Raw genomic sequence first — 115343 nt, 5'->3', positions numbered from 1 at the left:
AATCCATATCCTTTTTTTCGTATCAAATCTCTATATTTAGGTGTATTAAGCTTTAAAGATTTTACTAATTCAGGTGTAAGATAAGAACTCTTATTTCCTATCATAAACTTAGAATTTTTGTGAAACATATATCCATCAGTCAAGATGAAAAGAATATTTCTATGATTGGGCTTAATACAATAATCCTTTACTTTATTCTTGAAAAACCCCCATATATCGGATCCAATGTATTTTTTATCTTTAATGGCAAGATTGTAGATCTTATTAGAAGCTGCAATGTATTGAGGAGATATTTTTTGAATGGCTTTTTTAGTCGTGTTGTCTTTGGTGAAGGATAGTTTTAAATTTTTTGCTAAATCATTGATCTTTGGATTTAAAGGAGCAGGCTCGAAATATATTTGAATATGATCGTCGTCTTGTATAATGGGCTTTGATCTTAAATGCTTTTCAAATCCTTTACTGATTGATTCTATATATCCTAAATCTCTTCTATATATTTCCATAGCAGGATTTGCATTTTTTATGGGATCGATTCTATCCGAAAGATCTATCAAAATGCTGATATTTAAATCTGCATTTTTACTATTATTTCTGATTTTTATAGCTTCTTTTATGTTCTCTTTTTCATCCATGCATCCAGTAACAAGAAGAAGGGCTACAGACGAAATTAAAACGCTTAATTTTGTTTTCATAGGTTAGGATATTTTGGAGTAAACAACATTTTGAAAATTAGGATCAATTAAATTAAGTCTTTCAAGATGGTCATTTGCAACTCCTTCACAATCTTGCAACATCTTATTTTTAGTTGTTGGTGGAAGCGCGATTTCAGATCCTACAGCCTGAAACCAACCTTCTTTATATTGGTTATGGTATAGCAGATACTGTTTAAGATTCATTATAAATCCATCAATTATCGCTTGCAATTCTGTGCTTTTTCCTATTACTTCAACTGTTTTTTTTCTAAGATTATTGATCTCTTCTATTATTTCATCTTTTGACGCCTCGAGCTGTTTTATTTCCTCAAGCTTAGTTTTAATATACCCTTTGATTTTATCGAAATTCTCGTATTCTTTCATTGTAATATCAAAAACCAACCCCCAGATAATGTATACTACAAAGCCGGCAAAAATGATCATCCAAAATTCCGCTTCCCCTAAAGCTATTTTAAGATTATATGGCAATGAATCCGGAGTCTTGTTAAAGTCATAGATTTTCTTCTCGATTTGGTAAGCTAAAAGACCATCAAATAAGAAAGTAACAATAAATAACGCAATCATTCTAATGACATTTTTAATGCCTTTGCCCTTTTGCACCATATGGATGATATATCCCAACCCTAAAAAGACCGATGGAATAGTAAAAACTAAAACACCTTCTAGCCAGCCAGCCTCTAGCGCATTATTAAAAGCTTGAGCATCAAAAATGGCTGCCGTAAGACTATCGTTGGAAAAGTCTTTAAAAAAAGCGGAATAGGTAGATGAGATATAAAAAACAAACAGATATAATGTGATTGGAATCAAAAGTAAAAGACCTATATAGAATTGCGCTTTAGGTCGTTTTGTAGATTCAACGCCATATTTGCTAGGATTATGGTTTACATCTTCTACTTCATGTCTAATAGAATTAATCTTTTCTGTGATCTGTGCTTTTTTTTCTTCGAAAATAGAAATTGCAGCTTCGGTATTTTTCAGCTCACTCTGTTTCCTGTTTTTCTCATCGATATACGGCTGCTTCAATTTTATTTGTTGAATTTCTTGTTCCCTGCATTGTTGCTCAAAACTTGTATATACATTTTCCAGACAAGCCTTAAAGTTTAAAGGACTACCCATAGCCTTTAGCGCTGCGCCATAACCACTTTGATAATAAGTGATTCTTATTTTCTGTTCATCTTCTTCATCATTTCCCCGGACAATATTCTCAGGCTCAATACTCTTTTTGATGGCGAATAGTTTTTTAATTTCCATAGCGTTTAATTTATTGAGTTTAGAACTTCTTCAAGCTGTTTTTCTTTTTTTGCACAGTCTATTAGATAGTCACATATTTCAAAGACATTTTCATTTAAAAATTCAAATGTTCTACAGTATTTTTTGAGAAGATTATATTCGTCTTCTGTGACTTCTTTGTCGACCCAGATCATTATAGCAAGATCATACAAGTACTCTATTCGTTTCTCAACGGACTGTGGTACTTCCATTTTTTGTATTGGGTTTGTTAAGATATTATTTAAATGCTCTGTATCTACTCCTCTCAGTTCTGCAAATTTGTAAAGTTGCTTCATTTCTAATACATCAAAATTTTCATCAGAGCATGCCATTTGATAAAGTCTCAAAAAATGACTTTGTAATTCAGTGCTAATTGGGGTTTCCATGTTGCTTATGGTTTATAGGAATTAGGTTGCCTCTACAGAAGCCTTTCTTAGTGTATCTATATATGTTGTAAATTCTGATATTGAAGCTTATAATGAACTATTGTTCATTCGTTTCATCTATAACTGATGCATTTGGAGCATTTTCTTTAACAGATTCTATTCCACTGTCACGCCCAGAGCTGGACTCATAAATTTCACTCGTTCCATAATTTGTCCATTGGTAGCTTTTAGATTAAAATAATACTTACCGTTAGAAGATACTTTTTTGTCAAAACGAGCATCTAGTTGAGAATTTTCTTTCACGGAATTTATCCCATTGTTGCAGCTTGTCTTATATACATAGCCTTCACTTGTCAGGATTATCCTACCATTTCCTGCTTCTAAATTGAATTGGTATTCACCATTCTTTCTTTTTGTAATTACAAATTTTCCCATTTTATTAAGTTTAATGTGATTTGATAAATCGTTCTGATATTTCTTTTTCTGGAAGTATTTGGCCATTCTGCAATACCATCATTTTACCCGAACCATCTGAATTCTCGAAAATCTGATATCCACTTCTACAGTTTAGAAATCTATATCTGAGGGCTATTAATCCCTTAAAAAAACCCTCCTCGATTGTTGCCTGATATACATATTGAGAACAAGTTGTTCTGAATATGCATTTTCGTCTTTTGTTTTTGGGGACAACAATCCAGTAAAGTCTAATTCCTAAGAGAAATAGTGTTTTCATAGTTGTATTTTGCTAAAAACAACCATTTGATATGATGCCATGTAACCCGGCTTTCCACCTATTCCAAAACATCCTGGATCTGGTTGGACATAAGTGGATACACTTTCCAATCTGACGTATATCCATCCTTGATTGGTATATCTTGCTATTAATTTTTCCAACTGATCAGCAACAACGCTGGTTGTTTCTTTTTTCTGATCTAGTGTGGCAGTGAATGGTACTACTTTATATTCCATTATCTTATTTTCTTAGAATATTTGTGTTGAACATTTCTATTTATAAAACTATTTAATCCGCTTCCCGATCTTGCCAGAGATTTCATAGTTCCAATATTGCCTACACCTGCGCTAGCGTTGGTATATTCATATATACTGCCTGATGTAAATTCTATAAGAATGTAATCAGAGCCTATCTGATAACCGGAAACTCCAGAGTCTCTATTATTATTTGCATACTTTTCCATGTTTAAAATTTAAGGTTATTTAACATTTCAAATGTATAAAGGCATAAAGTATTTTCCTTACGGGAAACCGTAAAGCAATAAAGCATTGAAGAAAATCTAGTGGGGTGAAGGAGAACTAGTTGTAATTAACAATAAGTTTGGAGAGCAGGGAGAATCGGTTTATTGTAAAGACTATGGAAATCAAATGATTCCGTAGTCTTTACAGTAAGCAACCAGTTGTTCATTCTTAGAAAAATCCAGTGCTTCTTTCATCTGGTTTAGCCGCTTCTCAACGCTGCTTAACCCTGAAGGCCTAATGCTCTTCTCCTGCAAATGGTATGGTATATTCTTTTGAAGTACCCCTTGTGATAATAAGGAAATGATGGTAATATCAAGGGCATCGAATTCGTAGGTATTTTTCTGTTTAACGATTTGTTTTAAATCAGCCGAAAGGTAAGTTCTGTTATTTGAAATGGCTTCAATTGCCGCTTTGAGGGCTATCGCGTCGTGGCGGGCTTTACGTACATAGCCATTAATCCCCAGTTCCTTAAAAAGCATATCAATAGCAGCTGCCTTATTCTCTACTGAAAAGACCAGGATCTTTATATGGGCATGTACTGCTTTAACTGCCTGGATCAACTCAATTCCTCCGTTAATTTTTTGCTTACGGTGATCTTCTTCAAAAGAAAGATCAGTAATGAGTAAGTCAAACGGGTCATCATCATTAAGGCTTTTCGTAATTAGCATCAATGCATCATCACAATAGTAAGTATATTTTGTGCAGGTTATTCCAAGTTCTTCTATTGTTTTCCGGACTGAAATACTCATCATCTCCTGGTCTTCGGCAATTAATACTTTTTTGAACATCATTTATCATTTAAGAAATGGGGAAGGATATTTTAATTTTTAATCCTTTTTCCGCTGTGTTGTCAAAGGTAATTGCTCCGTGAATGGCTTCTATACGGTTTCCCGTATTCGTCAGTCCATTCTTAAATCCAGTGCCTTCGGATATGCCAATGCCGTTATCGGTATAATAAATGATCACCTGATCTTGCTGATCCTCAAACCGTATCACAACATTATTGGCCCCACTGTGCTTTTTCATATTTACCATGAGTTCCTGAATAATGTGCTCAACCTCAGACTTAGCCTTAGAATTTACTTTTTTCCATAACTTAGGGGTATTTCCTGCAATGCGTATTTTGGTCGTCTCTGTAGCAAAAGAGGCAAGTAGATCTGATATTTTTTTCTGAAAGTCCTGATCGGGAAGTTCCGGCTTTTCATAAGAGATGTCGCGGGATTTTTCGTAGAGGTCTTCGATCCTGTCCAGCATATGGTCTTTGTTAATTTCCTGTTGGTTTTCGAATTCTGTCATTACCCGGTACAGCCCGTTCGCCACTACGTCATGTACCCGCTTTGAAGTCTTCAGCTGACTTTCACGAATGGCATTTTTTGCCTCGAGTTCAAGCCGCTGTTTTCTTTTCTTATACCAAAGAAAACCAACAACTATAACCAACACGATACCGAAGATCAGGATAATAATTTGGTATCTTTTGCCAGCGTTGTCTTTCTGAAGCACCAGGTTCTCTGCTTTGTTCTTTTCGGTCTCATAGCGTATGAGCGCAAATTGATTCTTTGCCGCATTTCGAGAGGTTTGTAAACTATCGTCCAGGTTCTGATAAATCTCAAAATATTGTTTTGTTTCCCTGGCCGGACTAAGTTTTACAAGTTTTTGGAGGGATTCAAGCTGATCATCCGGGCTCTTTATTTTTTTTGCAACCCAATACATTTTATGGGCATAAAATAAAGCAGTGTCTGGCTGTGTTTGGGTATAATAATCTGCAAGATGGGAATAGCTGGCATTTTGTCCCCATAAATCATGCTCCTCTTCACGAATGCTCAAGGCCTTTAAAAGCTCAGCCTTTGCACGATAATTAGGGTTTTGCTGCCATTTTGTAAATGCAAAATTAGACAGTGCCCTTGCAAATTCGGTACTATCGGTTTTTTGCGCTAAAATGCTTTGAAAAATAGATAACGAATTCTTATAGTCCCCAATTCTTCGGTAAGCATTGGCAATACTGTTTTTAGTAACCAATAGGGATGCACTATCCTGAGCATATTTTAAGGACTGGTTATAAAAGACAATAGCTTGCGAATAGTTTTTTAATTCGGAAGATGCTACCCCTAACTCATGGAAATTAGATCCCAGGTAGATAAAGTGTTCTTTTTTATTTTTGTCGAAATAGCGAAGGGCTTCCAGTAAGATCTCCTGACTACCAAAATAATCACCTTTATCTGTTGAAATAATGCCCATGTTTACCAAACATTTCCCAGCACTAAAACCGTCTTTGTTCTGCAAAAACAGTTCCTTTGCTTTGTTGAAGTAGAAGAAGGCACTATCAGGGATCTTCTTTTCACGATACTCAAATGCCTTGTCATAAAATGGATTCTCAGCTTCTTTTTCTTTTACTGCTTTATTCCTGGAACAGGAAAAGAGAAACACCCAGACAAAAACTAAGAGATAGAAATATTTCAAGGTTATTTGGTTTTCTTACTAAAGTAAGAAATAATAATGATTTCTTTTTATTTGATCTTTTTTCCAAAGAAATGGAAATAGGAAAGAAATAAGGCGACCTGGGCCGCCTTATTTTCATTATGGTTTTGGAGGTGGAAGGTGTCCGTTTTCTCCGCCCGTATCACCGCCAGGATTTCCTTTTGGGTCGTCACCACTACCGGGATCATCATTGGTAGTTACGGTGCTGTTGTTATTATGATTGCAGTTTGTGTTTGCCGGACTTGTAAGCCCCAATAAAATGGCAATGATTAATGGTAAAAACATGATCAAAAATTTAAGAATGAAATACTGTGCAGGTCCACCCGAATCCTATCGGGTGGATTGCCGCAATGCAAATCAGAAGGCCTTCTGAAATTTTTGGGAAGTGTGAGAATCCATCGCGGGAGCAAGTAGCTGCTTCCCAACCCGGCTGCTAACTACCGCGCTTTCATCTCTTTATGAAATCTGTTTTGTACATTTAACTTTGATAGCTAACCAAAGCCTTAACCGATTTCTTATGCAAACATATGGGGTTGTAAGTGGTTATCTGTCAACGGATTCCGAAGATTCTGGTAATTCTGTTTGAATTCCGAAAATTCCTTTGAAATTCCGAAAATTCCGTTCATTATAACCGTTCAATGGATTTGAAAAAGTTTGAAGATTATAAAAGAGAAGTAATTCTTGCTTATGAAAAGATGAAAAATGAGGGTACGCTGCCTCCTAAATTGCAGCGTCCTACACAAGCCAGATTAAAGGAGGAATGTTTAGACGTTTTTAATGAAAGGTATTCGGATAAGGATCGCAATACATTCAAAGCGATCTTTGGGGAAAGAAATAGTGGGGCAGAATACAGGCAGGGGGTTAAGGCGTCTGATGCCGATAAATTCAAAGCCCTGGACAACTTTTTGAAAGGAAAAGTAGAGAATATAAAGGAAAAGACCATTGAACTCCTGGCCTGGATGACCAACTTTGAGCCCAGGCCCCATATACCAGTAAATTTTTATGATCCCGTTGGTCTGAAGTCGTTAACTATTGGTTCAAAAGAAAGCGACAAAAATCCAGATTTTCCAGAGATTGAACCAAGTGTGGAAGGAGTAAGTGAGATTCAAATTTTAAATCAATCGATAAATGATGAAGCCCCAAAAGAAATAGAAAATGTAACTTTTGTAGAAGTACCATCCCCGGTTCAAAGCCTTAGTATCAATGAACAGGTAAATGTTCCAAAAAAATTCAATAAAGCCATTCTCGCATTTACCGCAGTAGTGATTGTTTTAATTGGCTCGTATATTTTTTACAGAAAAGGCGACCGGCAATGTATGTATTGGGACGGAAAACATTACCAGCCCATTGCCTGTGATCAAAAGGTTTATCGTGCTTCTGTTATTCCTTTGGATACTTTTAGATTGTCCCATTTAGAAAAAATCACGAATAAGGCTTTGATCACCGAAAGTGAAATAGGTAAAGCTTACTACGCAAAAGTGGGTGGCAAAATTGAGTTTTATACCATGGGAGGTGATCACCCTACTGAGAGCCGCAAAAGATTAATGCCGGTTACAAAGTATATCTATGAAAAATATATCGTCCATAACAGTAAATGATCATCGCTAAATAGAATTGAAAAAAACATTTTATTGGACTTATCTGTCTTTACTATAAATAAATATCATGTTCAAATCAAAAACTATCATAGCCATATTGTGCTCCATCACTCTTGGATTCATTTCCTGCAGCAGCGATGGCAACAAGCAGGATAATAATGCCGCAGCAAATACATCTTTAGATAGTGCGGCCACTTCATCAGATGCTGTTGATAAAGACTTCGTATTGGAACCCGGCGATGCAGCAGGAAAAATTAAAATAAACGAGGATAGCGAAGAAGTGCTGAAAGTACTTGGCCGGCCGGATTCAAGTGATGCAGCCATGCAGAAGATGGTTGCTTTTTGGTATGACGACAGTGAGGGAATTAAACATTCCACATCCATCTATGCCGTTAGAGATACCGGTGATATGCCAAAAGCAAGAGTAAAACAAATTAGGATCACATCCCCAAAATTTAAAGCATCAAATGGAATCGGGGTTGCTTCAACGCTGGATGAGATCAAAAAAGTTTACAATGTCCATAAGATCCAATCTTTTAAAACTGAAAACAATGAACTCGATGTTTGGGACAGTCATGAAGGGATTGCGTTCGAAATAGATAATGGGAAAGCGTGTACAGCAATTATCATCCATCAAAAAGGAGAAGAATTATCAGGAACCTATCTGCCGCTGAGATAACAGCCGTTAGAAAATGCATTTTTTGTAATCTATTCCGGATTTCCGGTGTTAACTATTAAAAAGAAATTATGTGGGTTTTATGGGGTATTCTGGCTGCAATATCTGCGGCCCTGGTTATTGTGTTAACTAAAGCGGGATTAAAAAATGTAGATTCAAGCCTGGCATTTGCAATTCAGGCAGTCCTCATCCTCGCAATCGCCTGGTCAGTTGTGCTTTACCAGGGCAACTTTGCAGACTGGAAACAAATTGAGACCAAAGCCTGGGTATTGCTCATCATAGCAGGTGTCTGTACCTCTCTCTCTACATTATTTTCTTATAAAGCCCTGTCACTCGGACCCGCTTCCTATGTCGTTACGCTGGAAAGATCTTCACTGGTCATAGCCATAATTTTATCTGTTGTATTCCTGAAAGAAAAAATCAGCTGGCAATTGATCGTCGGCGCAACAGTCATGATTGCAGGCGCAGCTTTAATCGCCTTTTCAGACGGAGGGAAGTAAAGGTGATAATAACGGGATTAAATTCATGATAGAGGCTAATAATAGCTATTTTGAATTTATTGTTTTAGAATGTATAGATAAAATCTATATTTAGATATATAAGTCAATTCATAAAATATAGCTATAAAAAAATCCTGTTCGTTACTGCGAGCAGGATTTTTTTATAGCTACTTTGTTATTTTAGTCTGCCTTATGAAAGAGTCAGGAATAAACAATTACAGATTGTTAACTTCAAATCCTCCATAACTAAGCATCTCTGCATTGTGAGATACAAAGAGATTAAGTTCTAATCTTTCGATCAGATCTTTGGCCTGGGTAATATTTCTATGCATGTCGTTGATCCCCCTGATCTCAATCCCTTTAGCCATCAGTTTAAATTTGTTTGGCTCAAATTTGTCTATGAATTGCTGCAAATCTGCACTAATCTTAATCACTGTTTTTTCCATGGTAAAATTTATCTTATAATGCGGGCAAAATAAAACATATCATTTTAACTCATTGGTCAGTTCATGTTATATAATCAAACAGACTTAATAGATATTAGTGTTTATACATTAGCGTAATTCAGAAAAGCCAGGATCGAAACTACGACCTTTCAATACCTGCACTGCAAACAGGTTGAAGTCTTTATATCATGAACTTAAACTTAAATAAAGTGATACAGGAAAACCACATTACCGGTATAAGCGGGTTTCGGCTGGTCTTTAATAATTAGGGTTGCTTCGATTACAACTTTGGTAACGCCCCTTAAGTTCACAATCGAATTAAGTTTGGCTTTAAGTTGAACCTCGTTATTTACCAGTACGGCTTGTCCAAACTTAAAACTCTCAATCCCGTAGTTGATTTCCATTTTAATGTTGCGGACATCAGCAATCTGCTTCCATAAATAAGGGATTAACGATAAGGTTAAATAACCATGCGCAATGGTACTTTTAAAAGGGCCTTCCACTTTAGCTCTTTCCTCGTCCGTATGGATCCACTGATGATCTAACGTTGCGTCAGCAAACCTGTTAATCTGATTCTGATCAATCGTATGCCATTTGGAAACGCCTATTTCAATACCTGAATACGATTTATACTCTTCAAAATTATTGATTACTACCATATATGTATATCTAAAATCTGCTTCAAGACATCAAGTATCGTGTTTTTTTTGCAAAAATCAATTATTTAGAGATTCACAAATTTTAATCCTTAAACTCACTCTAATCATCCACACTAAAAATAGCTAAGTGTAGTATCAGGTAAGTCTAAAATTATCGTACTTTAGAACATATGTCTAAAGTTGAAATTCTGATTAGAAAGCGTATGTCAAAAGCAAAGTTAGGTAATATAACTTGTAGCATATTATCACAACAATGAACCCCCTCCATTGACATAAATGCGCAACTATCTATTCCCTAATTAAAGACTTTCGGTATTTATTAAAGTGCATATATGAACTTAACAATTGAAAACATTATAAAAATAATTCAGGCCGACCATGAAAAACTTGGAATTATACTAAATTCCGGAGCTTCGGTAGCTGAGATTGCTGACTTTGAACAGGCGATGGAGATTAAGCTACCAAAAGATATGCGTACTTTTTATGAGTTTACTAATGGTTTTTATTCAGATGATAACATATTTAATATCATTCCATTGTATGAGATGATAGAAAATGGCAAATCTGATGTCTTGCCGCCAAACGACTTTGATTTCGCGGAGTACTCCATCTATTGTGACATGTGGACGATCTCGGTCAAAGATGAATATACCTACACCATTTACAATACCGCTCAAACGGAAATGACATTAACCGATTCACTTTCTGAATTTCTTGACGTGTTCTTGAATGAAGGACTAATCCACGGCATCTATAATTGGACTGAAACAATTGAAAAACGAAATCTTGCCAATAAAAGCCCTGAGTAAATAATACAAACCTGGGATAACATAGACTTTACATGCGGCCAATACTTTTGTGCCAGTGGAGGTTTTATGAAGAAGCTATCAGACGAGGAACTGTTCATGCTGATCAGACAGGACGACGAACGCGCATTTTCGACGCTGTTTGACAGATACAAAACATTACTGTATAGACATATATATCAGCGTATAAAATCTGAGACAGAAGCCGAAGAGATTTTACAGGATATCTTTATTTCAATTTGGAAGAACCGCCAAACCATCGTCATCTCAGACAGCCTGCTTCCATATCTGCTGGGTGCAGCCAAAAAATGCGTATTTGCGTTATATGCCAGAACCTCTAAAAAAATAGAACATACCCATTTGCTCAAAGAAATGGAACCCGCGTTTGAATACCCGGCTGAAGAATTTATCATGGCCCGTGAACTGGAAACTATCATGGATAATGAAGTTCAGAATATGCCCCAAACGATGAGGCTTGCGTTTCAATTGAGCCGTAAAGAACACATTTCTGTACGCGAAATTGCAGAAAGGCTAAGTATTTCAGAGCAAACGGTAAAGAACAACATCACCATGGCTCTGCAGCGCCTGCGCGGAAAACTGAATGCAAAATACATGATCCAGCTCATTCCGTTTATGCTGTTTTTCTATTAATGTATTCATAACAATTATTTAACGGTACCAGGAGGCCATTTCTCTAATTATATAGGTGAATGGAAACCTCACCTCAAACAGAAAAAGAAAGGACCCTGCTAAAAAAGTATTTGGCCGGTAACTGTAGCGCAGCCGAAAAAGAACAGGTCGAACTATGGTACAAGTCCTTTGATCAATCTCCGCTTCCGGGACGGACGCAGGAAAAAAATTCGCTGAACAACGTAAAAAGGAAACTCTTTAACCAGATACAATCAGCGAATCCCAAAAAGGCCAGGATCTTTCGTTTACCGGTATACCTTCGCTTCGCAGCAGTACTTGCTTTAATGACAACGATCTCGTTAATGATCTATCGTTTTAGCGATCATGCAGGTCAGACTGCAATCGAATACGTTACACTTAAAGGTGAGCATAAGGTAATTACCCTTGCCGATGGATCTGTAGTCACACTGAATTCAGGATCATCACTTAAAGTAAAATCAGATTTCAAACAAAGTACAAGAGAGGTTCAGCTGTCGGGAGAAGCTTTTTTTAAGATTGCTAAAGATAAAAGCCGCCCCTTCATCATCCAGTCGGGCAATTTAAAAACCACCGTACTGGGTACCTCATTTAACATCAATGCCTACCCGGACCTATCAGAAATCAAAATTGCAGTAGCAACCGGTAAAGTTAAAGTAGCCCATACAACAGAGAATAAACAAGAGTTGATGCTGGCTAACGAAATGGTAAAGGACCAGGTGCTGATATTCAACAGCAAAACGCAATTGGCAGAAATTAAGACCGGCAATACAGAACTGCTAAGTTCATGGATCAGCAATAAGCTATACATCGACAACTCTTCAATGGATGACATCGCCAAACAGCTCAGCAGGCATTATAATACTAAGGTCAGCCTGGATCCTAAAATGAATGACACGGATAAATATACCATCACGCTGGGGAATGAAAACCTGCAGACCAGCGCACAAATACTATCAGAATTTACACACCACACATTTTACATCAAACAAAACCAACTATACATTATGAAGAAAAAATAACCCGCCTAAATAAAAAAACCGGAAATGCGCTAACATAACCGGTTCAAACGGTGCGCTGAAGCAGCACACCAGCATTTCTAACGAATCTTCAAATACATTAAAAACAACTCAAATATGCATTTTTTTCATCGGGGTTACAAATACCCCTTGTGGTCGCTTATTAATTTAAAAATGAAATTAACAATAGTCCTCCTTTTATTTTCAAACCTGCTTTTACATGCTGCCGGAACCTCCGGACAGTCAATGAAAGAAGTGAAAATTTCTTTTAAGGCCAAAGACCTGAGCTTAAAACAGGTGTTTACACTCATTGAGCAGCAAACACCGTTTTTGATCGGTTATAAAAACAATGACATTAACGCAGAGCGGACCATCACCATGTCGGCCAGTAACAAATCTGTTTTTGAAGTGTTACAAGGGCTGCTGAAAAATGACCACGCCAGTTTCAGACAAATGAACGAGAAGTATATTCTCATTGAAGCCAATAAAACGCCATCGGCAAAGCCGCTCGTAAAAAAAGTACTTCCACCGGTTTCCATTTCAGGGATCATCAGGGATAAAGGAAATAAGGAAACCATTCCGGGTGTAAGTGTTCGCGTAAAAGGCTTAACTGCTGCAACGCAGACCGACGTTCAGGGAAGGTTTACAATCTCCATTCCGGAAGATAAGGAAGAACTGGTGCTTTCGGTGAGCTATGTAGGTTATAAAACCCAGGAAATTACCATAACCCGGAGAAACCAGGGTGCCGTATTAAATGTTGAACTGGAAGAAGATCTGCTTGGATTAAATGAAGTTGTAGTAACCGGACAAGGATTAAGCGTAAGCAAAAGACGTTTGTCTACCAATGTAACTACGATCTCTGAAAAGCAGATCCGCGATTTGCCGGTAAACCGGATCGACCAGCTGATCCAGTCGCAAATTCCAAATGCACAAATTAAGCTTTCCGGCGGACAAGCCGGTGCCACATCAATCATTCAAACCAGGGGATTTAATTCTGCTTATGCCAATTCTACACCTATCGTTTACATTGATGGCGTACGGGTAGATAATTTGAATACAGCCCCGTCAATTGGAATGAACCTATCCGGAGGAATTTCACAAGGTGCTTCAACCAGCTCTTTAGCGGATATTCCAGTTGAAAATATTGAGAAAATAGAGTTTATCAGCGGCGGAGCAGCAACCACTTTATATGGATCTGATGCTGCCAATGGCGTACTGCAGATCTTTACCAAGAAAAAGGGATCTGGTGAGGCTTCATTTAGCGCAGGAATAGATGTGGGTGCAGAAACGCCGACAACAGATTATCATTATTTTGATCGTACAAAAGAATTGTTGTACCAGAATGGGGTATACACAAAATATAGTCTTGGTGTTAATGGCGGTAATTCAGACATGGGCTATAGCGCAGGCGGTGCCTATAACAAATCGTCCGGCGTTTTAATCCACGATCAAAATCAACAGGAAAAAATAGATTTCAGAATCGGGTTAAATGCTAAAATTGCCAAAGATCTAACCTTCGAGAGTACATTCTCTTACAACAACCAAAATCTAAAAAGAACCAGGAATGGAAATTCAGGCGGTTATTCAGGATTGTGGTTTGCAGAAGATGGTGCATCTAAAGTAATTGGCCCCGGGTTTAATCCCAATCTCAACGACTTAACCGATGAAGAATTTGCAAAAATGAAATCGTATGTAGATGAAGCGGAAAGACTGCAGAACAACAGCTCCAAAGTAAACCGCTTTCAAACGGCACAGGCATTTAAATATCAGCCATTAAAAGATCTGATGATCAAAGGTACAGCAGGTGTGGATTACAGGGTGCAGAGAGAACAATCGGTAGTGACCAAAGCGTTCAATAACCACATCCGTTCCAATACAGCCGGTTCACTGTCTAACTTCGAGCGCAATTACCTGGGCTTAACGTTCGACCTGACTGCACAGTATGATTATAAAGTAGGCGACTTCTCGTTTTTAAGTACTTTAGGAGGTCAGTTGTTCCGTACCGAAGACAGACAAATTTCTTACATCGGTCAGGACATTCGCGACGGTGCCCTTACCATCGGACAAGCAGCTACCAGGACCAGCTCAGAATATTATACAGAAGTTGCCAACTACGGCATTTTTGTACAGGAAAACATTGGCTTTAAAGACCGGTATTTTCTTGACCTTGGCTTAAGGGGTGATGGTAATTCGGCCTTCGGTAAATCCGTTGGCGCACAATATTATCCTAAAGCAGGTTTCTCTTACATCCTGAGCTCTGAGCCCTTCTTCATGAATATGGACCAGCAGGTGATCAGCACGGTAAAGGTCAGGGCCAATTATGGGGTTTCAGGTAATTTCCCAACACCATTTGCAAACGAGCGCACCATAGACATTACCGGCTTTAATGGCGGCCAATCGGCTACTTTTGGAAACGCAGGTAATGATAATTTGCGTCCGGAAAAGACCTATTCCAAAGAGATTGGAATTGACCTGAGCTTATTTAAAGACAAAGTTTCCTTTACAGCAGGTTATTTTAACAACACCACAAAGGATGCACTTTTCATTGTTCCCCCTGCATCTTCTACAGGATTAGAAAGATCCCTGCAAAACATTGGAACGATCAAGAATAAAGGCTTCGAATTCTCCACATCCGTTTCTGTCATTGAAAACAAAGAGTGGGGATTAAGGTTGAGGGCTTCTGCAAATACCATAGACAATATTGTAGTGAGCACAGGCGGTGCCCCTGCATTTAACCTCAATGGTTTAACTGCACCAACCGTTCAGATCATGGTGAAAGAGGGTTATCCAATTGGTTACATCAGTGGAAAATATGGGGTCTTTGGCGCAGACAATACCTTGCAAAGTTCCATTCCGTTATCTTTCCTTGGATCAACGATCCCAACGCTTAACGGCAGCTTTGGATTGAACCTGAGGTATAAGAACCTATCGCTGTTTGCGAATGGCGACTATCAGCAAGGTGGCTATATCCACAATTGGGACAAACAGTTCCGCATCAACTATGGTGCTTCTACAGAAGGAGTTCCTGCAGAAGAGATCGCAAAGAACAAAACCAGCAACTGGTTAAATTATTCACAATTATTTGTAGAGAAAAGCGATTTCGTAAAGGTAAGGACAATCGGCTTGTTGTATGCTTTCGACAAAACAAGCTTAGGCAGACTTCAAAATCTGACCATTGGAATTACCGCAGTTAACCCGTTAAATTACACCGCATCATCGTCAGATCCTGAAGCCGTAATGCCAGGTGGTGCACAAGGTCAGGGATCAGCCACAACCGGAGGTTTAAACTATGCCGCACACTCTGCAGCACGCCAGTTTCTCGCATCCATCAAAATTAACTTTTAAACAGAAAAAGAACGATCATGAATTTTAAAACATATACCATCGCTTTACTGCTTGGCTCTTTACTTTCCGCCTGTTCACTGGTAGAGGTTGATAATCCAAACCTGACAAATGATGCTTTTATAGGTACCCCGCAATCCTCACAAGTTTGGATCGCCGGGATGAATAAGCAGCTGGCATTGATGCTCAACATGACCGTAGTATATACGGAGATTGTGTCTGATAACTATTACAACAACAGCTCATTATCTAACCAGGTTTTTGACTTACCTAACTTATTGCCTTCAGACCTCGACATAGACAATATGCAGCGCTCAATTGCCAGGTTAACCCAAATGGCAGAATATGGAATTAACAGTGTTGCACCGGCAGATGCTGAAACCACAAATACCATGAAAGCCCAAATGTATTTTATGGGTGGTTATGGCTATTTAGTTGGCGGCGAACTTTGCAAAGGTCTTCCTATAAACGCAGGAGGTGTGGTAAGCTCGTCGGCAGACAGATATCAAAAAGCCGTTGAATATTTTAACAATGCATTGACCCTGGAAACAGATGCCGCAAAAAAGAATGTATATACACTGGCTTTGGCACGTGCTTATTATAACCTTGGAAACAAAACCAATGCATTGGCTAATGCCAGCGCAGTAATGACCGCAGCACCCATGTTATTGCAGAACATAACATATGACGGCTTAAATGGAGTTTCCAATACCATGCAGTCCTATACCTTCAGTAATTCTACAAACGTACTGGCGCCATTGCCAAGACTGGACTTCTTAGATCCTAAGTTCTTCCACACTTCAAGTAATGCGGCAGCAGACCAAAAACCAATCGCCCTTTTAAAAGGTGAAGAGGCGTTTCTTATTGCAGCAGAAGCAGCTTTAGGTAACGGAGATCTGACAACGGCAAGAACCATCCTTAAGAATTTGGTCAGCAATGTCATCAGCAACAGGCCACGTGCCAGCGTAGATGGTAAACTGGCCGTTAGAAAAGGAACAAGAAGTGATTATCCGGTATTGGCAACGGTAAAAGTTAAGGCCGATGCTGCCGCTCCGGAAAAAGCAGGACTGGTATTGGGAAGGCAAGCAGGAAATATTTCTGTGTATAGCGTATCAGGTACCTCTGTTACACCGGCAGATCTTGATGCAGCCACAACCGTTGATGCATTACTTTACCAGCTGTCCCAAATCAGGCAGGAGGTCTTTATCTCTGAAGGCCGGAGGATGACAGACTTGGGGATTCGTTTCCCTGTATCTACAATTGAACAACAAAACAATTCAAATGTAAAGGAAGACGATACCAAAGCAACCATTCCCGCCTATATCCCATTGAATCGCGAAATGGATGATTTTACGTACGATAAAACCACGGGTATAGTGACGATAAAAGTGGATATGAATAAAGTCCTGGTTCAGCACAAAGCTGAAGCTGGTATTTTTCCTTTGATGAAATAATAAAACAAAGCGATATGAAAACACATAAAATGAATTGGATAAATGGCATCATAATTTGCTTATTTGCACTTTCAAACCTTGCATTTATGAATGGTAAGCCTGCTGATCAAAACCTGGAAAGTACCTTTAAACGTATCGTGCTGAAATACAAGTCAAACCCTGCTGCCGCTAAAGCATTGTGGAACGAAATTGTCAGCAATTACAGCGGAAAAGACAGGCATTACCACAACATGGAACACCTGCAGAATTTCTACAATCAACTTAAAAAATGTAAAGACCTTACAACTGATGACGACTTATTAATCATCGCAATGGTTTACCATGATGTAATTTATAATTCCGTTGATCATAAGGATGAAGAAAGAAGCGCCGACATGGCTGTAGAGCGATTGAAGAGCATTGGTTATCCGGAAGAGCAGATAGCAAAATGTAAAGCTTTGATCCTGGCAACTAAAACGCATGCTTTAAGTACCGATACGGATACCAATTATTTCAATGATGCAGACATGACCATCCTTGGATTGGATAGAAATACGTATGAGACCTATGTTAAAAATGTCAGGTTGGAGTATGGAGATACGCCGCAGTTTTCTGCAGGAAGAAAAAAGGTACTGCAATACTTTTTAGGGATGGAACGGATCTTTAAAACAGATTTCTTTTATAAGATCTACGAAAAATCAGCAAGAGAGAATATCGCTGCAGAGATCAGCACGTTACCATAAAGATCTAAAAAAGGAGCCCCGGCCATTGTTGTTTAATGACCGGGGCTTTTTTGTTATAAAGATTATCTTTACAGTAGTATAGGGATAAACTGTTCTTGTATGAATCGTTTATTGTGCGGTATATCCACCGTCAACCGCTACGGTTATTCCTGAAATAAAACGGGCGTCATCACTGGCTAAAAATGCAACAGTAGCCGCGATATCCTGGGTCTCAGGCATGCCTGGTATCGGGTTCATCGTTTCCATGTGCTGCTTCATCGCTGCAGGATCTTCCGCCGAATCAATGAAATGCTGTACAAGCGGGGTCAATACTGTAGTTGGGGCAACTGCATTTATCCGGATAAAATATTTACCATATTCAACGGCGGTAGACCGTGTTAAATTAACCAGGGCTGCCTTGGCTGCGGTATAAGGAGGGATATTTGCAAACCCGACCAGTCCGGCAGTAGAAACCGTATTGATGATCGCACCACCAGTATTTTGTTTAACAAATTGGGCTAGGGCATATTTTAGTCCGTAAAAAGCACCATTCAGGTTAATATCGATCACTTTGTGCCAATTTTCTAAAGTGCTTTCATGTGTTGAGGCCTGCAACCCGTCAATACCGGCATTGTTGACAAATATATCCAGCTTTCCAGCTTTTTCAACCGTAAAAGCAACAGCTTGCTCAACTGCGGAAGCATCTGTGACATTCGTTTTTACAAAGAAGCCATTTAGCTCCTGTGCCAGTTTATTCCCCGCATCTTCATTTAGATCTGCGATCACTACAATTGCACCTTCTTCATGCAGTCTTTCAGCAATGGCTTTACCCAAGCCCGATGCACCACCGGTAATCAGTGCTGCTTTATCTTTTAGTCCTTTCATCGTAATAATTTATATATACTATATAACGCTTACGGGTTGATATTGGATTGAAAAACTAGTGGCACAATTGGCTTGTCTATTGGCACAATTTGGAAATCCAGGGAATAAAAAGATTAAAGGTGGCGTTGCCTGAAGCTTTCTGGAGTCGTTCCGGTATGTCTTTTAAAAAAGCGGCTGAAATAAGACTGACCCTTAAAACCGAGGTCTATAGCGATCTCTTTAAAGGATTTGTCGTGATGGCTAATTTCCCGCTTTGCTTCTATGAGGATATAATTGTAAATAAGCTGACTGACGGTAATGCCGGTTTTTTCTGTCACTATTTGGTTGACGCGTTTCGCACTCAGTCCAATCTTGTCGGCATAAAAACCAACCAGTTTTTGCGATTTATAATGTATGCTGATCAGCTGAAAGAGTTTCCGCATCCGGGGATCAATCAAAGCAGATCTTGTGGTAGAATTTTGGCTTAACCGCTGAAGCTGTAGTAAATACGCATTGGTATAAAAATGGAGAAGACGCGACTCATTGTCGTTCTTGTTTTCATGTAAAATGAGATCAAATAATCTGCTTAATGTCTCCGTCTGTTCATCGGGAATGACAATGGCCTCATTGTTAAAAGGAAAAAACAGAAAGCGAAGGTCTTCTTCTTCAATGCGGTCAAAGAATTCCTTTGAAAGCAGTAAGACCTTCGCTTTCGGTGGAACGCCGGGTAAGGCATGGACCTGGTTTCTGGCCAGCAGGTAAACCAGGTTTGTTTTAACCGGGTAGGGTTCAAAATCGATATATTGGGTATCCCTATCCGAGCAGTACCAGATGACTGCGAAAAAGTCAATCCGGTGACTGGTAGAAAAATCGCCCAGATCGATCTCTTCCGCATAGGAAGCATAAACGTCTTTATGATCCAATCGGTGTAAAGGTATTTCTCTGGAGATCTTCAATAGAATGTGTTTATTAGAATTAAAACTAATATAACATAAGTTCTATAAAATAGCTTGTTAAGCCATTTCAATTTGACATCGTGCGTACAATAGTCTTTAGCCTTTCTTCACAGAGCAGCTCTGCAGTTTTAAGGTAATGCAGGCAGCGGTTTTGAAAAAGGTAAATGACAGGAGGATCTATCTTTTTAACCTCGTCGCGATAAAAGCTTTTGTTGTTTTGTAAGAGGATCGCATAAAAGAATTTATCTTCATCGGTTCTTCTGGGGATGATCCCCTCAAGCCGCTCATCAATACAATCGCAAAGCGTTAATAAAGTATGGAGGTCAAAAGACTTTGGCTGATAGCCTAAAAAAACAGCGATCAGACCAAGGCACGTTTGTTTCAGGCTTTGGACAACAAGATAGAGGACAACTTCTCCGGCATTCTTTTCCGATAGGATATTTTGTGCGCCGAGATAAAAACAATACCCGCTGGCGTAGCGTCGGTTCCAGGTTCTTATTAAATGCAGCCCGCTTTCCTGCGGATCTGCAGGAATGATGTTCTTGAGGTGTTGGAATGATATCTTTGAATGTAAAAGGTCTGCATGATGGATCACTGAATGAAAGAACCGGTTACTTTTCTTCAAAGCGGCCATTACTTCAGTTTTACTATGTGCAAGTATCGTAACCGTGATGTCTAAATATTTCAGGCTATTAATTTCATTCTGTGCATTTAATGTCTCCTTTACCGTTGCAGAGCTGATAACGAGCAATTGTAAATGGGTATGTGTTTCCACTTCAATCTCGCCTGCCCGGAAAGCACCCCTCCATATTGCACCATAGGTGTTGCTGTCGAAACATAAAATGCTTTCAGCGGACATTAATTTGTTAATTAATGCAACGATGACTGGTAAATTACTGGTGTTTAAAGTTTTCATATTTAAGTTTTTTAAGTGTTGTATTTTGTGAATACGACCTTATATAACTTTAAACAGAAAAACAACCTTTGATAAAAATATTTTTAAACTTAAAAATGAACCAGCTGGTAGATTTGCTGCATATAGGCAGCTTCATTAAGTGCAGCAAAGAACTCATACCACTCTACCCGCGTAAAGGCAAGGCTGAGATCAGGGTATGGTGTGGCCAGTATAACCACTTCAACACCATCAGGAGAGTATTCCAGATAATCGTCAAATTCCAGCCCATTGGTCGCACCTATAAATGCATGGAACTGCTCAAACGAAAAACTGATCAATACTCCCCTGTTCCAGATGTTTACAATCTTACAATTCACACATTGGGTAACACAGATGTCACCTTTTCTACTGATCACGGTAGGCTTACACATATTAATTCCATTAGAGATATCACACAAATATCTTATTATTTAGAACAATTCCAAATAATTAATACAACTACATGATCTCAATTTCTCATAGTATTGACTGGTGAAAGAGAATCTGCTGATCAAAAGGTTTGAAATTCTTCAATATAATCTGGACATTGCTCCGGCAACAGCATTGTTTCATATTAAAATATACAATTGATGTGCATAAAGTTCCTGGAAATCCGTATATTGGCTAAAGTAATCTACAGGCGGCATACGGTTCCGCACTGCATTTGTCCGGTTTCCAATTTTATCAAATTGGTGTCCTGTATCCGGTTCTCCTGATGTAGTTTTGAAAGTCAATTTAAGGTTGTAAAGGCTAATTATTGTTCGACTCGGGTTCGACTCCGCTTCGGGTCTGCTTGCACTCTTGTTGCTCTCTCCTTCGTGTCTCCTTCGTGTTTCCTTCGGGTCTTGTTCTGCTTTTGCCATATCAAACACGGTTTAGAGTAATATATGATCGCTATTGATTTGCAAGCTATTGTAGTGCCAGATTAGGTGTCGTATATGCCCGCTCATTTCGCGAACCAGTTACAATCGCACTTATTGTACTGTGTTTTTAAATGGGATTTCAATAGATATGGCGATGTAAAAAAAATATGGCTATTCGATGCTTATGATTTTTATTGTTAAGTTTACTTTAAATATTACTTTTAAGTTACTAAGTGAACCAGCCTTCATGATCAATCGTAGTCAAATAACGCAGTCCCTAATTCTTATTTTCCTGGTATCCATAATTCTATATGCCTGTAAAACAGTAATCCCAAAATCCGTTGTTCCTCCGGTTACTGAACACGTGGCCATTATAGATTCGGTTCCAATTAAGCCGGGACGGATCCTGGTCTTTACAAAAACCAAGGGATATTATCACACCTCGATACCTGCAGGTGTGGCTGCCATCAAAAAGCTTGGAAAGGAAAATAACTTTGCTGTAGATACCACCAGGGATGCTGGCTATTTTGTGGCAGACAGTTTAAAGAATTACAATGCCGTTGTGTTTTTAAGTACGACGATGAATGTGCTTAATGCAGATCAGCAGGTTGCATTTGAAAGATACATCCAGTCCGGTGGTGGTTTTGTTGGAATCCACGCTGCAGCGGATACTGAATATGATTGGTTATGGTACAATAAACTGGTTGGTGCGTATTTTAAAAGCCATCCAAACAACCCGAATGTTCGCAAAGCAACCGTTGATGTGATCGATACGGCTCACGGCTCCACCAAGGGTCTGCCGAAGCGTTGGGAGCGTACTGACGAATGGTACAACTATAAAAATATACAGAGCGACCTTAAGGTTATTGCCAGGCTTGATGAAAGCACATATGAAGGTGGTGAAAACGATGAAAATCATCCCATTGCCTGGTATCATGAGTTTGATGGGGGCCGTTCGTTTTATACAGGCGGAGGTCATACCGATGAAAGCTTCTCTGAGCCTTTATTTTTAAAGCACCTGCTGGGTGGAATTAAATACGCCATTGGCACAAACATAACCCTGGATCCATTGAAATCATATGCGGTTAAAAAACCCGAGGATAACCGGTTTACAAAAAGCATTTTGTCCAACGATCTGAATGAACCCATGGAACTCGCTGTAGCTCCGGATGGCCGTGTATTCTTCATCGAGCGCGCAGGTAATTTCTATGTGTATAATCCTGCTTCAGGTAAGACGACTTTAGTCTATAAATTCCCGGTAAAGGCGGTAGATAAGTACTTGAATGGCTTGTTGGGGATGACAATCGACCCTGATTTTGCAGTGAATAATCAATTGTATTTCTTTAACACCGCGTCCTCCGGAAATGCGGTTAAGCAGCACATATCCAGGTTCAGTATCAGTAAGAATAGTGTGCTGGACCTTAAATCTGAAAAAGTGATCATTGAGATCCCGATAGACCTTGAGGTGAGTGCACATACCGGCGGCTCACTGGCCTGGGATAAACATAAAAATCTTTTCATCTCAACGGGCGACAATACCGTTCCTTTTGAGTCGAATGGCTTTTCGCCAATTGACAGGCGCGATAACCGGCTGACATTTAATGCAGAGCGATCGGCCTCCAATACCAATGACCTTCGTGGTAAAATTCTAAGGATCCATCCTGAAACTGACGGTACCTATACCATTCCTGAAGGCAATCTATTTCCCAAAGGAACAGCCGGTACCCGCCCGGAGATTTACGTGATGGGTTGCCGGAATCCATACCGCATCTCTGTAGATCAGGAAACTTCCATTCTGTATTGGGGCGAAGTTGGGCCGGATTCTGGTACGGATGGCTTGCAGGGACCTCGTGGATATGATGAGTTTAACCAGGCAAAGAAAGCAGGAAACTACGGATGGCCTTATTTTGTTGGTGACAATAAAGCCTATAAAGAATATGATTTCTCTACCAAACAAGCTGCTAATTTGTTTGATGTAAACGGTCCCGCCAATGGATCGCCATACAGTACCGGATTAAAAATACTTCCGCCGGCACAAAAGCCGATGGTGTGGTATCCGTACAACCGCTCAGCAGAGTTTCCCATTTTAGGAGACGGTGGCAGGTGTGCCATGGGAGGTCCGGTTTATCATTACGATCCGGAACTGAAATCAACAACCAAACTTCCTGAATATTACGACAAAGCACTGTTTGTTTACGACTGGATGCGCAACTGGGTATTTGCCCTGCGTTTGGATGAAAATCAGAACTATAAACGCATGGAGCCGTTTATGGAAACTAACGGTGATTTTAGGAGACCGATAGACCTGGAAGTTGGTCCGGACGGATCATTCTATATGCTGGAATACGGCTCTGTTTATGGGATCGATAACGTAGATGCACGCTTGGTAAGAATCGATTATAACGGTGGTAACCGTGCGCCGGTTGCAAAGATCGAAACCCGTGACACCATCGGTCTTGCACCATATAAGGTGGCTTTTACTTCAAAAAGTTTTGACAATGATGACGATGATGTCCTTTCTTACGAATGGCGTTTTGAAGGAAATAAAGTTGGATCGGCAGAACCCAACCCAACCTATACCTTCCAAAAAAATGGAGTTTACAAAGTGCTGTTAAAGGTAACCGATGCAGGAGGCAAAAGTGATACCGAAACCCGGATCATCAAGGTTGGAAATACGTTGCCGCAGGTAACGATCAATACGCCTGAAAATACGACGTTCTTCAGTCAAAAGGCCGCGAAATTTAATTATAACGTGGTTGTGAAAGATAATGAAGATAAAGTGATAGACCCTAAAAAGGTAAAGGTGAACCTTAACTTCATTGCTAAGGTAGAAAACAACCAGGCCGTTGTTGGTCACCAGGAAATAACGCCAACCTATAATTTTGGAAAGGCATTGGTTGCCAAAAGCGACTGTAAAGCATGTCACCAGTTGAACGCCAAATCTGTTGGTCCTGCCTTTATGCTGGTATCAAAACGATATGCAGGAAATAATGCAGCGGTAGCACGCCTGGCTAAAAAGATCATTACCGGTGGTGGTGGTGTTTGGGGTGACCATGCCATGAATGCGCATCCCCAGCTTTCTAAAGATGATGCAACAGAAATTGTAAAATATGTGCTTTCACTGAGCATGAAGAAAACCAATCCGTTATTGCCTCAGAAAGGTACAGTGGCCCTTGACCAGCATTTAAAAGTTAAAGATCAGGGACGGTATATCTTCACGGCATCGTATACGGATAAAGGAGGAGCAATCACACCACTGACAACGAAAGAAACGATCTTGCTGCGCCCGTCAAAAGTACAGGCGGAAGAAGCAGATGCATTTAACAACGTTAGTAAAAATGAAAAATATATAGGGAGCATCCATAACAAATCTTATTTCATGCTCAAAAATATAGACCTTAAAAATGTAAGCCAGCTGACGTACTTTTATGCCTCTGCAAATCAAAGCGGGACGATAGAGGTCCGTGCAGACTCACCAAAGGGAACGCTGGTCAGTACCATAGATTTCAGTCCGACAGGCAGCTGGGAAAAGTATACCACGCTCCCTGCGCCGGTTAGTAATCCGGGAGGCAAGCATGATCTGTATTTTGTATTTGTGAAAAATACAAGGCCTAACCGGGACCTCATTAGTGTGGACTGGATTAACTTTGAGCGCGTTGAAAGCGGGATAAAGTAACCGGGTAAATTCTGCAATTTCGACTTAAAATTGAATTTATTGTTCAGTTTTTTACGTGTTGCAACAAATTTTTTTCATTAATTTTTGAATTATAAATTAATTGGTATATAATTATACTCAATTAGGGTTTTTCAAGAAAAAAAATTAATGTTTACCAATGGACTTTAGAAAAAGATATGTTTACAATACCCGGGAAGATCTGCTGGGTAAAGGTGGTTTTTCAAGAGTGTTCCGTGCCACAGATGTGCTTCTGGAAAGAGAAGTTGCATTAAAGGTCTTTAATCCGGAGCAGAGTGCACAATACGATCTGATCACTGAGATTAAGAAAGTAATCAAGTTTCAGCATGAAAATCTTTGCCGCTATTATGATGTTGCTTTCCTGGAATCCGTAAATGCTTTTGGTGAAGAAGAACAAGTTCAGGTAGGCGTAATGGAATACCTCGATGGTGGTGAATTAAAAGGCTATCTGAAAAATAATCCCCAGTATTTAAATAAACTATTATGCGATGTGCTTAAAGGACTCTCATACCTGCACAAGCGCAATATTATTCATCGTGACCTTAAACCGCAGAACATCCTGATCAAAATTGAAGAGGATGAGCCTATAGCTAAGATCACGGATTTTGGAATTAGTAAAGCCATCGGCGAAAGCCAGGAAAATGCGTCAGCATTGGTTGGTACCGTAGAATATATGGCCCCGGAACAATTTAATCCGGCAAGATATGGAATCAATGGACAGATCTCTACACACATCGATCTTTGGAGTTTTGGGATCATGGTCTATGAACTGATCAAAGGTGAAAACTTATTCGGAAGCCGGTCTAAAGGTACCAGTGCCGAGATTGTAATGACCAATATCCTCAATGAAGATTACCTGCAGAAATTAACAGAACTTCCAAAGCCATATGATGAGGTTGTTGCGCTGTGTCTGAAAAAGATGGCCAGTGAACGTGCCGCTTCTGCAGATGTTGTGCTGGACGTGCTTAAAGGAAATGTGACCGATAGCACGCTGTTTGCAGGACTTAGAAATCAGCCTGCTCCGGGAAATTTTGATGATGAAACCACCTTGTTTAAGGGAAATATCTCTAGCGGTGTAGTTGACTTTGAAGATGACGCAGAAACACAGGTTATTTCGTATAACCCTTCAGAACCAGTTAAACCAGCGCCGGTTATACCACAGCCTGCTGCAAGTGAGCCTGTTGTTTCAGAACCGGTTAAGCAAGCGCCCGCAGCACAGCCTGCAATTCCGGAACTGCCAAAACCAGCACCTGTTGTAGAAGAGCCTGTTGCAAAACAACCTGCGGTTCCTGAGCCTGTTAAGGAAAAAGTAATCCCGGTACAACTTCAGCCTGTTGCCGAGGCACCCAAAGCAGAAATGTCGAAACCAGCTGAGCAACCGGCTGCTGTCGAAAAACCAGTTGAAGATCCGGCACCTAAACCTGTTGAGCCTCCAAAAAAGATTGTCGCACATGAGCAGCCGATTGCAAAGCAAGAAGATAAACAGCCAGCGGCAGCAACTCCTGCGGGACGTACATTGAATGAACAAAATGCGATAGCCAGGCCAACTTTAAATGAATCATTGGCAAGGGGGGCAGAAGCACAGCATGCAGAAAGGCCGGGTCGTAGTTCGGCTGCGGTTGCTCCGGGAGCTAATCCTGCGGCGGCATCCCCGGGTAGAAGTAAATCTGGTATTTTTATCGCAGTTGCGGTTGCTGCGGTAATTTTAGTTGGAGCAGTATTGTTCCTAACAAAAGATAAAGAAGTTGAAGTGGCAGCTCCGGTAGCCAAAACGACTATAGATAGTGTACCAAAGGTAAATACAGATACTAAAGTAACCAACACGAAGAAAGCGGTTTCAAGTCCTGCTAAAACCGTTTCAGACCTGGTCTTGAACGCAGGATCAGGTAACGAGTCTGTTTACTCTGGTAAGGTAAGGGATGGCGTGCCGGATGGAAAGGGCCTGCAGACATTTGCAAATGGCAGTGTCTATAACGGAAACTTTTCTAAAGGCCTGTATTCAGGTAAAGGATCATTAACAACCGCAGATGGTGATAAATATGTAGGTAACTGGTCTGCAGGAATAAAGACATCAGGAACACTGTATTATAAAGACGGTAGTTTTTATAAAGGATCTTTTAAAAGGGACCTGAAACACGGTTCAGGTAAATTGGTCTACAAGGATGGCAGTTATTATGAAGGTGGTTTTGCAAACGATCAGTTTAGCGGGTCGGGAAAAATGTTTAGTGCGGAAGGGGAAGTTAAACAAAGCGGAACTTTCAAAGATGGCGTGCTGCAGTAATCCCACAATAACTTCGATAATACATTCTTTTAAATCATAACGTTTATAACTCCAATATGCCTGTACCTTTAAAAATTTATAGTCTCAATGAATTAGGGAATAGAAAAAATAATGAAGATTCCATTCATCCGCCAGCTGGTGAAGCGTTATTGGGTAACAGCCTGTTCCTGGTTTGCGATGGTGTAGGCGGGAATTCTAAAGGAGAGGTTGCGTCTGAATTGGCCTGTCGCCATTTTAATACTTATTTTAACCAGAATCTAAGTTCCGAAGATCTGCTGAATGATGATTTTATAAATGCCGGGCGGGAGTGGGTCATCAAACATTTTGATGAGTACATCGCGCAGCATGAAGGGGCGGAAGATATGAGTACTACCCTTACCTTAGCCTATCTTAAGAAAAAATCGATCTTTGTGGCCTGGTGTGGTGACAGCAGGATTTACCTGATCAGGGATGGGGAGATTGTTTTTCAGTCGCAAGACCACTCACTGGTCAATGAACTCGTTAAGCGGGGCAACATTACGCCGGAAGAGGCACTAACACATCCGCATAGAAATGTAATTACCCGCTCATTACAAGCCAAAAGACCCTACTCTGAAATTCAAACGGATGAGATTTTTGACATCCGGGATAACGATTATTTATTACTGTGTTCAGATGGACTGCTGGAAAAGGTTACACCGACCGTTTTAAAAGTACTGCTAACACAGTCCGACACCGGCGACCTGACTGAGCAGTTCCAGGAATATTGTTATCAAAAAACAAGGGATAATTATTCCATGTATTTAATTAAGCTTATTAATTTAAACAATGAGCCAATAATTATTGGGGAAACAAATAAAATAACAATCTCCAAATCTAAACTTAAACTAAAATCTCTATGGATCGGGCTAATCATACTTAGTATAGTATTGATCGGGGTTTTAGCGGCCTATTTTCTCGGGTTTTTCAATAAGTAATTCTGCTTTTTTTATTCTAAGCTTAGAACTGCCTTTAAATCTTGTTTTTAGGTGGGATTTCTATAGGTATTTTTTTTGGTAAAAAAAATACCTAGAAGCAGTTATTTTTTTTACCAAAATTATCATCTATGTTTAAGCGTTAATATAATTAAAAATCATTTAAATTTTTATTATTGTAATTGGTTGATTATGAGCAATTTTTGATATTGCTTGATTGACCTTAGGGAGGTTATTTCTTTTAACTATACTTAAAATTTTTTGGTTAAGTTTTTATGTTAATTCAAAATTAAAAACTAAAGATAATTGGTATGGCAATAGATGCTGCAGCTTATGAACTAGAGTTAGAGCAACTGGTAATGCGGAGCAGGACTGCATTACTGGAGATGGAAACGACAATTACTAAAATAAAAAATTATGAGGTTCAGGCTGTAACTTCATCTCAGAAAGCACAGCAAGAGGCCAATGAATCTGCACAGTTTTCTGCAAAATCTCAGCAGGAAGCAACGGAAGCTGCTAATTTTTCAAGTGCTGCACAACGGGAAGCCAATGAAGCTACCCAGTTCTCCAGTAATGCACAGCGTGAAGCAGGCGAAGCCGCTCAATACTCATCAAAAGCACAGCAGGAAGCTACAGAAGCCGGTCAGTCTTCTGAAAAAGCAAGACAGGAAGCGGGTGAAGCTGCTCAATCTTCCGAAAAAGCAAGGCAGGAAGCTGCTGAAGCAGCATCGTCATCAGAAAAAGCCAAACAAGAAGCAGTAGAAGCTGCACAATCTTCAGAAAAAGCAAGACAGGACGCTGGTGAAGCTGCTCAGTCTTCTGAAAAGGCCAGGCAGGAAGCCGGTGAGGCCGCTCAATCTTCAGAAAAAGCGAGGCAAGAAGCTGGTGAAGCTGCTCAATCTTCTGAAAAAGCAAGGCAGGAAGCTGGTGAAGCCGCTCAATCTTCTGAAAAAGCGAGACAGGAAGCAGGTGAAGCAGCTTTGTCATCCGAAAAAGCAAGACAGGAAGCAGGTGAAGCTGCCCAATCTTCTGAAAAGGCCAGACAAGAAGCCAGTGAGGCCGCTCAGTCTTCTGAAAAGGCACGTCAGGAAGCTGCTGAAGCAGAAACCGCTTCAGTTAAGGCCCAGAATGAAGCCAATGAAGCTGCACAATCTTCTGAAAGAGCGAGACAAGAAGCTGCTGAAGCCATAACGGCCTCTGAAAAAGCACGCCAGGAAGCAACAGAGGCAGAGACCGCTTCAGGAAAAGCACAGCAGGAAGCCAACGAAGCCGCCCAATCGTCTGAAAAGGCGAGACAGGAAGCAACTGAGGCGGCTCAATCTTCAGAAAAAGCAAGGCAGGAAGCTGCTGAAGCAGCAACTTCTTCGGAGAAAGCGAAAGCAGAAGCTACAGAAGCTGAAACGGCATCCGCTAAGGCACAGGCTGAGGCGAATGAAGCCACCCAGGCATCAGAGAAGGCAAAAGCTGAAGCTGGCGAAGCAGAACAAGCATCAAACCGGGCACAGCAGGAAGCTACAGAAGCGGAGCGTGCATCGAATAAAGCGCAACAGGAAGCCACTGAGGCTGAAAATGCATCTAATAAAGCACAGAACGAAGCCCGGGAAGCCGAGCAGGCCTCTGATAAAGCCAAGGCGGAAGCCGCAGAAGCAGAACAATCTTCCGAGAAGGCTAAAGCTGAAGCAACTGAGGCCGAGCAAGCATCGGCAAAAGCTCAGGCTGAAGCCAAAGAAGCTGAAACCGCGTCTGCAAAGGCACAGGAAGAGGCTAAAGAGGCTGAAACTGCATCTTCAAAAGCACAAGAGGAAGCGAAAGAAGCGGAGACGGCCTCAACAAGGGCTCAGAATGAAGCCAAAGAAGCGGAATCTGCCTCTAATAAAGCTCAAAACGAAGCCAAGGAGGCTGAATCTGCGTCCAGCTATGCACAGAACGAAGCTAAAGAAGCAGAATCTGCCTCCAATAAAGCTCAAAATGAAGCTAAAGAAGCTGAAACGGCTTCTTCTAAAGCACAAGAGGAGGCTAAGGAAGCTGAAACCGCCTCTGGAAAGGCTCAGGAAGAGGCATCAGAAGCCACTACGGCTTCAGAAAAAGCCAAGTCTGAAGCCAATGAAGCCGAGCGAATGAAACAAATGGCTGCATCTGATGCCAGGGAATCGGAGAATTTTAAAAATGCAACGATCTCCGATGCTAAAGAAGCTGATACCGCTAGGCAGGAAGCGCAAAATGATGCCCGGGATGCTGATGAGGCGGCCCGGAAAGCTAAAGATGCGGCAGCGGAAGCTGATGATGCTAAAAAATATGCCAACGACTGCGGACAGCAGGCCGATCAATATTGCGTGTCTGCCAGGAATAGTGCCGATGCCGCACAACGCTATGAAGACATGGCCAGATCCTCAGCAAACTCTGCAAGCGGATATTCTGATGTTAAACTGAAATCTGCCATTCATCCGGTACAGCCTGTTCTTACACAGATCATGCACTTAAAGCCGAGCAATTACTTCTTTAAAACGGAAGAATTTCCAACCATGAACCTTCCTGATGACAAGCAGTTTGGTTTGATCGCCCAGGAACTGGAACAGGTATTCCCGCACCTGGTCTATGAACAAAATGTAGGCGGGATACCGCACAAAGCAGTCAATTATATGGGGCTAAATGTACTGCTCCTGAAAGCCATTCAGGAACAAAACGTGGAAATGACGGCGTTGAAGCAGGAACTGGAAGACTTCAGGAGAACGTTGAGCACTGCAAATGCGCACAGCTCATCCCTTTTACATACAGAATTATAATAAGTAGCATATTAATAACATGACCAGAGTAGAATTACTTGATTTTTTAGAACTGCCCGACTCATCATCTGAAGATGAGATCAGGATTCGTTTGGATGATAAACTAACCTATTTTCAACACCTTACAGAAAATGCACCAAATGATTTTTTAAAGAAACTTCATTCTGCCAATACGGAGAAGATTAAGAATATTCAAAAGGAATTGTCTGCCGCCGGTGCTAAAGGCCCCACGCCAACGACCAATCACTTGATGGTTAACGTCGATACGCCATATTCTGCTCATGCAGATACGGTAACCACTGGCGCCAATATTTTATCTGCACAAAGAAATAAAGATGCCGTTGCCTGGCTGGTCAGACATACAGAGAACCAATCGGCAAAAACATTTCCGTTATACTATGGAAAGAATTATATCGGACGGAATGCACACCCTGCCGTTCATACCATCGTCATCAATGAAGACCCGTATGTGAGCAGGATCCACACTTTATTGGATGTAACCAATACCAATCCATTAGAGATCATCGTCAGTGACGACAGCCATGGCAATGCCGGAAGGGCAAGTAAAAATGGTACCTATATCAATGGCAATGAGAACCGCTTAACAAAAAAAATGATCATCGGAGAAAATGATACCATCCAGGTTGGGATGACCAAGTTTAACATTAAACCGAGTACAAACAACATCAATGACATTCTGCAGGAAGTGGAAGAAAGTGAATATATGAAAACCGTAGTCATCAATCTGTTCTGATATGAGAGAGTTACATGCTATTGCCGACCGTGTTGGTGAGCTTTCCAGGGAAATCCCGGTATCCAGTTATTCGGGTTTTCTCGATGAATTAAACCGCAAGGTTAAAAAGATCGCATCAACCACTGGTTTTCATATCGACATCTTTAAAAGTATGCACGCCTCTGCTGAAAGCAATAAGCTGATGCAGATGATCCAGGAATCTACTGCCGGATCGGAGTTTTTACTCGTACAAAAAGATGAGAACAATTATAAGGTCCGCATCTTCGAAGACCTGTTTCCTTCGGTATTATTTGTCCTCGTTGATGAGGAAATGGTTACTTCTGAAAACCTTAAACAGCATTTTAAAATTTGTGATGAACAATATAAAGTGATCTTCCTGGTAGACCTGCTTTCTGATCATGAGGTGTTCACAAACTTCAGTAAGCTGTTCAGCTACCGCTGTAAAACGGTTCCATTGTCTTTTCTTGATTTTAAAGATAAATCGCTGACGGACCTGCTTCAGGGACACTTTGATTTGAAATCTCTGGATAACTTAAAGAAGATCTCTTACCTAAACAGTGTGAAGCCTGTCTTCAATTTTTTAACAGAGATCCTGCTTTCAGAAAATAAAGCCGCCAACACCCGGAAGATCCTGAACACCCAAAATACCAGCATCACTAAAAAAGAAGAATCAACGATCAACAATAGTGAGCTTGCATCTAACCTGCGCCAGGTGATTCAGAAGTCTACCCAGGAACTGGAGAAAAGCTATAAGTTCAAATACGATGATTTAAATAAACCCAATACCGGGAATTTTTCCATTGTTGCCTTTGAAAAGTCGAACCAGTTAACCGATTTCAATAAAAAGGCTCTCGCTGAGAAAAGTGAAAAGGTAGAAACTACGATTGATCAGGCTTTTTTGGATGACCTGATTGGTACCGTATCTAAAACCATAAAGAATGAATTGGGTAAAGACGAGGCCTTTATAAAAAGTTCATTTGAAGACATGATCCGGCTGATCAACATCCAGCTGAAAACCAAGGGTATTGATTTGCTAAAGGCCGACAGCATTTATCCCCCATTTCCGGATAAAGAACGTACGGTACAGTCGTTCTGTTATATCAATAAGGCTTACGTGGGAGAAGTGATCAAGCGCGGTGCAATGGAATATTTTGTCGCCTTAAGGGACTATACCGGTTTGATCATGGTAGTAGGTGGTTTGCTGGCTCCTTTATCGATGTTCGCATCGGGATGGGACGGCAGCTTATTTAAATCGATGGCCGACTGGGTTAAAAGGACTGTTGCAGGGATTTCCATCCTCATGATCGTATACGGTATCTATGACCTGAGAAGACGGATCCCGCTAAAAAGAGAGGAAGAGTTTCAGCGTGAGCTGTTAAAAGCAAAGGAAACCCTGTTACAGGAATCGAAGCGGATGTTTAATGATGCCAGCAGGGACTGGACCGGAAACATCTCCAACTGGATCAAAGATACAGCCCAGAATATGAACAACCAGATTGACAGAAACATTAAAGAGCTTCAGTTTAAACGGGTTTCTCAAATGAATGATGAAAAATTACTGCAGCAGAAACAACTGCAGAGTATTGAAATGCTGCTAAAAGGTATTCAGTCTGCAGAGCGCTTAAAAGATCAAATGACAACGCGTTACCGCGATATGCTTACAGAAACAGAAAAAGATTTAAAGTTATAATCATGGTATTAGGAATAGACTTAGGAACATCAAATACGGTGTCAGCCTCTTTAAGCAGGGACGGTAGCCCTGTACTCATACCCGATGCCCACCATAAAGATCAGTTAACAACGCCTTCCATTGCGTTGATTGAAGGTAAGCGGGCCTATGCCGGCGGATTTGCCGAAAACTTGTTTCAAACCCTGCCGGATAAGCAGATCATCTCTTTCTTTAAAAGAAGTTTTGGCACCCAGGACCCGGTATATTTTGACGACCATAAAAATGCATGGTTCAGTGAAACCGTTGCTTCATTGATTCTTAAAAAGGTTAAAAGTGATGCCGAGCTGTATCTGCCGGATGGATTTAAGCGTGCCGTAATTACGGTTCCTGCCCATTACAATGATGTTCAGCGTAAGTCTGTGATCGAAGCCGCTAAACTGGCCGACCTGGAACTGTCTGCCATTATTGAAGAGCCTGTTGCTGCTGCATTATTCTATGGCAGCTTCAACAAGAAGATTGACGAGGAAATTATCCTGATCTACGATTTTGGGGGCGGTACTTTTGACCTTACGCTGATCACAAAGGCCGGGAACCAGTTAAATGTGATTGCCAAGGATGGTGTGAACAAATTAGGCGGTAAGGAATTTGATCAGATCGTACATACAACAATTCGGGAAAGCTATGAAAAGGCATTCAAATGTCCGTTTCCTACCGATAAGCTGGTTACGAACAGAATTCAGAAAATTGCGGAGAATATAAAGATCGAATTAAACGATACCGAAATTCCAAGGGATCTCCGGAAATGGATCATGGTGGGCAGAGATGCTTTCGAGGCAACTTTTCATTACGATACCTACGCTGCCGAAGCCAATCAGCTGATTGCCAAAACAGAAACGGCCGTAAACCGTTGTCTTCGGTCTTTGGGGATGCAGTTAAAGGATATCAATAAAATTGTGCTGATTGGGGGCACATCAAGCAGTAAACTGGTTTACAATTACTGGAAGCAGAAAATGGTTCCGGGTCAGGACCTGATCTATCATCAGCCTTTAAGCAGTGTTGCTAAGGGAGCCGCATTGTATGCCGGTTCTTTTGGGGAAGGCAGCAATGCCGAGATCACACCGATTGACCTGAGGGGGGTAAGTACCTATAACATCGGACTGATCCTTTCCAATGAGAACAGCCCGGCCAAACCACAGATTGATCTGCTGGTACACCGGAATACCCCGCTTCCGATCACCTCCAAAAAAGTATATAAGATCAGTCCGCATCAAAGGGAATTTGTAAGCTTTGAGCTTTGTCAGTTTTGGGACCCAAAAGAGGATGTTCACCAGCTGGGGACGATCAAAGCCGGACCATTCTCCCTAATGGCCGATTTCTATATGGAGATTGCAATTGAAAACAGGCTCAATGGAACCATCGGGATCAAGCTTAAAAATGCAGATAATGGCAGGGACATTAAGTTTGAGTTTATCCGCAAAGAATCCAACCATACGTATGATTTTAAACAGCAAAAAGCCCTTGTGGACGGGGTTTACCTGAATAATAATATATAAGCTACTATACTTAATAACCTATGAAAAAATTTTACTTCCTGTTGCTATTGCTTTCTGTTTCAATGGGTTCTTTTGCTCAGAATGCGGGAGATAGCACTAAAAAAGAAGGCCCTGAACTCAATTTGAAAGGAAATGGGCTGAATATAAATATGGAAGAGTTTAGTAAAAAAGCACTCCAGAAAACGGGTGAATTTTCAAACTACCTTCAGATCATTACTGCCGTAAATACAACGCGTGAGCGGGCTGCTAAAAGTATTGACATGGCCTGCGGCCTGTTTTCCACAGAAGAATCCAGGGTTGAAGTGTCTAACACGAAAACCACGGTTAAAAATAAATATAAGATCAGGGATTACTTAACCAGGCTGCAGTTTAAGACCGGTCAGTATGATAAGATCGTCATTGAATATGCAGACATCAACTATGCTTCTGATTTTAAGAAGGGTACCGATGGTAATTATTACGCCATTGTAACCTTTGTTCAAAAATTCATGGGATTTGTGGATGGTACGGTGGTTTACGGCGACATCACCAAACGGAACCTGACCATTGTGGTTAAGGCCTATGAAAAGGTTGTTGACGGACAGGCCCAGCAAGGCTGGGACGTGTTCCTGGCGGATATGGGTGTTGTAGAAACCAAGAAGCTGAAATAACCACATTAAACTATTATTTGAAATTATAACTATCTGTATGTCTAGAAAAATTTTATTTGGATTTCTATTTATTTGCTTCTCTATGAGCAGTACCCCCCTGTTTGCTCAGAACTATGAAAAGGAGTTTGAATCCGTTTTTGCCTGGGAAGTGAAACAAATTGATGAATTTATTGAACGGTTTAATAATAAAGATGAAACACTGATCAAACAATACGAGCTAAAGAACAACGATAAGAAAACCATTACCAGGGAGAAACTGATCAAGAGCCTTTTTGACATGTCATCCACAGAATCCTGGAACTTTGGCGACCTTAATTCCTTTATAAAAACAGTGATGGAGAAGAACATCTATCTCAATTTCTACAATAAAGACTGGTATGCCAAGGTGGATTGTTCGATTCAATGGAATGGTAAGCCCGCCCGTGCGGCCCTGATCTTAAAGCTGATGGTATTGCCGGACAGCTCCTCAAAATGGGTAATTGCCGGAGTTTCTTCACCTGTATTAAGGTCGGCCACCCTGGGCAGCATTTCATTACCCGCGGCGGCTGATAAAAAGGCTTCTTTAAACCCGGTGAGCCACGCTACTGATTTTATGAACATCAGTGCGGTGACAGACAATATAGCGAACCTGAAAAACTACTTTGTTCCGGTAAATGAGCTGAATGAGGAGGGGAAGTTATTCCTTCAGGAATGTGCCGATAAGCGATTGACGATCAAAGGGGCGAACTCCATCAGCTATCACTTTTTACAGCTGGACAACTGGATCGTTGAGGTAAGGCAGTTTAACCGCCAAACTAAAAATTCAGGCTGGCTAATCAGTAAGCTTACCAAAGCGACCGATTCCGAAAAGAATGCCTATAGAACTAAACAACTTATGCAATAATTACAACTACGATGAACAAGATCTACATTTTTTTTATTTTTTCATTTCTGATCAGCACGCAGGTTTCTGCGCAGGGTAAAGTTACCCTGAGAGATGCAAAAGAAATTAGCTACCAGGCTAAAGCAACCGTTCAGAGTTATGAGTCTTTGCTCAACTACATTGCCTTTTCTGACAATACCGCCAGTGAGCTGCAGGAAACGCTGGAAAATAGCTATAAGCCTAACAAGAACAGGATCTTTTACAATAAGGGTGTTATTGTTGAAGATGACATCAGCACAAAATCTAAACCCGGAAGTACCAAAGAGCTGCCTGCAGAAAAGTATCTGAATGATTTCGATCTTCAGTATGAAAAAGGTGTTGACAACTCTGTTGTCTTCTCGAACATTGTCGTATCCAGTGTTAAGCAGCTGGATTATATTTATGTCAATGTTAAATACGATTCAAAATTCTCAAATAAGAATAAGATCAGTAAAACAGGTTACGAGCCAACACAACGGGAAGCCCTGGTACGGATGGAGGGACAAGGAAACGGACAATGGAAAGCATTTATTCTGGGTATTAAGTTTTATAATCCGGCAGACTCTATTGGCTCTGCTAAGAATAATGCCGAAGTAACCACGGATGAGTCTGAAAATGCTACGGCTGTTTCTGCTGAAGATCTGAAAAGGGAGCAGGAAAGTTTTATTGCCGCCAGGGAAGAGGAGCGGAAAAAGCAGGAAGCCATTTATGATGAGTTTTTAGAACTTGCCACCAGCGCATTGAGTAATAAGCGCTATAAAGAGTCCCTGGAATATTTAGAAAAGGCCAAGGAAATTAAGCCGATGGTTCCTACTTTAGAAAGAAGGATCCAGGAGGCTAAACGTCTTGTTGCTGAAAATACCTATGAGAACTTTAAGAACAAGGCTGACCTTGCCAAAAGCGAGCGTCGTTTTGTGGATGCCATTGCCCTGTACAAAGAAGCCCAGGTACTTAATCCTGCTGCTTTTGCGGAGATCGATGCTGCAATAAAACCCATTGCCAAAAAGGTGGAAGAGCTGGGCTTGCCTAAGAGTAAGCTGGAATCTCAGGATTATCAGGGGGCAATTGCGTCTTGCGAAGCCTTATTGAAAGAGAATAAGAAGATTAAAAATGAGTTTCCTGAACTGTATTATATCGAGGGTGCCGCCTACCAGGCCATGTACGAAAAAACACCGGAGAACAAGTTAAAGGATAAAGCACTGGAAAACTACAACCAGGCCATCACCATTTTTCCGAATTATATTGATGCCCGTGTGGCCAGGGCTAATTTTTATGTGAAGCATAAAAATGACCCGGTTAGTGCCATCGCGGATTATGATGTGCTGACCACCAATTTGCTGGACCTTGCACCGAATAAACCGAAGTACTATGCTGCCAAGGCAAAGCTGAAGGATGACGTAAAAAATATGGAAGGCGCAGTAGCTGACTATGGTAAAGCCATTGCATTAAGCCCTAAAACAGCGACCTATTACTGCGACTTGGGTGAACTGCAGTTTAGGCTTAAAAGCCATGACCTGGCGCTAAAGAACCTGACTACGGCAATTACCCTGGATCCTAAATTCAGCAATGCTTATTATCACAGAGGGATGAACTATATCGAATTGAAAGATACCCGTTTGGCCGGTCTTGATTTTATGGAAGCTGAGAAAGCAGGTATTGATGCGCCTAAGGTTAAAAATATAGAGCAGAAAAGCGATGAGTTCCTGAAGAAAGGGCAAGATCTTTTGGTAAGCGGAAACTTTGCAGATGCTGACAGTGCGTTTAACAAGTCGCTGGAAATTAGGAACTGTAACTCCATATCCCTGTTCGGAAAGGCTGAAATACGGTTTTTAACTGCAAAAAAGCTGGAGGAAAAAGAAGCAGCCAGTGTATTTAATGGTAAATACCAGGAAGGGATTGATTTGTATAAAAGGGCGATCTTATGCAATCCTAAATATTCAGAAGCCTATTTCAAAAAGGGATTGTCTCACACCCGCAAAGCGGAATATGAGCTGGCCATTGAAAGTTTCTCTGATGCAATTGCTGCAGATTCGTCGAATGTAGTGGCTTATATTGAAAAAGGAAATGCCCTTCAGATCACCACCAGTTTTCAGAAAGCTTCGGAAGCCTATATTGCTGCTATTGCCTTGTTAAAGACAAATCTGGAAGCCACCAAGAAAAACGGGAAGAAAGAGCAACTGCCGCTGATCAACAGTGATATCTCTTTGGTATCGCAGTTAAATGGGGAGGCACTTTATAACATTCAGCAGTATGCCCCGGCGATCCTGGCCTTAGAGCAGGCGATGGATTACAATGAGAAGAATGCGGAAGCCCTTTATTATATGGGCCTGGTGTACGATGCCCAAAATGAACTTTCTAAGGCTACAAAGAATTTCAATGAAGGTCTGAAGTACGAAAAGAAGTACAAGTACTTTTTTGCGAATGGTAAGGTCTATTTTAAAACGAAGAACTATGCGGATGCCATCACTAATTTTGATGAAGGGATCCGGTTGGATGACGGCAATAAAGTTAAGGACAAACATTATTTAAGAGGCTTAAGCTATCTTAAGTTAAAGCAATGGGACAATGCAGTAAAGGATTTTTCTGAATATGGTAAAGTGGATGTTTCTGCTACGGATGCAGCTTACTTTGCGGATATGGGTTTGGCGCAGCTCTACCTGAACCAGGATGCTGATGCAGGAAAGAACTTTAATAAAGCGGTGGAATTAAAGAATGACCATGCGCAGGCTTTGTATGGTTTGGGATTGGTTTCTGCACGTGCGTCCAGCTTTGATAAAGCTTATGAATACCTGGAAAAAGCGTACATGACACGACAGATCATTAAAGATCAGTATGCACCCGAAGAGAAAGCCTTCCTGGCTGATTTCATGAAGGTGAAAGCAAACAAGACTAAATTTAACCAGTTGAAAAGTTCTTATGCGATTGCTAAATAATAAATTTTCATTGTAATCGAATAACCTATGGATCCGGTAATTCAATCAAAAGCGTTTGAGCAAATGGAACAGGAAATTCTTGAAGAGGGTATTTTTGTAGCGGGTTTAATTGCATCCCTTCAAAAGACCATTGTTGGTCAGGAAGCCTTAATCCGGAGTTTGCTGGTTGCCTTATTTGGCAATGGGCATATCCTTTTGGAGGGTGTTCCGGGCTTGGCAAAGACCCTTGCGGTTAAATCTCTTGCTCAAAGTATTCAGGCCAAATTTAACCGGATCCAGTTTACACCTGATCTCCTGCCTGCTGATGTTCTGGGTACCATGATCTATAACATCCAGACCAATGAGTTTAACATTAAGAAAGGCCCTGTATTTGCAAACTTTATTCTTGCCGATGAAATTAACAGGGCCCCGGAAAAGGTACAGAGTGCCCTGTTGGAAGTAATGCAGGAACACCAGGTTACCATCAGTAATACCACCTATCCGCTGGAAGCACCTTTTTTGGTACTGGCTACTCAAAATCCGATTGATCAAAATGGCACCTATGAGCTGCCTGAGGCACAGATGGACCGGTTCATGCTGAAGGTGGTCATTACTTATCCAACGCTGGAGCAGGAGCGCCTGGTGATGCAGCGGAATATGGAACCTGCAGATTCTTCCGGGAATGCAGCATTTAGTATTTCCAGGATCCTGCACATTCAATCGCTGGTTAAGCGGATCTACATTGATAAAAAAATAGAGGATTACATCCTGAATATTATTTTCTGTACGCGTTTCCCTGAGCGGTATGGACTGGAGCACCTGAAATCGTTTATCCGGTTCGGTTCTTCGCCCAGGGGAAGCATCAACCTGGCACTGGCAGCACGTGTTCAGGCATTTTTAAATAAAAGAAGCTTTGTCATTCCTGAAGATGTAAAGGCAATTGCGTATGATGTGCTGAGACACCGGATTGGCCTGACCTATGCGGCCATTGCGGAGGATATGACGGCAGACCTGGTACTGAATCAAATTATTTCTGCTATTGAGATGCCTTAAACCCTTTTGTGAATTATGGAACTCAGAGATCTGATCGGCAGCATAGAGCAACTGGAGATTTTGTGTAAAAGCAAATCGGGGCAGCAACTTAGCGGAATCTTCAAAAGTTCTAAAAAAGGCCGCGGGATCGTACTGGACTCTATTCGTAAATATGAAGCCGGCGATGATACCCGTGATATCAACTGGAACGTAACGGCTAAATTTCGGGATACCTTCATCAATACCTTTATTGAGGATAAAGAACGGTTGATCTGGTTCCTGATCGATGTTAGCAAATCGGGTGTTTTTGGGACGATCCAAAAAAGCAAGTTAGATCTTAGTATTGAAATTGGGGCTGCCCTTGCCTATAGTGCCCTGGAAAGTAAAAATTCTGTTGGTGTTATTTTTTTCAATGATGAGATTGTCAAGGTTATTCCTCCTGCGCGCGGGAAAGCACAATTCTGGCACATTGCCCGTGAAATGGTGCGCATAAAACCTTGTGGAAAGGGCACCGACCTGTGCAGGGCACTTCAGTATTTGCTGAAGATTACGCAGAAGCAAAGTTCTGTTTTCATCATCTCAGACTTTATCTGCGAAAACTACGAACCCGTTTGTAAGATCCTGGCTCATAAACATGAGCTGACTGCGATTTGTGTGTCCGATGAACGGGATCTTAACCTGCCAAAAATGGCCTGGGTAAAATTTAAAGACGCTGAGCGGTCGGGCGGACATTGGGTAAATACATCCTCTGCAAGGTTTCAAAATACATACAGCAAGCATCACCAGGACTTCAGAAGCGGATTTAGGTCCTTTTTTGACCGGAATAATACCAGGTCGCTGTTCATCAATACGGACGACCCGTTTATGGAGAAACTGATCACTTTTATGCAGGGGTAATGATGAGATCGCTCCGCTATTTCATGCTCCTGTTTGTGATTGGATTGCCTTTCCTGGTATTTGCAAAAGCAGATCAGGTTTTGCTGAAAGCAGATAAAAAGATTGCCGCAGTTGGACAGCCGGTTACGCTGACACTTACCATAACAGGTAAAGGCATTGATTCCATCCGCTGGGATTTGTTCTCTTTGCCGGAATCAGCGTTGATCCTTAAAACATTAAAGTCAGATACCATCATTCAGGGAATTCCCAAATTTAAGCAACAGGTTATATTGACCCTTCTTGAACCTGATACCCTATTGTTTAGTTCCCTGCCTGTATTTATAATTAGAAAGGATATTCAGGATGCATTTATTGAACCTGCCGGTTCTGTTTACTTCAAGCCGGAAAAGGCCATCACTGCATTGTCTGCGATTAAACCGGTTGATCAGGGCCCGGATCATTTTTATTCCATGCTTTTTAAGGTTTCGGCCTTTATTGTTTTGCTGGCTATTTTAGCTGTCGGTATTGTCAAACAATCAAGGATTGAGACCGATGTTTTGGAAGATAAATTTTGGGCATTGATGCAATTGTCACTTCTGGAAGAGGAGTTAAAAGCAGGATTAAAATCTGGACAGGATATAGAAAAGGATCTCATTTCGAGATCTTTTATGATCTTAAAGCGGTTTCTGCAGTTTCACCTTTCTATATTGCCCGTGCTTTCCACGCGCTCAGAGGTATCGACTGTCACTGCGTTTTCCATGCGTTCCAGGTTCTCCGCACGTTCAACGTTCTCAACGCTCTCCACGTTTTCAATCCGTGATATGGCCCTGGATCAATTTTCTGAGCAGCATATTCTTTCTGTACTTCCGGATTTGAAGTTGAGCGAGAGGAATGCTGCATTGCTGCAGCAGTTTTTAGAGATGAGTTTGATCAAGCGGTTTGCACCAAATGAAACCAATGCGGAACAATACCTGGCCGCATTGAAACAACTGATAGGTAATTTTTCTAATCCTATTAATCAGCTGCACCATGATTGATTGGATTTTTCAGGCACCGGCTGCTTTTGCACTGCTTTTGATTGTTCCCGTGTGGTGTATATTTTATTGGCTTTACTGGAGAAAACAGCAACCGGTAATTATTATATCGAGCGTTTCTGCAGGAAATATTAGAAAAGCAGTTTTTAGTCCGCCAGATATCCTCTTTTTTTTAAAGATGCTGGCCTTGATCTTTGTGATCGTTGCTTTGGCAGATCCGGTCAGTGTCAGATCTGAAAAATATGGTTTATCTAAAACCGACATTGCGATTGTTTTGGCGCTGGATGTTTCCGGAAGTATGCTGATTGAGGATCTAAAGCCTAACCGGCTGGAAGCTTTAAAAGCGGTAGTTGCTAATTTCATTGCGGCGCGTTCTACAGATCGGTTTGGGCTGGTTATTTATGCTGGTGAAAGTATGGTATGGTCGCCCCTTACCAGCGATTCCAGGTTCCTGCTAAAGAAGATCGCTGAGATGAATAATAAAGAAATGGCGGATGGGACGGCAATAGGTCTCGGTTTGGCCTCTGCTGTAAATACGATTAAAAGCAGTACTGCAAAAAATAAGGTGATCATCCTGCTTACAGATGGCGAGAATAATGCCGGGTTTATCGATCCTTTAACCGCATCTGCGATTGCTAAAAAATATGGGGTAAAGGTATATACGATCGGTGTTGGGACAACCGGAAAGGCGCCGCTGCCGGTTACCGATCTGGATGGAAACAAAAGCTACCAATATATTGATGCCACGCTGGATGAACCATTACTGAAGAAGATTGCCAGTGAAACTGGCGGAAGCTACTTCCGGGCGACGGACAGTAAGGCATTGAAAAGTATTTATACCCAGATTAATGCGCTCGAAAAAACAAAGGCTGATGTACAATACCGTAAAGTCGCTGATCCGCAATACCGGTATTGTATTGGCATTGCGTTATTCCTGGTGCTACTGGGGCAGCTGTTGAACTTAACTTTCTTAAGAACGGTTAACTGATGGTGTTCTTTGAAGAAATGGCGTATTTAAATCTGCTTTGGTGTATTCCCATCGTGGTAACAGCCTTTCTGCTCTATTTTAGGTGGCAACGGAAAAAACAATTGAGTTTCGGGAATCCAGAAGTAACCCATTCACTGATCTCCCGTTCTTCAGGCCCGTTCCGGATATTTAAGACCAGCATTCGTATGCTTGTACTGGTTTGTTTAATTCTTGCGATGGCGAATCCGCGGATGCGCTCAAAAACCCGGGCAAGCAACGGAGACCGACCTAAGAACCTGGTTTTTGCGATTGATGTTTCCAATAGTATGCGGGCTGAGGATGTTTTTCCAAGCCGGCTGCAAAAAGCTAAAAGCATAACTATGGAGATTCTGGACAAGTTTAATGGCGAGTCTGTGGGGATCGTTTTATTTGCGGGACAGGCATTCCCGTATTTGCCCTTAACAGCTGATCATCACTATGCGGTTGATGCGATCCGCGGCATCTCTATTGACCATGGGATGCGGCAGGGTACCTCATTTAAGCAGGCACTCGAATTATCCGGATTGTTGTTTGACGGAGAAAGTGCATCTTCCAAAACGATCTGCGTGATCTCTGATGGTGAAAGTCATTCGCGTGATTTTAAAAGAACGGCAGATTCCTTAAGGCGCAGTGGGGTAAAACTGCTTAGCATCGCCCTTGGGTCTGTAAAAGGGGCTCCCATTCCGGTTTCTTCTGCGGACAGATCCCTATTTAAAAAAGATAAAAAAGGGAGGGTGATTATTTCGGGCCTGAATCCGAAAAGCCTGAAACAAATAGCAGGGAATGATCCGGAACACTTTTTTGCTCCGGGAAGTAATCCTTTTAAATTGGATCAATTCCTGGATGTAGTTTACAGCGACAAAGGACGACATCACGTTATTTCTGAACAGGACAGGGATTATTATACATTCTTTTTATGGGTTGCCCTGGGTATGATGCTCCTGGAAACTTTAATTACGGCCTATAAAGGCTATGCACAGCGAACACTTAACCGGACAAGATGAGTAAGTTAAAAGCGATCTTCATGTTCAGTATATTATTTGCTTCTGTATGGGTATTCTATGTGCTTTATGCGGGAACAATAATGGCTGCGTTTTGGATGCATAAAGGTGGCCTCGCTTACGAGAAAGGTGATTATGGTGATGCTGAAATTTATTATCGTAAGGTGAACCGCAATACGGATATTTCAATTGCTGCAATCTATAATCTCGGAAATGCCCTGTATCAACAAGGAAGATACCTGGAGGCGATTAGGTTTTATAAACAGAAATTGCAGGATGGTGACGGGGGAATGGATGCTGCGTGCTGGAATAACCTGGGTACTGCGTATTTTAAGGTTGGGGACCTGGAAAAAAGTGCTGCGGCATTTAAAGGTTCCCTTTTGATCTGGCCTGATGATATTGATGTCCGTAAAAATTTTCGGTTTGTGATGATTCTGCTGCGGAAGCGTAAAAAGCCCGGGCACGACAGTAAAGATAAAAGGGCTGCAGAAAAGAAGGGAAATAAGGAACAGGAGGAGCGATCTGAAAATACGGGCAATGCGGCTGATGAAAAGATCTCCGGAAAAGACATGGAGTCTTTGCTGGATATGGTGCGGCGGAATGAGGAGATGAAAAAAGGACAGTTGAGTAAAATTAAAAAAAAGCTGAATCAACTTAATCCGGATGAGAAAGATTATTAAACGATATCTGCTTATTGCGGCTGGCATCTGCTTGTTTCTGCCTTTCGCGTCGCATGCTGAAGAGCCTGCGTTTATACGGGTAGTTCCATCAAAGCCAGGCGTATTTTTAGGGGAGGGTTTCCAGGTTTCTTACCTTTTATACTGTAGTGTAAAAGCCATGGAGCCCGACCGCTATATGGACCTGGAATTTGCCAATTGCTTTTCTAAGCCCTACCCGGCAGATCAAAACAGCTGGACGGAAACTTTAAATGGAAAACGGTACCGCGTTCTGGTATTGAAAAAGTACTTCCTCATTCCATTTAAAACAGGTCCTTTGGCATTTCCTGTATTAAGTGTAGATCTGAAGTTAACGCTGCCCCCTGCTGCGGATGATTTTTTTGAACAGGAAGTGGTGTTGAATAAAAAACTGACCTCTGGAAAAATCAGTATTGGGGTTAAGCCGCTTCCTCAGAAACAAAGTCCATTACCGTTTTCTAATGCGGTGGGTGATTTTAAAGTATCCGCAGTTTATCAGCAATCGGCAGGAATACTCAGCGTAAAATTGAAGGTAGATGGTACAGGTAATTTAAAGTCATTTAGCCTGAACTATCCGGAACTGGTGCCAGGGATGGAAAGTTTCAATGTGGAGCATTTAGAAAAAGATACGCTAATGGCTGACGGACTGCATGCGGTCTACAATTTTTCATGCCAGGTGATGACCAGCTACCAGGGACAGTATACCATTAAAGCCAGCAGCTTTCTTATTTTTAATGCCGATGAAGGAAAATACATGGAATTGACCATTCCGGGTTTTACATGGAATGTGGCTACAGGGGCAGTTAAACCAAAAGATCAGAATGGCACAAGGGCAAGCCGAATTAAGGAGGCCCTGTTCCTGAACACAACGCTGGATAACCGCTTAAGTCAGCGTCAATTTTTTAATTCAACCGCCTGCTATGTATTTATTTTTCTGATCGTAGTTCTGCTGATCTTCGGACGGGTGTTTGATCTTAAAGAAAAAGCTAAAAAAGCGAACCCTGAATTATACCGTTACCGGAAGGCGCGCGATGTAGCCATGAAGGGTATTAAAAGACTTTCTGGCACGAAGACTGTGCCTCCCGATTCTATTTTTATTAAAGGCCTGAATGATATTTTGGTTCATTATTTATGTGCCCGTTACGGGTTGGATCCTGATGGTCTTTATCCGGAAATGATGAAAGAGAAATTAAATGGGATGCCTGCAGAAATTTATGAGGAAGTCTGGAATATACTGCAGGAACAGAACAAGTTTCAGTTCTCCAATGCTGAAAATGCGGACAGAAATCAACAGCGGGATGCGCTACAGTTAATTGAGGTGATAAACAAAATAGAAATTCGATCATGATCCGGTTAATTGCAGGGTATCTTTTTGTGGCAATCCTATGTAGCTGCGGCCTATCGGCTGCTGCTGCGGAATCGCGTGACGAGCTTGAAGAAGGTAAAATATTCATTCAGAAGAAGCAGTACCAGCAAGCAGTTGTGACGCTTGAAGCCGCGTTACAACATGGACTCCACACGCCCGGACTTTATTACAATTTGGGGAATGCTTGTTTTGAAACCAGGAAAATTGGAAAGGCCATTTTATATTATGAACGGGGCTTGATCATATCGCCCTTTAATGCGATGCTGTTAAACAACAGAGATTTTGTGCTTAAGCAGGCTTCGCTAAAGACCAGATCTTCAGTTGCTATATTTGACCGGTTAGATCTCCGGAAAATGGCAGATCGGATGCTCTTTGTTTCTTTGGTCATATTACTGATTTGCAGTGGGATATACTTGCTATGGTCGATAGGGGTATTGAGGAGTTTTTCACAGCGCATCCTTAAAATTTTCAGGTATTCCTTTAGATTCAGCATCCTGATTTGTTTGGTACTCTCCATTTTTTTATGGATTGCCCAACCTGCTGATTATGCGATCCTGATGCATAGGTCTGTAATAAGGACCGGACCTGCTGCGCAGGCAAATGTTGCTTTTGAGCTAAAGGAGGGTGAGCGGGTTGAGATCCTGAAATCATACGGTAAGTGGAACAAGATTAAAAACCGGGATGGTCAAAGTGGCTGGGTGGCCAATGTTGCTGTAGAAAAGCTCTAGTTTTATATATATTTGTGCATGTCGTCACATCATATCGTAAAGGAAAAACAAGAACCCGCGCTTTATATCCATCATCTGGGTACTTTTGATGAAGAGTATCTTGGTCAGCTGCTGGAATGGAGCCCTACATTAATTGTCAGTACCTCTGAATATGAGAAAGTGCTTAGCCTGGGTCTTAAGGTAGATCTGGTGGTGAGTGCTGGTGAACCTGTTTTTTTCCAGGAAAACACGAAGGTTATTCCTACAGCGGGAGAAGCGCTGGATGCTGTTTTAGATTACCTGATTGCCGAAAAATATCCGGCAGTTAATGTGATTGATTCTGTTAGTAACCTTCGGGAGCTGGGCAATTACATTACCGATATTAATATTGTGGTATTTAAAGAAACAGAGAAGTCGTACGCCATAAAATCAGGTTTTAAGGTTTGGAAACCGAAAGACAGTGTTTTTCATATTGAGGTGATCTCTTACTTTGAAACCAGTAATTTAAAGCCTGCTGAAAATGGTGATTTCATTGTGATTGACGACGGCTTTGTTGATTTTACCTTTATTACCCCTTACCTGTTTATTAGTGAAGTGTTATGATCATTATACGGAAAGCTACAGAAAAAGATATTGAAATTATCCGCAACCTGGCAGATCGTACCTGGCATATTACGTATGCCGAATACCTCTCTGCTGAGCAAATAGCCTACATGCTGGATAAGATGTATAATGCCGGAGAGCTGCTTTCGCAATTACAGCAGGGTCATCATTTTTTAGTTGCCGGAAATGAGCAGGGAGACCTGGGCTTTGCCGGCTTTTCTTGTACGGATGCTGATCAGCAGGTTTATAAGCTCCACAAGTTATATGTATTGCCTGCTGCTCATGGTAAAGGTGTTGGCAAGCTGCTGATCAATGAAGTATTTAACCTGGTAAAAAAGCACGGGGCAAAAAGTTTACAACTGAATGTAAACCGCAATAATGCGGCGGTTGATTTTTATAAAAGGGCAGGTTTTGAAATCAAAGAAACCGTTGACCTTGAAATTGGCAACGGTTTCTATATGAATGATTATGTGATGGAGAAATCCATCTGATCGTTAATGTCCGCGGATTGGATCCTTCGGTTTGGCTACATTAGGATACGTATAGGTTTTAATCTCGTCCTGTAATAGTTTAATGGTACGGTCCAGCTGAGGATCTCTTCCTTCCAGCAGGTCTTTCGGTGTTTGCTCTACAAAAATGTCTGGTGCAACACCTTCGTTCTCAATGATCCATTTTCCATTGGTATCATAGATCCCGAAATTTGGAGAGGTGATGCTTCCGCCATCCAGCAGGGAAGGATATCCGCTGATTCCAACCAGGATACCCATCGTAGTACGTCCAACCAGTTTACCCAATCCTTTGTGCTTGAACATATATGGCATCATGTCTCCTCCTGATCCTGCATTTTCATTGATCAGCATGGCTTTTGGACCGAAAATGCCGTTACCAGGTGTGGTAAAGCTTTTTCCATCGCGGATGGCCCAATAGCTCACCAGGTCACGGCTTAGCAGATCGATTACATAATCTGCAACCCAGCCTCCGCCATTGTTACGCTCATCCATCAGCAATGCTTTCTTATCCATTTGAGAGAAGTAATACCGGTTAAAATAGGTATAACCATCAGCTCCGGTATTTGGCATGTACACATAAGCGATTTGACCATCACTCATCTTATCTACCCTTTTACGGTTGCGTTCTACCCAATCCATTTTTCTAAGTTCCATCTCTGCAGTTAAGGAGATTGGTACTACGACAACTTCCCTTGCTCCGTCCAGGCTTGGTTTACTGTTTACCTTAATGGCTACCTGTTTACCGGCTTTGAAGTCGAACAGGCTATAGATTGAAGTTTTTGAAGTCAATGGAATGCCATTTACGGCAACGATGTAATCACCTTCTTTTAAGTTTAACCCAGGTTCTGCCAGGGGTGCTTTGAAGGTAGGGTTCCAGTCCAGGCGACTAAAGATCTTACTGATCTTATAGTAACCGTTTTCGATTTCATAGTCTGCTCCAAGCATCCCTACACCAATTGCTGTTGCGGCAGGCTCATCTCCAGGATAAATATAATTGTGGCCTACTACCATTTCTCCCATCATCTCATTAAAGACATAAGCCAGGTCTGAACGGTGGTTTACATAGGGAAGGAATTTCTCATATTTCACTTTGATTGCCGGCCAGTCTGCACCGTGCATATTTTCTGCGTAGAAGTATTCTTTTTCCATTTGCCATACTTCATTGAACATTTGTTTCCATTCTGCAGTAGGGTCAACCAATACTTTAATGCCATCAAGCTTCAATTTTCCGGCTTCAGGAGAGGCGGGTTTTTGTCCGGCAGCACCAATAAAGTAGGATCCTCTTGAAGCATACATCATTGATTTTCCGTCACCACTAACGGCGATTCCGTAAACTCCGGGGATCAATGTGGTACTTTCCATCTTTTTAAGGTCCAGTGAAGCAAGTTCACCGTTACGGATGTATAATAACTGGCCTTCTACAGAACCTTCAATGCCTGATAGTCCGCTTGCGGGAACAGGTAATGAAATGATGCGGTTGCTTAGCTCATCCAGGTCAATTTCTATTGGTTTTTTAACTGGTTCAGCTGGTGCTGCAGGCGCTTTGTCTGTTGCTTTTGCATCTTTTTTAGGATCTGCTTTCTTAGGCTCTTCCTTTTTCGGTGCCGGCTCATCTGGTTTTACCGTTTCTTCATCACTTTCTGTTTTAAACAACGACGGTGTTTTTTTAGAAAGGATCAATGCGTACACGTTGTAATTAACCGAACGCTGATAGGCTGACATGTGGAGTCCGCTATTGGTTAATCCTACATCGGTACTGGCCATAAAGAACAGGTATTTACCATCTCTGCTAAACGTTGGTGAAGCGGCACTACTCATTCCATCTGTTACCTGGGTATGTGTTGCTTTTTCAATATTGAATAAATATACTGCACTTACCGTATTTGGTAAAGTAGCTACGTAGGAGATCCATTTCGAATCCGGCGACCATGCCGGTTGTAGTTGGTTGTAGGTTCTGCTGGTATGTGAACCTAATTTATCAGATTTAACCAGGACTGGTTTACGGGTGGTGATGTCTATGTAATATAAGTTCAGGTGGCTGTCGCTATAGAATAATTTCTTACTGTCTGGCGACCAGGTAGGCTGAAAATAGAAATGGGTGTCTCCAAGGTCTATATATTCCGGGCCTGCCTTTGTAACCTGGTTTTGCAATACCAGTTGATATTTGCCATTCTTGTCTGACAGGTAGGAGATGTACTTTCCATCTGGTGACCATGCCGGATACTTTTCATAGCTGCCTGGTTCATTGGAGATGTTCCTCGCATCGCCTTTTTCTTTAGGAACCGAGAAGATCTCACCGCGGCTTTCAAACAATCCGCGTACACCTTTTGGAGAGATCTCGAAGTTACGGACGTCGGCCATCAAGTCAATATAATGCTGACGTTTGTATGGTGCATCTGCTTGTATGGTTATCGCAACCGGGGTTATTTTATTGGTAGCGGCATCTAACAGATGGATCTTACCAGCCTGTTCGAATACAACGGAGCCGGCAGCAGCATTTAAAGATTTGATGTCGTAATCTTTAAAGTCGGTCAGCTTATCTGTTTTCTTGCTTTTTACATCGTAGCTAAACAGGTTGAGGGTTAGGTCGCGGTCTGACAGGAAATATACTTTATTTCCCAGCCATTGTGGTTTCACGTTATTGGATCCGGGTCCTGGAATGATCTCTATATTTTTTGTTTGGGTATCAAAGATCCAGATCTGCGGCATACCGCCTCCGCGGTATCTTTTAAAGGCCACGTTTGAACGGTCTGTAGGATCACCATTCTTGATGTATGCCCAATAGCGCTTGTCGGCAGATGGGGAACCTTGTACGGCTTCTGGCATTGGTAATGCTTTTTCATTGGTTCCGTCTAAGTTGATGCTGTGCATTCTCGGACTTAGCGCATAGTTATAATCGCGTGTAGCTGTAAAGTACAGTTCATCATTTCCCAGCCATCCCTTTACGAGGTCTGCACTTGGGTGATAGGTTACTCTTTTTGGGGCACCGCCTTCTACAGGGATGACATAGATATCCGTATTTCCATCATAATTTCCGGTAAATGCGATCTGTTTTCCATCCGGAGAAAATACCGGGCTTTGCTCAACTGCGGGATTTACGGTTAACCGTCTGGGGTTACTTCCGTCCCTGTTGGCGATCCAGATATCTCCGCCATAGACGAATGCCAGGTTGCTGGCACTTACAGCGGGACTTCTTAATAAAAGGGTTTCGGTGGTTTGGGCCGAAGCGGGCTGCGCTGCAAAGATGCTGAGCGCTGTGGTGGTTAGCAATGAGCAGCTAATTAACTTTAATACGTTCATGGAGCTAATTTTAGTTGTTTAGTTTAGGGATTCTTACTGGGGTATCGGTGCCTTTTATGATGCTGATGGCACTTTTGGCAATGGCTTTTATGGTAGACAATATGTTCTCTGTGTCCAGGGAACTGTATTCATCTTTTACGGTATGGTAAAGTTTGTCGGTATCGATCTGGTCGGTGCTGATGGTATGTGCAGGTACACCTAATGCGGCAAGGGTTGCATTGTCGCTTCTATAAAACAGGTTTTGCTTTGGATAGGGATCTGGATGAAAGGTAAATTCTGTTCCTGTAAGGTTCTTCTGCAGGATCTTTCCGAAGTCTGACTTATCATATCCGGTAATAAATGCAGCATTCTTTCCAAATTTACTTTCTTTACCGATCATCTCGATGTTGAACATCGCAACGACGTGATCCGGATTTAGCTTCGACGAGAAGTATTGTGCTCCAAAGCCCCCGATCTCTTCTGCGGTAAAGGCGACAAAGATGAGGGTACGTTCGTTGTTCTTTAGTTTTTTATAGTATTTAGCCAAAGCGATCATGGCGGTTACACCAGAGGCATCATCATCTGCCCCGTTGGCAATGCTGTCCTGTCCATCGGCTTTCATAATTCCAAGGTGGTCGTAATGGCCGGAAAATACAACCACTTCTGCTGTTTTTGATTTACCAGGGATCATGCCGGCTACATTAAACAGGGGCATTTTGGTTAGTTTATTTTTGATGTCTACTTTAAAATCTTTGGCGGTGGTGCCCGGATCGAGTACAAAAACGATTCCGGCTGTTTTTCCATTGACCTCTTTTTCATCCAGAACAGAACCCTGGGATAAGTAAGCTTTTATGCGGTTAAAGTCGGCAGCAAACTTAGGGTCTACCAGGATCAATTGCTTTTTACCGCTTCTGCTCAGCGGTCTGAATTGTTCCATGAATGGTTTGGTATCGTCCAGTTTGATCCATCCATCGCTGTTGCTGTTGTCAAAGCTGAGGCTTTCTGATGCATTTCCGTATACCATAACATTGCTGGCATCTATGGCCTTGCCGTTAAGCGTAACGGTTATAGATTCCGGACTGATCTTATACTTGAAAAATGTTTGTCTGAACCCGGTTTCTCCTGTCAGTGGTTTTAAACCAATGCGTTTAAACTTAGCGGATATATAATCAGCGGCTTTATCAATTCCAGGCGTAAAGGTAGCCCTGCCCTGCATTTTATCACTGCTTAAGGTTTTAATGATCCGGTCTACGTAGTTCTTTTTAATGATTTTATTAATATCCTGTGCATTGGTTTGCTGCACAACAAGCAGCAGGAATAAAAAGTAGCCTATTTTTTTCATCAAAAAGTATTTAGTTAATGGTGTTTAGTTCATTTTTTCTTCGGCGGACCTCAGTTTGCACACGGGTGTCGTGCACGTCATCGATTACGGTTATTTCATAATCCCGGTCTTTATCGGATTCATGGTTCTGTGCCGTTTCTATATTTTCTACGGTGCGGTCATAAGGTCCTTTTCCGCTCATCAATTTAACAAATACCGGTAAACATTCAAAGAAAATAAACAGGAGGCCGATAAAGGTTACTGCCAATGCGGTATTTGTATCTGTTGTTCCGTTTGGGTTATAGCTCAGCTGACCCAGTGCCCAGTTTCTGTCGGCAAAACCAGCTACGCCGGCTAAGCTGTCCAGTTGTTTTCCGGTATATAGTTTTTCACTCAACAAGCCATCAAATTGCTTTCTGCCGGAGATAAAGCCTTCCTGTTTTCTCAACTCGGAAGAGAGGGTGTCCAGATCTTTTTGACGCTGCTGCAGTTCTGCTTCTTTTCTTTTGGCGTAAGGACCATATCCCATCACGCCTGATGTTTCTGTGGTTTTATTTCCAAAGATCTCAAAGTTCAGTTTCTGACGGTCTGTTTTTATGGCTGCCTCCATGGAATCGCGCTGCGCTTTAACATCACCGAGCTTTCCCATTTCGATTTTATATTTATTGTCGAACGCGGCATTGAGCGTGTCAATTTTTGACCGCTGGTTGTTGAGGTAGCTGACTTTTAGGCGTTCTTTAATTTCTTTGTCGAAGATCTTTAATTCCAGGGGGCGTGAGATGACCATTCCAATCATGATGGCCAGCAGGATCCTTGGTGTTGCCTGCAGGATCTGTTTATTGGTTGATGCACTTTTGTTGATGCTGGAAACGATATACCGGTCCATGTTGAATATGGCCAGTCCCCAGATCAGTCCGAAGAACAGGGCAAACCATACAGCTCCGGCATCTCCTTTAAAAACGAAGTACATGGCATAGCCACCAGATAAGGCTGCAAAGAATCCGGTAAAGAATATTGTGGCGCCGATGCCTATATATTTATTGTGTTCTGTGGTGTGCTTTTCCAGGATAGAAAGCTGCGCACCAGAGCAAAACCAAAAGAATTTTGATATAGAATTCATGATTATAAAACCCAAAGTTAATAAAGAGTATCTATTAAACGCCTGACCTCCCGAGTTGTTACAGTAAAAAGGTTGTTGAAATTGATTTAAAGCACTCAAATTGCTTTTATATGCAATTTTATCTAAGTTTGAAAAAAAGTAATTGATATGATTAAGGAAATAACTGTTCAGGAGCTCAAAGAAAAGATTGATAACAACGAAGATTTTCAATTGATCGATGTTAGGGAAACGTTTGAGTATGAGACTTCAAACCTTAATGGGGTAAATATTCCATTGGGAGGGATCTTAATTGAGTCGGACAAAATTGCAACGGATAAGCCTGTAATTATGCAATGCAGAAGTGGTAAACGAAGTGCTGCCGCTGTGATGCAATTGGAGCATCAATTTGGATTAACAAACCTATACAATCTTAAAGGTGGTATTTTGGCATGGCAGGAAGCTTTTGATCCGAATATGCCTGTTTATTAGCATGAAGAAAAAGATCGCTTTAAACGTCTTTTATAACCTGGGGATCATTGTGTCCATTTGCGGGATCTTTTGGGCTTTTAGAAACGGAAAATATCCGCCTGCAGCATTATTTGTGGCTACCGGCGGATATTTTGTTTATCTGAAGATCCAATTGGTTAAGGAAATGCGGAACCTGCTTAAGAAATAAACAGGTCTGCAGGAATACCTTCTAATCCCAATCCGGGCAAGTCTTTTAAAATATATTTTCCTGATTTCATTTCGGGCGATTTGAAGGGGTTATTTTTTGTTAACCAGGGTCCATCCAGATCTGCCCAGTCACATAATGGTGCCAATGCGATACCCGCCTGGGTTGCGCAGGAGGTTTCGCTCATACATCCGATTAAAATTTTCATTCCAAAGGAACGGGCCTTCAGAATCATTTGATGGGCTTCATACATTCCTGTGCTTTTCATCAATTTGATATTGATGCCGTGATAAGCTCCCTTAATGGAGTCCAGATCTGCCAGGCGCTGCACGGCCTCATCGGCCAGTATTGGAATTGGACTTCTTGCGGTTAACCATGCATTGCCTTCCAGGTCATTTTTATCCATGGGTTGTTCTATCAGTAAAACGCCCTGATCGTGCAGCCAGTAGATCAGATCTATCGCTTTTGCCTTGTCTGTCCAGCCCTGGTTGGCATCGATGTACAGCGGAAGATCGCTTATGCTCCGGATGGTATTGATCAGTTCTTTGTCGTTATCCCTGCCGAGTTTTATTTTTAGGACCTTGAAATCTTTTGCATCTGCCACTTTTTCGCGGATCACTTCGGGGGTGTCAATGCCTATGGTGTAGGAGGTGACCGGCATCTTTAACGGATCGGCACTAAAAAGCACATAGGATGGTTTATTTAAGATTTTGCCATTCAGGTCATTTAATGCAATGTCAATGGCAGCCTTTATTGCGGGTTGTCCGGGTTCGATGCTGTCGAGATATGCGATGATCTCTTCAAAGTTAAATGGAAATGTGAACCTGTTCCAGTCTACTTTATTTAAAAATGCGGCGGCACTTTCTATACTTTCACCCATATAAGGCACCATGGAAGCTTCGCCATATCCTTCTTTATTTTCATAGCTGAGTTTAAGCAATACGATTGGGGTGCTGGTCCTTGTGAATTTTGCAATGGCAAAGGGGTGTTTTAATTCCAGGTTATAGGGTGTGTAGATGGCCTGCATAGTTGTTGCTGCTTTGGTAATATGAACGTTAAAAAACAAGTGTGGGAGCGAATGTAAAAATAATATACCTAATATTGTGCCTAGTCATGAACAGCACCGTATACCAGCCCTTTAAAAACTTTGATTTTAAGTATAAGAATTGCTTTTTAAGCGGAGATACTTTTAGTACCCCAATTGTAGAAACGACAATATTGCCGGCATGGCTTTTACAGGTTGCAAACTTTAGCGGTGAGGAGCAGATTAAACTGCTGGATGAAAGTGTACGTGCCTACAATTCATTAAAGGTTCCCTGTAATACGGAAGTGCTTACCCATTTCATACAGCCATTGGAAGATAAGATCTCCAATGCATTTTTAAATGGTTATGCCGGGGTTTCTGCACTTAACGAGGTGGATCTGTTTAACTGGATCGGCAAGTTCATGTATGGACTTCTTTATATTGAGATGAATGCAGCTGTACGTTTACAGCAGATCAGTGAAGACGGCATCAACATGTCTCAGGGACTGATGCACAAGTTTGGTAACCTGCATACCATGATCCAGGGAATCTATCTGAATGTAGAATTTGAGGATTTTAACCCCTGGTCTATTGTGGTGGTCCCACTGGAAGAACAGGATACTGCATTTAGCTTTCGGGATGAGATCAATACGCTGACTTTCTCTCTAAAACTAAAAGATTTCGGGATCATTGCATGTTTACAGGACAATGGGGCGAATAAGAAATACCACCAGGAGCTGCTTGACCAAATTGGCGGTAAGCCGGTTTCTGCCCAACAGTTTGAGGAGCTTTGTGCCCGTTTTTATTATTCTGCATACCTGTTTAGCCGCTTACCTGAATATGCCATTTTGCCTGTTGAGGGATCTATTTATGTTGATGCGATGCCATTGAGGGGAACATCCAATAAGCCGCTCTTTGACCACTGGCAGCATAAAACCTATGCCCAGGTATTACAGGACTTTTGGAAGCCCTGGGGACATACCTTGTTTGAGATCATTAAAGATCCAACAAATCCGATCAGCTATTTTAATCCTTCTGCGTTACCTGTTACCGGTTAATGCTGTTATAAAGTGGGGAATGATCCCTGGAACAACTAAAACGGTGATGATCAATCCGGTCAATGCCCCGAAAAAGTGTGCGTCATGGTTGATGTTATCTCTGCCTTGTTTAGACGCATAAACACAATATACCAGGTATAACGGACCAAATATGATCGCCCAAATGGGGAATGGCAGCGGAAAAATGTACATGGATGATAGCGGCTGAAATAAAATGAAGCTGAACAATACGGCACTTATGGCACCCGAAGCACCGAGGCTATTGTACCAAACGTCATTTTTATGCCTGATCACTGTAGGAATATCACTTAAGATCAAACTCACAAAATAGAGTAAGCCAAACTGCCAGGAGCCCATCATGGCTTCCAGGCGGAATGCGAAAAAGTAAAAGCTCATCATATTAAAGATGAGGTGCATCCAGTCTGCATGGATGAGTCCGCTTGTGATGAATGTATAGATTCTTTGTTTTCTGGATACGGTATATGGATTTAGCATAAACCTGATCATCAGCTCTTTGTCGTTAAATGCGTAAATGCTGGTGATGATCGTGAAAATAAAGATTAGGGAGGCTACCGGGGTATTGGTTATATAGTCCATTTTATTTTAGCATGAGTTGGGTGTCATTGATTAACCGGGCAACGGGATACCTGGAATATGTTTTTTCGTAGTAGTCTGAATTTTTATAAATAAAATCCAGCTGGGCCGCTGCACTTTTGGCCAGTTCCGGTTTGCTGATCTTTTCTTTTTCCAGTTTTTCTTTGAGTTCAGGATTGCGTTTTAACAGCTCTGCGGCGGTGTCTTCAAATACATAGGCAGAGAAGTGTTCTTTCATTCCCAGGATTGAATCAAAAAAGTTCCAGTTAAAAAAGGAGTCCATTGCCTGTGGCTCCAGGGTTTCGACCAGGTACCGGTTTACGGGCTGATTGGCATAAACTACATAGTCTCCTTCATAAAATTTTATCTTTTGATTTACCGGGTTCAGTTTTACTGCGGAATGAATGTAGTGCCCTTCATACGGTTTTGCTGCAGTTTTATAATCGGCAATATAATAGGTTTCTACTTCGATTTCCGTATCCTTTTGCAGCCTTTGTACCGTTACCCGGTTCAGCTTTAAAAGCTCGACTACCTTTTCCCAGGCTTGTGGTATGATATAGGCTATAGGCTTGCTTATAGTTACTGCTGGCTCAAACGTGTTCCAGTATTTTATGGTTTTTGTATAGGGTTCGTTCCGATCGTAATAGAGCCTGTTGATGCCGCTAACTTCACTGGGTTTCTGTTTAGCTGCATAGCCTTTAAATTCTATATTGTCGTAAAGGGTTGAATTTAACTTCCAGTCTACAGCAAACTCTTTTTGTGCTGCGGTTGCCAGGTCTGCCTTGCGTTTATTTTCGCCAATGACCTCCGCATCACGTGATACGACCTGAATATAGGTTTGCAATAGTTTATAGGTTGCATCCACTCTTTTGTCGAATGCTTTTAGCATGTGGGTTTCGGGCATAAAGCCGATGGTATTGTGCAGGGTGGTATAGCCGGTTGAGTAGCGTGCAGATTCCAGGAACCCGGTAATTCCGGCATCGGGGGTTTCTTCAACCGAATTTACATAGGGGATCATCTCATAGCCTAACTTCTTCATGCCGGCATATAGCGAAGGCAGCATGCTTCCTGTCAGGTAGCTTGAAAGTATGGGATTTAGTTTATCCTTATGTGTTGGAATGAGTGTCATGGTGTATTGGTAGTCTGCACCGTTGCTGGTGTGTGTATCTACAAAAATTTCAGGCTGCCAGGTATTGAAGATCTGCTGGAAAGCCTGTGAATTTTCCGAGTCGGTTTTGATGAAGTCCCTGTTCAGGTCGTAGTTTTTGCTGTTTCCCCGGAATCCATAGGCTAATGGGCCATTTTGGTTGGCCCTTGAAGTGCTGCTCCGGTTAAAGCTGCCATCTATGTTGTAAACGGGAATGATGCAGATCACTACATTTTTGGGCAATGCTTTTTGCGTGAGGAGATCCCGTGCCAGCATCATACTGGCATCAATACCTTCTGGTTCTCCGGGATGGATGCCATTGTTGATCAGCAAGATGCGTTTGTTGTCTTTACGAATCTTAACAGGATCAAAGTTTTTGTCTGCAGAGAGGACCAGCAGGTGAAGCGGCTTGCCAAAGTCGGTACTGCCATAGCTGAGCAGCCTGGCTTCCGGGAAGTTTTTAATAAGGTCGGTATAGTACTGAATGGCCTGGTTATACGTTGTGGTTTCTTTTTTACCGCTTAACTCGTATGGTGTTAATTGGGCAGAAGTGTCCATTGCTGCTAAAATTAATAAGGTGATAAAGAGATGCTTCATGGATGAGCGATATTTAAAATGATTTTCTGGAAAGGCCGAGTGTGCCGAAGTGGTATTTGATGCCGAGGGTGAGAAAGGTATATACATCGGGTCTTCCGCTTTTGAAGTTGACTGCGGAATAATCATACCCATCCAGACCTTCGCCGATCGTAATATTGGCTTGATAATTTAGATTGATGGCGAACTTTGGCCTTCCGGCATAGTCTGAAAAATAATAGCTGTATCCGATATTTAGCGGAACGAGCAAATCTCTGGAATGTGTTTTCCCGGGAATCATGTCACCGTTACTTTGATACCTGATGATGCCGATCAGTTTATTCTGGACCAGTCCTGCGCCCCCGCCAACGTACAGCCATTTCATGGCATTCGCGAAATTACTGCTGCGGTTATCATTAAACAAGGCACCCATGTAGATCTTTAGATTTAGAGAGCCTGCGCGGAACGAATTTATAAACTGGCGTCCGTAAGGATCGGTATCAGTATCGCCCCCATTGATTTGCCCGGCTTGTAATTCGCCTCCCAAGCTAATAAAAGGAGTAAGGTAATAATCGAGGTTACCATGGCCAGCTATTCCGTAGTCGCTTTTCTCTACATCGGTATAAGAGCGGGTAGCTCCAAATCCACCACCAATACTAAACTTATAAAAATTAGATTGCGCGGATACATTAAAACAAAGTAGAATGGCTAAAAGTGAAATATAGGTAGTTTTCAAAGTATCTTCTTTAAGTTTGGGATCGAAATTATATTCTTATCTATAACTTTGTTTTTTTACGATTATGCTAAATTATCAAAATAAAACCAATTCACTCGAAAACAGGTTCACAAAGTATGTGCAGATTGATACACAATCTGATCCTTTGTCGGAAACAGTGCCTTCAACTGCGAAGCAAAAAGACCTTGGCCGTGTGCTTGTGGATGAACTTTTAGAAATGGGTATTGCTGATGCACACCTGGATGACTTTGGTTATGTGTATGCAACAATACCTTCAAATTCAGAGAAGACGGTTCCTGTGATCTGTTTCTGCTCGCACATGGACACTTCGCCTGATTGCAGCGGCAAAAATGTGAAACCCATTATCCATGTGAATTACCAGGGACAAGACCTTGTTCTTCCTGACGATGAGACCATTATTTTGAAGATGGAAGAGCATCCTGACCTGAAAGACCAGATTGGAAATGACATCATTACTGCAAGCGGTACGACCTTACTGGGGGCAGACAATAAAGCCGGACTTACAGAAATCATGGAAGCTGCGGCTTTCCTGGTCCAGCATCCGGAGATTAAGCATGGAACGATCAAAATCTTATTTACTCCGGATGAAGAGATTGGGCGCGGTGTTGACAAGGCAGACCTGAAAAAGCTGGGCGCTGACTTTGGTTATACGATTGACGGTGAGACGCTGGGTTCTATTGAAGATGAAACATTTTCTGCTGATGGTGCCGTGCTGACCGTTAACGGGGTAAGTACCCACCCGGGCTTTGCTAAAGGGAAAATGGAGAGTGCGATTAAGATTGTGGCTGATGTGGTAAGTTCTTTACCGGCCGACTGCCTGTCTCCGGAATCTACTGAGTTGAAAGAGGGTTTTATACATCCGGTTAACTTGTCCGGAAGTGTTGAACAGGCTGAAGCACGTTTTATTATCCGGGCTTTTGATGACGAGCAGCTGCAAGCTTATGGCGAACTATTGGATGCTACCGTTCAGAACATCATTGAGGATTATCCCAACTCTACTTATGAGTTGAAGATTACCGAGCAGTACCGGAATATGAAAAAGGTACTTGATCAGTATCCGCAGGTAATTGAGTATGGTGTTGAGGCGATTAAGAGAGCGGGTATTGTTCCTAAGCAGCAAAGTATAAGAGGTGGTACCGATGGTTCCCGGTTATCTTTTATGGGTTTACCTTGTCCAAATATTTTTGCCGGTGAGCATGCGTTTCATGGTAAGCAGGAATGGGCTTCGGTTCAGGATATGGAGAAAGCCGTTCAGACGATTATCAATATTGCGGTGGTTTGGGAGGAGAAGGCTGAATAAATAAATAATCTTAATTTAATGTTTACTCTTTATACGATTAGGACCATTCCATTTCAACCGGTAGTTGTTAGCAATACGACTCTTGGTTATGACTTTAAAATTACGGATGAGAGCGGTATGAAATATTATTTGGGTGGTGCTGTTGACTTTTTAGAGCGTGACAATTTATATCAGAAGTCGGGTTATTGTTTGCGGAAACACTTCAGCAATAGTCTTAGTGAATGAAACTGATCAGTTATCTGTACTGGCAATCAGGATGTCGTTTATTAACGCACTTACAAATATATTTCCCTATTTATGACCTCATCTTCAATCTCATCGACTTTTTTGAAGATTCCTATAAGAATTCCTAAAACTGTTCTTTGGACTTAAACTGCTTGAGAAATTCATTTGGTAAAATTTAACTTCTTCTATTTCATAGAATTGTATTTAAATATTTGAATCTCAATTCTTAAATACGATACGTTTCTCCGAACCTATCTATCGCTTATACAAAATTCAAGACACTATCTATTTTAAAAAATAAACTTTCCCAGATTCCTCGAGTTCTTTATCTACCTGATCGTCAAATTTAAACTTATATATCTCCCACTTATCTTTTGGTTTATAGAACATGAAATTAAATCTAATCGGCTGAATATCGTGTTTTACTAAAAAACTATAATATATTAAACTTGGCGATGCTTTTTGTGTTGTAATTTGTTCATAGCCATTGAACTTACCAGCAAGGAGTCCTGCTGATGAAAGTTTATCCTTTAGATTTTGAATTTGGGATTTATTGATATTGCTATTACTATCGAATAGAAAGTCAATAGCTTCAGAAGTATTATTGGCTTTATACTTCTCAAAAAATATTGCGATTATTTTTTGTATCTCTAAATCTTCATTGGCTGATTGTGTAGATTTAATTTTACAACTAGATAAAAAAAAGATTAGAATTATAAAATAATATTTAATCATTCTGTTCATGTTATTTAGATTATAAGTAAGGTATTAATTAATTATTATTTAAGTAATCTCCTTCTATATACTTCAAATATAAAAAAAATTACACAGAGAAAGATAAATAATGAAGACGATATAAAGATATTATTATTGATTAATGGCAACTACTCTATTGGAAATGTATTTGAGGGTAGGAAATCAACGAATACCAGGTTTAATACACTTTAATTGTTACTCTAACTACTTAAGAAGCCGATTATTTTAATAGTTCAATTGATTATTGTAAGCTGAGTTTGGAAAGACCAACTTTGCTAAATATTGATCATGGCCATCCTCAAACACAATCTCGGCATCCCAGCCTGCTTCTGCTGCGATTTTTAGGAGTGTTCGCTGATCTACATAAATCCATTTAAACCAATTGCCTTTAACACTTTTGTATTCATACCTAAAGCTGACTTCGCCAAAGTAGCCTTTGGCTGGTAGCGCGATTTCCTCGTATAAATAAGAAAGATCAGAGCTGTCGAATATCAATTGGCCACCAGGATTTATCAGCTTTTTAACATGCTTTAAAAAAGATTTTAAGCCCGCTATGGTTCCGGTTAACCCGATCCCGTTCATCATAAAAAGTAAGGTGTCATAAGTCTGGCCTTTGTAGGTTAGGATATCGCCTTCAACGGCTTGTTTTAGACCGCGTTGTTTCATGATGTTTACTGCGGAGGCAGAAATGTCCATGCCTGTTATGTCAAAGCCACGGCCCTGCAATACCAAAGCATGGCTTCCAACACCTGCGCCTACATCAAGCACCCGGCCTTTGCAAAGCTCCATCGCTTTCAGTTCTAGTTCTGGCATTTCATCCTCGTCCCTGAAGTAGATATCAACCGGCATTTCTTCCGGGTCGTCATAAGAATTATGCACCCATAAGGTTTCTGCCGGTGGTTTTGTAAACTGATCTTTTAAAGCTTCGCCGAAAACATCCATGGCGCAAAGATAAAACCTTAGTTTTTATATTTCGTATTCCTGGTGATATTCGGGAATGGCAATATGTTTAAAGCCTTTCTCTTTTAACCTTAATGCGAATTGCTGCTGAACTTCGTATTCTCCGTGTACCAGAAATAACTGCTGTACTTTTTCAGGATCCTGACCGGAGAGGAAATGGATCAGATCTTCATAGTCACCGTGAGCACTCATGGATTGAATGGAGCGTACGTCTGCTATGACATCATATTCCTGTCTGAACATCCAAACTCTTTTCTGACCTGCAATCAGTTTTCCCGCCAGGGAATCCGGGCTGGCATAGCCTACCATCAGGATGGTGTTTTTTTGATTGCTGATGTTATTCCTAATGTGATGTCTTACTCTTCCGCCTTCGGCCATTCCGGATGATGAGATGATTACGCAAGGCTGGGAGTTGTCATTTAAAGACTTGGATTCAACAACACTTTCAATAAACTTTAGCCCTTTAAACTGAAAGATATCATCGTCTACCTTGAGCACTTGCTTTACGCCATTGTTGTATACTTCAGGGTGATTCTTTAGGACCTGCGTTGCTTCAAGTGAAAGCGGGCTATCTACATAATACGGAACATCTGGCAGCTTGTTTTTTAGTTCGAGGCCGTTTAATGCATACAGAAGTTCTTGTGTTCGCCCTACACTAAAAGCAGGAATAATTACTTTTCCTTTTTTAACGAGGCAAGTGTGGTTGATGATCTCCATCAGCATTTCTTCAATGGGCTGGAGGTCTTTATGCAGGGAATTGCCGTAGGTAGATTCCATAATGATGTAATCAGCCTGCGGGAAATTCTGGGGATCTTTTAAGAGCAGGTCGCCATAGCGGCCTACATCTCCGCTAAAAGTTACTTTCGTTTCTTTGCCTTCTTCTGTAATGGTTAAATGTACTGCTGCACTGCCAATAATGTGACCTGCATCCGTAAACCGTAATGAGACATGTGGATCAATCTCAAAGTCTTCGTTGTATTCAATGATCTTGAATTGGCTGAGGGTTTTAACCACATCGTCTTCTGTGTATAATGGCTCTTCTACCTCTTCCCCTTTTTCATTATTCCGGTTTGCATATTCTGCATCCTGAGTTTGGATCTTTGCAGAATCCATGAGCAGGATCCGGCATAGGTCCATGGTTGGAGGGGTACAATAGATGGATCCACTGAAGCCATCAGCAACCAATTTTGGCAGTAACCCGCAGTGGTCTATATGGGCATGGGACAGTACGAGATGAGTTACTTCTGATGGCTTAAAGCCGAAGTAACCGTTAAGTTTATCTGTTACCTCTCCCATGCCCTGGAACATTCCACAGTCCAGTAAGATTTTGGTGTTATTATTTAAAGTAATGAGGTGCTTACTACCGGTTACGGCTCGTGCTGCACCATGAAAGGCAATCTTCATTAATACAGATTAGGCCCTTACTTTTGAAATGGTTTCTTTAACTTTATCTGTAACATCAGCTAATTTATCTTTTGAAGAATCTAACAGGTCGCAGAACCAGTCTGATACCCTGTCTTTCATTTCTCCATTTTTATCTGATGATAATATTAATGCTACTGCTGCGCCCAGAGCTGCTCCGGCTAAAACGCCTGCTATAATTTTCGTTTCTTTTTTCATGATCTTTGATTTTATAAAAGTTAAACAAAGAAGGTGTGGAATAGTTCTGTTGTTCACAGTTTTTTATAAAATATTATCTTTATCGGATGCTTAGACTTTATGCTATTTTAAATATTATACTGGCGATTATTTATTTCATGCTTTATCTGATGAGCAGTTATTCATATAGCATTGCAGGTATCTTGCTGGTAATAATCTGCAACGCGATTATTATTGTTAAAATAGATAAGGGTTTGAAATTTAAGTTGATCAATTATGTCTTTGCAGGCTTGTCGCTTGTATTTGCGGGTTTTTTGAGTTTATGGGTATTCAACGTGATCCGCTCTTCTATTGCCTATAATTACTTTAGCAATAGCTGGCTTTATATACTAATTACGGTATTGCTTATTGCTGGTATTACTGCCCAGTTCTTCCTGATGCTTTTTTCCAGAAGAGATTCCGGAGCTGCGATATAACTACCATTAATTCTAGATTATAGAAATATAAGTGCAGATTAATATTCTTTTTAGCTCTAAAAATTTAGAAGATATTAATATATTGGCTTCTTATAAAGGATCCAATTCCTTGTCTAATTGTTATGAGAAGTCTGTTATTCATTATTTGTTTCGTTTGTGCTTTCGGGGTATCGCAGGCTCAAAAACGACAGAATGTATATTTTTTAAAGAACAGTGGTAAAATCGTTGAAGTTAAAGACAGCGCTGATTTTATCCGGATCGTTCAAGAGCCCGATTCCGGAGCTATTCATTTCAATTTAAAGGAATATTATATCAACGATAAGGTTAAGACAATTGGAACGGTTTCTAAATTTGAACCGGCCCTGGTTTATGAGGGTACTTTGGTGTGCTATAACGAGCAGGGTAAGAAGGAGGCAACGGTAAACTATAGAGCGGGAAAACTGGTTGGTTTGGGGTATCTTTTTTACCCAACGGGTGCTTTAAAAAGGGTTGTTGACTACGATGTGAATAAGCTGAATGATAAGCCAGGGGTTTCTGGAACTGGAACGCCAATGGAGTTTAGGCTGGATTATTTTGCCGATTCTTTAGGCAACGTCATTGTAAAAGACGGTAACGGGCACTTCACTGAAAAGACGACCAGCAAGTCTGGAGATCGATTTGTAGAGGAAGGGGACTATCTTAACGGGCTAAAGAATGGGCAGTGGACCATGAAGAACGCGACGGGTACCTACTGGTACACGGAAAAGTTTGACAACGGCAAGTTTATTTCCGGTGAAAGCTTTAAAGACGGGCAGACTTACAGTTATCGTACCATGGAATCATTTCCGATGTTTAAAGGCGGTGCAGAAGCGTTCTATAAATTCCTTGGACGAACAATCAAGTATCCCCGTGAGGCAGAGAAACAACGGATTGGGGGCAAGGTTGTTTTAAGTTTCGTTGTTGAAAAAGATGGCGCTCTCTCTGATATCCAAATCTTGCAGGGTGTTTACCCTTCTATAGATGAAGAGGCGCTGCGGGTGGTGCGGCTATCTCCCAAATGGAACCCTGGAACACAGCATGGGGTTCCGATCCGGGTAAAGTATAATATTCCAATCACCTTTTCGCTGCATTAATGACCTGCGGAAGGTGTCTGGTGGTCTTTTGACCATTTCAATAAATCTGTTATTTCTTTATTATTTTCCTTCAACTGTTTGATGATTAAATAATTTACACTATCTTTGCCGTCCCTAAAGTTTAGGGTGAATAAATAATTGTTTAACAAATTAAATACAAGCAAGTGAATACGTTAAGTTACAAAACTGTCTCTGCCAATGCAAAAACTGTTAACAAACAGTGGGTTGTTGTTGATGCACAAGGCGAGATTTTGGGGCGCTTGTCATCGAAGATCGCAATGATCATCCGTGGTAAAAACAAGCCTGAGTACACCCCACACGTAGACTGCGGTGATAACGTTATCGTTATTAATGCAGACAAGATTAAGTTGACCGGAAACAAATTCAGTGAGAAGATCTATACTTCTTACACTGGGTATCCAGGTGGTCAGCGTTTCATTTCTCCTAAAGAGTTAATGGCGAAACATCCTAAGCGTGTTATCGAGAAAGCGGTACGTGGTATGTTACCTAAAACTAAACTTGGTGCTAAATTATACACCAACCTTTATGTTTATGCAGGTACAGAACATCCTCATGCAGCACAATCACCAAAAACCATTACACTTTAATTAAAGAAGAAATGTCAGTTACAAATACTTCAGGAAGAAGAAAGACTGCTGTTGCTCGTATCTATTTAAAAGAAGGCAGCGGCATCATTACCGTAAACGGTAAAGACCATAAAGAATATTTTCCAACGTTACCTTTACAATACATCGTTAACCAGTCGTTCGAAGTTTCAGAACTTACCGGTCAGTATGATGTTAAAGTAAATGTTGCTGGTGGTGGTGTTAAAGGTCAGGCAGAAGCAGTTCGTTTAGCTATTGCTAAAGCTATTGTTGAATTAGATGCTGAGAAAAAACCAGCATTACGCGCTAAAGGGTTAATGACCCGTGATATGCGTATGGTTGAGCGTAAGAAACCAGGACGCAAGAAAGCACGTAAGAAATTCCAATTCAGTAAACGTTAATCTTAAGGAGACAAAACAATGGCAAGAACTACATATCAAGACTTATTGGATGCAGGTGTACACTTTGGTCACCTTACCCGTAAATGGAACCCAAAAATGGCGCCTTACATTTTCATGGAGCGCAATGGTATCCACATTATAGATTTAAATAAAACTTTAACTAAAACTGAAGAAGCTGCTTCAGCGATCAAACAGATCGTTAAATCGGGTCGTAAGATCCTTTTCGTAGCAACTAAGAAACAAGCTAAAGAAATCGTTGCTGAGCAAGCTAAAAAAGTAAACATGCCTTTCGTAACTGAACGTTGGTTAGGTGGTATGTTAACTAACTTTGCTACTGTACGTAAGTCAATCAAAAAGATGGTTACCATCGATAAGATGACTAAAGACGGAACTTATTCGATCCTTTCTAAAAAGGAGCGTTTAATGATCCAGCGTGAGCGTATCAAATTAGAAAGCTTATTGGGCGGTATTGCGGACTTAAACCGTTTACCTGCTGCGATCTTTTTAATTGACGTTAAAAAAGAACACATCGCTGTTAGCGAAGCGTTGAAATTAAACATTCCAACTTTCGCAATGGTTGATACAAACTCTGATCCTTCTAACATCGATTTCCCAATTCCAGCGAATGATGATGCTACTAAATCGATCTCTTTAATTACTGATGTGATCATCAAAGCAATTGAAGAAGGTTTAGATGAGCGCAAACGTGAAAAAGACGAAGAAACTGAAAAAGAAGCTGTAGCTGCTAAAGCTGCTGCTGATGCTCCTGAAGCTGCGGCTCCTGGTGCAAGAAGAAAAAAAGTAAGTGCTGATGCTGAAACCGAAGAAGGTACAAGCGAAGAAGCTTAAATAATATTGTATGGGTTGTGTGTTTGTGTTGAAGGGCTTTGCTGACAACTATGATATACAACCCATAATTTTTAATAAAAACTTAAAAACGAAATAAAATGTCTACAGTACAAATTTCTGCAGCAGATGTAAATAAATTACGCCAACAAACCGGTGCTGGTATGATGGACTGCAAAAAAGCGTTAATCGAAGCTAACGGTGATTTCGAAGCTGCGGTTGATTACTTACGTAAAAAAGGTGCTAAGGTAGCAGCTTCCCGTCAGGATCGCGATTCTAACGAAGGTGTTGTTATTGCTAAAGCTACAGCTGATGGCAAACGTGGTGTTGTTGTTGAATTAAACTGCGAAACTGACTTTGTTGCTAAAAATGCTGATTTCGTTGCTTTAGCTAATAAATTTACTGATTTAGCAATCGATCAAAACCCTGCTTCTTTAGAAGAGCTTTTATCTTTAGAAATTGATGGTCAGAAAGTTTCTGATCTAATCATTGAAAGCACTGGTAAAATTGGTGAAAAGATCGGTATCTCTAAATTTGAAACCGTTTCTGGTGAGAAAGTTGTTCCTTACATCCACGGTAACTACCGTTTAGGTGTATTGGTTGCTTTAAACCAGGCTGTTGCTGGTGCTGACGAAGCTGGTAAAGATGTTGCGATGCAAATTGCTGCAATGAACCCGGTTGCATTAGATAAAGAAGATGTTGACTCGACTACCATTGAGCGTGAGACTGAAATTGCTAAAGAACAAATCCGCGCGGAAGGTAAACCTGAAGCAATGATTGAAAAAATTGCTGCTGGTAAATTGAATAAATTCTACAAAGACAGTACTTTATTGAACCAGGAATTTGTTAAAGATTCATCTAAAGATGTTCGTAAATTCTTAAATGATACTGCGAGCGGTTTAACCGTTACTTCATTCAAACGCGTACAGTTAGGCGCATAATTCAGCCCAACCGATATATTAAATAGGGTGCCTTTCGGCACCCTATTTTTTTTGCTTTATATTTGGAGCATGACCGTTATTGTTAATTGTACTGTTTTTACGAAAACGGGTATCGAAACCGGCCTGTCGGTTTTAATAAAGGAGGGTAAAATCTTTAAAATTGGAACTGAGGCTTCCTTTGGAAATGCTATTCCTGCCGGTGCTTCAAGAATTGATGCCGGAGGTAGCTATCTGTCTGCAGGCCTTATTGATCTTCAAATCTATGGAAGTGGTGGTGATCTTTTTTCTGCTTACCCCAGCGCAGGAACACTACGGCAGATGGACGACGACCTTTTACGAAAAGGCACTACCGGATTTCTTGCCTGTGTTGCAACCAATGCTCCCGAAGTTGTTGAACAAGCTATAAAAGCTGCAAAAGAATATAGAAATGAGGCCAAAGGTTTTTTAGGGCTGCATCTTGAAGGCCCCTATATTAATGCGAAGCGGAAGGGAGCACACATTGAACAATACATTTATAAGCCTTCTTTGGACGACGTTAAACGATTATTCGACTTGGCTGATGGTGTGGTAAAAATGATGACCGTTGCTGCAGAACTTCAGGATGATGCCGTACTTAATTTCTTGTCTGACCAGCAAGTGGTTTTATCACTGGGACATAGCGATGCTGATTTTAAACAAGCCAATGCCGCATTTGACAAGGGTTTTAAAACCGTTACCCATTTGTTTAATGCCATGCCGTCCATTCATCACAGGGCTCCCAATTTGCCTGCTGCGGTATTAAACCACAACCGTGTGATGGCGAGCATCATTGCCGATGGCGTTCATGTGGATTTTGAAATGATCAGAATGTGTTATAAGTTAATGAAGGAGCGTTTATTCTTAATTACGGATGCAGTTACGCCCTGTAATATTGGCCCGTACCAGCACCAGTTATCGGGTGATAAATTTGTAACCCCGGACGGGATCCTTTCCGGATCTGCGATTACGATGCTGGATGCCATTCGCAATGTGGTGAAATATAGTGGTATCCCGTTAATAGAGGCATTGAAAATGGCTTCTGAATATCCTGCGCGTCTCATTGATGAACGTGCTGAAATCGGTTCTTTATTGCCTGGCAGCCGGGCAAACCTGATCCTGCTTTCTAAAGACCTTCAGCTTGAAAAAGTCTTTATAAATGGTGTTGAACATCAGCATTTAGGTTAACCATTTTTTAAAATCTCAATTAATGCTGAACTGTTAGTTGCCGAGCATTGCAAATAAAGCCAATTTTATCTAAGTTTGGGGTCATGAAGTACAAACGGATTTTACTGAAATTAAGTGGCGAATCGCTAATGGGTGATAAGCAGTATGGTATTGATAATGAGGTTGTAAAGCAATATGCTGAAGACATTAAGGCCGTACACGCTGAAGGACTTGAAATAGCAATAGTTATTGGTGGAGGTAATATTTTTAGGGGACTTAGCGCCGAAAAGTCTGGTATGGACCGTGCCCAAGCGGATTATATGGGTATGCTGGCGACTGTGATCAACAGTATGGCCTTACAGGATGCGTTAGAAAAAGTAGGATTAAAAACCAGGTTACTTACGGCAATAAAAATGGAGCAGATCTGTGAACCATTTATTCGCAGGAGAGCGGTACGGCATTTGGAAAAAGGCCGGGTTGTGATCTTTGGTGCAGGTACCGGAAATCCGTATTTTACAACCGATTCTGCTGCTGCATTGCGTGCGATCGAGATCAAAGCTGATGTTGTTCTTAAAGGTACCCGTGTTGACGGAATTTATACTGCTGATCCTGAAAAGGATAAAACGGCTACCAAGTATTCTGAGATCTCATTTAAAGAAGTTTATGCCAAAGGATTAAATGTTATGGACATGACTGCTTTTACATTGTGTGAGGAGAATGAACTTCCAATCATTGTTTTTGATATGAACAAGACTGGTAACTTCATGAAGATTGCCAATGGTGAAGAGATTGGTACATTGGTAAGATAATCCGTTTCTAATAATTTTTTATATTTTTGGTTAAATTTACACATTATGAATGACCTCATAAAGAAACAATTACAAGATGCTCAATCAACGATGGATAAGGCCATCCTGCATTGTGAATCTGAACTGACAAAGATCCGTGCTGGTAAAGCTTCCGTAGGAATGCTTGATGGGATCATGGTAGACTATTATGGAAATCCGACCCAATTGAGTCAGGTTGCTAACGTAAATACCCCTGATGCCAGAACTTTGATTGTTCAGCCCTGGGAAAAATCAATGCTGATTCCAATTGAACGTGCGATCATGGAGGCTAATATTGGTATTAATCCTCAAAATGATGGGATCATTATCCGTCTTGTTGTTCCGCCGCTTACAGAAGAGCGCAGAAGGGACCTGGTTAAAAAGGTTAAGGAAGAAGCTGAACGCGGCCGTATTACCATTCGTAATATCCGTAAGGATGCCAATGAAAAGATCAAAAAACTAAAAGGTGAGAGTGTTTCTGATGATGAGATCAAAACCGGTGAGGCTGAAGTTCAAAAGATCACCGATGCTTATATCGTTAAAGTTGATAAGCATGCAGAAGCAAAAGAGAAGGATGTTATGACTATTTAACCCGAATTTATAATCTTTAAGTAAATTAAAGGGAATGAGGTATTAAGCTCATTCCCTTTCTTTATTTTTGACCCCTCAAAACAAACTTAGATTAATGAAACTACTGCTTGAATATTTGAAAAATCACAAATGGGTGGTGGTTCTGGCCCTTTTTTTGGCCTCTATTAACATTGGCTTCTCTTTACTTGATCCGTATATAACCGGTAGGATTGTAGATCAGTTCATCGAGAAGAAAGACATTTTAAACCGGGATCAATTTGTTTGGGGTGTACTCGGACTGGTTGGTCTTGGGGTTGGTGCGGCCATGGTATCCAGAATTGCGAAGAACTTTCAGGATTATTTTACCAGCATTATTGTGCAAAAGGTTGGTGCGCAGATGTATGCTGATGGTTTAAAGCACTCCCTTGAGTTGCCGTACCAGGTTTTTGAAGACCAGCGGAGCGGTGAAACTTTAGGCATCCTTCAGAAAGTACGGACAGATTCAGAAAAGTTCATTACTTCTTTTATCAGCATCTTATTTGTTAGTCTGATCGGGATGATCTTTGTGATTGTTTACTCGATATCTGTAAGCTATAAGGTGACACTGATCTATTTCTCTGCGATTCCAATTATCAGCTTTGTGAGCTGGTTTTTAAGCAGGAAGATCAAGACCATCCAGAAAAACATTGTTGCAGAGACTACAGCGCTTGCCGGTTCCACTACGGAGTCTCTCCGGAATATTGAACTTGTTAAAAGTTTAGGTCTTGCAAACCAGGAGATAGACCGCCTGAATAAGACGACGTATAAAATACTGGGACTGGAACTTAAAAAGGTGAAGTATGTACGAAGCATGAGCTTTGTTCAGGGGACTACAGTTAATCTTGTGCGGAGCATTATGGTGGTGGTCCTGCTGATCCTGATCTTTGAAAATACCATTTCTGCTGGTCAGTATTTTTCTTTCCTGTTTTATTCCTTTTTTCTTTTTGGTCCATTGCAGGAGCTTGGTAATGTGATTCTGGCCTGGCGTGAGGCTGAGGTTTCCCTCGGTAATTTCAGGAAGATCCTGAGTACTCCTGTTGATCAAAAGCCTTTAAATCCGATAAGGCTTGAAAAAATTACGAACCTTGCTTTTGACCAGGTTAACTTTAAGCACCTGAGCGGTAAGAACAATGCATTGAACAACATTACTTTTGCCACGAATAACGGCGAGACGATTGCTTTTGTTGGTCCGTCGGGATCTGGAAAAACAACCCTTGTAAAATTATTGGTTGGTCTTTATCAGCCTATTGAAGGGGAAGTTTTTTATAATGAGACCTCCAGTAAGGCGATTGATCTGGATCAGCTTAGAGAAAAGATTGGCTTTGTAACACAGGACACGCAGCTGTTTTCCGGAACGATCCGGGAGAACCTGCAGTTTGTTCGTCCGGGTGCAACTGATGAAGAATGTATGCGGGTGTTGAGACAAGCGGCTTGTACCAGTTTACTGTCCAGGGCAGATAACGGATTGGATACTGTTATTGGTGAAGGCGGTGTGAAAGTTTCTGGTGGTGAGAAACAACGTTTGTCTATTGCAAGGGCTTTACTGCGCAGACCTGATATCCTTGTTTTTGATGAGGCTACATCTTCACTGGATTCATTGACTGAGGAAGAGATCACGGCGACGATCCGTGAGATCTCGGAGCATACCAGTCACATTACGATATTAATTGCCCACAGACTATCTACCATTCGCCACGCTGACCGCATTTATGTACTTGAAAAAGGCCATATCATTGAACAGGGAAGGCATGAAGACTTGTTGTTGTTAAATGGGTTGTACTACGCCATGTGGAGACAACAGATTGGTGAGCGTCTTGAAGTATAAATTTATTGTTCTACTTTTTGTTCATTGATCTCCTGAAGGCTTAATTTAATTAAGCCTTTTGTTTTCAGGTAGGTTATGCCGGCCACCAGTATGGTCATGCTGCCGCCAAAAACCACTGCTGGAACGGTGCGCATCAGCTTTGCTGTTAAACCGGATTCAAAGGCTCCTATTTCATTGGAAGATCCAACGAACATGCTGTTTACTGCCGATACGCGTCCGCGCATTTCATCGGGTGTAAGCAACTGCATAATGGTAGATCGGATGATGACACTGATGCTGTCAAACGAGCCTTCTGCAAATAAGAATAATAGGGTTAAATAGAAGTTTTTGGATAGGCCATAGCAGATGATGCTTGTTCCAAATCCGGTAACAGCGATCAGCAGGTTTCTCCAGGGCTTATTCATCGGAGAATACCTGGTCATGGCCAGCATGGTAATTACTGCGCCGCTTGATGCTGCTGCCCGCATGAAGCCCAGTCCTTCTGAACCCACTTTAAGGATGTCATTTGCGAAGACCGGAAGCAGGGCTATCGCTCCGCCAAAGAATACAGAAAACAGGTCGAGGCTCATTGCCCAAAGCATCATTTTACTTTTAAAAACGAATTGCACGCCTTCTGTCAGGCTTTTGATGATGCTTTCTTTGGGTATAAATGCTGGCGGGTGCGGTTTTAAGAACAGGATGCATACAATGGCTATGGCTATAAAGACAATAATTACACTGTAGGTGGTGGTGATGCCAAAGAATCCATAGATCAATCCGCCTGTTGCCGGACCAAGGATCGATGCGGCCTGCCAGCTGGAGCTGTTCCAGGTACTGGAATTGGGATATAGTTTTTTGGGTACGATCTGTGCCATCAGGGAAAATGTGGCCGGACTGAAAAAGCCTCTTGCTATTCCTATTCCAAAGATCATGGTATACATGATCGGAATGATATAGCTGGTTGGCACGTAAGCATGCATCTGTTTTGTAGTCGCGATGAGCATCACTAATGAACAAAGGAATACGCCTATGAAGATCTTTAAAAGCAGGCCTCTTTTTTCAGATTTATCGGCTACATAGCCTCCATACAATGCAATGCTGATTGCAGGAATGGCTTCGCAAAGTCCAACAAGACCAAGGGCCAGGGGATCTTTGGTGAGGTGGTAGATGTGAAAGCCAATAATTACGGCCTGCATCTGGTAGGCGAAGGTGAAAAAGAACCGCATACCCAGATAGGATCTGAATTCCCGGTACCGCAGGGCGGCATAAGGATCTGGTTTTTCTATAAGCTCTGAATTGTCCAAAAAAGTAGTTTAGACAAATGTAGGTGTTGACGAATTAAATAAGGAGTTTTTTACGATCAATTACCTGATCTTATCGTAAAAATCGAGATACGCTGCTGTCATGTCGCCGGACTGGTTTATGGCCGCAGATGCTGCGATGCCAAAGACCCCTGTTTCCAGTAAAGCATCTATATCTTTGACCGTTACGCCGCCAACTGCCAGGACAGGAAGTGTGATCGACTGTTCTTTTAAGATCTTAATGGCTTTACGATATCCTTCAACTCCAATTAGCGGGGCATTATTTGGTTTTGTGGTGGTTGTGGTGAAAGGACCAAAACCCGCATAATCGGCTCCTTCCCGGAATAAGCGGATCAGCCCTTCAACGGTATTTGCAGAACCTCCAATAGTTACATCTTCACCAAGCTGTGCCCGGAGCTGCACAAAGTCTGCATCCATATCTTCGATGTGAAAGCCCTGGATGTCTGCCTTTCCTTTTAAATGGATATGATCTGTGACGATCAGGGTTGTACCCCAATCGTCACAGGTCTCTGCAATGACATTGATATCTTCCAGCAGTTCATCGTCACTTTTAGTCAGGCAGCGGTATTGAACCCATTTAGCTCCTGCTTCGCAGGCAATCTGTACTTGCTGAATGTGGCTGAGTTGTTCAATATCATGTGTGATAAAATGTAGTTTTTCGATGAACTTCTTCATTGGTTTTAAAATTTGAGGTTTAGCGAAAGTAAGAAATTAGTTCCTGCCTGGGTGAAGTAAAAATTCTCTGTGGTGGTAGTTCCCTGGTAGGCAGAGCTGTAGGTATATCCATTACTTTCGTATTTCCTGTTGAGGATGTTGTTTACCAGTAATCCAATGTTGATGTTCCTGATCCCGGCCATGTTGAAGTCATAACCCAGCCTGGCATTGTTTACCCAGTATGCATCCAGTTTACGGGTATCATTCTGTGTATTGTCCATAAATTGGGCACTTACATATTTACTCTGGATGGCTGCTGCAAAGCCTTTGACCGGCTTGTATACCAATTCTCCAAAAAGTACTGATTTTGGTGAGAATGAAATATCCGGATTTGCATAGGATGTGGTAAACACATTAACCACGTCTCCATTGTCATCATATTCTGAAACGTAATCGATATAATCTTTGATCTTATTTTTGCTGAACGCTGCATTGGCATTGATCGCAAATTTTGAACTGAAGATATATGAAGCATCAATCTCAACTCCTATACGGTAACTTTTATCTACGTTTTGACGGTATGCATCGGCAAACTCATTGATCTCACCTGTAAAGATCAGCTGGTCTTTATAGAACATGCCATAGGCGTTTATCCCCGCACTTAACGTGTTGTTCTTAAAGCGGTAACCGGCTTCTATATTGTTTAGCCGTTCTGATTTTGGGAGCAGCCCGGTTTTAATGTTTGTGAAATCGTCCCGGTTGGGTTCTTTATTGGCCACACTAAATGAGGTGTATACATTACTTTCTTCATTTAAGAATACGGTAGCGCCAATCTTTGGATTAAAGAAGTCGTATTCATTGCCGAAATTAAGTGATTTAAGGTTCTTATCCGTTCCGGTGATGTCATAAGTTACCTTTCTGTATTGGAGGTCTGCAAACAAGCTTAACTGTTCTACAGGGCTATAATTGGCCTTACCATAGACATTAAAGTCATTTTTATCTCCTTTGCCATCATAATAATGGCGGAAATTGTCTCCTGTTGATGCATATTGTGCCCAGGTTACTTGTCCGTAATGCTTGCCCTTGTATTCGTTATAGGCGCCGCCAACGGTAAAATTTAAATTGGATTTGGCCTGGTAATTAAAGGCATAGGTAACGCCATAAAAATCATTGTCCAGCCAGCGGCGGCGAACCAGGTCTGTCCGTTCTCTGAGTACGCCATTTTCATTGATCGGCGGTAATCCATAATTGCTGAATTTTTGTGACATTTTAAACTCTTCGAAGTACCCTTTACCATCGGTATAATGTAATGCCCCGTTAAATGAAAATTTATCATTGAATTGTTTGGCATACAAGGCCTGATAATGGCTTTGCTGATAATTATCGTTCTGATCTTTGTAGGTAAACGAGTTATAGGTTCTGCTGTCTGAGCTTAACAGGTGCGCGGCTTCTGCATCACTCAGGTAATTGCGGGCGATGAAGTCGTTCATTCCCTGGACATCTCCGTTTAGTCTGGATTCGGGAATGCCGTTCCATGCCTGGTAAGTCTTTTCTGTTCCGGAGAAGATGTTGACCCTTAACAGGTCGTTCTTCCCGTGATATGCCCCGGAAAGGAAGTATGACTTTAGATCTGATGCTGCGCGGTCTATAAAGCCATCTGATTTTATCCTTGAAAGCCGCCCGTCAAAGCTCCATATGTTATTGATAAGTCCTGTTCCTACTTTAACGGTGTTCTTTAACGTGTTAAACGATCCGAAGGTATTGTTTAATTCTGCGTAGGCATTTTCTGATGGGGATGCAGTTTGAATATTCACACTTCCTCCAAACGCACCTGCGCCGTTTGTTGATGTTCCTACACCACGCTGGATCTGGATATTATCTACAGAGGATGCGAAATCGGGCATGTTTACCCAGAAGGTTCCCTGGCTTTCGCTATCGTTGTACGGAATTCCGTTTAAGGTTACATTGACCCTGGCCGCATCGCTGCCCCGGATCCGGATCCCGGTGTAGCCAACGCCGGCGCCGGCATCAGACGTTACGACCACTCCCGGCGTATTGTTGAGGATGAAAGGAAGGTCTTGTCCGAAATTGTTTTCTTCTATTTCTGCCTTGCTGATGTTCTTGTAGGTAGTGGCCGATTTTTCATTGGCGCGGGTAGCCCTTACAATCACTTCTTCTGCCAGGAATGCAGCTTGATTTAGCTGAAAATCCAGTGTTTGATCGCTGTTCAGCTGAACGGTCTTTTCTATGGTACGGTAGCCTACAAAGCTAACTGTGATGGTATAACTTCCTGACTTCAGGTTAGAAAATTGATATTTACCCTGTGTATTGGTTGTGGTTACTGCGGTGCTGTTCTTAATCTTTATGGTAGCTCCGGTAAGGGTTATTGATTTTTCAGATACAGTACCTGAAATGGTGAATTGTGCCTGTGTTAGCAAAGGCAGAAGCAGTACGGCGAGTACTGTGATCAATCTTGTTTTCAATTTGTATTTTTTAATTAAACCACTGCAAGTAAGGGGCACTTACAGCCTAATTAAACTTTCATAGCTCCAATCCCTCCGCCGGCATTATCCGGATCAGGTGTATATATCTGTTGATATATTGGGTATGCTCTCAGCCCGTCTTTGTGTTTTTTACAAAACAAGGCACCCCTTTTTGATGGTTCAAAGGTATTGATAAATTATCAATTTAACATGATCACGATTTTAAAAGAAATTGATCGACGGCGCGGATGGCATTCTGCAGCCGGTCCTGCTGTCCGCCGACTAGCATATATTCAGCATTTAATGCCTGAAGCTCCTGGTGCCAGATGTTCATAAAATGTTCCCTTTTGTGTGGGAAATCACGCAATGGATCTTCCTGCCAGGGCAGGTCTATATCCATGAGCAGGTACAGGTCATAGTGGTAATTTGGAAGTGCATCCAGCACAATCTGAGGCGTTTTTCCGAATACCTCATCACTCCAGATCTTTACGGTTATGAAGGTGGTATCACAAAAGATGAGGTCTTTATCTGCGATGGCCAAAATAGAATCTTCCAGGGCCAGCTGCCCGTGAAACATATTTACTTCATCCTGAAGGTTGCAGGGTTCTGTTAAGGCGGCACAATAATACCGTGCATATTCGGGCACCCATAAGGTTTGGTAGTGTTTGGCCAGCTGTTGCGTGAGGGTTGATTTCCCGGTACTCTCTGGTCCAACGATTGCGATCTTTTTAATGCTGCTGCTCACGATATATCTTTCTCCATTCTAAATAACCAACGGTTGCTATGTAAATGTATAGTGCATACATGATTGCCGTAGCATACAGATCTTTTGAGACGTAGACACCAACATAAATGATATCAACAAAGATCCAGATCAGCCAGTTTTGCATGACCTTGCGAGCCAGGAATATTTGTGCCATCAAACTGCATGCGGTGCAAAAGCTATCTATATATGGGAATGAGGCATCGGTTTTACTGTTGAGGAAGAAGCCCAAAAGCAGGGTGAATGCAACTATGCCGACAATAGAGAATACGATCTCATTTTTGGTAATGGTGGCTACTGGTCTTGATAATCCGGGATTATTGCGTTCCCTGCTCCAGAAATACCAGCCATAGACATTCATGAAAAAGAAATAGAACTGCAGTCCCATATCTGCATAGAGCTTCGCTTCAAAAAAGATAAAGATATAGATGATTACACTAATGATTGCGACTGGCCAGCTATAAATGTTGTTTTTTGCAGCCAGCCAAACGCACAGGATGCCGGTAAATACCCCGAACCATTCCAGTACTCCTGTCTGCAGGAATAATTGCGTAAAGCTGTCTTTTAAAACCTCAATCATTTTCAAAAGTAATGATACGGAATGAAAACGCGGTTATTTTTATGCTATTGTGTTTTAGGTGATGAGGTAAAGCTTAACGAGGTTCTTATACTAACATCAGCAGTGGTTGCATTTCTAAGTACATATTCTATCCTTACGCGGATGCTGTTTCCCTGAACATAGCTATCGAGGAAACGGGAATTGTCTATATCGAGCACAAGATCCGGCCCGATGTTTTCCTGAACATCATTTCTTGAGGCTACCATGATTTCTCCGCTATTGCCGCTTGAGACAAATAGTTTTACGGATTTGAACATGCCCAGGCTGGTATTTGCCGGATTAGATGACGCTAACTTTGCGGATGTGATCCTGACATCTTTAATATAATTCGTTCCGTTTTGATTGCCGAATACCTGATCGATACTGGTAGCTGATGAGGTTGCAGAAATGACCGTACCGCTTTTTGAAGAGGCTGGTATGACCACTGTTGCGGTATAGGGAAATGTGGATTTGATGATGGATTGCACGGTTGCACATCCTGCCAATACGATCGCTGTTACGAATAAAAATGGAAGTATTCTTTTCATGGTTCATGGTATGCAAATGTCAGACCGCTTTTTTTAATCCAAACAATTTCCAGTGCGGATTGTCTTAATTAACAGATATACAAATAGTTCAATTCTAATTATTAAAACAAATTATCATGAAAAGGTTAAGTTTAAATTTTTTAGCAGTTGCAGGACTATCCCTCGGATTATTGGCGTTTACGGCTGTAAGAGAAGGTGGTATAAAAGGTAAGGTTTTCCCTTTGGACGGAGCTTCACAGGTTTATGCCGTTTCTGGAACAGATACTTTAAAAGCGGAGATCAGCAATGGCAGCTTTATATTAACGAATGTTAAGAAGTCGACATATAGTGTATGGATCAAAGCAAAAGCTCCGTTTAAAGATACGTCTATTGAAAATGTTGCTGTTATTGACAGTGCAATCACGGATATTGGTGAAATTAAGCTGGAGCAATAATTGATGTTGGGATATGTAAAGGGGCGTTTTAGCCCCTTTTTTTATTTATAAGGCTTTTTGAAAAAATACCTTAATTTTAATGTTCAAAACTGTAACTTTGCATCCCGACAGAAGAGTCGGGTTTCTTAATGATTATCAAAGGGGATCTCGAGACAATTCCGGTCTGCAATACCGCATTTTTCACACTATAACATTAGACTTTTTAAAGCCTTATGCCTAAAGACACCTCCATACGCTCAGTACTTATTATCGGATCAGGACCTATTATCATTGGTCAGGCTTGTGAATTTGATTATTCAGGATCTCAAGCTGCTTTATCTTTGAAAGAAGAAGGTATTGAAGTATCCATTATCAATTCTAACCCTGCAACGATCATGACCGATAAGGTCATCGCTGATCATGTTTATTTGCGGCCGTTAACTGTAGATTCTATTGAGCAGATCTTAATAGAAAGAAAGATAGATGCTGTTTTGCCTACCATGGGTGGACAAACGGCTTTAAACCTTTGTAAAGAAGCTGAAGAACGCGGTGTTTGGGAAAAGCACGGTGTTCGGGTAATTGGTGTTGATGTTGCTGCAATTGAAAAAACAGAAAACAGGGAGGCTTTCCGCCAGTTAATGGTTGATATTGGTGTTGGTGTTGCCAACTCCAGAATTGCCAACTCTTTTCTTGAAGGAAAAGAGGCTGCCCAGCAAATCGGTTATCCATTAGTAATCCGCCCATCCTATACCTTAGGTGGTTCTGGTGGTGGATTTGTACATAAGAAAGAAGAATTTGACCAGGCCTTAAAGCGTGGTCTTGAGGCTTCTCCAACACATGAAGTGCTTGTTGAACAAGCGGTTCTTGGCTGGAAAGAATACGAGCTGGAACTTTTAAGGGACAGCAATGACAATGTGATCATCATTTGCTCTATTGAGAACTTTGATCCAATGGGGATCCATACCGGTGACTCGATCACAGTAGCTCCGGCAATGACCTTATCTGACCGTTGTTACCAGGACATGCGGAACCAGGCCATAAAGATGATGCGTGCCATCGGTAATTTTGCCGGAGGCTGTAATGTGCAGTTCTCTGTGAACCCGGACAATGATGAGATCATCGCGATCGAGATCAACCCAAGGGTTTCACGTTCATCTGCGCTGGCCAGTAAGGCTACGGGTTATCCTATTGCTAAAATTGCCTCTAAGCTGGCTATTGGTTATAACCTGGATGAGATCGAAAATCAGATCACTAAAACAACATCGGCCTATTTCGAACCTACTTTGGACTATGTAATTGTTAAAGTGCCACGCTGGAACTTTGATAAATTTAAAGGCGCCAATATGGAGCTTGGTCTGCAGATGAAATCTGTTGGAGAGGTAATGGCCATTGGACGTACCTTTATTGAAGCTTTACAAAAAGCCTGTCAGAGTTTAGAGATTGGCAGGGCTGGATTGGGTGCTGACGGAAAACACAACAGAAGTATTGACGAGATCATGTATGGTCTGGAGCATGCAAGCTGGAACCGTTTATTCCTGATTAAAGATGCGATGAGCATGGGCGTTCCTTTAGAGTCTATCCGTAAGGTTACCAGAATCGATAAATGGTTCCTTTCACAGATCCATGAGCTTGTTCAGCTGGAAACAGAGGTTAAGCGTTACACCCTGACAAACATTCCTAAGGATTTCTTCTTTACACTTAAACAAAAAGGCTTCTCTGATATTCAGATCGCTTACTTACTGGGTAATGTTACTGAAGATGAGGTTTACGAACGCAGAAAATCCCTAGGTATAAAAAGGGTTTATAAAATGGTTGATACCTGTGCTGCTGAGTTTGCTGCACAAACACCTTATTACTACTCGACCTTTGAGGAGGAAAACGAATCTCTTCCTTCTGATAAAAAGAAAATAATTGTATTGGGTTCAGGCCCTAACCGGATCGGTCAGGGTATTGAATTTGATTATTCTTGTGTACATGGTTTGCTTGCAGCTAAAGAAACAGGTTTTGAAGCGATCATGATCAACTGTAATCCTGAAACGGTTTCTACAGATTTCAATATGGCTGATAAGCTTTACTTTGAGCCTGTATTCTGGGAGCATGTTCGTGAGATCATTGAATTGGAAAACCCGATTGGTGTTATTGTTCAGCTGGGCGGTCAGACTGCGTTGAAGATGGCAGAAAAACTTCATGAGAATGGAATCAAGATCATCGGTACTTCTTATAATGATATGGATGTTGCTGAAGACAGGGGACGTTTCTCTGATCTTTTAAAAGAACTGGAGATTCCATATCCTAAGTATGGTGTTGCTGAAAATGCGGAGGAAGCCATTGTGGTTGCCAATGAAGTTGGCTATCCGGTTTTGGTAAGACCAAGTTATGTATTGGGCGGACAAGGTATGAGCATTGTGATTAATGATGAAGACCTTGAAAAGGCGGTTGTTAAGTTGCTGGGTGATCTTCCCGGAAATCGCGTGCTGATTGATCATTTCTTAGACCGTGCTGAAGAAACGGAGTCTGATTCTATCTGTGATGGTGATGATGTGCATATTGTTGGCTTGATGGAACACATTGAGCCTGCGGGAATTCACTCTGGTGATTCCTTTGCGGTGTTGCCTCCGTTTAGCCTGTCGGATAAAGTAATCAGTGACATGGAGACCTACTCGAAAAAAATTGCACGTGCACTGAACGTAATCGGGTTGTTAAATATCCAGTTTGCTGTTAAGGATGAAAAGGTATATGTGATTGAGGCCAATCCAAGGGCGTCCAGAACGGTTCCTTTCATTGCTAAGGCTTATGACGTTCCTTACATCAATATCGCTGCTAAAGTAATGCTGGGTGTAAATAAACTGAAAGACTTTAACATTGTTAGAAAGCTGGAAGGTTATGCGATCAAAGAACCTGTTTTCTCTTTCGATAAGTTTCCGGAAGTTACGAAGGAACTTGGGCCAGAGATGAAATCAACAGGAGAATCCATCCGGTTCATTAAAGACCTGGAAGATCCATACTTCAGAAAGCTTTACAAGGATAAATCAATGTACTTATCAAAATAATATAAAGTCCCGAAAGGGACTTTTTTTATTTACTCCTTACCCCAGATCCGGGTATTGAGGTCGAGCTGGTGGATGATGTTGTACATGAACCGGATCAATGAGATGTCCTCATTCAAGGTGGTTTGGTCTAACAAGCTTTTAAATACCGGGGGTTCAAAATAGTCTTTGTCCAGCGGAAAGGCGATGTACATGCACGAATCGGTAAAGGATGCAGAGATGGTATATCTGCACCTGCTGTCCAGTTCACAAAGTTTTTCCATCATTGCCGGGGTTAATATATATCGTGCTTCTACCTGATCGCTGGACCAGGTAACAAAGGTTTTATCGAAATCGGGATTCTCCAGCTTTACGAGTTCTTTTCCTGAGGTTGAAAACAGGGGGATCTTATCGGTGATCCAGGCGCCAAGTGCTGATCCTATATCTTTTGGTTTTATGAGGGTAAGCCCATGAAAGTTCTTGTTAAAATCTGCACAGAAAACAATTCCTTTGAGGATAGTATGCCAATGCTCCTGCCTGCCATTTTTTGTTTGTGTTACGGTTTTATATTCTGCATGGACCTCTGAGAACGAGAACCTGGTTTTGCCGGCAGATCCATAGATCTGGTCCTGACTGCTGTACCGGTCTGGCTGTTGTGCAAAGAGCCTGGAATTGATGAAAGCCTGTTCTGATAATCCGGAATGGTACTCGAGTTCCAGGCTTTGGTCAATGGTTTTTAAGGCTGCGGCGATGATCCGCTGTTTAAATTCATGCCGGTAGCTGTTGAATTTGTCTGTGGCCTTACTCAGGAATACGATCCCTGTGATCAAAAGAGCTAATCCACCGATTGCGGCAGCTATTAACAATCCTGGAAAGAGGAAGCCTATGATTGCTAATCCTATTCCTGCAGCTATGAACGAGTAGCTTTTGATCCGGACACCGGATACTTCTTTACGCTGGATCTCGAGTTCAGTTAATGCACTTTGCAGACTTGCATTTATAGGATCTGACATTAGCTGTTAAAAAGTTCCTTAGCACTGATATTTTTGCGTTCTTCTTCTGTGTTTGCCAGGACATTCATTGGCTGGTAATTCATCATTCCGGCAAAAATACTTCCCGGGAACATCATGATCGCATCGTTATAGTCGGTAACTGCAGCATTGTATGTTCTTCTTGCTGCTGCAATTTGTTCTTCACTTTCTGCCCATGTGCTTTGCAGCTGTAAGAAATTTTGATTGGCTTTGAGATCCGGATAATTCTCTACAGTAACCATCAGGCCCTTTACGCTTGAGGTTAATTGTTTATCGAGATTTAACTTTTGATCGTTCGTTAAGTTGCCGGCATTTGCCTGTGCACGGAGTTCTACGACCTTTGATAGCAGGTCGCCTTCGTATTTGGTATACTGCTTAACGGTTTCAATCAGATTTGGCAGCAGGTCAAACCGCTTTTTAAGCATGACATCTATGGCAGAGAATGCATTGGTAACCTGGTTTTTTTTACCAATCAGTGAATTGTATATGACAATACCGGCGATTAGCAATACAACAATTATCAGGGCAGCTAGGATCATTTTTATAATTTTAAGAGGTTGTGAGCAGCTAATATATTATAAAAATCGGGTATAAAAAAATAACCCTGTTCCGGAGAGAACAGGGCCTTATCAATCAATATTAAAGAGGAGAGCTCTTTAATTAGTTTAAAATTACGACTCCTTTAGCTTCAAAAGCAAGTTCTTTTTTAGGTTCTGTAATTTTTGCTACTTCTGCTGCTGGTTTGTGCGCATCTTCTGCATAATGGCGCAAGGTCTCTACAGAGATGGTCTGTTTTTTTGCAATTCCGTCTAAAGCTACTTTTTTGCCAACAATATCCATTGGCATGAAAAAGGCATAGTCTTTAAAAGTTACGCGGATGGATTCTCCTTCAGGCATTTTTAGTGTCATCCAGCATCCTTTTTTCTTACAAACTTCTACCACTTCACCGGTAATCTTCATGTCTGCGGCTTTCTTGTCGCCCATGGCAGTTTCCATTTTTGCAACTGGCTGAATGTTACCCTGAGTTACGCCCTCACCAAAGGATTTGCCATCAACTGGTTTAGTTTCTTGTGCAAAAACAAATGTGGTTAACATACATAATGTTAGTCCCAGAATGAATTTTTTAATTTGCATATGTTCGTTGTTTAAAATGAATCTAAATATTGAAGATGTAAAAATATCTATAATATTTTTAAAGTGGAAAATCTTTCTGTAAAAAAAATCCTCGTTACCTGACGATAACGAGGATAATCATCCCTATTGTTAGCTATTTACATAAATGCATATAGCGATTTCATTAATGCAATTAGCTTGCCAGAATTTATTTTATATTTATTTTTTATTAAAGTGCTTATAAACAGTGAATTGCGTTTTGATGTGGAAATAAGCTATTTTTTATAGGTGGAAATTACTTCCACACTGTGTGGAGAATAACTCTTAAAATTGCACGGGTCTTCAAATTAAAATTGGATTATCCAAAAAGGAGGGAGAAAACATCTTCAATTTTACTTACTGCTGTAATCTCAATTTTAAACTTATCTCTTACAAGCCCTTTCAGGTTATAGTTTGAAATAAAGATTCTTTCGAAGCCAAGTTTCTCTGCTTCAGAGATCCGTTGTTCGATCCGGTTTACGGCCCTGATCTCTCCTGAAAGACCTACTTCTGCTGCGAAGCAAATTTTTGATGAAATGAATATATCCTCATGGGAGGAGATGATTGCAACCAGGATGGCGAGATCTATGGCAGGATCTTCTACTTTGATGCCGCCGGCAATATTCAGAAAAACGTCTCTTGTGCTTAATCTGAAACCGCATCTTTTTTCAAGTACGGCAAGAAGCATATTCATTCGTTTGGTGTCAAAGCCATTTGAAGACCGCTGAGGCGTTCCGTATGCTGCGGCACTAACCAATGCCTGGGTTTCTATGAGCATGGGTCTGGCGCCTTCTAAAGTTGCTGATATGGCTATTCCGCTTAGTTCTTCATCGCGCTGTGATAATAAGATCTCTGATGGATTAGATACTTGTCTGAGCCCGTTTCCATGCATGGCATAGATTCCAAGTTCTGCGGCTGCACCAAAGCGATTTTTAATAGAGCGTAATATCCTGTACACATGATGCCTGTCTCCCTCAAACTGCAATACGGTGTCTACCATATGTTCCAGTATCTTAGGTCCTGCTATAGTTCCATCTTTCGTGATGTGGCCGATTAAAAATACAGGGGTATCTGTTTCTTTGGCAAATTTTAACAATTCTGCAGTGCATTCCCTGATCTGTGAAACGCTGCCTGGTGTTGATTCTATATGAGCAGAGTGAAGGGTCTGTATAGAATCGACAATGATCATGTCAGGTTCCAGGGACTCAATCTGTTTGAATATATTTTGGGTTGATGTTTCCGTTAAGATGTAGCACTCTGCCTTTGGTGAATTGGTGATCCGCTCTGCCCGCATTTTAATCTGCTGCTCACTTTCTTCTCCGGAAATGTATAGTATTTTTTTTCCGGGGATGTTCAGGGCCAGCTGGAGCATTAGTGTGGATTTACCAATCCCTGGTTCGCCGCCGATCAATATAACGGATCCTGCGACTATACCTCCGCCAAGCACCCTGTCCAGTTCCTGATCTCCGCTTAATACGCGCTCTTCGCTGATGGACTGGATGTTGTCAACCCTGGTGGGTTTACTTGCTCTCGATGTGCCGCTATCACTTTTCCAGGATGGTACTTTAGCAGCAGATTTCTCTACAACCTCTTCTACAAAAGTATTCCATTGATTGCATGAGGGGCACCTGCCGAGCCACTTTGCGGATTCGTAGCCACAGCTCTGACAGAAATATGCTGATTTACTTTTTGCCAATTGATTTAATTTTAATGGTTTTACCGGGATGTTATGCACGAATGCCGTACGAATTTAGATTTAATTCCGGCAAAGTTTAAGGCTTATTTTAAAATACTTACTAATTGATATTAAAAGAAACAGCCCTGATTTGTTTAGAATCAGGGCTGTTAAATTCCTTAGAACGTATACGTTTACAATTTAATTTCTTCGTCTTTTGAAGAAAGGAAGTGGAACTCTGTCAGGTTATAAGACGATACCGGCTTAATTTTAATTCGCTGACCGAATTTAAAGAACCATTTCCATTTCAAAGAAACGAGCCCTTTATTGATAAATGCTTCGATATACGGATGAACACAAAGCGTAATATTTTTTTCATTTTGCTCTTGCAAAATATAGGTCAGATTATTCTCAATGTCGTCCATCAATACAATACTGGCCTTAATTTCTCCTGTGCCATCACAGGTAGGGCATTTTTCACTGGTAACGATATTCATTTCAGGCCTTACACGCTGACGGGTGATCTGAACAAGACCAAATTTACTTGGAGGTAATATGGTATGTTTAGCACGATCAAGCAGCATGAGATCTTTCAGATAATCAAATAGCATCTTACGGTTTACAGGTTTATGCATATCGATGAAATCGATTACCACTATACCTCCCATATCACGCAGACGAAGCTGACGGGCAATTTCTTTAGCCGCCTCTTTATTGACCTGCAGTGCATTCTCTTCCTGGTTTTCTTTACTTGCTGTGCGGTTTCCGCTATTTACATCGATCACATGGAGTGCTTCTGTGTGTTCGACAACAAGGTATGCGCCACCGGCTAAGTTTACGGTTTTACCGAAAGAGTTCTTGATTTGCTTTTCAATGCTGAAATGCTCAAAGATTGGCTCTTTATGTTTATAAAGTTTAACGATCTTTTCCATTTCCGGAGAGATCTCGTGTACATATGATTTGATATCTTCGAAAAGATTCGGATCATTGACATACACATTTGTGAAGTCGGTACTTAAAATATCACGGATCAGTGTGGACGTTCTATCCATTTCTCCCCAAACACGTTTAGAAGGTTCTGCATCGGGTAACTTTTTAATAAAGTTTTCCCATTTAGTGACCGAGTCTAAAAGGTCTTTTTGAAGTTCGGCTACACCTTTACCTTCTGAAACCGTTCTAATGATGACACCAAAATTTTTGGGCTTAATACTTTCAATAATCTTTTTAAGACGATTGCGTTCTGTATTGCTCTTAATTTTTTTGGAAATCGAGATTACATTAGAAAAGGGGACGAGGACAATATAGCGCCCTGCGATGGAAAGGTCTGAACTTAATCTAGGGCCTTTTGTTGAGATAGGTTCTTTGGCTATCTGAACAGGAAGGATAAGATTTTTACTGACTACTTCGGATATTTTACCGGCCTTATTAATGTCACTTTCCAGCTTGAAATTATCCAATAGAGTGCCATTAACGGAGCCATTACGCTTAATTTTAGTAAGCTTTATTAAAGATTGTACTTGCGGACCAAGATCAAAATAATGCAGGAATGCATCTTTTTCGTAACCAACATCAACAAATGCAGCATTTAGTCCTGGCATAATTTTCTTTATGCGGCCTAAATAAATATCGCCAACGGCGTAGTTGTTATTGATCTGTTCTTTATGAAGTTCTACAAGCTGTTTATCTTCAATTAAAGCTATGGTTACTCCCAACGGAGAGGAATCTATAATTAGTTCTTTTACCAAAAGCTACAGATTTTAAGGCAAATGCCTTATTAACACATGGACAATAAAAAAACACTGCAAACAACAATTAAGGCCAGGAATAATCCAAGCCTTAATTGTTTGCAATACATTAGGAAAAACTATTTTTTCTTATGTCTGTTTTTTCTTAAACGTTTTTTACGTTTATGTGTAGCCATTTTATGTCTTTTTCTTTTTTTACCACTTGGCATAATCTTAAATTTTTAAATATTTTTATAATCTGTTTATTATTTTTTTCGCTGCAACTCAATTACTTTGTCGTCAATAAATTTAGACAGTGTTGCATTTGCAGCAAGTTTTTTACTGTTCTTATAAGCATCAATAGCTTCAGTCGTCTTGCCCATGTTTTCGTAAGCCGTAGCCAGGTAAAAATAAGCGTCTGGTGAAGGTTTAATTGCAATGATATCCGTGAAACGGACGATTGCTTTATCAAACTGTCCAGATTTAATTGCAAAAGTGCCTAAGCTCATATTTGCTTTTAAATTCTTCGGGTCTTTTTTTACCACATCCATCAGCATCGCAATTCCTTGCATTGGCATTCCCATACCATCAACAATTGTTATTCCAAGGCCGGTTTTGGCATCTGAGCTTGTGGAGTCTATACGCATTGCATTGGTATAAGCAACATTTGCTTTTTGTAACAATGCCGGCTGCAATATAGAATCACGCGTATTATCAAATGCTTTCATGAACTTATCTCCGGTAACTAACCAGTTATTGAGGTTTTGTTCTTTGCTGGCAATGATTTCCAGATATAGTGCACTTGGAACCGTTTGTTCCAAATCATCCCATTTTTGAGCGAGCTGTTTAGCAAAGGCAGTTTTATCATTTTCTGCTGCTGCATTGAAGTCGTTCTCCAGTAGGTTGATCTCAGCAGCCAGACTCGCATTGATCGTGTTTTTCGCTGTTGCTGAAACTTCTGCCAGATTAATCAGGGCAGGTTGATCGGTTGTCATTTGTCCGGCTGCGGGGGCACTTGCTTTATCTTCCTTAGGTTTTACTAAACCTTTTATATCCCGTGTAAACAGAAACCCTATAAGCAATACAATTGCTCCAATGGTGATTATCTGTTTTGACCGGATACTGTTCAGCATAACTAATTAAGCTTCTACGCTTACTTTTTTTGAATTGTTCTTTACTTTGTCAACAAAAACCTTTGCCGGTTTAAAACTTGGAACAAAGTGCTCCGGGATGATGATTGCAGTGTTTTTAGAAATATTTCTTGCGGTTTTTTGCGCTCTCTTTTTTACAACAAAACTACCAAAACCTCGTACATATACATTTTCTCCGCCGATCATGCTGTTCTTGATCACTTTGAAAAATGCCTCAACGGTTTCTTGCACATCTACCTTTTCAATTCCTGTTTTCGTTGATATTTCTGAAATAATATCTGCCTTAGTCATATTCTCTATTATTTATTTATATGTATAATACTTTTATCAGTGATTTGGGGTTGCAAAAGTATTGCTTTTTAATGAGATAGGAAAATAAAAGATGATTTATTTGTTTAACCTTATATCAGCGAATTGCAAGTTTTACCAAAAAACAAAGTATTAACGTCGTATTTTTGTGTTTATGACATTTCAAGATGAAATAATTAAATGGTATTTGGTCCATAAAAGAGATCTTCCGTGGCGAAATACTACGGACGCTTATGTGATCTGGTTATCGGAAATTATCTTGCAGCAGACCCGGGTTGAACAGGGGCTACCTTATTTCAACCGATTTTTATCCAGTTATCCAACGGTTTCAGATTTTGCTGCAGCAACCGAGTCACAGATATTAAAATTATGGCAGGGGCTTGGTTATTATTCGCGGGGCAGAAATATGCTGATTACGGCAAAGGAAGTTTTGGATGTGCATGATGGGATTTTTCCTACGGCCTATGCAGATCTGATCCGTTTAAAGGGTGTTGGTGATTATACTGCTGCGGCAATCGCATCATTTTCCTCCAATGAATCAAAGCCGGTTCTTGACGGAAATGTATTCCGGGTCTTATCCAGGTATTTTGGTATTGCCACGCCTATTAATAGTACCGGAGGCAAGAAAGAATTTGCGGCGCTTGCTACAGCACTGATCGTTGGGCAGCAAGCTTCTGTTTATAACCAGGCGATAATGGAGTTTGGTGCTTTGCAATGTAAACCTAAATCACCTGACTGTCCTTCTTGTCCGGTTCAGGAGGGATGTTGTGCAAGAAATACAAACCACGTAAATTTACTGCCGGTTAAGGTAAAGACCTTAAAAAAACGTACCCGGTACTTTAATTATTTTATAGTCAGGGATGGCGATAAAATTATGGTTAAGAAGCGGAGTGCCGGAGATGTGTGGCAGGAGCTCTATGATTTTCCTTTAATCGAGACAGCGGCTGATTATATTGCTCTTGGAGAATCTTTTTTAACTGATGTAAAAAATAACTTTGGTTCTCAATGCTTGCTTAAACCCCTGTTTAGCAGGAAGCATTTGCTTACTCACCAAACAATATATGTTCAATTTTTTGCTTTAGACAATTATATCATTAACTTTAGACTGAATACAGATATAAAATGGGTTTCGTTGATTGATTTTGACGAGTTGCCGCAACCAAAGGTGATCACCGATTTTATGAGTACTTATTCAATAAATTAGTAAAAACGAGAATTCATGTCAGGTATTAACAAAGTTATTTTAGTTGGGCATTTAGGGAAAGATCCTGAGGTCAGACATTTAGATGGTGGTGTAACAGTGGCCAGTTTCCCATTGGCAACATCAGAAACGTATAATAAGGATGGTAAAAGAATTGAGCAGACCGAGTGGCACAACATTGTTTTGTGGCGTGGCTTAGCCGAAGTAGCCTCTAAGTATTTACAGAAAGGAAAATTAGTTTATATTGAGGGAAAATTACGTACCCGCTCTTTTGAAGACCGTGAGAAGGTTAAAAAATATGTTACGGAAGTAGTTGCTGAGAATTTCACTATACTAGGCAGGAAAAGTGATTTCGAAAATACACCTGTAACTTCAGAGAATGCGACGCCTAAGGCGGAAACAGATTACCTGGATTCTGCAGACACCAACGGCGACCTGCCATTTTAATATTGGTTTAATAAGTATGCCGGGCTTAATTTAAGCCCGGCATACTATATATTATTCTACGGTAACAGATTTTGCCAGATTTCTGGGCTGATCTACATTACAATCTCTTAATACGGCGATGTGGTAGGCCAATAGTTGTAAAGGAATGGTTGCCAATAAAGGCAGGAATGCTTCGCTTGCATCCGGAATCTCTATACAGTAATCGACCATTTTCCGTACTTCTACATCTCCCTCGGTGACAATAGCAAGGACAATTCCTTTTCTCGCCTTGACTTCCTGAATGTTGCTGATCACTTTTTCGTACGATGAATTTTTGGTGGCAATAACTACTACCGGCATTTCTTCATCGATTAAGGCAATTGGACCATGTTTCATTTCGGCAGCAGGATATCCTTCTGCATGGATGTAGGAAATTTCTTTCAGTTTTAAAGCGCCTTCTAAAGCCACAGGGAAACCACTTCCTCTACCCAGGAACAGGCAGTTCCTGGAATCCTTGAATACTTTTGCGATCTCTTTGATCAGATCATTGGATTCAAGGGCTTTCTGGATCTTATCCGGAATGCAGTCCAGTTCTGTAAGCAGTTCTCTAAGTTTAGAATTGGTAAGTGTACCTTTTTGCTGGGCCATGTAAAATGCCATCAGGGTCAAAACTGTAACCTGCCCGGTAAATGCCTTAGTAGATGCAACGCCGATTTCCGGCCCTGCATGCGTGTAAACGCCTGCATGTGTTAACCGGGGTATAGATGCCCCAACAACATTACATACACCAAATATGGTTGCTCCTTTTTCTTTGGCCATCTCAATTGCGGCCATGGTATCTGCTGTTTCTCCGGACTGAGAGATGGCGATGACCACATCTTTTTCTGTAATGATCGGATTTCTGTATCTGAATTCTGAGGCATACTCCACTTCGACAGGGATCCTCGCATATTCTTCGATCAGGTATTCTCCTACAAGCCCTGCATGCCACGATGTGCCGCAGGCGACTATAATGATCCGGTCGATGTTCTTAAGCTTGTCTGCGTATTCCTTGATGCCTCCAAGCTGTACCAATCCTTCCTGGGTATTGATCCGTCCGCGCATACAGTCCCTGATAGAGCGGGTTTGCTCAAAAATTTCTTTAAGCATGAAATGCTCATAACCGCCTTTTTCAAGCATTTCGAGTTTCAGTTCTAATTCTTGTATGTAAGGGGTTTGCACTACATTATCCAGACGCTTGATCAGTAGTTCATCCCGCTTTATAAAGGCAATCTCATTGTCGTTGAGATAGACTACATTCTTTGTATACTCCACAATTGGAGTAGCATCTGAAGCGATAAAGTATTCGCCTTTTCCAACACCGATTACCATAGGGCTGCCTTTTCTGGCTGCAATTAGCTGATCGGGCTGATCTTCGTCCATCAAAACAATGGCATAAGCACCGTTTACTTCCTGTAATGCCAGACGAACAGCTTCTAAAAGGTCTGTGTTTTCATTTTTATAGATCTCTTCGATCAGATGTACCAATACTTCGGTATCGGTATCACTTTTGAACGTGTGTCCCCTGGTCTCAAGTTCTGCTTTTAAGGTGGCATAGTTCTCAATGATACCATTGTGAATGATGCTCAATTTTCCGTTGTTTGAAGTGTGCGGGTGTGAATTGCGATCGGACGGTGCACCATGGGTTGCCCATCTGGTGTGTCCTATACCGGCTGTACCGGACAGGTTTTTTCCTTCGGCAAAATTTTCCAGTTCCTGAACTTTTCCAGCCTTTTTATAAATATTCAGACCTTCTTCATTTATAAGTGCAATACCTGCACTGTCGTAACCTCTGTATTCTAATCTTTTTAAGCCTTTTATTACTATAGGCCAGGCTTCTCTATAGCCAATGTAACCAACTATTCCACACATACAATTTGGATATTAAAAATAAAATCCTCCGAAATTATGAATCTCGGAGGATATAATGATAAAGGTATACTATTTATTTTAATCTACTTTGGTATAGTAGATGTTCAGCTTAATTGCTTTATTATCCGTACCTGGAAATCTGGTATTGATAATTGAGCGTGCTGCAGAAGTAATAGAAGGGGCAATATTAAATTCAGTTAATGAACTTGGGGCTATAAATGTGCCGTAATCTTCTGTTTTACCATCAATTAAATCTTGCAGATAACTGGTGATGGTAAAGATATATCTATTATTTGTTGCGTCAAAAAATCCGCCAAAGGCAGTTTCAGATCCTGCATATCTGTAAAGATCCTGGGTATCGTTGTCTGGTACATTGCCTCTCAACCCACCAATGTCTAGGCGATAAAGAGAGAGTCTCTGTGCGGCATTAAGCGGAGAAACATCGGTTCCATTGTTCAAGTTTATGATAAGTTCTGCCCGGTTCACAATGATCTTTGAACTTGTTTTTCCCGCTTTAACGGTTTCAACGAATTTCTTAAGGTAAGGGAACGAGATCTTATTTCTCAAACCGGCCATTGCCTGCAGGTAGGTTACGCTATATGGCACTGCTGGATTTGGAGCATCCAGCTGTTCCTGAACTTTTGTTCCGGTATAATTGTGCTTGATTGTGGATGCAATTGGCCCTAGTGTAGAGGATACAGGGAATAACACGGAAACAGTATCTCTTTCGGTCGTTACTGTTGCATCCTGTTTTTTATAGTGAAGTTCCAGGTTGGCACTTGTAGAACCAAAGTTAAGGAATATAATGCCCCCTTTTCCTGTAGATCCGGTCTTATTGATGCTAACGTGTAATCCTTTAAAGGCGGTTGCAAACCGTGTGTTCTTAGATCTTGTGATCGAATCCAGATTTAAAATGTTATTCTGAATAAATGAATTACTTAACTTTATTCTCAGCTGCGGAACAACGGTAGCCGCGGTATCAGGACCACCATCTACTATTGTATTTACTACTATTGGCGTTTTAGGCTTGATCCTGGCATTGTAGTTACCAATAACGCCGCCCTGAACTGCCCATTCTTTATTGCTTAAGAAAGATTTTTCTACAGAAAGATCTGAGGCAAGCTGCTGTACATTGATGTTATAAACGGAAGAAGTAGTATCTCCGTAGAACTGGGTAGAATACGGTAAGATCAGTATTGCTGAATCGATAACCGGAGCTGTCCCGAAGCTGTAACCATTACTTGGAAGGGTTACAGTCATTGCCAAGCTGGCTTCAGTTGTGCCAAATTGTACATCAGAATTGAGATAGCCCAATGGATATCTGTCTTGTGCTACTGTGGATATTGGATCTTCTTTTTGGGTAACTAAATTGATTGAGACGGTATCTACCAGGGTGCCCTTAGTGCTAAGGTCTGTGTTACCGAGATCTAAACCAATTGTATTGCTGTCTTTACAAGAAGAAAAAAGAAAAAGACCTATTAACAGGGTCAATAAGTCTTGTTTAATAAATTTCATATTTAAATACCTGAGTTATGCTATTGAAACCAATTCTTCATCCGAAATTTCTTCATATAAAGAATAGAAGTTTTCGAAATTTTCGGTTAAATTATAAGCTAAAGTTGGCTTATTAGAATCTTTAACAAATTTTAACACATCGGCACTAATGTTTTCGTCAGCTAATACAACTGCGTCTGAGTACGTTATGGCTCCAATGTTTAATGAATTGTAATCTGCTTTTTCAAATACTTTGGTGTCTTCGATGGTCATTGAATTCATCACTGCTTTTTTATACAGGTCTGGATTTAATGTTTCGGAGAAACATTGATCATAAACAGAATAAACTACTTTAGAATTTTTAAAAGTAGGATCATTCTTGTAGGTGGTTTTGATGTATACAGGTACTAAAGCTGTCATCCAGCCATGGCAATGAACGATATCAGGAGACCATCCTAATTTTTTAACGGTTTCAAGGGCACCTTTACAGAAAAAGATGGTCCGTTCATCATTATCTGCGTAAAATTTGTCTTCTTTATCTCTGAAAACATATTTACGCTGAAAATAATCTTCATTATCCAGGAAATACACTTGCATCCGGGCGGCAGGGATTGAAGCAACCTTAATGATTAAAGGGTTGTCATTATCATCAATGATAATGTTCATACCAGAAAGTCTGATCACCTCATGCAGCCTGTTGCGTCTTTCATTGATGTTTCCAAACCTTGGCATTAAGATACGGATCTCAAATCCTTTATCCTGCATTGCCTGTGGTAATTGACGGGTAATTTCTGAAATCTTTGTGAGTTCAAGGAAAGGCGACATCTCGTGTGTAACAATCAGTAGCTTCGTTTTTGCCATCTCCATATTCGTAAATAAAAATTTATGTTAAAGAAAAGATTATCAAGGTGCAAAGGTAAGCAAAATAATAACATTTATCAATATAATACACAAGATGTTTTGTTGGGAATGTATAAATAACCAACTTTGTCCTTTGAAATTTTATAAGCAGGTTTGAAAGTTGTACATACGATCGCGGCGTTAAGGTCGCTGCTCGACCCAATTAAATTGGCTCAGCAGAAAATTGCTTTAGTGCCAACAATGGGTGCGCTGCACAAAGGACATGTGTCTCTTATAGAAGCAGCACAACAACATGCTGAGATAGTAGTGTGCAGCATTTTTGTAAATCCCACACAATTTACAGACCCTAAAGATCTGGAAAAGTACCCGCGTCCGCTGGAACATGATATTGAGATGCTCAGGGCTTCTGGCTGTGACATTGTCTTTATGCCGGCTGTAAAAGAGATGTATCCCAGGGAAGAAAGCTGGCATATTGATTTGGGTGCTGCAGAGTTCCTGTTGGAAGGTGAATTTAGAAAAGGTCATTACCAGGGGGTTACCCAGATTGTTAAGAAATTATTTGATGCTGTTGAACCTGATGTGGCGTTGTTTGGCCAGAAGGATTTTCAGCAGGTTTTAATGATCCGGAATATGGTTTCTTATTTTAATATTCCTGTACAGATTATTTCATGTCCTATTATCAGGGAAGAGGATGGCCTGGCAATGAGTTCCAGGAATATTCATTTGACAATGAAAGACCGGGAGAATGCATTGGTGTTAAACCAGGCGTTGATCTATGTTAAAGATCATTTTGCATCTCAAGGTGTTGATACGCTTTTAGGTCATGCAAAACTTATGATCGAAGAGACGCCGGGTGTAACACTGGATTATTTCACGATTGCAAACGGTGAAACATTGCTGCCGGAAACCGATCAGAAGAAGTCAAATGTTATTGCCCTGGTTGCAGCTAAAGTGGGCCAAACCCGGCTTATTGATAATATGATACTCAGCTGAAAAACCGGAAAACCATTCATTCACAAACTTTATCTAACTTTGCGTTATGATTATCGAGATATTAAAGTCGAAGATACACCGTGTTAAAGTAACACAGGCAGAATTGAATTATGTTGGAAGTATTACCATTGATGAAGATCTGATGGATGCTGCCCAGATTATTGCCAATGAAAAAGTGCAGATCGTTAACAACAACAATGGCGAGCGTTTTGAGACCTATGTAATTAAAGGGGAGCGTGGTACCGGAACTATTTGTTTAAATGGCGCAACCGCACGTAAGGTTCAGGTAGGTGATATTCTTATTATTATGTCTTACGGCTCATTACCAATCGCTGAGGCCAAAGCATACCATCCCATACTCGTATTTCCGGATGACAATAACCACTTGCTGAAATAAAATACTATGCAACCATAGTATCTTACGTGGAAAGTATTAAATTTGGCACTACGTATTTTTAGATCTATAAAGTTATGTTATTTCAACTGAGTGAAGAACAATTGATGATCCAGCAGGCTGCAAGGGATTTCGCTGTGAATGAACTTAAACCTGGGGTTATCGAACGAGATGAGCATCAGAAATTCCCTGCAGCGCAGGTAAAAAAGCTTGGTGAGCTTGGCTTTCTGGGAATGATGGTTTCAGAAAAATATAATGGCAGCGGACTGGATGCATTATCCTATGTGTTGGTTATGGAAGAGTTATCTAAAATTGATGCTTCGGCATCTGTGGTAGTTTCTGTAAACAATTCATTGGTTTGCTATGGGCTTGAGGCTTATGGTACAGAAGCCCAGAAAGAGAAATATTTAAAGCCCCTTGCTTCTGGTGAGAAGATCGGTGCGTTTTGTTTATCAGAGCCTGAGGCAGGTTCCGATGCTACGTCACAACAGACCACTGCTGTTGATATGGGGGATCATTATTTATTAAACGGGACTAAAAACTGGATTACCAATGGTGGTACGGCATCAACCTATCTGGTTATTGCCCAGACTGACCGCTCTTTAAAACACCGGGGGATCAATGCATTTATCGTTGAGAAAGACACGCCTGGTTTTACCGTAGGCCCGAAAGAGAATAAACTGGGCATCCGGGGGTCAGATACACATTCTTTAATGTTCAATGATGTTAAGGTGCCAAAGGAGAACCGGATTGGTGAAGACGGATTTGGATTTAAGTTTGCAATGAAAACCCTGGAGGGTGGCCGTATTGGTATTGCTGCACAGGCATTGGGCATTGCCGCAGGAGCCTATGAGCTGGCCCTGGCCTATTCTAAGGAGCGTAAATCTTTTGGTAAACCGATATCTGATCACCAGGCTATTGCTTTTAAACTTGCCGATATGGCCACAAACATTGAGGCTGCACGGATGCTGGTTTATAAAGCTGCATGGTTAAAAGATCAGGGACAATCCTACACGCTTGCCGGATCTATGGCAAAATTATACGCCTCTAAAGTGGCCATGGATGTAACTGTGGAAGCGGTACAGATCCATGGCGGTTACGGTTTTGTAAAGGAATATCATGTGGAAAGACTGATGCGTGATGCTAAGATCACACAAATCTATGAGGGAACTTCTGAGATCCAGAAGATGGTTATATCCAGGGAGATCCTTAAATAATACCGGTTTCTAATTCTCAGGTCTTCCATTGGGCGGGCTGTTAATTTGCTGGATTAATCTTTTTCTGATCCGGCAAGGGCACCAAATACAGCCTTGATCAGCGCAACTATAATTGCCAAGAAAGCAGCAGCCCAAAATCCTGTTGTACTAAAGCCGGCCATTACATTGTCTACCAGCAGGATCATAAGTACGCTGATGATAAAGGATACCAGGCCGAGTGTAAGAAAGTTTATTGGAAATGTTAATACACGGAGAATAAATCCGATGGTTGCATTTGCCAGCGCAATTAATATGGCTGCAATGATTGCGGTTCCATAGCCGTCTATCGTTACTCCGGGGACGAGTTTTGCACCAAGGAATACGGCTAGTCCCATCAATAAAATTTCTACTATTAGTCTCATAATTTTTTAATTTAGTGATATGATAAATTATTTTGTCCGGCTGTTGGGGTCTGTTGTCGCCCTTGGCTTGTTATTTTCATGTTCATCAACAAATAATAAGCCACTTTTGATTGATTTCTCTGCGGACAGCACTTCTATTGTTATCCGTAATATTGACCATGCCGGGATTCTTCAGCTTAGGAGCGGTTCAGTTTCCGACTCTGCTTTGCATGAACTGGTCTCGGTTTTACAGACGCCCTTTGAGCAGGATACTTCGATTAAGGAGCTGCCGCTTGACGGAAAGATCGAGGTTACAGATCGTGATGTGATCTTTAAGCCTGCATCAAGGTTTATACCTGGAAACGATTATATGGTGATCACCTTTTTAAATGCGAATTTTGGACATGCAGATCAGGTTATGAAGGGGAGCCTTGACTATAAGCTGAAGCCACAGCAGAAGCTGCTGACCAGGTAAATTACCAGGCTGTGGTATTGCAGATACAAAGAATTGGCATGCAATAAATACTATCAACAGACAATTGATTAAATCTTTACGGAACTGATTGTGGGCTAGCATTTTTATTTTGTAAATATATTTCTTATCTTTGCACAGTAATAGAGGGTAAGAGGGGGCAGATGTCCCCTCTTTTCTATTATTGGCAAATTGGTTATGCAGGTAGAAAAAAGAGTAATAGCGTTAATTGAAGAGAAGATTGCGGATAGGCCGGAGTTGTTTTTGGTTGAGGTAAAGATGTTGCCAAACCATAAACTTATTATCCATGTTGATGGGGATGAGGGAATAACTATCCAGGATTGTGCAGCAATCAGCAGGCATGTTGGTTTTCATCTGGAAGAAGAAAACACGATAGATAAAGCCTACAATCTTGAAGTATCTTCTCCTGGTGTTGGTGAGCCTTTAAAATTAAAAAGACAATACGATAAAAATGTTGGCCGTGAGGTTGGTTTGAAACTGACGGATGGGACACAAAAAGAGGGCAAGCTGCTTTCAGTAAATGATCATGGGATAGTGATCGAAGCAAAGGTTAAAGAAAAAGGTAAAAAGGCGCAGTTGGTTGAAACGGCTGTCGACTTTAATAACATAACAGAAACAAAGGTTTTAATTTCATTTAAATAAAAATGAGCAATATTAATTTAATCGATTCATTTCAGGAGTTTAAGGACTTCAAGAACATCGACCGTCCTACAGTGATTAGTGTGCTGGAAGAGGTATTTCGTAGTATGCTGCGAAAAAAATACGGAACAGATGAGAATTGTGACGTAATTGTTAACCCGGATAACGGGGATTTGGAGATCTGGCGTACCCGGAAAGTGATGGAAGACGGATTTTCTGAGGATGACGATCTTGAAATTGAACTTGCAGAGGTTAAGCTGTTGGATCCTGACATGGAAGTTGGCGACGACTACATTGAGCAGATCACGCTGGAGAGTTTTGGCAGAAGGGCAATCTTAGCTGCCCGTCAGACATTGGTTTCAAAAGTTCTTGAACTTGAAAAAGACGAGATCTTTAAAAAATATAAAGATAGGGTTGGTGAGATCGTAACCGGAGAGGTTTACCAGGTTTGGAAAAAAGAAACTTTGGTACTTGATGATGAAGGTAACGAACTGATGATGCCTAAAACAGAACAGATCCCTGCTGATTATTTCAAAAAGGGTGATACGGTTCGTGCGGTGATCCTGAAAGTTGATATGGTTAATGCAACGCCCAAGATCATCATTTCGAGAATTGCACCGGAGTTTTTACAACGGTTGTTTGAAATTGAAGTTCCTGAGATCTTTGACGGACTGATCACGATCAAGAAAATTGTTCGTGAACCCGGTGAAAGAGCAAAGGTTGCTGTGGAATCTTATGACGACCGGATTGATCCGGTAGGTGCATGTGTGGGAATGAAAGGTTCCAGGATCCATGGTATTGTTAGAGAATTGAAGAATGAGAATATTGATGTAATTAACTTTACAAACAATGTTTCACTATATATTACCCGGGCACTTAGTCCGGCAAAGATCACCTCTATTAAATTAGATGATGAGACCAAACATGCTGCGGTTTATTTAAAACCTGACCAGGTTTCTCTTGCAATCGGACGTGGCGGGCATAATATTAAACTGGCTGGTAAATTAACCGGTTATGAAATTGATGTGTATCGTGAGGCTGGTGAAGAAGATGAGGATGTGGATATTGAAGAGTTCTCGGATGAAATTGATAGCTGGATCATTGATGAATTAAAGGCTATCGGTTGCGATACTGCTAAGAGTGTATTGGCCCTTTCTGTGGATGAATTGGTGAAACGTACCGATTTAGAAGAAGAAACAATTAAGGAAGTAATGAGCATTTTAAAATCAGAATTTGAATAGGTGTGTTCTTGTTAACCAAGAATAAACATTACTTTTGTATAAGAAATTAAAGAAAAAATAGGATATCAATGTCAGACGACAAACCAATAATTTTATTTAAAGCAGTTAAGGAACTTAACGTAGGGATCGCTACGGCCGTTGAGTTCCTGGAAAAGAAAGGCTTTTCTGTTGAGAATAAACCCACTACTAAGCTCTCTCGCGACATGTACAATGCGCTATTGAAAGAGTTTCAGGGCGACAAGATCGTAAAAGAAGAAGCCAATCAGATTGTTATTGGTAAAATTCGTCGTGATGAGCCTGAAGTAACTGAGAGAGTTGCTGAAGCACCTAGAAAAAATGTTGAATTCGAAAACGAAGGTATTTTAATCAAAAACCTTCATTCTTATACTCCTCCTGTTGAAAAGGTAAAAGAGGAAGCTCCGGTTAAGCCGGCTGCTCCTGTAACTTCTGCCCCTGTAGAAAAGGCTGAAGAAAAAGCAGAAGATGGATCTCTGCCTGGTGTTAAAATAGTTGGTAAAATAAATCTGGATGAATTGAATTCTAAAGTTCGTCCGGTTAAGAAGGAGGAAACTCCCGCAGCTCCTGCTCCAGAGCCTGTACAGGCTCCTGCTGTTCAGGAAGTGCCCAAAGAAGTTAAGGAAGAACCTAAGCCAATAGAAGTTATAAAGCCAGTAGAAGAAATTAAACAGGAAGTAGAAAAACCGGTTGAAGCTCCTAAACCAATTGAAGAAGCTAAGCCCGTTGAACAGCCAAAAGCTGAAGAAAAACCAGTTGTGAAAGCGGCCCCTGTAGTGGCTCCAGCTCCTGCAGCTGCAGAACCGCCTAAAGTGGAGAAAACGGACGAAGTTGAAGTGATCAAAGCACGTTCTGTAAAACTTTCCGGACCAAACATTATCGGTAAGATTGTTTTACCAACTACTCCGGACCGTAAATCTCAGCCTGTTGCATCTTCTGCAGACAGTGCTGATGCGAAAAGGAAGCGTAAACGGAAAAAAGCTCCGGGAGGACATCCGGGTCAACAAACCCATGGTCAGACACCTGGAGGTAACCCGCAAGGCGGACAACCCGGACAGGGCACTCCGGCAGGCCCTCCAAGACCAGCTGCTCCGGTAGGCAACAGACCAGATTTTAGAAATAATACGAATAATACTGCCAACAGGCCTAACTTCAGGAACAGTAAACCGGGAACTCCTGGTAATGGTCCGAAAGAAGAACCTACGGAAAAAGAGATACAAGATCAGATCAAAGCAACGCTTGCACGTTTAAGCGGAGCTGGTAAATCTGGTAAATTTGCACAACGTGCTAAGCTGCGTCGTCAAAAGCGTGATGATGTTGCCCTTTCAGCTGATGAGGCTGCAATGGAACAGGAATTGCAATCTAAAGTATTGAAGGTTACAGAATTTGTTACGGCAAATGAACTGGCTTCAATGATGGATGAGCCGGTTACAAAGATTATCGCGACTTGTATGAGTCTTGGTATGTTTGTTTCGATCAACCAGCGTTTGGATGCAGAGACCTTAACGATCGTTGCAGATGAGTTTGGTTACGAGATTCAATTCGTTAAACCGGATGATGAAAGTGATGTGATCATTGAGGAAGAAGATACCGAAGATGATTTGTTACCAAGGGCTCCGGTAGTGACCATTATGGGTCACGTCGATCATGGTAAAACATCCTTGCTGGATTATATCCGTAAGGCAAATGTGGTAGCTGGTGAAGCAGGGGGTATTACCCAGCACATTGGTGCCTATATGGTAACTACGCCTACGGGTAAACAAGTTACATTCCTGGATACACCGGGTCACGAGGCCTTTACGGCAATGCGTGCACGTGGTGCCAAGGTAGCGGATATTGCGATTATTGTAGTTGCTGCGGATGATGCGGTGATGCCTCAAACTAAAGAGGCCATTAACCATGCTCAGGCTGCTGGTGTACCATTGGTATTTGCGTTTACAAAGATTGATAAGCCAGGTGCAAATTCTGATAAGATCCGTGAGCAGTTATCGATCATGAATATTCTTGTTGAGGATTGGGGGGGTAACTTCCAATCGCAGGAAATCTCTGGTAAGAGTGGTTTAAACGTAGACCTTCTATTGGAAAAAGTACTGCTGGAAGCTGAATTGTTAGATCTTAAAGCAAATCCTGATAAACGTGCAACAGGTAGTGTTATTGAGGCGACGCTGGATAAAGGACGTGGTATTGTAACTACGGTTCTGGTACAGGCTGGTACGTTGAAAATAGGTGATCCTATTTTAGCGGGTAGCTATAGCGGACGTGTTAAAGCATTATTTAATGAGCGTGGACAGAAAGTTGATAAAGCGGGCCCTTCGGTTCCGGTTCAGGTTCTGGGTATGCAGGGTGCTCCTACCGCAGGTGATAAATTCAATGCACTGGAAAGTGAAGTTGAAGCAAGAGAGATTGCAAACAAACGTTTACAGCTAATGCGTGAACAAGGTCTTCGTACACAGAAACACATTACGCTTGATGAGATCGGTCGCCGTTTGGCTATTGGTAACTTTAAAGAGCTTAACCTGATCGTTAAAGGTGACGTGGATGGTTCAATTGAAGCTTTATCAGATTCATTGCTGAAACTTTCTACTGAGGAGATCCAGATCAACATTATTAGTAAGGCTGTAGGTCAGATCTCGGAGTCTGATGTATTGCTGGCTTCTGCTTCTGATGCGATCATTATAGGTTTCCAGGTTCGTCCATCTTCTGGTGCACGGAAGCTTGCTGAAGCGGAACAGATTGATATCCGTTTATACTCTATCATTTATGATGCGATCAATGAGATCAAAGCTGCGATGGAAGGTATGCTTGCTCCTGAGTTTGAAGAGAAGATCACTGCCAATGTGGAGATCAGAGATACCTTTAAGATTACTAAAGTCGGAACAATTGCCGGTTGTATGGTATTGGATGGTACGATTACGCGTAACAGCAAGATCCGTATTGTTAGGGATGGTGTTGTAATCTACACGGGTGAACTTGCATCGTTAAAACGTTATAAAGATGATGTGAAAGAAGTTGCAAGAGGTTATGAATGCGGATTGAATATCCATAACTTTAATAACATTGAGGTGGGTGATATTGTTGAAGCGTACGAACAAGTTGAAGTAAAAAGAAAACTGTAAAAGGTTAACTATATTAAAAACAAAAAAGCGGCTCTTGCCGCTTTTTTTGTTTGATCTCTTTTGTTTAAGGCTATTGACGCTTTAGCAATCTTGTAGTCGCTAAAGCACTTTAATCTTATACAGGGTTATTCGGGAGTGCAAAGACAAATTTCTTTAACATTGCCGCCTTTTCCTTTCCTGAGTTTTTATTGATCGCAAAAAGTAGTTTTCTGTTTTTGTAAAGAAGGATATACAGTTTTATCTTATTAAAGAAGTTTAGTTTTGACGTGATCAATTTATAGATGCCGTAAGCATAATCAGCATAAGGGCCGCTATATGTACTACAGTGTCCGATCCATGCTTTGTCTGTAACCAGTGGGTTATATAAGTCTTCCTGAGGCTCATTTATTTTTCTAAGGTCAAGCATATCAATCGTATTTTCTGTATGCTGCCTGTATCTTACGAGTGTTTGTGGGACAAGCTTAATTGATCCGGCATTTGAAGCGACAAAGGCGAGCCACCAATCGTGAAAGAAGTCTGCATTAAATGGTAGTGCATGCTCAAGGAGTATGCGGTTGAACATTATAGTATGACCTGAGACGCAATTTTTTAGCAAAAAGGGTAATGGTGAATTTCCTTCGTATAAGTTGAAAACGTCTGACATTTTTAAATCCAAATCTTTTCCTTCGTGATCCATATATTGAGAATCGTGGTAGATCAACATATGATCACCTATTTCTGCTACCTGTTTGGATATCTTTTCGGGATGCCAGATGTCGTCCTGATCTGAGAGTGCAATGTATTTGCCGGTAGCCAAAGTTATTGCCTTTTCAAAATTCCTGACGTAACCTAAATTTGCAGTATTGAAATACAATTTTATGATGCTGTATTTTTCTTTATAGGTATTGAGGATCGTTCGTGATTGGTCTGCAGAGCAATCATCTACAATTATAATCTCAATATTTTGATAGTTTTGATTTAAAATGGAATCCAATTGCTCCTTTAAGAATTGTTCTCCATTATAAACACACAATGCAATAGAGACGAGGGCTTGATTACTCATTAAAGAATGCGGGTATAAATTTTAAAAATTAATGTAATTATTTACAAATGGTTAAATTTGCATAAATTTAAATAAATGATCTCAATAATCATATGCTCTGCAGACAAACAAATGCTTTCGGATGTAACCAGAAGTATAACTGAAACCGTAGGTATTCCTTTTGAAATTTTAAGTTTTGAAAATTCAGGAGGGAAGAATGGTATCTGTTCATTGTATAATAGGGGTGCAAGACAAGCGAAATATGATCTGTTGTGTTTTATGCATGAAGATATTGATCTGAAAACCCAGGATTGGGGCGCTATTGTATCTGATATTTTTGAGAACAACAAAGGTTTAGGTGTACTGGGGCTGGCGGGATGCAGATATAAAGGTGCTGCACCAACGGGATGGGGAATACAAAGCTATGAATACCAATTAGACAGGTGCAATTATATTCAATCTTTTAAATATGAGGATCTGCCAACTTATCACCACCTGGAAAACCCCAATAATGAAAGATTGTCTAACGTTGTTTCTGTAGATGGGATGTGGTTTTGTACGACTAAGGAGATTGTTTTAAAGTGTCCTTTTGATGAGAAATTACTTCATAGCTTTCATGGTTACGATCAGGATTTTTGTTATCAAGTAGGCGAATTATTTTCTGTTAACGTGACTTTTGATATCCTTATAGATCACTATTCTGAAGGTAAATACGACAAGTCATGGTGGGTTGATATTCTTAAAGTTCATGACAAATGGCAGCGGAAACTGCCAATGAGTCTTGACGCTATTTCTTTGAATGATCGATTTCTAATTGAAAAACGGGCGTATAGGTTTATTGTTGTACACCTTTCTGAGATGGGCTATTCCTGGGGATATATTTTTAATTTCCTTACGAAGCAGTTATTTACCGGTGTTTCTGGCTGGCAGCAGTATTTGAAGGCCAACTTATTTTTATTTAAACAAATTACGTCAAAACCCAAACCCTAACCATAAAGAGGTACTGTAATTTTAGTAAACTAATGATCATGATCCTTTCTATTGTACCAGATTGCGCTTAAGACAGCTTTATAATAATTGGTTTTTTGGGAGGCAGGGTTTTTAAACAGCTGCTCAATCTGTTTTGAAATGAGAGGTTCAAGTGCATTCCGATCTTTCCAATAAGCTTTAAGATGATATTTAAATGCGTTGTTATAGTCTGCATCTGTAATCAGCTGATCCCGATAGATCCTATTGAGTACGGTTAAGATCTCTTTATAATTTAATCCGCTTTTTGTTGCCTTGCCACTTACATCCTGATCGTGTTTTCTAAAGTAATTTAATAGTTTTCCGCTGATGTGAATGGTACCATGTCTGGCCAGTTCTATCCAAAAGAGCCAATCACCACAAAATTTATAATCGGTAAAGTCTTTTGGAATGGATTTATAGACTTCTTTTTTCCATAAGACCATGCTGGCATTGAATACGGAATTGTTTTTAAGCATATAATTTTTAATAAATACATGCCCTTCAACGATCTCCGACAGGTAAGGATGCTGAGATTGCCAACTGATGGTATTTACATTCTGAATACAATAAGACTGACAGTAGCTAAATATGCAATTTTCATCTTTATCAAATCCTGATATCAACTCTTCTAAAATTATTGGATCACACCAATCGTCACTTTCAGCGATCCAGATCAACTCTCCATGAGCGATTGATATTCCTTTTTCCCATTGTTTAAAAGTGCTTCCGCTGTTTTGTTCGTTATAAATGATCTCAGTTACTTTAGGATTTAATCGATAACCCTCAATAATTGATCTGCTTTGATCCGTCGAGCAGTCATCTAATATTATAATCTCAAAATCCTGATAAGTCTGGTCTAATATACTTTCAATGCGTTGTACCAGGTATTTAGAATGGTTGTAATTTGGAATGATGACTGATACTTTCGGCATACAGTATTGGCAATTCATATAATTTGTATCTTCGGTGTTTAACTCAAATATACTATGTCTTTACCTAATGCCGTGGATTATTCTATTATTATCTGTACTTATAACCCAGACAGACGGTTGTTGGAGCGGTGTCTTAATGCGGTATCTTTGTTAGATACAGCAGGGCTTGTGATGGAAGTGATCTTAGTGGATAATAACAGCAGCTCTGCGCTGTATACGCTGGATTACGTTCAATTTTTTTTAAATGCTGTTCCACATTCAAAATTAATTGTAGCTAGAGAGCAAGGACTCAGTTATGCACGTATTGCAGGGATTGAAGCTTCAGTAGGTAAGTACATTTTGTTTTTTGATGACGATAATGAACCTGATCCTGAATATGTACAGGTTCAAAAGCGTTTGCATGCGCATTATCCGCACGTTGCTGCCTGGGGTCCAGGAAATGTTAATGTTGATTTTATAGAGGGTGTTGATGATAAACTTGCGGCTTATGCAACAGAGGCTTTTCAGGATCGGCACGAAGTACAGATCGGCTATTCAAATCAGCGCACCTGGCAGGGCTGTTACCCATTCGGTACGGGCTTATGTATTAAAAGGGAGTATTTTGAAAGTTACGCTTTGCTGGCTGCGAAAGGGAAATTTAGTTTGTCTGACCGAAAGGGAAACCAGCTAAGCAGCGGAGGGGATGTTCAAATGGTTTTATACTGCATAAGCACTGGAGCAGCAGCTGGCGTAGCTCCTGAACTAAAATTGACCCACATTATTCCTGGTAAGCGAACAAAAATAGACTACCTTAAAAAATTAACCTATGGTACAAGTGTTTGTTATTCGACGTGTTTACTTGAAATTTTTCCGGATCATTTAGCGACGATCAAAAGCCAGATGATCAGTGAGAGAAAATTTGCTTTTAAAGTGTTAAAAAAATACCTGATGTTGTTTTTTGATCCGAGACCTAAAAAAGCACTTAAACTGGCGGCTTATATAGGTGCTGTTGCTGGCGATTATATCGCGTTAAACAAACCTGTACCTTCTGGTGTGTTGTGGGTTTTAAAAAGGCTCAAGGCAATTTAGAACTGCCTCCTTAGCCATCTTTTAAATCTTCTGCGGAGTGAATAATGTTTTCTTTTTCTGTTTTCAAGATCAAACTCCCTTTTAAAGATATCGTTGTCGGCATCTTTTTCGGGAAGAAAATATTTGGGATGTGTAATTACCGTGAGTTCATGGCTAGGCATTTTTGCAAATTTGGATTCTGGATTTGGGGTATGGGTCGCATCTGCCCTGAATCCAATATTTGTAACCAGGTTAACATTCGGGTTAACTGATAATCCGAAGTTGAAATAATTGCAGAATGCAAGCTGATAATCCCAGGTATCAATTTTATTTGCTTTGAGATCTTTAAAGATTTGAAACCATAATTCTGCAACAAAGGGATCGTAAAAAAGCTTTTTAAGCTGGTATTCTACTTCTGTCGCGTCGTATTTTGTTAAATTCCTATCGTAATCTTTCCATACGCGTTTCCATGTTGCCCAACCCCAAACGTTGCTGCTTTCAGACAAATAATAACTGGCATCACCCCATGTTTTTCCGAAGTGGAGATTACACCCTGCAACATGCCTGATGCGGGTATCCAAACGATATTTTTCCAGCATCTCATCACAGAAGTAGAAAAAGCTTGTTGATGGCAGGCAATCGTCTTCCAATACGATTCCTTCTTCTACCTGTTCGAAAAACCAATCTATTGCTGATGATACGGCAACTTTACAGCCTAAATTCTCTGTTCTAAAAAGCGTTTTAACTTCGCATTCCCAGTCAATTAATTCTGTAATTGCCCTTGCTTCCCGACAAAGATCTGCTTCAGCAGGCCTGTCCTGTCTTGGCCCATCAGCAGCGATGTACAATGCACCTGGTTTAACTGATTTAATTTGATTAAAAACCTCAAGTGTGGTATCCGGGCGATTAAATATTAAAAAAAGTATGGGTGATTTTACGTTGTAGGAGGTCATGATCGCTATAATTTATAGTTAAACTTTTGTAAAAATGGTCTCCAGAAACCGATATGCTTATCCCAGGCATGGCAGCCAAATGGAAGTTGTTCCTGGTTTAAACGGTAGGCCAACTCAGGAAGTGTTTCTATGGAGAATTTTAATGCTGTTTTATAGGGAGGAATACTGAGGCTCTTTTGCCTGCGGTTAACGGCTACAGACCAGAATATATCTTCATTAAATTCTGATTTTGCCTGGCTGATATATTCCTCTGCCAGTGCCCGGAATTTTATGCAAAGGTCATAAAACCGTTGCACACGCCTTAAGGACAAGCCGCCATTTCCTACACTTTTTACAAATTGTTTTGAGTTTGGCACTCCGCCTTTGGATATGTTATATCTTCTGTACAGGATACTTTTTACATGTAAGATGAATTTATCAAGACTGTTCTTGTTCTCTGATGGCTGTAACCATGGGGCACCTATATAGTCGTAATTTTGGTTACACCAATTGTGCAGCTGATCAGAGAATACAAATGCATCTAATTGATAGATCAGCATATATTCGAAATTCAGAAAGGCCTTATAAAATAAGGACGAAAGCATCAATTGATTGTATCCGTAAATGTTTTTGAAATAGTGATCATCAAAAGATATAACTTCGAAAAAGGGGTACAGACCGGTAACAAATGCCAAATCAAGGGATTTTGGTTTAATGGCAATGATCTGGTAATCTGAGAGTACATTAAAACACTGCTCTAAGGAGAAGGTCTCATTATAAGTTAAATTATCTTTGTAAAATGGGATAACGACAACAGCTTGCTGTGACATATTAAAGTTCTTTTTTTGAGCGTATTGCTTTAGCTTGCCTAAAAATATAACGCAGCCATATACTTAGGCCAAAGTTACGAAGAATCATTTTAGTCTTGTCCGCTTCAAACGGCAAGTCCTTAACAATTGCTGATGCCCCGGTATCATTGTAGTCTGCAATGGTATAATCCAAATACTTAAATGTGTAGTTCGGATCTTTATGGAGCTGCATATTTAATGCATAATCTGCAGCGATGGTATACTTTGTATTGTATGTATACTTCTTAAATACTGAAGATGGATAGATTATGGACTGGTGAAAAATGCCGAGCTTGGCTTGTCTGTATGGCGAAATATTTCCTGAACATTTTCTGCCCTTATACAGCACATTGGCATAATAGATGGTTGAAAGATCTTTTAGTTCTGTGATGAACGTTGAAAAGCCGCTTAACAAGATGTCATCGGCTCCAAGAAAATATACCCATGGGGTGTTAATGTGCGGGAGGGCTTTATTCATTGCATCGTAAATGCCGGTATCCTTTTCACTTTTCCAGTAATCGATCTTTTTATTATTTTGTTCCAGTATTCTTAAGGTGCCGTCATTGCTTTTTCCATCAATTATAACAATGCTTATATTTTTGAAGGTTTGATTGTAAATACTATCCAGGCATGGCTGAAGAATTTCCTCCACATTATAGGTTACAATTACAACGGTTATAAACTTACTTTCTTTAGGCATTTAATGTATTTCTGTATACTTGAATATATGCTTGTGCGCTATTTTTCCAGTTGAATTGTTCGGCATGTTTAATGATCTCGTTAGCGGGTTGTTTTAGCTGGTAATCCTGCATTCCATTGCGGAAAACCTGCTGCATCTCTGAAGGATCAAAGCTTTTAAAGTAATAGGCTAAATTACCCCCGATTTCGGGTAACGAAGTTTTATCGGATAAGAAGACCGGTTTTCCGAATCTCATGGCTTCTATGGGTGGAATACCAAATCCTTCTGCCAATGAAGGAAACAGGAACGCTTTACAATTTTTATAATACCATGTTTTTTCGTGGTCATGAATTGGTCCGGTAACCTTTACACGGGCCTCTACATTGTGAAGTGCGGCTTCTGCCAGAATTTTGTCTTTATATGCGGGTTCTATTTTACCTGCAATGATGAGTTCAAGATCGTTGTTTACAAGAAGTGGTACGAGCACATGAAAATTCTTTTTAGGATTTACAGTGCCGAGTGCGAAAAGAAATGGTTTGGAAGGAAGATAAGCTGGCATCGATTCTTTGGAAGACTCCAGCGGTGCACAGCCGTTATAAATTACAGTAATTGGCTTGTCGGGAATACTTAAATGGCTTAAGATATCATTTTTTGTAAATGTAGAGATCGCTACAATATGATCAGCCAGATCTATGTTCTTTTGAAGTTTATGCAGATAGCCTTTGACTTTAGAATCAGCCTTTCCTTCGTGCAGAAAGTTTAGATCGTGAATGGTGAGTACCCGTTTTGTTTTCTTTCTGTGCGGGATGTACGCGGACAGTTGGTAGGTGGTATGCCAGAGGTCTATGTTTTGGATTCTCGGAAAGATGAATTTCTGAAGGCCATTTTGATCTATAAAACAATCTGATGGATCAAAATGCTTTTGCAGCCCGGGGTTTAAATAATAGCTGAGTTGATCCTTCTGCCCTTTAGCTTTTTTTAGCGCATGGCCAAGCTGATGGCAATACTCGAATAAACCGGTATGCTCATATTTCATTCTTTCACAGTCAAGGACAATTTTCATTTGGTATTGAATTGGTTTGACCTTAATTATTCAGTGAATGTCTGCATATCTATGAGTCTTTTATAAAGACCATTTTTATTGATCAGTTCTGTATGACTTCCTGACTCTGCAATTTTACCGTCGTCTATTACAATGATCCTGTCTGCGTGTTGTATGGTACTTAGGCGGTGTGCAATTACTATGGAGGTCCGGTTCATCATCAGGTTGTTTAATGCTTCCTGAACCAGTTTTTCAGATTCAGTGTCCAATGCTGATGTGGCTTCGTCAAGGAGCATAATTGGCGGATTGGCCAAAACAGCCCTGGCAATGCAGATTCGTTGTTTTTGACCTCCTGATAACCGGTTTCCTCTATCGCCGACATAAGTTTGGTATCCATTTTCTGTATTTAGGATAAACTCATGGGCGTTTGCAATTTTTGCTGCTGTTATAACTTCTTGCTCTGAGGCATTCGGATTGGCGAATGCAATGTTATTGAATATGGTGTCATTAAACAGGATTGATTCCTGATTAACTGTTCCCATTTGTGAACGGATACTTTCTACTTTCAAGTCCTTGTAATCATGACCATCCATCTTTATCGCCCCCGATTCTGGATCGTGAAAGCGTGGAACTAGATCCATGAGTGTACTCTTTCCGCCGCCTGATGGGCCAACCAATGCAACGGTCTGTCCTTTTTGAATGGTTAAGTTAATGTTGTCCAGAACCATTTTGTCACCGTAGCTGAAGCTCACATTTTCAAATATAAGTGCACTGTTAAAGTTCGAGAGTTCAATGGCATCGGGTTTATTAACAAATTCAGGCTTGGTATCTATCAGGTCGAGCACTCTTACCCCTGCGGTAATACCGGAATGGATACCACTAAAAGAGTCGGTTAAGGCCTTTACAGGCTGCATCACCTGTGAGAATGTAGCGATATAAACCAGGAATTTTGCGGTAGTCAGGTCACCCTGTCCATTCAGGATCATTGTTCCGCCATAGAGTATGATAAATACCACGACCAGTACTCCTAATGTTTGTGAAACAGGAGATGCCAACTGTTGTCTCCGGGCCATTTTCCGATTTAAAGTAGAATAAAAAACATTTTCATCATGAAACTTCTTTTTTGTCGTTTCTGTGGAGTTAAATGCCTTAATGATCCGTATTCCACCCAGTGCTTCATCCAGAAAACCAATCATTTTGGCAAAGCTTTCATGAGACTCTCTTGCCTGATGTTTTAGGCGCTTTACAATCTTGCTGATGATAAATCCGGAAATTGGAATTACAAGCAGTGAAAAAAGTGTAAGTGGTATGGAGATCGATAATAATACAACTACATAAGATAATAGCTGCATAGGTTCTTTAAATACTACCTGAAGCGTATTGGTTACTGTGCCTTGTACAACCTGTACATCTGAAGCGACCTTGGATATGATATCACCCTTACGTTCATTATTAAAGTAGCCAATGTGCAAGTCCATCACGTTATTAAATACTGCTTTCCGCAAATTTAGCAAAGTATGCAGCCTTAAATCCTCCATGATCCGCTGCGAGAGGTAGCGGAACAGGTTGGCTGAAAATACAGTGACGATGATAACACAGCAAACTATTTTTAAAGTGTAGATCTTGCCGTATGTATTTATGGTTTGCTGAATAATATTATTGAATTTACCAACCAGATCAAAAGATGATGCTTTTTCTGCAAGTGTAGGGGCACAATCTTTTGCTCCACTAAACAGCGTTTCAAGCAATGGTCCTATTAGTACAAATAAGAATGTATTGAACACAATGGCAAGGATCGTGAACAGCACATATGGAATTGCAAATTTTTCTATTGGTCTGGCGAAGGTTAGTAATCTAAAGTAGGTCTTCATTAAAATCTAGAAATTTTTCAAAGATACAGATTTTACCGGGCTTGTTTGTAATGATAGTTACTATGGGATTCTGGCTAAATAGATAAAATAAAATATGTTTATTTGTAATCATTACCCTGATTAATGAACTATTTACCACTACTAGCTAAGATTAAGGACGAAAATTTCAATTCTCTGGCCCGGGTGCTTACCCTGGTTGAGAATGATATGGAAGGCAGTGAATCCATTCTCAGATCGATTACAATTGATCAGAAAATCCCGGTCATTGGGATTACAGGGCCTCCCGGAGCTGGTAAAAGCACTTTAGTTAATGGAATGATTACGCAGTTAAGTGCAGATGGGAAACGGATTGCTGTTATCGCTGTAGATCCTACTTCTCCATTTAACCTGGGTTCGCTGCTTGGCGACCGTGTACGGATGTCTGCTCATTTTAATAAACCAAATGTATTTATCCGTTCTATAGCTACCCGTGGCTCTGTTGGTGGATTGTCTGCTAAGATCATTGAGATGGTAGATGTGCTGAGGTCTGCAAATTTTGATTACATCCTTATTGAAACGGTAGGTGTTGGCCAGTCGGAGATTGAAATAGCTGGTTTGGCCGGGATCACTATCGTTGTTCTTGTTCCGGAGGCTGGTGATGAGATCCAGCATATTAAATCCGGTTTGATGGAGATCGGGAATATCTTTGTTGTCAATAAATCAGACCGGGATGGTGCTGATGCGTTTGCAAACAACCTTAAGAAGATGGTTCATCAAAGGGCAGAAGTAATCCCTGTTATAAAAACCATTGCGGATAAAAATATGGGTATTGATGAATTGCTGGCTTCCGTTGATCATCTCGGCATTACACAAAGTCAGCGGCAACTGTATCTGTATACAGAAAAGGCGTATAAGCTGATCCAGAATCACAGGATGAAGAACCTGAATAAGAATGATCTTCAGCTGGCGCTTAATAAAGTATATATGACTGAAGATTTTAATCTTTATAAATTTATAGAATCTTAT

Annotated in this window: 109 protein-coding genes and 1 pseudogene (2 of these 110 running past the window's edge); 58 read left to right on the top strand and 52 right to left on the bottom strand. The window is 40.9% G+C overall.

Features of this window, described 5'->3' with window-relative positions; genetic code table 11:
- The 11 genes and pseudogenes from ATK78_RS07880 to ATK78_RS07835 all read right to left on the bottom strand — a co-directional run.
- Window positions 1–692, bottom strand: the 5' portion of a protein-coding gene (locus tag ATK78_RS07880) for a hypothetical protein (protein ID WP_133575547.1). The gene continues 214 nt to the left of window position 1, outside the view; the window shows 692 of its 906 coding nt (coding positions 1–692); its start codon is at window positions 690–692; its stop codon lies beyond the left edge, outside the window.
- Between the two features lie 3 nt (window positions 693–695).
- A complete protein-coding gene (locus tag ATK78_RS07875) occupies window positions 696–1964 on the bottom strand; it encodes an ABC transporter permease (protein ID WP_133575546.1) in 1269 nt (422 codons plus the stop codon).
- 5 nt (window positions 1965–1969) lie between these two features.
- A complete protein-coding gene (locus tag ATK78_RS07870; RefSeq protein ID WP_133575545.1) occupies window positions 1970–2368 on the bottom strand; it encodes a hypothetical protein in 399 nt (132 codons plus the stop codon).
- A 97-nt stretch (window positions 2369–2465) separates the two neighbouring features.
- Window positions 2466–2563, bottom strand: a pseudogene (locus ATK78_RS22995) (DUF1508 domain-containing protein); the annotation flags it as partial.
- Window positions 2525–2803, bottom strand: coding sequence for a YegP family protein (locus ATK78_RS07865; protein WP_243732478.1), 279 nt, complete (start codon window positions 2801–2803; stop codon window positions 2525–2527). The pseudogene ATK78_RS22995 and the gene ATK78_RS07865, both read right to left, overlap by 39 nt.
- A gap of 10 nt (window positions 2804–2813) precedes the next feature.
- Entirely contained in the window at window positions 2814–3101 is a 288-nt protein-coding gene (gene yidD / locus ATK78_RS23105) for a membrane protein insertion efficiency factor YidD (protein WP_133575544.1), read from the bottom strand.
- Window positions 3098–3337, bottom strand: coding sequence for a hypothetical protein (locus tag ATK78_RS07855; RefSeq protein ID WP_133575543.1), 240 nt, complete (start codon window positions 3335–3337; stop codon window positions 3098–3100). Before ATK78_RS07855 ends, yidD begins: the two co-directional genes overlap by 4 nt.
- A complete protein-coding gene (locus tag ATK78_RS07850) occupies window positions 3337–3564 on the bottom strand; it encodes a hypothetical protein (protein ID WP_133575542.1) in 228 nt (75 codons plus the stop codon). The genes ATK78_RS07855 and ATK78_RS07850 overlap by 1 nt, the downstream gene beginning before the upstream one ends.
- A 180-nt stretch (window positions 3565–3744) precedes the next feature.
- Window positions 3745–4413 (bottom strand): response regulator, encoded by a 669-nt coding sequence (locus ATK78_RS07845; RefSeq protein ID WP_243732477.1) that lies wholly within the window; start codon window positions 4411–4413, stop codon window positions 3745–3747.
- A gap of 7 nt (window positions 4414–4420) precedes the next feature.
- On the bottom strand, window positions 4421–6079 hold the full coding sequence (locus ATK78_RS07840; RefSeq protein ID WP_243732476.1) for a tetratricopeptide repeat-containing sensor histidine kinase: 1659 nt from the start codon (window positions 6077–6079) through the stop codon (window positions 4421–4423).
- 117 nt (window positions 6080–6196) lie between these two features.
- Complete coding sequence (locus ATK78_RS07835; RefSeq protein ID WP_133575541.1) at window positions 6197–6382, bottom strand: hypothetical protein; 186 nt, start codon at window positions 6380–6382, stop codon at window positions 6197–6199.
- 353 nt (window positions 6383–6735) lie between these two features.
- Here ATK78_RS07835 and ATK78_RS07830 point away from each other — a divergent pair, with 353 nt between their 5' ends.
- The 3 genes from ATK78_RS07830 to ATK78_RS07820 all read left to right on the top strand — a co-directional run bounded on the left by ATK78_RS07830 (window position 6736) and on the right by ATK78_RS07820 (window position 8871).
- Window positions 6736–7695 (top strand): hypothetical protein, encoded by a 960-nt coding sequence (locus ATK78_RS07830; protein WP_133575540.1) that lies wholly within the window; start codon window positions 6736–6738, stop codon window positions 7693–7695.
- Window positions 7696–7762: 67 nt separating this feature from the next.
- Window positions 7763–8374: a hypothetical protein gene (locus ATK78_RS07825; protein WP_133575539.1), complete on the top strand. Its 612-nt coding sequence runs from the start codon at window positions 7763–7765 to the stop codon at window positions 8372–8374.
- Window positions 8375–8442: 68 nt separating this feature from the next.
- Window positions 8443–8871, top strand: a complete 429-nt coding sequence (locus tag ATK78_RS07820) for an EamA family transporter (protein ID WP_133575538.1) — start codon at window positions 8443–8445, stop codon at window positions 8869–8871.
- Window positions 8872–9086: 215 nt separating this feature from the next.
- On the opposite strand, the gene ATK78_RS07815 is transcribed toward ATK78_RS07820, so the two are convergent.
- Together ATK78_RS07815 and ATK78_RS07810 are read right to left on the bottom strand one after the other, a co-directional pair.
- On the bottom strand, window positions 9087–9317 hold the full coding sequence (locus tag ATK78_RS07815) for a hypothetical protein (RefSeq protein WP_133575537.1): 231 nt from the start codon (window positions 9315–9317) through the stop codon (window positions 9087–9089).
- 200 nt (window positions 9318–9517) lie between these two features.
- Window positions 9518–9976, bottom strand: coding sequence for a MaoC family dehydratase (locus tag ATK78_RS07810; protein WP_133575536.1), 459 nt, complete (start codon window positions 9974–9976; stop codon window positions 9518–9520).
- Window positions 9977–10308: 332 nt separating this feature from the next.
- Between ATK78_RS07810 and ATK78_RS07805 the strand changes: the two genes are divergently transcribed.
- From ATK78_RS07805 to ATK78_RS07780, 6 genes are all read left to right on the top strand, one after another.
- Window positions 10309–10785: an SMI1/KNR4 family protein gene (locus ATK78_RS07805; RefSeq protein ID WP_133575535.1), complete on the top strand. Its 477-nt coding sequence runs from the start codon at window positions 10309–10311 to the stop codon at window positions 10783–10785.
- A 66-nt stretch (window positions 10786–10851) separates the two neighbouring features.
- Complete coding sequence (locus tag ATK78_RS07800) at window positions 10852–11433, top strand: RNA polymerase sigma factor (RefSeq protein WP_133575534.1); 582 nt, start codon at window positions 10852–10854, stop codon at window positions 11431–11433.
- A 59-nt stretch (window positions 11434–11492) separates the two neighbouring features.
- Window positions 11493–12470 carry a FecR family protein gene (locus ATK78_RS07795; protein ID WP_133575533.1) on the top strand — a complete coding sequence of 326 codons (978 nt, stop codon included), beginning with the start codon at window positions 11493–11495 and terminating at the stop codon, window positions 12468–12470.
- 171 nt (window positions 12471–12641) lie between these two features.
- Window positions 12642–15812, top strand: coding sequence for a TonB-dependent receptor domain-containing protein (locus tag ATK78_RS07790; RefSeq protein WP_133575532.1), 3171 nt, complete (start codon window positions 12642–12644; stop codon window positions 15810–15812).
- A 17-nt stretch (window positions 15813–15829) separates the two neighbouring features.
- Window positions 15830–17263, top strand: coding sequence for a tetratricopeptide repeat protein (locus ATK78_RS07785; protein ID WP_133575531.1), 1434 nt, complete (start codon window positions 15830–15832; stop codon window positions 17261–17263).
- 14 nt (window positions 17264–17277) lie between these two features.
- Window positions 17278–17985 (top strand): HD domain-containing protein, encoded by a 708-nt coding sequence (locus ATK78_RS07780; protein ID WP_133575530.1) that lies wholly within the window; start codon window positions 17278–17280, stop codon window positions 17983–17985.
- 108 nt (window positions 17986–18093) lie between these two features.
- On the opposite strand, the gene ATK78_RS07775 is transcribed toward ATK78_RS07780, so the two are convergent.
- The 4 genes from ATK78_RS07775 to ATK78_RS07760 all read right to left on the bottom strand — a co-directional run bounded on the left by ATK78_RS07775 (window position 18094) and on the right by ATK78_RS07760 (window position 21110).
- A complete protein-coding gene (locus ATK78_RS07775; protein WP_133575529.1) occupies window positions 18094–18849 on the bottom strand; it encodes an SDR family NAD(P)-dependent oxidoreductase in 756 nt (251 codons plus the stop codon).
- 113 nt (window positions 18850–18962) lie between these two features.
- Entirely contained in the window at window positions 18963–19784 is an 822-nt protein-coding gene (locus ATK78_RS07770) for an AraC family transcriptional regulator (protein ID WP_133575528.1), read from the bottom strand.
- A gap of 67 nt (window positions 19785–19851) precedes the next feature.
- Window positions 19852–20700 carry a hypothetical protein gene (locus tag ATK78_RS07765; protein ID WP_133575527.1) on the bottom strand — a complete coding sequence of 283 codons (849 nt, stop codon included), beginning with the start codon at window positions 20698–20700 and terminating at the stop codon, window positions 19852–19854.
- An 89-nt stretch (window positions 20701–20789) separates the two neighbouring features.
- The gene (locus tag ATK78_RS07760) at window positions 20790–21110 is read right to left on the bottom strand and encodes a hypothetical protein (protein ID WP_133575526.1); all 321 of its coding nucleotides are present in this window, start codon (window positions 21108–21110) and stop codon (window positions 20790–20792) included.
- Window positions 21111–21828: 718 nt separating this feature from the next.
- Here ATK78_RS07760 and ATK78_RS07755 point away from each other — a divergent pair.
- The 20 genes from ATK78_RS07755 (at window position 21829) to ATK78_RS07660 (ending at window position 48542) form a co-directional block, all read left to right on the top strand.
- A complete protein-coding gene (locus ATK78_RS07755; protein WP_133575525.1) occupies window positions 21829–25257 on the top strand; it encodes a ThuA domain-containing protein in 3429 nt (1142 codons plus the stop codon).
- Between the two features lie 157 nt (window positions 25258–25414).
- On the top strand, window positions 25415–27556 hold the full coding sequence (locus ATK78_RS07750) for a serine/threonine-protein kinase (protein WP_133575524.1): 2142 nt from the start codon (window positions 25415–25417) through the stop codon (window positions 27554–27556).
- Between the two features lie 56 nt (window positions 27557–27612).
- Window positions 27613–28512: a PP2C family protein-serine/threonine phosphatase gene (locus ATK78_RS07745; protein WP_133575523.1), complete on the top strand. Its 900-nt coding sequence runs from the start codon at window positions 27613–27615 to the stop codon at window positions 28510–28512.
- Window positions 28513–28820: 308 nt separating this feature from the next.
- Window positions 28821–31292 (top strand): tail fiber domain-containing protein, encoded by a 2472-nt coding sequence (locus tag ATK78_RS07740; RefSeq protein WP_133575522.1) that lies wholly within the window; start codon window positions 28821–28823, stop codon window positions 31290–31292.
- A gap of 19 nt (window positions 31293–31311) precedes the next feature.
- Window positions 31312–32046: an FHA domain-containing protein gene (locus tag ATK78_RS07735; RefSeq protein ID WP_133575521.1), complete on the top strand. Its 735-nt coding sequence runs from the start codon at window positions 31312–31314 to the stop codon at window positions 32044–32046.
- A gap of 1 nt (window position 32047) precedes the next feature.
- Entirely contained in the window at window positions 32048–33736 is a 1689-nt protein-coding gene (locus ATK78_RS07730; protein WP_133575520.1) for a hypothetical protein, read from the top strand.
- A gap of 2 nt (window positions 33737–33738) precedes the next feature.
- Window positions 33739–35268, top strand: coding sequence for an Hsp70 family protein (locus ATK78_RS07725; RefSeq protein ID WP_133575519.1), 1530 nt, complete (start codon window positions 33739–33741; stop codon window positions 35266–35268).
- Between the two features lie 20 nt (window positions 35269–35288).
- Window positions 35289–35918 (top strand): hypothetical protein, encoded by a 630-nt coding sequence (locus ATK78_RS07720; protein ID WP_133575518.1) that lies wholly within the window; start codon window positions 35289–35291, stop codon window positions 35916–35918.
- Window positions 35919–35955: 37 nt separating this feature from the next.
- Window positions 35956–36801, top strand: a complete 846-nt coding sequence (locus ATK78_RS07715) for a hypothetical protein (protein ID WP_133575517.1) — start codon at window positions 35956–35958, stop codon at window positions 36799–36801.
- A gap of 11 nt (window positions 36802–36812) precedes the next feature.
- Window positions 36813–39752: a tetratricopeptide repeat protein gene (locus ATK78_RS07710; RefSeq protein WP_133575516.1), complete on the top strand. Its 2940-nt coding sequence runs from the start codon at window positions 36813–36815 to the stop codon at window positions 39750–39752.
- Window positions 39753–39779: 27 nt separating this feature from the next.
- The gene (locus tag ATK78_RS07705; protein ID WP_133575515.1) at window positions 39780–40784 is read left to right on the top strand and encodes an AAA family ATPase; all 1005 of its coding nucleotides are present in this window, start codon (window positions 39780–39782) and stop codon (window positions 40782–40784) included.
- A 15-nt stretch (window positions 40785–40799) separates the two neighbouring features.
- A complete protein-coding gene (locus tag ATK78_RS07700) occupies window positions 40800–41660 on the top strand; it encodes a DUF58 domain-containing protein (RefSeq protein ID WP_133575514.1) in 861 nt (286 codons plus the stop codon).
- Complete coding sequence (locus ATK78_RS07695; RefSeq protein WP_133575513.1) at window positions 41660–42676, top strand: hypothetical protein; 1017 nt, start codon at window positions 41660–41662, stop codon at window positions 42674–42676. The genes ATK78_RS07700 and ATK78_RS07695 overlap by 1 nt, the downstream gene beginning before the upstream one ends.
- Window positions 42669–43661, top strand: coding sequence for a vWA domain-containing protein (locus ATK78_RS07690; protein WP_133575512.1), 993 nt, complete (start codon window positions 42669–42671; stop codon window positions 43659–43661). Before ATK78_RS07695 ends, ATK78_RS07690 begins: the two co-directional genes overlap by 8 nt.
- A 17-nt stretch (window positions 43662–43678) precedes the next feature.
- On the top strand, window positions 43679–44683 hold the full coding sequence (locus tag ATK78_RS07685; protein ID WP_208112327.1) for a vWA domain-containing protein: 1005 nt from the start codon (window positions 43679–43681) through the stop codon (window positions 44681–44683).
- Complete coding sequence (locus ATK78_RS07680) at window positions 44680–45360, top strand: tetratricopeptide repeat protein (RefSeq protein WP_133575510.1); 681 nt, start codon at window positions 44680–44682, stop codon at window positions 45358–45360. The genes ATK78_RS07685 and ATK78_RS07680 overlap by 4 nt, the downstream gene beginning before the upstream one ends.
- On the top strand, window positions 45344–46723 hold the full coding sequence (locus ATK78_RS07675; protein WP_133575509.1) for a BatD family protein: 1380 nt from the start codon (window positions 45344–45346) through the stop codon (window positions 46721–46723). Before ATK78_RS07680 ends, ATK78_RS07675 begins: the two co-directional genes overlap by 17 nt.
- Window positions 46720–47469, top strand: a complete 750-nt coding sequence (locus ATK78_RS07670; RefSeq protein ID WP_133575508.1) for an SH3 domain-containing protein — start codon at window positions 46720–46722, stop codon at window positions 47467–47469. The genes ATK78_RS07675 and ATK78_RS07670 overlap by 4 nt, the downstream gene beginning before the upstream one ends.
- A gap of 18 nt (window positions 47470–47487) precedes the next feature.
- Window positions 47488–48051, top strand: coding sequence for a thiamine pyrophosphokinase (locus tag ATK78_RS07665; RefSeq protein WP_133575507.1), 564 nt, complete (start codon window positions 47488–47490; stop codon window positions 48049–48051).
- Window positions 48048–48542 (top strand): GNAT family N-acetyltransferase, encoded by a 495-nt coding sequence (locus tag ATK78_RS07660; protein ID WP_133575506.1) that lies wholly within the window; start codon window positions 48048–48050, stop codon window positions 48540–48542. Before ATK78_RS07665 ends, ATK78_RS07660 begins: the two co-directional genes overlap by 4 nt.
- Window positions 48543–48545: 3 nt before the next feature.
- Here the strand turns inward: ATK78_RS07660 and ATK78_RS07655 are convergent, their stop codons facing one another.
- From ATK78_RS07655 to ATK78_RS07645, 3 genes are read right to left on the bottom strand one after another with little or no spacing between them, the layout of a single operon-like run.
- Window positions 48546–51860 (bottom strand): S41 family peptidase, encoded by a 3315-nt coding sequence (locus ATK78_RS07655; RefSeq protein ID WP_133575505.1) that lies wholly within the window; start codon window positions 51858–51860, stop codon window positions 48546–48548.
- A 10-nt stretch (window positions 51861–51870) separates the two neighbouring features.
- On the bottom strand, window positions 51871–53181 hold the full coding sequence (locus ATK78_RS07650; RefSeq protein WP_133575504.1) for a M20/M25/M40 family metallo-hydrolase: 1311 nt from the start codon (window positions 53179–53181) through the stop codon (window positions 51871–51873).
- A gap of 10 nt (window positions 53182–53191) precedes the next feature.
- Window positions 53192–54280 (bottom strand): DUF4407 domain-containing protein, encoded by a 1089-nt coding sequence (locus tag ATK78_RS07645; RefSeq protein ID WP_133575503.1) that lies wholly within the window; start codon window positions 54278–54280, stop codon window positions 53192–53194.
- Window positions 54281–54430: 150 nt separating this feature from the next.
- Here ATK78_RS07645 and ATK78_RS07640 point away from each other — a divergent pair, with 150 nt between their 5' ends.
- Both ATK78_RS07640 and ATK78_RS07635 read left to right on the top strand, forming a co-directional pair.
- A complete protein-coding gene (locus tag ATK78_RS07640; protein ID WP_133576408.1) occupies window positions 54431–54748 on the top strand; it encodes a rhodanese-like domain-containing protein in 318 nt (105 codons plus the stop codon).
- Between the two features lies 1 nt (window position 54749).
- A complete protein-coding gene (locus tag ATK78_RS07635; protein ID WP_133575502.1) occupies window positions 54750–54935 on the top strand; it encodes a DUF6358 family protein in 186 nt (61 codons plus the stop codon).
- Here the strand turns inward: ATK78_RS07635 and ATK78_RS07630 are convergent.
- Window positions 54925–55959, bottom strand: coding sequence for a dipeptide epimerase (locus ATK78_RS07630; RefSeq protein WP_133575501.1), 1035 nt, complete (start codon window positions 55957–55959; stop codon window positions 54925–54927). The two genes, ATK78_RS07635 and ATK78_RS07630, sit on opposite strands and share 11 nt — an antisense overlap.
- A gap of 86 nt (window positions 55960–56045) precedes the next feature.
- On the opposite strand from ATK78_RS07630, the gene ATK78_RS07625 reads away from it, so the two are divergent.
- The gene (locus ATK78_RS07625) at window positions 56046–57014 is read left to right on the top strand and encodes a hypothetical protein (protein ID WP_133575500.1); all 969 of its coding nucleotides are present in this window, start codon (window positions 56046–56048) and stop codon (window positions 57012–57014) included.
- Here ATK78_RS07625 and ATK78_RS07620 read toward each other — a convergent pair.
- Genes ATK78_RS07620 through ATK78_RS07610 form a run of 3 tightly spaced genes read right to left on the bottom strand, consistent with a single transcriptional unit; the run spans window position 56997 to window position 60064 of the window.
- Window positions 56997–57611 (bottom strand): rhomboid family intramembrane serine protease, encoded by a 615-nt coding sequence (locus ATK78_RS07620; RefSeq protein ID WP_133575499.1) that lies wholly within the window; start codon window positions 57609–57611, stop codon window positions 56997–56999. The genes ATK78_RS07625 and ATK78_RS07620 overlap by 18 nt on opposite strands.
- A gap of 1 nt (window position 57612) precedes the next feature.
- Entirely contained in the window at window positions 57613–59352 is a 1740-nt protein-coding gene (locus ATK78_RS07615) for a M14 family metallopeptidase (protein ID WP_133575498.1), read from the bottom strand.
- A 13-nt stretch (window positions 59353–59365) separates the two neighbouring features.
- A complete protein-coding gene (locus ATK78_RS07610; protein WP_133575497.1) occupies window positions 59366–60064 on the bottom strand; it encodes an outer membrane beta-barrel protein in 699 nt (232 codons plus the stop codon).
- A 64-nt stretch (window positions 60065–60128) separates the two neighbouring features.
- On the opposite strand from ATK78_RS07610, the gene pepT reads away from it, so the two are divergent.
- Window positions 60129–61385, top strand: coding sequence for a peptidase T (gene pepT / locus ATK78_RS07605; protein WP_133575496.1), 1257 nt, complete (start codon window positions 60129–60131; stop codon window positions 61383–61385).
- Between the two features lie 18 nt (window positions 61386–61403).
- Complete coding sequence (locus ATK78_RS07600) at window positions 61404–61610, top strand: hypothetical protein (RefSeq protein WP_133575495.1); 207 nt, start codon at window positions 61404–61406, stop codon at window positions 61608–61610.
- A gap of 285 nt (window positions 61611–61895) precedes the next feature.
- Here ATK78_RS07600 and ATK78_RS07595 read toward each other — a convergent pair whose 3' ends face one another.
- The 4 genes from ATK78_RS07595 to ATK78_RS07580 all read right to left on the bottom strand — a co-directional run bounded on the left by ATK78_RS07595 (window position 61896) and on the right by ATK78_RS07580 (window position 64946).
- Complete coding sequence (locus ATK78_RS07595) at window positions 61896–62354, bottom strand: hypothetical protein (RefSeq protein ID WP_133575494.1); 459 nt, start codon at window positions 62352–62354, stop codon at window positions 61896–61898.
- A 237-nt stretch (window positions 62355–62591) separates the two neighbouring features.
- A complete protein-coding gene (locus ATK78_RS07590) occupies window positions 62592–63308 on the bottom strand; it encodes a class I SAM-dependent methyltransferase (RefSeq protein WP_133575493.1) in 717 nt (238 codons plus the stop codon).
- A 24-nt stretch (window positions 63309–63332) separates the two neighbouring features.
- Window positions 63333–64730, bottom strand: a complete 1398-nt coding sequence (locus ATK78_RS07585) for an MBL fold metallo-hydrolase RNA specificity domain-containing protein (protein WP_133575492.1) — start codon at window positions 64728–64730, stop codon at window positions 63333–63335.
- A 9-nt stretch (window positions 64731–64739) separates the two neighbouring features.
- On the bottom strand, window positions 64740–64946 hold the full coding sequence (locus tag ATK78_RS07580) for a YtxH domain-containing protein (RefSeq protein WP_133575491.1): 207 nt from the start codon (window positions 64944–64946) through the stop codon (window positions 64740–64742).
- 233 nt (window positions 64947–65179) lie between these two features.
- Between ATK78_RS07580 and ATK78_RS22880 the strand changes: the two genes are divergently transcribed.
- The 10 genes from ATK78_RS22880 to ATK78_RS07530 all read left to right on the top strand — a co-directional run bounded on the left by ATK78_RS22880 (window position 65180) and on the right by ATK78_RS07530 (window position 73749).
- Window positions 65180–65401 (top strand): hypothetical protein, encoded by a 222-nt coding sequence (locus tag ATK78_RS22880; RefSeq protein ID WP_208112326.1) that lies wholly within the window; start codon window positions 65180–65182, stop codon window positions 65399–65401.
- Between the two features lie 122 nt (window positions 65402–65523).
- The gene (locus ATK78_RS07570) at window positions 65524–66513 is read left to right on the top strand and encodes an energy transducer TonB (protein ID WP_133575489.1); all 990 of its coding nucleotides are present in this window, start codon (window positions 65524–65526) and stop codon (window positions 66511–66513) included.
- 164 nt (window positions 66514–66677) lie between these two features.
- Entirely contained in the window at window positions 66678–67121 is a 444-nt protein-coding gene (gene rplM, locus ATK78_RS07565) for a 50S ribosomal protein L13 (protein ID WP_133575488.1), read from the top strand.
- An 11-nt stretch (window positions 67122–67132) separates the two neighbouring features.
- Window positions 67133–67519: a 30S ribosomal protein S9 gene (gene rpsI, locus ATK78_RS07560; protein WP_133575487.1), complete on the top strand. Its 387-nt coding sequence runs from the start codon at window positions 67133–67135 to the stop codon at window positions 67517–67519.
- Window positions 67520–67537: 18 nt separating this feature from the next.
- Window positions 67538–68368, top strand: coding sequence for a 30S ribosomal protein S2 (gene rpsB / locus ATK78_RS07555; protein ID WP_133575486.1), 831 nt, complete (start codon window positions 67538–67540; stop codon window positions 68366–68368).
- A gap of 98 nt (window positions 68369–68466) precedes the next feature.
- Window positions 68467–69306, top strand: a complete 840-nt coding sequence (gene tsf, locus ATK78_RS07550; protein ID WP_133575485.1) for a translation elongation factor Ts — start codon at window positions 68467–68469, stop codon at window positions 69304–69306.
- A gap of 69 nt (window positions 69307–69375) precedes the next feature.
- Window positions 69376–70509: an N-acetylglucosamine-6-phosphate deacetylase gene (nagA, locus tag ATK78_RS07545; protein ID WP_133575484.1), complete on the top strand. Its 1134-nt coding sequence runs from the start codon at window positions 69376–69378 to the stop codon at window positions 70507–70509.
- Window positions 70510–70592: 83 nt separating this feature from the next.
- Window positions 70593–71297 (top strand): UMP kinase, encoded by a 705-nt coding sequence (gene pyrH / locus ATK78_RS07540; protein WP_133575483.1) that lies wholly within the window; start codon window positions 70593–70595, stop codon window positions 71295–71297.
- A 45-nt stretch (window positions 71298–71342) separates the two neighbouring features.
- A complete protein-coding gene (gene frr, locus ATK78_RS07535; protein ID WP_133575482.1) occupies window positions 71343–71906 on the top strand; it encodes a ribosome recycling factor in 564 nt (187 codons plus the stop codon).
- Window positions 71907–72000: 94 nt separating this feature from the next.
- The gene (locus ATK78_RS07530; RefSeq protein WP_133575481.1) at window positions 72001–73749 is read left to right on the top strand and encodes an ABC transporter ATP-binding protein; all 1749 of its coding nucleotides are present in this window, start codon (window positions 72001–72003) and stop codon (window positions 73747–73749) included.
- Between the two features lie 2 nt (window positions 73750–73751).
- On the opposite strand, the gene ATK78_RS07525 is transcribed toward ATK78_RS07530, so the two are convergent.
- The 6 genes from ATK78_RS07525 to ATK78_RS07500 form a co-directional block, all read right to left on the bottom strand.
- Window positions 73752–75032, bottom strand: coding sequence for an MFS transporter (locus tag ATK78_RS07525; protein WP_133575480.1), 1281 nt, complete (start codon window positions 75030–75032; stop codon window positions 73752–73754).
- 60 nt (window positions 75033–75092) lie between these two features.
- Window positions 75093–75725 (bottom strand): thiamine phosphate synthase, encoded by a 633-nt coding sequence (locus tag ATK78_RS07520; RefSeq protein ID WP_133575479.1) that lies wholly within the window; start codon window positions 75723–75725, stop codon window positions 75093–75095.
- Between the two features lie 5 nt (window positions 75726–75730).
- On the bottom strand, window positions 75731–78187 hold the full coding sequence (locus tag ATK78_RS07515) for a TonB-dependent receptor (RefSeq protein ID WP_133575478.1): 2457 nt from the start codon (window positions 78185–78187) through the stop codon (window positions 75731–75733).
- A 214-nt stretch (window positions 78188–78401) separates the two neighbouring features.
- Window positions 78402–78932, bottom strand: a complete 531-nt coding sequence (locus ATK78_RS07510) for an AAA family ATPase (protein WP_133575477.1) — start codon at window positions 78930–78932, stop codon at window positions 78402–78404.
- On the bottom strand, window positions 78916–79530 hold the full coding sequence (gene pnuC, locus ATK78_RS07505) for a nicotinamide riboside transporter PnuC (protein WP_133575476.1): 615 nt from the start codon (window positions 79528–79530) through the stop codon (window positions 78916–78918). The genes ATK78_RS07510 and pnuC overlap by 17 nt, the downstream gene beginning before the upstream one ends.
- Window positions 79531–79574: 44 nt before the next feature.
- Window positions 79575–80096: a hypothetical protein gene (locus ATK78_RS07500; RefSeq protein WP_133575475.1), complete on the bottom strand. Its 522-nt coding sequence runs from the start codon at window positions 80094–80096 to the stop codon at window positions 79575–79577.
- Between the two features lie 116 nt (window positions 80097–80212).
- Here ATK78_RS07500 and ATK78_RS07495 point away from each other — a divergent pair, with 116 nt between their 5' ends.
- A complete protein-coding gene (locus tag ATK78_RS07495; RefSeq protein ID WP_133575474.1) occupies window positions 80213–80530 on the top strand; it encodes a carboxypeptidase regulatory-like domain-containing protein in 318 nt (105 codons plus the stop codon).
- A gap of 212 nt (window positions 80531–80742) precedes the next feature.
- Window positions 80743–83559 (top strand): carbamoyl-phosphate synthase large subunit, encoded by a 2817-nt coding sequence (carB, locus tag ATK78_RS07490; protein WP_133575473.1) that lies wholly within the window; start codon window positions 80743–80745, stop codon window positions 83557–83559.
- A 29-nt stretch (window positions 83560–83588) separates the two neighbouring features.
- On the opposite strand, the gene ATK78_RS07485 is transcribed toward carB, so the two are convergent.
- From ATK78_RS07485 to ATK78_RS07455, 7 genes are all read right to left on the bottom strand, one after another.
- Complete coding sequence (locus ATK78_RS07485) at window positions 83589–84548, bottom strand: DUF3137 domain-containing protein (RefSeq protein ID WP_133575472.1); 960 nt, start codon at window positions 84546–84548, stop codon at window positions 83589–83591.
- Window positions 84548–85105: a LemA family protein gene (locus ATK78_RS07480; protein WP_133575471.1), complete on the bottom strand. Its 558-nt coding sequence runs from the start codon at window positions 85103–85105 to the stop codon at window positions 84548–84550. Before ATK78_RS07480 ends, ATK78_RS07485 begins: the two co-directional genes overlap by 1 nt.
- 121 nt (window positions 85106–85226) lie before the next feature.
- On the bottom strand, window positions 85227–85700 hold the full coding sequence (locus ATK78_RS07475; protein WP_208112325.1) for a DUF4920 domain-containing protein: 474 nt from the start codon (window positions 85698–85700) through the stop codon (window positions 85227–85229).
- A gap of 337 nt (window positions 85701–86037) precedes the next feature.
- Window positions 86038–87414: a DNA repair protein RadA gene (gene radA / locus ATK78_RS07470; RefSeq protein ID WP_133575470.1), complete on the bottom strand. Its 1377-nt coding sequence runs from the start codon at window positions 87412–87414 to the stop codon at window positions 86038–86040.
- A 173-nt stretch (window positions 87415–87587) separates the two neighbouring features.
- A complete protein-coding gene (locus ATK78_RS07465) occupies window positions 87588–89138 on the bottom strand; it encodes an Rne/Rng family ribonuclease (RefSeq protein ID WP_133575469.1) in 1551 nt (516 codons plus the stop codon).
- A gap of 245 nt (window positions 89139–89383) precedes the next feature.
- On the bottom strand, window positions 89384–90250 hold the full coding sequence (locus ATK78_RS07460) for a tetratricopeptide repeat protein (protein ID WP_133575468.1): 867 nt from the start codon (window positions 90248–90250) through the stop codon (window positions 89384–89386).
- Between the two features lie 6 nt (window positions 90251–90256).
- Window positions 90257–90559, bottom strand: coding sequence for an HU family DNA-binding protein (locus ATK78_RS07455; RefSeq protein WP_008240139.1), 303 nt, complete (start codon window positions 90557–90559; stop codon window positions 90257–90259).
- A gap of 172 nt (window positions 90560–90731) precedes the next feature.
- On the opposite strand from ATK78_RS07455, the gene mutY reads away from it, so the two are divergent.
- Together mutY and ATK78_RS07445 are read left to right on the top strand one after the other, a co-directional pair.
- Entirely contained in the window at window positions 90732–91781 is a 1050-nt protein-coding gene (gene mutY, locus ATK78_RS07450) for an A/G-specific adenine glycosylase (protein WP_133575467.1), read from the top strand.
- Between the two features lie 15 nt (window positions 91782–91796).
- Entirely contained in the window at window positions 91797–92225 is a 429-nt protein-coding gene (locus ATK78_RS07445) for a single-stranded DNA-binding protein (protein WP_133575466.1), read from the top strand.
- 51 nt (window positions 92226–92276) lie between these two features.
- Here the strand turns inward: ATK78_RS07445 and glmS are convergent, their stop codons facing one another.
- The 3 genes from glmS to ATK78_RS07430 form a co-directional block, all read right to left on the bottom strand.
- Window positions 92277–94115, bottom strand: coding sequence for a glutamine--fructose-6-phosphate transaminase (isomerizing) (gene glmS, locus ATK78_RS07440; RefSeq protein ID WP_133575465.1), 1839 nt, complete (start codon window positions 94113–94115; stop codon window positions 92277–92279).
- A gap of 78 nt (window positions 94116–94193) precedes the next feature.
- Window positions 94194–95630, bottom strand: a complete 1437-nt coding sequence (locus ATK78_RS07435; protein WP_133575464.1) for a DUF4270 domain-containing protein — start codon at window positions 95628–95630, stop codon at window positions 94194–94196.
- Window positions 95631–95645: 15 nt separating this feature from the next.
- A complete protein-coding gene (locus tag ATK78_RS07430) occupies window positions 95646–96470 on the bottom strand; it encodes a glycogen/starch synthase (protein WP_133575463.1) in 825 nt (274 codons plus the stop codon).
- A 153-nt stretch (window positions 96471–96623) separates the two neighbouring features.
- Here ATK78_RS07430 and panC point away from each other — a divergent pair, with 153 nt between their 5' ends.
- The 3 genes from panC to ATK78_RS07415 all read left to right on the top strand — a co-directional run bounded on the left by panC (window position 96624) and on the right by ATK78_RS07415 (window position 99074).
- Window positions 96624–97463: a pantoate--beta-alanine ligase gene (gene panC / locus ATK78_RS07425; protein WP_133575462.1), complete on the top strand. Its 840-nt coding sequence runs from the start codon at window positions 96624–96626 to the stop codon at window positions 97461–97463.
- Between the two features lie 46 nt (window positions 97464–97509).
- A complete protein-coding gene (gene panD, locus ATK78_RS07420; protein ID WP_133575461.1) occupies window positions 97510–97860 on the top strand; it encodes an aspartate 1-decarboxylase in 351 nt (116 codons plus the stop codon).
- Window positions 97861–97934: 74 nt separating this feature from the next.
- Window positions 97935–99074, top strand: a complete 1140-nt coding sequence (locus ATK78_RS07415; RefSeq protein WP_133575460.1) for an acyl-CoA dehydrogenase — start codon at window positions 97935–97937, stop codon at window positions 99072–99074.
- Between the two features lie 53 nt (window positions 99075–99127).
- On the opposite strand, the gene ATK78_RS07410 is transcribed toward ATK78_RS07415, so the two are convergent.
- Window positions 99128–99475 (bottom strand): phage holin family protein, encoded by a 348-nt coding sequence (locus tag ATK78_RS07410; protein ID WP_133575459.1) that lies wholly within the window; start codon window positions 99473–99475, stop codon window positions 99128–99130.
- 19 nt (window positions 99476–99494) lie between these two features.
- Between ATK78_RS07410 and ATK78_RS07405 the strand changes: the two genes are divergently transcribed.
- The 4 genes from ATK78_RS07405 to infB all read left to right on the top strand — a co-directional run bounded on the left by ATK78_RS07405 (window position 99495) and on the right by infB (window position 104958).
- On the top strand, window positions 99495–99929 hold the full coding sequence (locus tag ATK78_RS07405; RefSeq protein ID WP_133575458.1) for a hypothetical protein: 435 nt from the start codon (window positions 99495–99497) through the stop codon (window positions 99927–99929).
- A 195-nt stretch (window positions 99930–100124) separates the two neighbouring features.
- The gene (gene rimP, locus ATK78_RS07400) at window positions 100125–100589 is read left to right on the top strand and encodes a ribosome assembly cofactor RimP (protein WP_133575457.1); all 465 of its coding nucleotides are present in this window, start codon (window positions 100125–100127) and stop codon (window positions 100587–100589) included.
- 2 nt (window positions 100590–100591) lie between these two features.
- Window positions 100592–101827, top strand: coding sequence for a transcription termination factor NusA (gene nusA / locus ATK78_RS07395; RefSeq protein WP_133575456.1), 1236 nt, complete (start codon window positions 100592–100594; stop codon window positions 101825–101827).
- A 68-nt stretch (window positions 101828–101895) separates the two neighbouring features.
- The gene (gene infB / locus ATK78_RS07390) at window positions 101896–104958 is read left to right on the top strand and encodes a translation initiation factor IF-2 (RefSeq protein ID WP_133575455.1); all 3063 of its coding nucleotides are present in this window, start codon (window positions 101896–101898) and stop codon (window positions 104956–104958) included.
- 115 nt (window positions 104959–105073) lie between these two features.
- On the opposite strand, the gene ATK78_RS07385 is transcribed toward infB, so the two are convergent.
- Window positions 105074–106000: a glycosyltransferase family 2 protein gene (locus ATK78_RS07385; RefSeq protein ID WP_133575454.1), complete on the bottom strand. Its 927-nt coding sequence runs from the start codon at window positions 105998–106000 to the stop codon at window positions 105074–105076.
- 75 nt (window positions 106001–106075) lie between these two features.
- Between ATK78_RS07385 and ATK78_RS07380 the strand changes: the two genes are divergently transcribed.
- Window positions 106076–106969, top strand: coding sequence for a glycosyltransferase (locus ATK78_RS07380; RefSeq protein WP_133575453.1), 894 nt, complete (start codon window positions 106076–106078; stop codon window positions 106967–106969).
- A 29-nt stretch (window positions 106970–106998) separates the two neighbouring features.
- Here the strand turns inward: ATK78_RS07380 and ATK78_RS07375 are convergent, their stop codons facing one another.
- Window positions 106999–107919, bottom strand: coding sequence for a glycosyltransferase family 2 protein (locus ATK78_RS07375; RefSeq protein ID WP_166664848.1), 921 nt, complete (start codon window positions 107917–107919; stop codon window positions 106999–107001).
- Between the two features lie 54 nt (window positions 107920–107973).
- On the opposite strand from ATK78_RS07375, the gene ATK78_RS07370 reads away from it, so the two are divergent.
- Entirely contained in the window at window positions 107974–108987 is a 1014-nt protein-coding gene (locus ATK78_RS07370) for a glycosyltransferase (protein WP_133575451.1), read from the top strand.
- On the opposite strand, the gene ATK78_RS07365 is transcribed toward ATK78_RS07370, so the two are convergent.
- From ATK78_RS07365 to ATK78_RS07345, 5 genes are read right to left on the bottom strand one after another with little or no spacing between them, the layout of a single operon-like run.
- A complete protein-coding gene (locus ATK78_RS07365) occupies window positions 108984–109919 on the bottom strand; it encodes a nucleotide-diphospho-sugar transferase (RefSeq protein WP_133575450.1) in 936 nt (311 codons plus the stop codon). The two genes, ATK78_RS07370 and ATK78_RS07365, sit on opposite strands and share 4 nt — an antisense overlap.
- 5 nt (window positions 109920–109924) lie before the next feature.
- Window positions 109925–110728 carry a DUF5672 family protein gene (locus tag ATK78_RS07360; protein ID WP_133575449.1) on the bottom strand — a complete coding sequence of 268 codons (804 nt, stop codon included), beginning with the start codon at window positions 110726–110728 and terminating at the stop codon, window positions 109925–109927.
- Window position 110729: 1 nt separating this feature from the next.
- A complete protein-coding gene (locus tag ATK78_RS07355; RefSeq protein WP_133575448.1) occupies window positions 110730–111446 on the bottom strand; it encodes a glycosyltransferase in 717 nt (238 codons plus the stop codon).
- Window positions 111439–112488: a glycosyltransferase family 4 protein gene (locus ATK78_RS07350; RefSeq protein ID WP_133575447.1), complete on the bottom strand. Its 1050-nt coding sequence runs from the start codon at window positions 112486–112488 to the stop codon at window positions 111439–111441. Before ATK78_RS07350 ends, ATK78_RS07355 begins: the two co-directional genes overlap by 8 nt.
- A 26-nt stretch (window positions 112489–112514) precedes the next feature.
- The gene (locus tag ATK78_RS07345) at window positions 112515–114338 is read right to left on the bottom strand and encodes an ABC transporter ATP-binding protein (protein ID WP_133575446.1); all 1824 of its coding nucleotides are present in this window, start codon (window positions 114336–114338) and stop codon (window positions 112515–112517) included.
- A 123-nt stretch (window positions 114339–114461) separates the two neighbouring features.
- Between ATK78_RS07345 and meaB the strand changes: the two genes are divergently transcribed.
- Window positions 114462–115343, top strand: partial view of a methylmalonyl Co-A mutase-associated GTPase MeaB gene (meaB, locus tag ATK78_RS07340; protein ID WP_133575445.1) — the 5' portion only. It continues 9 nt past the right edge of the window; the window shows 882 of its 891 coding nt (coding positions 1–882); the start codon lies at window positions 114462–114464; the stop codon falls past the right edge of the window.

It is taken from the genome of Pedobacter metabolipauper (assembly GCF_004362715.1).
GTDB classification, from domain to species: Bacteria; Bacteroidota; Bacteroidia; order Sphingobacteriales; family Sphingobacteriaceae; genus Pedobacter; species Pedobacter metabolipauper.
Note: the sequence above shows the minus strand (reverse complement) of the source record. Positions and strands in the feature narration are given on the sequence as shown.

Coding starts and splice junctions, on each gene's coding strand:
- ATK78_RS07875 (WP_133575546.1), bottom strand. CDS start 1,964: ATGGAAATTAAAAAACTATTCGCCATCAAAAAGAGTATTGAGCCTGAG.
- ATK78_RS07870 (WP_133575545.1), bottom strand. CDS start 2,368: ATGGAAACCCCAATTAGCACTGAATTACAAAGTCATTTTTTGAGACTT.
- ATK78_RS07865 (WP_243732478.1), bottom strand. CDS start 2,803: ATGGGAAAATTTGTAATTACAAAAAGAAAGAATGGTGAATACCAATTC.
- yidD (WP_133575544.1), bottom strand. CDS start 3,101: ATGAAAACACTATTTCTCTTAGGAATTAGACTTTACTGGATTGTTGTC.
- ATK78_RS07855 (WP_133575543.1), bottom strand. CDS start 3,337: ATGGAATATAAAGTAGTACCATTCACTGCCACACTAGATCAGAAAAAA.
- ATK78_RS07850 (WP_133575542.1), bottom strand. CDS start 3,564: ATGGAAAAGTATGCAAATAATAATAGAGACTCTGGAGTTTCCGGTTAT.
- ATK78_RS07845 (WP_243732477.1), bottom strand. CDS start 4,413: ATGATGTTCAAAAAAGTATTAATTGCCGAAGACCAGGAGATGATGAGT.
- ATK78_RS07835 (WP_133575541.1), bottom strand. CDS start 6,382: ATGTTTTTACCATTAATCATTGCCATTTTATTGGGGCTTACAAGTCCG.
- ATK78_RS07830 (WP_133575540.1), top strand. CDS start 6,736: ATGGATTTGAAAAAGTTTGAAGATTATAAAAGAGAAGTAATTCTTGCT.
- ATK78_RS07825 (WP_133575539.1), top strand. CDS start 7,763: ATGTTCAAATCAAAAACTATCATAGCCATATTGTGCTCCATCACTCTT.
- ATK78_RS07820 (WP_133575538.1), top strand. CDS start 8,443: ATGTGGGTTTTATGGGGTATTCTGGCTGCAATATCTGCGGCCCTGGTT.
- ATK78_RS07815 (WP_133575537.1), bottom strand. CDS start 9,317: ATGGAAAAAACAGTGATTAAGATTAGTGCAGATTTGCAGCAATTCATA.
- ATK78_RS07810 (WP_133575536.1), bottom strand. CDS start 9,976: ATGGTAGTAATCAATAATTTTGAAGAGTATAAATCGTATTCAGGTATT.
- ATK78_RS07805 (WP_133575535.1), top strand. CDS start 10,309: ATGAACTTAACAATTGAAAACATTATAAAAATAATTCAGGCCGACCAT.
- ATK78_RS07800 (WP_133575534.1), top strand. CDS start 10,852: ATGAAGAAGCTATCAGACGAGGAACTGTTCATGCTGATCAGACAGGAC.
- ATK78_RS07795 (WP_133575533.1), top strand. CDS start 11,493: ATGGAAACCTCACCTCAAACAGAAAAAGAAAGGACCCTGCTAAAAAAG.
- ATK78_RS07790 (WP_133575532.1), top strand. CDS start 12,642: ATGAAATTAACAATAGTCCTCCTTTTATTTTCAAACCTGCTTTTACAT.
- ATK78_RS07785 (WP_133575531.1), top strand. CDS start 15,830: ATGAATTTTAAAACATATACCATCGCTTTACTGCTTGGCTCTTTACTT.
- ATK78_RS07780 (WP_133575530.1), top strand. CDS start 17,278: ATGAAAACACATAAAATGAATTGGATAAATGGCATCATAATTTGCTTA.
- ATK78_RS07775 (WP_133575529.1), bottom strand. CDS start 18,849: ATGAAAGGACTAAAAGATAAAGCAGCACTGATTACCGGTGGTGCATCG.
- ATK78_RS07765 (WP_133575527.1), bottom strand. CDS start 20,700: ATGAAAACTTTAAACACCAGTAATTTACCAGTCATCGTTGCATTAATT.
- ATK78_RS07760 (WP_133575526.1), bottom strand. CDS start 21,110: ATGTGTAAGCCTACCGTGATCAGTAGAAAAGGTGACATCTGTGTTACC.
- ATK78_RS07755 (WP_133575525.1), top strand. CDS start 21,829: ATGATCAATCGTAGTCAAATAACGCAGTCCCTAATTCTTATTTTCCTG.
- ATK78_RS07750 (WP_133575524.1), top strand. CDS start 25,415: ATGGACTTTAGAAAAAGATATGTTTACAATACCCGGGAAGATCTGCTG.
- ATK78_RS07745 (WP_133575523.1), top strand. CDS start 27,613: ATGCCTGTACCTTTAAAAATTTATAGTCTCAATGAATTAGGGAATAGA.
- ATK78_RS07740 (WP_133575522.1), top strand. CDS start 28,821: ATGGCAATAGATGCTGCAGCTTATGAACTAGAGTTAGAGCAACTGGTA.
- ATK78_RS07735 (WP_133575521.1), top strand. CDS start 31,312: ATGACCAGAGTAGAATTACTTGATTTTTTAGAACTGCCCGACTCATCA.
- ATK78_RS07730 (WP_133575520.1), top strand. CDS start 32,048: ATGAGAGAGTTACATGCTATTGCCGACCGTGTTGGTGAGCTTTCCAGG.
- ATK78_RS07725 (WP_133575519.1), top strand. CDS start 33,739: ATGGTATTAGGAATAGACTTAGGAACATCAAATACGGTGTCAGCCTCT.
- ATK78_RS07720 (WP_133575518.1), top strand. CDS start 35,289: ATGAAAAAATTTTACTTCCTGTTGCTATTGCTTTCTGTTTCAATGGGT.
- ATK78_RS07715 (WP_133575517.1), top strand. CDS start 35,956: ATGTCTAGAAAAATTTTATTTGGATTTCTATTTATTTGCTTCTCTATG.
- ATK78_RS07710 (WP_133575516.1), top strand. CDS start 36,813: ATGAACAAGATCTACATTTTTTTTATTTTTTCATTTCTGATCAGCACG.
- ATK78_RS07705 (WP_133575515.1), top strand. CDS start 39,780: ATGGATCCGGTAATTCAATCAAAAGCGTTTGAGCAAATGGAACAGGAA.
- ATK78_RS07700 (WP_133575514.1), top strand. CDS start 40,800: ATGGAACTCAGAGATCTGATCGGCAGCATAGAGCAACTGGAGATTTTG.
- ATK78_RS07695 (WP_133575513.1), top strand. CDS start 41,660: ATGATGAGATCGCTCCGCTATTTCATGCTCCTGTTTGTGATTGGATTG.
- ATK78_RS07690 (WP_133575512.1), top strand. CDS start 42,669: ATGATTGATTGGATTTTTCAGGCACCGGCTGCTTTTGCACTGCTTTTG.
- ATK78_RS07685 (WP_208112327.1), top strand. CDS start 43,679: ATGGCGTATTTAAATCTGCTTTGGTGTATTCCCATCGTGGTAACAGCC.
- ATK78_RS07680 (WP_133575510.1), top strand. CDS start 44,680: ATGAGTAAGTTAAAAGCGATCTTCATGTTCAGTATATTATTTGCTTCT.
- ATK78_RS07675 (WP_133575509.1), top strand. CDS start 45,344: ATGAGAAAGATTATTAAACGATATCTGCTTATTGCGGCTGGCATCTGC.
- ATK78_RS07670 (WP_133575508.1), top strand. CDS start 46,720: ATGATCCGGTTAATTGCAGGGTATCTTTTTGTGGCAATCCTATGTAGC.
- ATK78_RS07665 (WP_133575507.1), top strand. CDS start 47,488: ATGTCGTCACATCATATCGTAAAGGAAAAACAAGAACCCGCGCTTTAT.
- ATK78_RS07660 (WP_133575506.1), top strand. CDS start 48,048: ATGATCATTATACGGAAAGCTACAGAAAAAGATATTGAAATTATCCGC.
- ATK78_RS07655 (WP_133575505.1), bottom strand. CDS start 51,860: ATGAACGTATTAAAGTTAATTAGCTGCTCATTGCTAACCACCACAGCG.
- ATK78_RS07650 (WP_133575504.1), bottom strand. CDS start 53,181: ATGAAAAAAATAGGCTACTTTTTATTCCTGCTGCTTGTTGTGCAGCAA.
- ATK78_RS07645 (WP_133575503.1), bottom strand. CDS start 54,280: ATGAATTCTATATCAAAATTCTTTTGGTTTTGCTCTGGTGCGCAGCTT.
- ATK78_RS07635 (WP_133575502.1), top strand. CDS start 54,750: ATGAAGAAAAAGATCGCTTTAAACGTCTTTTATAACCTGGGGATCATT.
- ATK78_RS07630 (WP_133575501.1), bottom strand. CDS start 55,959: ATGCAGGCCATCTACACACCCTATAACCTGGAATTAAAACACCCCTTT.
- ATK78_RS07625 (WP_133575500.1), top strand. CDS start 56,046: ATGAACAGCACCGTATACCAGCCCTTTAAAAACTTTGATTTTAAGTAT.
- ATK78_RS07620 (WP_133575499.1), bottom strand. CDS start 57,611: ATGGACTATATAACCAATACCCCGGTAGCCTCCCTAATCTTTATTTTC.
- ATK78_RS07615 (WP_133575498.1), bottom strand. CDS start 59,352: ATGAAGCATCTCTTTATCACCTTATTAATTTTAGCAGCAATGGACACT.
- pepT (WP_133575496.1), top strand. CDS start 60,129: ATGCTAAATTATCAAAATAAAACCAATTCACTCGAAAACAGGTTCACA.
- ATK78_RS07600 (WP_133575495.1), top strand. CDS start 61,404: ATGTTTACTCTTTATACGATTAGGACCATTCCATTTCAACCGGTAGTT.
- ATK78_RS07595 (WP_133575494.1), bottom strand. CDS start 62,354: ATGAACAGAATGATTAAATATTATTTTATAATTCTAATCTTTTTTTTA.
- ATK78_RS07590 (WP_133575493.1), bottom strand. CDS start 63,308: ATGGATGTTTTCGGCGAAGCTTTAAAAGATCAGTTTACAAAACCACCG.
- ATK78_RS07585 (WP_133575492.1), bottom strand. CDS start 64,730: ATGAAGATTGCCTTTCATGGTGCAGCACGAGCCGTAACCGGTAGTAAG.
- ATK78_RS07580 (WP_133575491.1), bottom strand. CDS start 64,946: ATGAAAAAAGAAACGAAAATTATAGCAGGCGTTTTAGCCGGAGCAGCT.
- ATK78_RS07570 (WP_133575489.1), top strand. CDS start 65,524: ATGAGAAGTCTGTTATTCATTATTTGTTTCGTTTGTGCTTTCGGGGTA.
- rpsI (WP_133575487.1), top strand. CDS start 67,133: ATGTCAGTTACAAATACTTCAGGAAGAAGAAAGACTGCTGTTGCTCGT.
- rpsB (WP_133575486.1), top strand. CDS start 67,538: ATGGCAAGAACTACATATCAAGACTTATTGGATGCAGGTGTACACTTT.
- tsf (WP_133575485.1), top strand. CDS start 68,467: ATGTCTACAGTACAAATTTCTGCAGCAGATGTAAATAAATTACGCCAA.
- nagA (WP_133575484.1), top strand. CDS start 69,376: ATGACCGTTATTGTTAATTGTACTGTTTTTACGAAAACGGGTATCGAA.
- pyrH (WP_133575483.1), top strand. CDS start 70,593: ATGAAGTACAAACGGATTTTACTGAAATTAAGTGGCGAATCGCTAATG.
- frr (WP_133575482.1), top strand. CDS start 71,343: ATGAATGACCTCATAAAGAAACAATTACAAGATGCTCAATCAACGATG.
- ATK78_RS07530 (WP_133575481.1), top strand. CDS start 72,001: ATGAAACTACTGCTTGAATATTTGAAAAATCACAAATGGGTGGTGGTT.
- ATK78_RS07520 (WP_133575479.1), bottom strand. CDS start 75,725: ATGAAGAAGTTCATCGAAAAACTACATTTTATCACACATGATATTGAA.
- pnuC (WP_133575476.1), bottom strand. CDS start 79,530: ATGATTGAGGTTTTAAAAGACAGCTTTACGCAATTATTCCTGCAGACA.
- ATK78_RS07500 (WP_133575475.1), bottom strand. CDS start 80,096: ATGAAAAGAATACTTCCATTTTTATTCGTAACAGCGATCGTATTGGCA.
- ATK78_RS07495 (WP_133575474.1), top strand. CDS start 80,213: ATGAAAAGGTTAAGTTTAAATTTTTTAGCAGTTGCAGGACTATCCCTC.
- carB (WP_133575473.1), top strand. CDS start 80,743: ATGCCTAAAGACACCTCCATACGCTCAGTACTTATTATCGGATCAGGA.
- ATK78_RS07485 (WP_133575472.1), bottom strand. CDS start 84,548: ATGTCAGATCCTATAAATGCAAGTCTGCAAAGTGCATTAACTGAACTC.
- ATK78_RS07480 (WP_133575471.1), bottom strand. CDS start 85,105: ATGATCCTAGCTGCCCTGATAATTGTTGTATTGCTAATCGCCGGTATT.
- ATK78_RS07475 (WP_208112325.1), bottom strand. CDS start 85,700: ATGCAAATTAAAAAATTCATTCTGGGACTAACATTATGTATGTTAACC.
- ATK78_RS07460 (WP_133575468.1), bottom strand. CDS start 90,250: ATGCTGAACAGTATCCGGTCAAAACAGATAATCACCATTGGAGCAATT.
- ATK78_RS07455 (WP_008240139.1), bottom strand. CDS start 90,559: ATGACTAAGGCAGATATTATTTCAGAAATATCAACGAAAACAGGAATT.
- mutY (WP_133575467.1), top strand. CDS start 90,732: ATGACATTTCAAGATGAAATAATTAAATGGTATTTGGTCCATAAAAGA.
- ATK78_RS07445 (WP_133575466.1), top strand. CDS start 91,797: ATGTCAGGTATTAACAAAGTTATTTTAGTTGGGCATTTAGGGAAAGAT.
- glmS (WP_133575465.1), bottom strand. CDS start 94,115: ATGTGTGGAATAGTTGGTTACATTGGCTATAGAGAAGCCTGGCCTATA.
- ATK78_RS07435 (WP_133575464.1), bottom strand. CDS start 95,630: ATGAAATTTATTAAACAAGACTTATTGACCCTGTTAATAGGTCTTTTT.
- ATK78_RS07430 (WP_133575463.1), bottom strand. CDS start 96,470: ATGGCAAAAACGAAGCTACTGATTGTTACACACGAGATGTCGCCTTTC.
- panD (WP_133575461.1), top strand. CDS start 97,510: ATGATTATCGAGATATTAAAGTCGAAGATACACCGTGTTAAAGTAACA.
- ATK78_RS07415 (WP_133575460.1), top strand. CDS start 97,935: ATGTTATTTCAACTGAGTGAAGAACAATTGATGATCCAGCAGGCTGCA.
- ATK78_RS07410 (WP_133575459.1), bottom strand. CDS start 99,475: ATGAGACTAATAGTAGAAATTTTATTGATGGGACTAGCCGTATTCCTT.
- ATK78_RS07405 (WP_133575458.1), top strand. CDS start 99,495: ATGATAAATTATTTTGTCCGGCTGTTGGGGTCTGTTGTCGCCCTTGGC.
- rimP (WP_133575457.1), top strand. CDS start 100,125: ATGCAGGTAGAAAAAAGAGTAATAGCGTTAATTGAAGAGAAGATTGCG.
- nusA (WP_133575456.1), top strand. CDS start 100,592: ATGAGCAATATTAATTTAATCGATTCATTTCAGGAGTTTAAGGACTTC.
- infB (WP_133575455.1), top strand. CDS start 101,896: ATGTCAGACGACAAACCAATAATTTTATTTAAAGCAGTTAAGGAACTT.
- ATK78_RS07385 (WP_133575454.1), bottom strand. CDS start 106,000: ATGAGTAATCAAGCCCTCGTCTCTATTGCATTGTGTGTTTATAATGGA.
- ATK78_RS07380 (WP_133575453.1), top strand. CDS start 106,076: ATGATCTCAATAATCATATGCTCTGCAGACAAACAAATGCTTTCGGAT.
- ATK78_RS07375 (WP_166664848.1), bottom strand. CDS start 107,919: ATGCCGAAAGTATCAGTCATCATTCCAAATTACAACCATTCTAAATAC.
- ATK78_RS07370 (WP_133575451.1), top strand. CDS start 107,974: ATGTCTTTACCTAATGCCGTGGATTATTCTATTATTATCTGTACTTAT.
- ATK78_RS07365 (WP_133575450.1), bottom strand. CDS start 109,919: ATGACCTCCTACAACGTAAAATCACCCATACTTTTTTTAATATTTAAT.
- ATK78_RS07360 (WP_133575449.1), bottom strand. CDS start 110,728: ATGTCACAGCAAGCTGTTGTCGTTATCCCATTTTACAAAGATAATTTA.
- ATK78_RS07355 (WP_133575448.1), bottom strand. CDS start 111,446: ATGCCTAAAGAAAGTAAGTTTATAACCGTTGTAATTGTAACCTATAAT.
- ATK78_RS07350 (WP_133575447.1), bottom strand. CDS start 112,488: ATGAAAATTGTCCTTGACTGTGAAAGAATGAAATATGAGCATACCGGT.
- ATK78_RS07345 (WP_133575446.1), bottom strand. CDS start 114,338: ATGAAGACCTACTTTAGATTACTAACCTTCGCCAGACCAATAGAAAAA.